62 protein-coding genes (1 of these 62 only partly in view) are annotated in these 115343 nt (G+C 42.4%); 26 read left to right on the top strand and 36 right to left on the bottom strand.

Annotation, left to right across the window (positions count from 1 at the left end; all coding sequences use genetic code 11):
* The 3 genes from DWZ47_RS05290 to DWZ47_RS05280 all read right to left on the bottom strand — a co-directional run.
* Positions 1 to 314 carry the 5' end (the start) of a glycosyl hydrolase gene (locus DWZ47_RS05290; RefSeq protein WP_117512464.1) on the bottom strand. It extends 2992 nt beyond the left edge of the window, so the window shows 314 of its 3306 coding nt (coding positions 1-314); its start codon is at positions 312 to 314; its stop codon lies off the left edge, out of view.
* An 18-nt stretch (positions 315 to 332) separates the two neighbouring features.
* The gene (locus DWZ47_RS05285) at positions 333 to 3629 is read right to left on the bottom strand and encodes a glycosyl hydrolase (RefSeq protein WP_117512463.1); all 3297 of its coding nucleotides are present in this window, start codon (positions 3627 to 3629) and stop codon (positions 333 to 335) included.
* 81 nt (positions 3630 to 3710) lie between these two features.
* Positions 3711 to 4832: a glycoside hydrolase family 88 protein gene (locus DWZ47_RS05280; RefSeq protein WP_117512462.1), complete on the bottom strand. Its 1122-nt coding sequence runs from the start codon at positions 4830 to 4832 to the stop codon at positions 3711 to 3713.
* Positions 4833 to 5059: 227 nt separating this feature from the next.
* Here DWZ47_RS05280 and DWZ47_RS05275 point away from each other — a divergent pair, with 227 nt between their 5' ends.
* The gene (locus tag DWZ47_RS05275; protein WP_117512461.1) at positions 5060 to 6973 is read left to right on the top strand and encodes a rhamnogalacturonan lyase; all 1914 of its coding nucleotides are present in this window, start codon (positions 5060 to 5062) and stop codon (positions 6971 to 6973) included.
* Between the two features lie 93 nt (positions 6974 to 7066).
* Here the strand turns inward: DWZ47_RS05275 and DWZ47_RS05270 are convergent, their stop codons facing one another.
* The 6 genes from DWZ47_RS05270 to DWZ47_RS05245 all read right to left on the bottom strand — a co-directional run bounded on the left by DWZ47_RS05270 (position 7067) and on the right by DWZ47_RS05245 (position 13647).
* Positions 7067 to 8842 carry an oxaloacetate decarboxylase gene (locus DWZ47_RS05270; RefSeq protein WP_117512496.1) on the bottom strand — a complete coding sequence of 592 codons (1776 nt, stop codon included), beginning with the start codon at positions 8840 to 8842 and terminating at the stop codon, positions 7067 to 7069.
* A 232-nt stretch (positions 8843 to 9074) separates the two neighbouring features.
* Positions 9075 to 9524: a hypothetical protein gene (locus DWZ47_RS05265; RefSeq protein ID WP_233525001.1), complete on the bottom strand. Its 450-nt coding sequence runs from the start codon at positions 9522 to 9524 to the stop codon at positions 9075 to 9077.
* Positions 9525 to 9960: 436 nt separating this feature from the next.
* Complete coding sequence (locus tag DWZ47_RS05260) at positions 9961 to 10182, bottom strand: DUF4248 domain-containing protein (RefSeq protein ID WP_004324036.1); 222 nt, start codon at positions 10180 to 10182, stop codon at positions 9961 to 9963.
* Positions 10183 to 10801: 619 nt separating this feature from the next.
* A complete protein-coding gene (gene dprA / locus DWZ47_RS05255) occupies positions 10802 to 11926 on the bottom strand; it encodes a DNA-processing protein DprA (RefSeq protein ID WP_182281601.1) in 1125 nt (374 codons plus the stop codon).
* Complete coding sequence (locus tag DWZ47_RS05250; RefSeq protein WP_004302689.1) at positions 11923 to 12324, bottom strand: acyl-CoA thioesterase; 402 nt, start codon at positions 12322 to 12324, stop codon at positions 11923 to 11925. The genes dprA and DWZ47_RS05250 overlap by 4 nt, the downstream gene beginning before the upstream one ends.
* Before the next feature lie 33 nt (positions 12325 to 12357).
* On the bottom strand, positions 12358 to 13647 hold the full coding sequence (locus tag DWZ47_RS05245) for a peptidase U32 family protein (protein ID WP_117512460.1): 1290 nt from the start codon (positions 13645 to 13647) through the stop codon (positions 12358 to 12360).
* A 124-nt stretch (positions 13648 to 13771) separates the two neighbouring features.
* Between DWZ47_RS05245 and dusB the strand changes: the two genes are divergently transcribed.
* On the top strand, positions 13772 to 14767 hold the full coding sequence (gene dusB, locus DWZ47_RS05240) for a tRNA dihydrouridine synthase DusB (protein WP_008646729.1): 996 nt from the start codon (positions 13772 to 13774) through the stop codon (positions 14765 to 14767).
* A 90-nt stretch (positions 14768 to 14857) separates the two neighbouring features.
* Here the strand turns inward: dusB and DWZ47_RS05235 are convergent, their stop codons facing one another.
* Both DWZ47_RS05235 and DWZ47_RS05230 read right to left on the bottom strand, forming a co-directional pair.
* Positions 14858 to 15823 (bottom strand): phosphatase PAP2 family protein, encoded by a 966-nt coding sequence (locus DWZ47_RS05235; protein WP_004312256.1) that lies wholly within the window; start codon positions 15821 to 15823, stop codon positions 14858 to 14860.
* Complete coding sequence (locus DWZ47_RS05230; RefSeq protein WP_004302697.1) at positions 15814 to 16821, bottom strand: NAD-dependent epimerase/dehydratase family protein; 1008 nt, start codon at positions 16819 to 16821, stop codon at positions 15814 to 15816. The genes DWZ47_RS05235 and DWZ47_RS05230 overlap by 10 nt, the downstream gene beginning before the upstream one ends.
* A 44-nt stretch (positions 16822 to 16865) precedes the next feature.
* On the opposite strand from DWZ47_RS05230, the gene DWZ47_RS05225 reads away from it, so the two are divergent.
* The 11 genes from DWZ47_RS05225 (at position 16866) to DWZ47_RS05175 (ending at position 32605) form a co-directional block, all read left to right on the top strand.
* On the top strand, positions 16866 to 17468 hold the full coding sequence (locus DWZ47_RS05225; RefSeq protein WP_004312254.1) for an RNA polymerase sigma-70 factor: 603 nt from the start codon (positions 16866 to 16868) through the stop codon (positions 17466 to 17468).
* 62 nt (positions 17469 to 17530) lie between these two features.
* Positions 17531 to 18694: a FecR family protein gene (locus DWZ47_RS05220; RefSeq protein WP_117512459.1), complete on the top strand. Its 1164-nt coding sequence runs from the start codon at positions 17531 to 17533 to the stop codon at positions 18692 to 18694.
* A gap of 151 nt (positions 18695 to 18845) precedes the next feature.
* Positions 18846 to 22436, top strand: a complete 3591-nt coding sequence (locus DWZ47_RS05215) for a SusC/RagA family TonB-linked outer membrane protein (protein ID WP_182281600.1) — start codon at positions 18846 to 18848, stop codon at positions 22434 to 22436.
* A gap of 23 nt (positions 22437 to 22459) precedes the next feature.
* Entirely contained in the window at positions 22460 to 24028 is a 1569-nt protein-coding gene (locus DWZ47_RS05210) for a RagB/SusD family nutrient uptake outer membrane protein (RefSeq protein ID WP_117512458.1), read from the top strand.
* A gap of 21 nt (positions 24029 to 24049) precedes the next feature.
* The gene (locus DWZ47_RS05205; RefSeq protein ID WP_117512457.1) at positions 24050 to 24946 is read left to right on the top strand and encodes a putative zinc-binding metallopeptidase; all 897 of its coding nucleotides are present in this window, start codon (positions 24050 to 24052) and stop codon (positions 24944 to 24946) included.
* 12 nt (positions 24947 to 24958) lie between these two features.
* Positions 24959 to 26275, top strand: coding sequence for a DUF4302 domain-containing protein (locus DWZ47_RS05200; protein WP_117512492.1), 1317 nt, complete (start codon positions 24959 to 24961; stop codon positions 26273 to 26275).
* 7 nt (positions 26276 to 26282) lie between these two features.
* The gene (locus tag DWZ47_RS05195; protein ID WP_008646737.1) at positions 26283 to 27323 is read left to right on the top strand and encodes a BACON domain-containing protein; all 1041 of its coding nucleotides are present in this window, start codon (positions 26283 to 26285) and stop codon (positions 27321 to 27323) included.
* A gap of 3 nt (positions 27324 to 27326) precedes the next feature.
* The gene (locus tag DWZ47_RS05190; protein ID WP_008646738.1) at positions 27327 to 28460 is read left to right on the top strand and encodes a fibrobacter succinogenes major paralogous domain-containing protein; all 1134 of its coding nucleotides are present in this window, start codon (positions 27327 to 27329) and stop codon (positions 28458 to 28460) included.
* A 35-nt stretch (positions 28461 to 28495) separates the two neighbouring features.
* Positions 28496 to 29644, top strand: coding sequence for an FISUMP domain-containing protein (locus tag DWZ47_RS05185; protein WP_008643920.1), 1149 nt, complete (start codon positions 28496 to 28498; stop codon positions 29642 to 29644).
* Between the two features lie 240 nt (positions 29645 to 29884).
* Positions 29885 to 32041, top strand: coding sequence for a ribonuclease R (gene rnr, locus DWZ47_RS05180; RefSeq protein WP_008646739.1), 2157 nt, complete (start codon positions 29885 to 29887; stop codon positions 32039 to 32041).
* Positions 32042 to 32125: 84 nt separating this feature from the next.
* On the top strand, positions 32126 to 32605 hold the full coding sequence (locus DWZ47_RS05175) for a pyridoxamine 5'-phosphate oxidase family protein (protein ID WP_004312244.1): 480 nt from the start codon (positions 32126 to 32128) through the stop codon (positions 32603 to 32605).
* A gap of 152 nt (positions 32606 to 32757) precedes the next feature.
* Here DWZ47_RS05175 and DWZ47_RS05170 read toward each other — a convergent pair whose 3' ends face one another.
* Positions 32758 to 33372 carry a hypothetical protein gene (locus DWZ47_RS05170; protein ID WP_032845588.1) on the bottom strand — a complete coding sequence of 205 codons (615 nt, stop codon included), beginning with the start codon at positions 33370 to 33372 and terminating at the stop codon, positions 32758 to 32760.
* Between the two features lie 5 nt (positions 33373 to 33377).
* Entirely contained in the window at positions 33378 to 36347 is a 2970-nt protein-coding gene (locus DWZ47_RS05165; protein WP_032845586.1) for a class I SAM-dependent DNA methyltransferase, read from the bottom strand.
* 487 nt (positions 36348 to 36834) lie between these two features.
* Here DWZ47_RS05165 and DWZ47_RS05160 point away from each other — a divergent pair, with 487 nt between their 5' ends.
* Positions 36835 to 38043: an ATP-binding protein gene (locus DWZ47_RS05160; protein ID WP_032845584.1), complete on the top strand. Its 1209-nt coding sequence runs from the start codon at positions 36835 to 36837 to the stop codon at positions 38041 to 38043.
* A 237-nt stretch (positions 38044 to 38280) separates the two neighbouring features.
* Here DWZ47_RS05160 and bglX read toward each other — a convergent pair whose 3' ends face one another.
* From bglX to DWZ47_RS05135, 5 genes are read right to left on the bottom strand one after another with little or no spacing between them, the layout of a single operon-like run.
* Positions 38281 to 40563, bottom strand: a complete 2283-nt coding sequence (bglX, locus tag DWZ47_RS05155; RefSeq protein WP_117512456.1) for a beta-glucosidase BglX — start codon at positions 40561 to 40563, stop codon at positions 38281 to 38283.
* A 37-nt stretch (positions 40564 to 40600) separates the two neighbouring features.
* Positions 40601 to 41965 (bottom strand): glucoamylase family protein, encoded by a 1365-nt coding sequence (locus tag DWZ47_RS05150; protein ID WP_004324055.1) that lies wholly within the window; start codon positions 41963 to 41965, stop codon positions 40601 to 40603.
* A gap of 28 nt (positions 41966 to 41993) precedes the next feature.
* Complete coding sequence (locus tag DWZ47_RS05145) at positions 41994 to 44102, bottom strand: family 43 glycosylhydrolase (RefSeq protein ID WP_117512455.1); 2109 nt, start codon at positions 44100 to 44102, stop codon at positions 41994 to 41996.
* A 23-nt stretch (positions 44103 to 44125) separates the two neighbouring features.
* Positions 44126 to 45592 (bottom strand): RagB/SusD family nutrient uptake outer membrane protein, encoded by a 1467-nt coding sequence (locus DWZ47_RS05140; protein ID WP_004302727.1) that lies wholly within the window; start codon positions 45590 to 45592, stop codon positions 44126 to 44128.
* A gap of 45 nt (positions 45593 to 45637) precedes the next feature.
* Positions 45638 to 48667: a SusC/RagA family TonB-linked outer membrane protein gene (locus DWZ47_RS05135; RefSeq protein WP_032845579.1), complete on the bottom strand. Its 3030-nt coding sequence runs from the start codon at positions 48665 to 48667 to the stop codon at positions 45638 to 45640.
* Between the two features lie 248 nt (positions 48668 to 48915).
* On the opposite strand from DWZ47_RS05135, the gene DWZ47_RS05130 reads away from it, so the two are divergent.
* From DWZ47_RS05130 to DWZ47_RS05100, 7 genes are all read left to right on the top strand, one after another.
* The gene (locus tag DWZ47_RS05130) at positions 48916 to 51771 is read left to right on the top strand and encodes a hypothetical protein (protein WP_117512454.1); all 2856 of its coding nucleotides are present in this window, start codon (positions 48916 to 48918) and stop codon (positions 51769 to 51771) included.
* A 96-nt stretch (positions 51772 to 51867) separates the two neighbouring features.
* On the top strand, positions 51868 to 55839 hold the full coding sequence (locus DWZ47_RS05125; RefSeq protein ID WP_117512453.1) for a hybrid sensor histidine kinase/response regulator transcription factor: 3972 nt from the start codon (positions 51868 to 51870) through the stop codon (positions 55837 to 55839).
* A 793-nt stretch (positions 55840 to 56632) separates the two neighbouring features.
* Positions 56633 to 57448 (top strand): family 16 glycosylhydrolase, encoded by an 816-nt coding sequence (locus DWZ47_RS05120; RefSeq protein ID WP_117512452.1) that lies wholly within the window; start codon positions 56633 to 56635, stop codon positions 57446 to 57448.
* A 20-nt stretch (positions 57449 to 57468) separates the two neighbouring features.
* Complete coding sequence (locus tag DWZ47_RS05115) at positions 57469 to 60657, top strand: SusC/RagA family TonB-linked outer membrane protein (RefSeq protein WP_117512451.1); 3189 nt, start codon at positions 57469 to 57471, stop codon at positions 60655 to 60657.
* Between the two features lie 11 nt (positions 60658 to 60668).
* On the top strand, positions 60669 to 62345 hold the full coding sequence (locus tag DWZ47_RS05110) for a SusD/RagB family nutrient-binding outer membrane lipoprotein (protein ID WP_009040331.1): 1677 nt from the start codon (positions 60669 to 60671) through the stop codon (positions 62343 to 62345).
* A gap of 20 nt (positions 62346 to 62365) precedes the next feature.
* Complete coding sequence (locus DWZ47_RS05105; RefSeq protein WP_117512450.1) at positions 62366 to 63628, top strand: hypothetical protein; 1263 nt, start codon at positions 62366 to 62368, stop codon at positions 63626 to 63628.
* Positions 63629 to 63740: 112 nt separating this feature from the next.
* Entirely contained in the window at positions 63741 to 66035 is a 2295-nt protein-coding gene (locus DWZ47_RS05100) for a glycoside hydrolase family 3 N-terminal domain-containing protein (protein WP_117512449.1), read from the top strand.
* A gap of 254 nt (positions 66036 to 66289) precedes the next feature.
* On the opposite strand, the gene cysK is transcribed toward DWZ47_RS05100, so the two are convergent.
* The 10 genes from cysK to DWZ47_RS05045 all read right to left on the bottom strand — a co-directional run bounded on the left by cysK (position 66290) and on the right by DWZ47_RS05045 (position 87891).
* On the bottom strand, positions 66290 to 67237 hold the full coding sequence (cysK, locus tag DWZ47_RS05095) for a cysteine synthase A (RefSeq protein WP_004317446.1): 948 nt from the start codon (positions 67235 to 67237) through the stop codon (positions 66290 to 66292).
* Positions 67238 to 67358: 121 nt separating this feature from the next.
* Positions 67359 to 67700, bottom strand: coding sequence for a cupin domain-containing protein (locus DWZ47_RS05090; protein ID WP_004298587.1), 342 nt, complete (start codon positions 67698 to 67700; stop codon positions 67359 to 67361).
* A gap of 29 nt (positions 67701 to 67729) precedes the next feature.
* Positions 67730 to 68530 carry an alpha/beta hydrolase gene (locus DWZ47_RS05085; protein ID WP_004298588.1) on the bottom strand — a complete coding sequence of 267 codons (801 nt, stop codon included), beginning with the start codon at positions 68528 to 68530 and terminating at the stop codon, positions 67730 to 67732.
* A 239-nt stretch (positions 68531 to 68769) separates the two neighbouring features.
* A complete protein-coding gene (locus tag DWZ47_RS05080) occupies positions 68770 to 70092 on the bottom strand; it encodes an ATP-binding protein (protein ID WP_117512447.1) in 1323 nt (440 codons plus the stop codon).
* 382 nt (positions 70093 to 70474) lie between these two features.
* Positions 70475 to 73075: a glycoside hydrolase family 3 N-terminal domain-containing protein gene (locus tag DWZ47_RS05070; RefSeq protein WP_117512446.1), complete on the bottom strand. Its 2601-nt coding sequence runs from the start codon at positions 73073 to 73075 to the stop codon at positions 70475 to 70477.
* 83 nt (positions 73076 to 73158) lie between these two features.
* Positions 73159 to 77337, bottom strand: a complete 4179-nt coding sequence (locus tag DWZ47_RS30395; RefSeq protein WP_128857930.1) for an alpha-L-fucosidase — start codon at positions 77335 to 77337, stop codon at positions 73159 to 73161.
* 11 nt (positions 77338 to 77348) lie between these two features.
* Positions 77349 to 79604, bottom strand: a complete 2256-nt coding sequence (locus DWZ47_RS05060; protein WP_117512445.1) for a glycosyl hydrolase family 95 catalytic domain-containing protein — start codon at positions 79602 to 79604, stop codon at positions 77349 to 77351.
* Between the two features lie 15 nt (positions 79605 to 79619).
* Positions 79620 to 81278, bottom strand: coding sequence for a DUF4091 domain-containing protein (locus DWZ47_RS05055; protein WP_233525006.1), 1659 nt, complete (start codon positions 81276 to 81278; stop codon positions 79620 to 79622).
* A gap of 71 nt (positions 81279 to 81349) precedes the next feature.
* Positions 81350 to 83227, bottom strand: coding sequence for an alpha-L-fucosidase (locus DWZ47_RS05050; RefSeq protein ID WP_117512443.1), 1878 nt, complete (start codon positions 83225 to 83227; stop codon positions 81350 to 81352).
* 629 nt (positions 83228 to 83856) lie between these two features.
* Positions 83857 to 87891: a two-component regulator propeller domain-containing protein gene (locus DWZ47_RS05045; RefSeq protein WP_117512442.1), complete on the bottom strand. Its 4035-nt coding sequence runs from the start codon at positions 87889 to 87891 to the stop codon at positions 83857 to 83859.
* Positions 87892 to 88164: 273 nt separating this feature from the next.
* Between DWZ47_RS05045 and DWZ47_RS05040 the strand changes: the two genes are divergently transcribed.
* The 5 genes from DWZ47_RS05040 to DWZ47_RS05020 are packed head-to-tail and all read left to right on the top strand — an operon-like array spanning position 88165 to position 100010.
* The gene (locus tag DWZ47_RS05040; protein WP_165860887.1) at positions 88165 to 91281 is read left to right on the top strand and encodes a SusC/RagA family TonB-linked outer membrane protein; all 3117 of its coding nucleotides are present in this window, start codon (positions 88165 to 88167) and stop codon (positions 91279 to 91281) included.
* A 13-nt stretch (positions 91282 to 91294) separates the two neighbouring features.
* Positions 91295 to 93091: a RagB/SusD family nutrient uptake outer membrane protein gene (locus DWZ47_RS05035; protein ID WP_004324083.1), complete on the top strand. Its 1797-nt coding sequence runs from the start codon at positions 91295 to 91297 to the stop codon at positions 93089 to 93091.
* 35 nt (positions 93092 to 93126) lie between these two features.
* Positions 93127 to 96102 (top strand): SusC/RagA family TonB-linked outer membrane protein, encoded by a 2976-nt coding sequence (locus DWZ47_RS05030; protein WP_117512440.1) that lies wholly within the window; start codon positions 93127 to 93129, stop codon positions 96100 to 96102.
* A gap of 13 nt (positions 96103 to 96115) precedes the next feature.
* Complete coding sequence (locus DWZ47_RS05025) at positions 96116 to 97777, top strand: RagB/SusD family nutrient uptake outer membrane protein (RefSeq protein ID WP_117512439.1); 1662 nt, start codon at positions 96116 to 96118, stop codon at positions 97775 to 97777.
* Between the two features lie 52 nt (positions 97778 to 97829).
* A complete protein-coding gene (locus DWZ47_RS05020) occupies positions 97830 to 100010 on the top strand; it encodes a glycoside hydrolase family 16 protein (RefSeq protein WP_117512438.1) in 2181 nt (726 codons plus the stop codon).
* A gap of 96 nt (positions 100011 to 100106) precedes the next feature.
* On the opposite strand, the gene DWZ47_RS05015 is transcribed toward DWZ47_RS05020, so the two are convergent.
* The 8 genes from DWZ47_RS05015 to DWZ47_RS04975 form a co-directional block, all read right to left on the bottom strand.
* A complete protein-coding gene (locus DWZ47_RS05015; protein WP_117512491.1) occupies positions 100107 to 101444 on the bottom strand; it encodes an ATP-binding protein in 1338 nt (445 codons plus the stop codon).
* A gap of 146 nt (positions 101445 to 101590) precedes the next feature.
* A complete protein-coding gene (locus tag DWZ47_RS05010) occupies positions 101591 to 104095 on the bottom strand; it encodes a glycoside hydrolase family 31 protein (protein WP_117512490.1) in 2505 nt (834 codons plus the stop codon).
* Positions 104096 to 104131: 36 nt separating this feature from the next.
* Positions 104132 to 105910 (bottom strand): glycoside hydrolase family 66 protein, encoded by a 1779-nt coding sequence (locus DWZ47_RS05005; RefSeq protein WP_117512437.1) that lies wholly within the window; start codon positions 105908 to 105910, stop codon positions 104132 to 104134.
* Between the two features lie 14 nt (positions 105911 to 105924).
* Positions 105925 to 107439 (bottom strand): SusF/SusE family outer membrane protein, encoded by a 1515-nt coding sequence (locus DWZ47_RS05000; RefSeq protein ID WP_008775306.1) that lies wholly within the window; start codon positions 107437 to 107439, stop codon positions 105925 to 105927.
* Between the two features lie 36 nt (positions 107440 to 107475).
* Positions 107476 to 108939, bottom strand: coding sequence for a RagB/SusD family nutrient uptake outer membrane protein (locus DWZ47_RS04995; protein WP_008775307.1), 1464 nt, complete (start codon positions 108937 to 108939; stop codon positions 107476 to 107478).
* Positions 108940 to 108981: 42 nt separating this feature from the next.
* Entirely contained in the window at positions 108982 to 111981 is a 3000-nt protein-coding gene (locus tag DWZ47_RS04990) for a SusC/RagA family TonB-linked outer membrane protein (protein WP_117512489.1), read from the bottom strand.
* Between the two features lie 212 nt (positions 111982 to 112193).
* Positions 112194 to 113843, bottom strand: coding sequence for a DUF6377 domain-containing protein (locus DWZ47_RS04985; RefSeq protein WP_004298604.1), 1650 nt, complete (start codon positions 113841 to 113843; stop codon positions 112194 to 112196).
* A 186-nt stretch (positions 113844 to 114029) separates the two neighbouring features.
* Positions 114030 to 115058: a Fic family protein gene (locus tag DWZ47_RS04975; RefSeq protein WP_004317407.1), complete on the bottom strand. Its 1029-nt coding sequence runs from the start codon at positions 115056 to 115058 to the stop codon at positions 114030 to 114032.
* Between the last annotated feature and the right edge of the window lie 285 nt (positions 115059 to 115343).

The following is a 115343-nucleotide window of genomic DNA, read 5'->3' as shown; positions in this document are numbered from 1 at the left end:
AAAACCAACATCTCCCACCATTCGGGAGAGAAAGCCTCAAAAGCTCCCTCACAGTTGCCATGGGTCTGGTCATAATAAACCACGCCGCCTACTCCTTGTTTATGAAAAGCCTCCAGATCGGCTGTAATACCCGCACGGGTAGTCACAGTTTCACCATGAAACCACCAAACTTTCGTCCGGGTAGAATCTTGCAGATACTCGAAACCATACAACGCGTCTTTCAATCCTGCAAGTTTAGTCCGGTTCTCATCCCCATAAATGAATGTAGACAGAAGAAGCAAAAAAGAAAAACAAGAATATTTTATTGACACCATATTATCTCATTAATGTATTTAATCACGACTTTCTCTTACAATTTTTACCTCTTTCAATCCTGACGCCACCAAAGGATCGCCCTCCGAAACAATGGCAGGATAGGCATAAGTAACCCTTTTCTCTTCGGGTAAAGATGCATCATAAATCATACGGTTCATCAGTGAATTTGCCACGTGTATTTCTAATTTGTTTTCGCCATGAGTCAGATATTTAGTAATGTCCAGATTCCATGGAGAACACCATACTACACCGGCTTCCTGAGAATTAACGAATACGCGGGCGATGAGTCCCGGATTTCCTAAATCAAGATAAATCCGGTCGTTTGAAGGATTGCATTGTATCGTCTTTTTATACACTGCCGTACCGGAATAATATTTAATTCTGGGGTCGGTACTTGATGTCCAATCATATAGTTCATCAAAAACGACCTTTCCCGGTCCGCCCCAGACGGGATCAAAATACACCTCCCAACTTCCTTTTATCGTTTCCGACCGGTTCGTCGGCTGATACCATTTCATAGCCGGCAGTTTTTCCTGCTTGTCCGTGAAAACAACGAAAAAAGCTTCGCGCGGAGCCATACAAAGATCAACACTTGTACTGCCATCCTTGCTTTTTCTACCAGTAAGAGAATAACGTTCACCTGTAACCGGATTCCACAGTTCTGCAAATTTTCTGTTAACAGGGAACGTAAAAGTAGTCTCCTCGGGCAAGTCCTTACGATTAGCCATAAAATAAAGATCTGCATCGGCCAGTTTCCGGTGGGCAAAATAAATCATATTATCTTTGGTATTACCGGTTTGCATTGAGATATCAGGAATAATAGACGCCTTTTCAATAGCTTCCGCCAAAGGCATCCCCCAATAAACAACCCCTTTACCAACCTGATTGAAACCTTGAGAAGCTGGATTTTCTCCCCACAGTTCATCGGCCAGACGAGTATATTCCGCCTGTTTACCGGTATCACGGTTAGAGTCGAAATGTGCACCCGGTTTAGGGCCATACACCCGGATTCCCTGTTTCACCATTCCTGCTATTTTTCGTAAGGCATCCAATGTGATATCTCCATCCCTCGGCAGAACCATCATATTGTATCCCGTTCCGTCAGGAAGCATGACCCGGTTGTTTCGGACCGACATACGGGTGAGAAGGGCGTCCGATGTAAAAGCATCGAAATCATAACCACCCGGAATATCCGGAAGCTTATAGGTCAATATCTTGACCGGAGCATTTCCTCCCAAATAAACGCATAAGTCAATGGCCGGCTTCCCTTTTCGCATCACATAGGCAATGCGGGCCTGATAGTCCCAAAATGGAGCACTATACTCCCACCATGTATTGTTACGGTTGAGACAATAGTGCCTTCCCCCACCCGTATTACCCGGATAACGATTCAGCCAAGGCTGGTAGGCCGAAGCACAAATAACAAATTCATTGATTCCCCATGCAAAAGCATAATCAGCCAATGTCTTCAGATCAGCGGCCGAATGACTGTATTTGGCATCGGTATAGGCTTCGGCCGATGCAATGTACTTATTATAGAGGTGTGCCGATGAAGAGCATTCTTTGATATCGTACATACCGTCAGGCTGGATAGGCCAGAATTCCCCCTGTGGTTTGGCTACCTTACTTTTAGCCTGAATCGGATCAGCGGGGATACAGAGAGCGTTTCCGATAGCTTGCGCTGTCAAGGTCAGCCCATTCTCCTTACACAGCCGTTCAAATGTACCGAAATAGTTATCAGAGATCATGTCGGCAATATTTCGCCGGATATCAAATAGAAAATCGTTTGAGGTTTGCACATCATTGATGATGTAACCCATCATAGCCGGAAGATATAAGGTCGGATCATATCCTTGCCGACGGGTGAACTCCTCAATAAAATTATTCGTCCAGTTCTGCGATCCCGCTTCATGACTATCCATTACCATACCCGCAAGGTTATAGTTACCGGATACTTTCAGCGAATCAAGAATAACCCCTACATAATTTTTCCACTGGAGCTCCGCAGCCGCAGCAGAGAGTTTGTCGCACTCGCGCCCCATCAGATTCCGACGACCATGTTTAATTGATGCGCCAGTAGGCACGTAAGCGAAACGCATCACCATCCAGTCACCTTCGGGAACCTCCCAGCGAAGAATACCATCCTTATCCATCTTATCGCTGATATTGAGAATACGCGAAGCATCTATCGACTCTTTGGCACTGTAGGGAGGGGTCTGATCCTTATCTATGTATTCCGGATAAAAGCCGGCTTTTTCTTCATACTCATCAAGTTTAGCAGTCGATTGTAACACAACACGGGCCAACTGCATTTCAGGACTGGAATCATTCTTCTCCCACCAGTCGTGCAAATTCAACCGGAAATATTTACCTGTAACTGCCGGAAATGAAAGAGTTTTCAAACGCCAGCCTCCAAGAGCCCGGTATACAGGCTTCAAATCACAGACAGGAGTATAATTCACACCGTCATTTGAGACTTCCAATTGCCCCAGATTGGGAAGTACCCGATAGCCGGTACCATAAAAGGTATCCTGTGGCGGTCCCGGAACATTACTTGCACTGGTAGTAGCCTTTCCTTTCGGACGCACTTCGTAGCTGATACTCCGGGCAGTGAATTCGTCATCGAACTGCAAGTTGAGATATACGGACTTTCCCTCTCCGGGAACCGGAATCTGCTCAACCGTGGATGATTTCGGATTAAATAAGTTCTCCAGATTAATTCCACTCATATTCGATGAATAGCTCACTTTCTCTGTTGCTGAAGAGATGCCACCACCTGCCGGAACAGGAAAGGCGATGACTGCCACATCCCGGGAATAGTTATAACGGTTGACCGGAACTTCCAGTTTTCCTTCAAAATACTGACCGCCGTGAAGTTTCCGTTCAGTGGCTGCCAAATACTTCATCCCGTATTCATAAGTGATCCAAGGACCTCCGGCTACAAATCCATTCGAGACATTGACCTCAAAGGTCAGTCCAAGTCGTTCGGCTTCCTTAGCCGAGAACCTCAACATCTCCCACCATTCAGGAGAAAAAGCGGGAAAAGCATTCTCCATCCCACCGTGTGTCTGGTCATAATAAACCACGCCACCGATTCCAGCCCGTTTGAATGCTTCAAGATCAGCGGTAATTCCCTCTTTTGTTGTTTCTGTTTCCCCATGAAACCACCACGTTTTGGTACGGGCACTGTCCTGCACATTCTCAAAACCGAACACAGCATCCGAAAGAGTATCCGTTGTGATAGCTTTGTGCCCCCCTATACAGCTGGTTAGTAATAACACTGCAATTAAAGATAATGTATTGCTGTTTTTCATTTTAGAATTTGTTAATTTTAGAATTTAGCGAACGATTGTTATCTAATACCTATTGAAAACTAAAAAACCTGACTATCCCAATCAATCTAACTTATATACTTCAGTACCTGCCAGTAAAAAGCATCCTACTCCATAATCTTCAAAATCAGGAACACTCTTATAAGTTACGGGCTGGCTATCTTTCGGTTCTTTACCACTTCCCTGCACATATCCCAAAGATCCATTGGAACGTACCGCTTCTTTAACTACAGCATTCCATGCTTTTACAATGACAGGCATATATTCTTTCTTATCCAATAAGCCATTCCGTACTCCCCAAGCCATACCATATATAAATAAGGTAGTTCCTGATGTCTCCTTACCGCCATAATTGGAGTCATCATGCAAACTTACGTTCCAAAAGCCATCAGTACGCTGACAGGCTTTCAAAGCTTTGCTCATTGCCAGAAAATCAGCTTTATAGTCTGCCCGATGCACTTCATCCATCGGAATTTCATTCAGCACTCTTACTAATGCCGTATACACCCAGCCATTTCCTCTGCTCCAATAGCAGTTCTTCCCATTAGGTTCTTTATAAGGAGGGACAAAATTAGCATCTCTCCACCACAATCCCTCCTTTTCATTGAATAATCCTTTCCCTATCTTATTACGCGAACAGGCGTACATCTGCCACATTTTATCATAATATTTCTGTTCACCGGTAACTTTTCCTAATTGGGCGAGAACCGGCATTCCCATCTGTATCGCATCAATCCAAGTCCAATCATCTACCTGCGGAGTATTCACCAACATATCCATTGATGCCTTGATATTTTTTATCTTCACCGGATCAGGACATATCTTGTAAAGCTCAATATAAGTCTGTCCACAACAGTGGTCGTCTGCGTTGCGGGTTGTATTTCCATCACGCAGCCCCCACTTATGAAAATCAGCCCAGTCGTATGCATAATCATAATAATCCGAACGGGGATAAATTGTGTGTAATGCCATCAGCCCTTCATAGTAAACACCCCGGGTCCAAATATTACTGGGCCTGAATTTACCCACATAACTGGGCTGGGTATAATCGGCATACTTTTTCATAAAACAATCATTGACTTTCACCAATGTTTTCAAGGTCTCTTTCCGGTCGGGAAGAGACTGTCCCGAAAGAAGATTCCATCCGGCGAGTAATGTCACAACGAAAAATAGTCGTCTTTTCATGAATTTTATTTTAGTGATACATTAAAATTAGTTTTCAGCAAATGTAGGGCGAAAACTTTTGCATAAAATGCACCCTAGTACTATTTTATTCACTCTGATTCAGAACTGCCCAAAAGAGAAGGAAAAAGACTACATATTCGATTTCTCCATGTTTTTGTATATCTGTACATAAATTACAGAGAGAAAACGCTTTCCTTTGCCTGTCAGAAATAACAAGTAATTGCAAAATGAAGAACATCTTACTTTTTTCAGTTTTGATATTCAGTAGTCTCGTAGGAAGAGCTATAACCCCGGTCGGGGAAATGAAAAGACAAATGGAAACTCTGGACAGAGGATTAGTAGCCGTGAAAACCGAGAATGGGGTTTTCGTCAGTTGGCGTGTGTTGGGTAATGAAAAGGACGTAGCTTTTAATGTCTATAAAAATGATAAGCTACTCAAATTCGTATCTGCTGAACACGCAACCAATCTGACTGACAAATCAGGTAACATAGAAGATAGATATGTAGTAAAGGCCGTAATAAAAGGGAAAGAAACAGATAGTTCTAAAGAAGTGAAACCGTGGAAAAAGGATTATCTGACTATACAACTCAACCGTCCCGAAAAAGGTATGACTCCTCCACACATTGCCTTTATTCGTCCGGACAAAGGCATCGTCAGGGAATATCCGAATGGTCAGGAATATACTTATCTTCCCAAAGATTGCAGCATAGGCGATTTGGACGGTGATGGAGAATATGAGATTATAGTAAGGTGGGATCCTACCAATCAAGCAGATAACTCCTGCTCCGGAATTACAGGTCCTGTCTATCTGGATGCCTATAAGTTAAATGGCAAGCATTTGTGGAGGATCAGTTTGGGAAAGAATATCCGGGCAGGTGCACATTATACCCAGTTTCTGGTGTATGACTTCGATGGCGACGGAAAATCCGAATTAGTTTGCAAAACTGCTCCCGGAACTGTGGATGGAAAAGGGAAGAAAATTGTTCTCGGCACAGATGATCCGGACAAAGACTGGCGAAATCTGGAAATGATTAAAGAATCATGCGGCTATGTATTGAATGGCCCCGAATATCTGACCATTTTTAGCGGAGAAACAGGGGAAGAGCTACACACTGTCCCTTATGAGGTGGCAAGAGGAGAAATTAGCTCATGGGGGGATACATATGGTAACCGTGCAGACCGCTTCTTGGCTTGTGTCGCCTATCTGGACGGAGTTCACCCCAGTATCGTCATGTGCCGTGGCTATTATCATAAAACGACTTTAGTAGCTTACGATTTTGCCAAAGGAGAATTAGTAAAACGCTGGACACATATTTCTGATGTGGAGGGTGAAGGAGCTTATGGGCAGGGAAATCACAACTTGTCAGTAGCAGACGTGGATGGAGACGGTTGTGATGAAATCATCTATGGCTCTTGCGCCATCAATAACGACGGGACATTACTTTATCGTACCGGGTTGGGACATGGAGATGCGATGCATGTATCAAAATTAGATCCTGACCTTCCAGGCTATCAGGTATGGGAAGTACACGAGGAAGTTGCAGGATACGAAAAATACGGATATGAAATGCATGATGCCAAAACCGGAGAAATCCTTTGGGGAGGTCCTACCAGCGAAGACAACGGACGAGGATTGGCTGCCGACATTGATCCTAACCACCGGGGATTTGAGATGTGGAGTGCCGACGCACCGGGAGTCTACAACTGTAAAGGAGAGAAAATCTCCGATCAGAAGCCTTCTATTTGCTTCCGTATTTATTGGGATGGAGATTTACAAGATGAAATACTGAATAAAACAACTATTAGTAAATGGGACGGACAGAAGCCTGTACCGTTGCGTACCTTCACGGAGGCCCAATATACAAGTGGCACTAAAGCTGTTCCTAATATCAGTGCTGATCTTTTCGGTGACTGGAGAGAGGAGGTCGTTTTCTGTGATGCAAAGGATCCAAGCAAATTACATATATACACTACGACCATCCCTACCGATCATCGCTTATATACATTAATGCACGATCCGATGTATCGTCTGGGTATCGCCTGGCAGAATGTAGGCTATAATCAACCACCCCATTTGGGATTTTATATTGGAGACGGACTGGAAAATATACCTTGGCCAAAAATGTACACACCTGAATAGAAATAGATATAGTCTTATAAAAAATGCACAGATCATCGATAATCAGCCGATTTTCTGTGCATTTACCACTTAAAAGTTTATTTCTTACCAGACTCACGCAAAGATATCGCTCCGCAGAATATAACCGATAACATCTCCCTTACGTACGGTAGCACCTTGCTGTGCACATATTTCCACCACCCGTCCGGTGAATCCGGTCAGAATCTTTTCATATTCTCCCCATGGAGTAGAAAGGTAACAAAAGACTTCGTCATGCTGATATTTACGTCCGATGAATGGCGCAATGGACGGTCCTTCCACGGAAACTTCCCAAAGCACCTGCCCGTTGTCGGGAGCAATAACCGGATCTGCCTTGGCACGCTTCAGCTTCTTGATATCTTCCTCGGAATAACCACTCTTTGCCATGGATGCATCCTTAGCATGTTGTAATTCATCTTCAAAACGTTTCTTGGCAACACCCGACTTATAATCGCGATACTGGCGATCGTGCATAGCTAGTTCAAAAAGTTCTTCGTCATCCTCTCCATACTCCCAGCCATTCTCATCCATTTCCTTGCGATAATCATCCAGAGCATCCGGATAATTCAACTGCGGATCAGTATCGACAAACTCATATCCTTTAGACTTCGCCAATTCTATAATCTCCGGAGCAAGCGTACCCGGCAGACGTCCACTCTTACCCAGAATCATATCCCAGGTATGGTTGTCTATCATTGTCCAGCGCTCTTCCCCTTTTACCAATTGCATAAGATTCATCAATGCAACATTCTTCACATACTGACTGAAAGGAGTCACCAAAGGAGGATAACCCAACTTAGGCCACACATATTCCACTTCGTCGAAAAGCATTACCAGCAGATCGTCAAGACTAAGTTCAGGTTCGTTCTTACTCCGCAATATCATATTGATACCGGAATGTACCCCTTTCAAATCTGCCATCATAGACCCCATCATGCCACCCGGCAAACCACATTTCAACAAAAGTGAAGACATATATTTATTGGTAGGATCCATGAAGTAACCCAGAAAATCGTCTATGAATTCCTGCGTCATCGCGCGGGCTTTCATATATGCTTTCATATTGATATCGGGAACTTGGAATCCTAAATCTTTCAACATTGCCTGTACCGAGATCACGTCCGGATGCACTTTGCCCCAAGACATGGGCTCCATAGCCACATCTATGATATCCGCACCATTTTCGCAAACCTCGAGGATAGATGCCATAGACAATCCCGGTCCGCTATGACCATGATATTGTATCAATACATCCGGATGTTTTTCCTTGATAGTCCTGACCAGTTGCCCCAACATACCGGGGCAACCGATACCTGCCATGTCTTTCAAACATATTTCAGGTGCACCGGCCTCAATCAGTTGATCGGAAATTCGGGCATAATACTCAACGGTATGCACCGGAGAATACGTGATACAAAGAGTCGCCTGCGGAATCATACCCGCTTCCAGAGCATATTTAATGGAGGGAATTATGTTTCTCGTCTCATTCAGTCCACAAAAGATACGGGTGATATCCACCCCTTGTGCATGCTTGACTTTATACATCAATTTACGCACATCCGCCGGAACCGGATACATACGTAATGCATTCAAACCACGATCGAGCATATGTGTTTGAATGCCCGCTTCTCTAAAAGGTGCGGTAAAAGCACGGACAGCTTTATTAGGATTTTCGCCGTACAATAGATTCACTTGCTCAAAAGCACCTCCATTCGTTTCAACTCTTGTAAAACAGCTCATCTCAATAATCAATGGAGCTATACGCACAAGCTGGTCAACCCGAGGTTGATACTTACCGGAAGATTGCCACATATCCCGATAAACAAGACTGAATTTGATTTCCTTTTTCATCATAGCCAATAATAAGTGATTTTTTCTTTGGTTAACTTCACATATACAAATATAAAGGTTTGTTTTGACATATAGTCAAAACAAACCTTTAAAAAATGGGTAAATAGAGATGTTTTACATCATAATGAAAGCAAACTATTTCCGCATACGTCTTAACAGTATAAATAACAAATCAAATTGTCTAATGTTCAGATATATCCCCTTAAGAATCCAAAGGCTTCACGAAGTTTATTCATACTAAGGTTTGCACGAATGCAAATCGCTTTTCAAAGTCATCATTCGGTATAAAAAGGATAAGATAACCATCAGGCATAATCCATCTATCACGGAGTTTATCATATTCAAAATTACTATTGCAATAATTAATATAAAATGTTATATTAGTGGAGTCATTAAGATAAAGAATAGATTTATTACAGATATCATTTTCAAAAACACAAACTAAGACAGCATTGTCCACTACAACCTCAATGCCTTTACTTGCTTCCTCTTTAAACAAGTATTCATATATACACATCTCTTTTTTAAAAAACAATCTTTGAATGCGGCTACTTGTATTAGTGAGCACGCTTCTTCCCACATACAGCAAATTTTCAAAGTGTGAATGCAATTTAAGAGTATCCATTTCATCATTTTTTATTGTTATTACTTTGCTAAATATTTTATGACTGATCTCTCTCATTTAAGATTCTTGATTTGCCAGACATAATTTATTCTCCAAAGTAACATATTCACATTCATATACTCACAATCATATATGATTGTATGATAAGTTTCAATTAAAATAAAGAATTACAAGAAGAAACATCTACCCATTCAAGGTTACACAAATAAAGATGAAATGAGACTGTCTTTAATAATGTAGTGATTATTAACCAAACACACAAAGATTTCGTATATTTCTCATTTCAGTACACCGAAAAAAGTTTATCTTTTCTGTATAAACGACTTTTGAGTTTCTAATAAATTCTCAAGGAGTTTATTAGAAACGGTATCCAAGTTTATTAAAAACCCGAATGTAGCTTTCAGAAGGGGATACATTGAATTTATGCAACAAAAAAGGCTGCAAATCCTATAAAAGGTTGCAACCTCAAGCTTTTTATCGGGTCGTCTATACCCTAATCCTCATAAGGATCTCCTAGATGTTTTGTTATAATCTTATACTGTTTCATCGTCAGATAACGATGATTATACGGCATATAACCGGTCGGTACAAGTTCTTTGGTCAACGGGTTACAGTCTTTAATCCATCGGCTTAGACAACGCACTGCATTTTTACTGGTCGTACATCCGGGGAAGTACAATGCAGCTAATACAGCAAAAGATAAGATTCGTCTCATTTCGTTTTTAAAGTTTTAATTTGTCGTTTCATTGTTTCTTTCGTTATACAAATATACAACATCAAAAAGCGTTTGTCAAGTCTTTTGGGATTTTGCCGTTAATATAAAGGATTATTTATCCATACAAGACTGATTTTCAATCAATTAAGTTATCATTTTATTTTTTCAATATTTGACATTAAAATTATTGCAAAGCACTTAAAATAAAGCAATATCTTTCCTTTAAAAGGAACACCCCATTGGTTTTAAAGGAACGATGCCTTGGTTTTAAACCAACGAGGTGTTCCTTTTAAACCAAGAAAACACTTATATTCAGACCTTATTTTCTAATTTTCCTAGAAGCTGCAATAGTATTCAGGAAGACTTACTTTCCTCCCCATTACTTACCCCAAAAGCATTCTACTTTAGCCATTAAGAGTGCATCGTGTACGATAACAGTGAAAATCAGTGAAAGAATTTAAAAGAGAAACAAATACAACAGAATTATTTGGAGGTTAGTTTGCAAAGACATACATTTGTCATGTGATTTTTTTCATAGTATTAGATTTAAGGTTAACAAAGGTTGGAGCAAGGCGTTGCTCCTTTTTTTATATCCATATATGAGGTTAGTCTATACGAGTTAATTCAATAACTGATACATTCCTCCTGCCAATACACGAACTACTCCTTTCATTTCCAGTTCAAAAAGAATAGCATTTATCTTATGTACGGGAATATCTGCTTCTACTACCAGAGAATTAATCTGTAAATTCCCCTGTTTCTGCAGGATAGAGACAATCTTCTGTTCTTCTTCGGACAACTCGAGAAAAAGACTACGTTGCACATTTACTTTCTCGGAAGAAGTTGCCGGTATATTCCATCCCATTGCCTGTACAAGATCTTCAGCCGATAATAGTAAGGAAGCCTTATTATCTCTAATCAACCGATTACACCCCTTTGAATATTCATCATTTATCCGGCCGGGAAAAGCAAAACAATCGCGATGATAGCTTTCAGCAAGTTCAGCAGTGATTAATGAGCCTCCTTTTTCTGCCGATTCAATGACAACCGTAGCATCACACATACCTGCGACAATGCGGTTACGACTGACGAAATTATGTTTGTCGGGATTCGTACCGGACAGAAATTCGGTCAATAATCCTCCTTTTTCGAGCATATCAATGGCTGTTTTTCGATGGACATAAGGATAAATGCGATCCAGACCGTGAGCAAGAACACCTACCGTAGGCAGGTCATTGACCAGCGCTTCACGATGCGCATGGATATCGATCCCATAAGCAAGCCCGCTGACTAGCAACACATCAGGACAAAGTGTTTTCAGATCGCGTAAGAAAGAGGCGCAAATCCGGGTACCATAATCAGTGGCATTACGGGTGCCTACCATATTTATTATATGCAGGGAATTCAAATCGGTATTTCCTTTAAAGAAAAGGACGATAGGAGCATCTTCACATTCCCGCAAACGGGAAGGATAAGCTTCGTCATGGAAAGTCAGGCAGGAAATCCGGTTCTTTCGGATAAATTCATATTCCTGTTCGGCACGGATCACAGCTTGCGGACAATCCAATGCGTCTACCACCCGTTGACTCACTTCAGGAATACGTTCCGGTATTTCTTTACGCAGACGGAAGACATCAACAGCATTATTCATTCCGTCTATCAGATGTTTCGCCCCTATGTGCCCGATACCGGGCACCATTGTCAGGGCGATACTATAAATCTGTTCTTCCTCGGAACTGTTCATTTCAGGTAAGGGGCAAAGACGCTATCGAATAATTCGCTGTCACTCAAACGTCCGTTTACCACACATACCGTTTCAACAGTGGATTTCACTACTACTTTATTATCACTCTTACGGAAAATATCCTGATAGAATACATATTTGATACCTTCCTTCTTCATATAGAGTTTAGAGACAAACTCGTCTCCGCTTTTCAACGGCGTTTTGAATGCCATATTAATGCGTGCCACTACCGGATCGACCCCCTGTTCGTGGAGTGCAGCAAAACTGATGCCTACCGACGTCAGAAACTCATGGCGGGTATGTTCCAGATAATGCTGATAGTTCGCATTATTAACAATCCCTTGAAGGTCGCACTCGTAATCACGCACCTTCATTTCCAATTCATAGATATAGTTCATTTAAATTGAGAATTAAAAGTTGAGAAATAGCAGTTAGCCTCTTTTTTGCTCAATATCGAGTCCTTTGAACTTCTTCAGTTCTTCGGTTGATACCAGTTTATACAGCTTGTCACTGGGGCGTATCTTATCCGATTTCATGGAGAAGTGCTGGCCTTTCTTCACAGTCTGTACGGATTCCAAGTCAACGCGGGCTTCTTCCAAAGTCATGAATAGAGCACCTGTGGTCGGTCCGGTAATGAGAAGTTTATCGCCTACGCTGACTTCCGCAGCCTCTACCAGGAATTCAGAAACTCCGATGTTAGAGAAGTATTTGATACCTTTACCTACATATATCTTACGTTCCGTAGCTGCCGAACCATAGTTTCTGGTCCATTCGCCTAGACGTTGTCCCAAGTAATAGCCATCCCAAAAGCCGCGGTTGAATACAGTTTTCAGACGTTCGTCCCAAGCTGTAATCTTTTCATCGGTAAATGTACCTTCCAGATAAGCCTTGATAGCCTCTTTGTAACATTCTACCACTGTTCGTACATATTCAGGTCCACGAGCACGGCCTTCAATCTTGAATACACGCACACCGGCATCCAACATCTTATTCATAAAATGAATGGTCTTCAAATCTTTCGGTGACATGATATATTCGTTATCAATATCCAGTTCCACATCCGTCTCTTTGTCACGGACAGTATAGGAACGGCGGCATACCTGCATACAAGCGCCACGATTGGCAGAATGGTTCATCTCATGTAAAGAGAGGTAACATTTACCCGATACAGCCATACAAAGCGCACCGTGACAGAACATTTCAATGCGAATCTGTTCACCGCTCGGACCACAAATATGTTCTTCCTGAATCTGGCGATAGATTTCGGCTACCTGCTCCAGATTCAACTCACGGGCCAATACTACCACATCTGCAAATTGTGCGTAGAATTTTAAAGCCTCTGCATTGGAGATGTTCAGTTGAGTGGAAAGGTGTACCTCCTGCCCTATCTGACGGGCATAATTCATCACCGCCACATCGGCTGCAATCACAGCAGAGATTCCGGCTTCCTTGGCTGCATCAACAATGGTATGCATCAATGGAATATCTTTATCATAGATAATCGTGTTGACCGTCAGATAACTTTTCATCCCGTGTTCATCACACGTACGGGAGATCTCCCGCAAATCATCAATCGTAAACGTATTGGCCGAACGGGCACGCATGTTCAGGTTTTCTATACCGAAATAGATAGAATCGGCACCTGCCTGAATAGCCGCAGCAAGAGATTCGCGCGAACCGACAGGAGCCATTATTTCAAAATCTTTCAAACTAAGACTCATAGAATATATACTTATTTGTATCAGTTAAGCAAATGAATGCGTACAAAGGTAGGCTTTTTTCCGTATTTTTGCAGCGAAAACAAGAAGTTACTTCAATCATAAACAGTAAATATCAGATTCATATATGAAGATAGGCCAAATAGATTTGGGTAAATATCCCATCTTACTTGCTCCGATGGAGGATGTGACTGATCCGGCTTTCCGCCTGATGTGCAAGAGGTTCGGAGCAGATATGGTATACACCGAATTTGTGTCGAGCGATGCGCTGATTCGCGCTGTCAGCAAGACTGCGCAGAAACTAAGTATCAGTGATGCCGAACGTCCCGTTGCCATCCAGATATACGGGAAAGATACGGAAACGATGGTGGAAGCTGCCAAGATTGTGGAACAGGCACAACCTGATATTCTGGATATCAATTTCGGATGCCCGGTAAAAAGAGTAGCCGGAAAAGGAGCAGGAGCAGGTATGTTACAGAATATCCCCAAGATGCTGGAGATCACCCGTGCGGTAGTAGATGCGGTGAAAATCCCCGTAACGGTCAAGACCCGCCTGGGATGGGATGCTAACAACAAAGTAATTGTAGAGCTAGCAGAACAGTTACAGGATTGTGGTATTGCTGCACTGACTATACATGGCCGCACCCGTGCACAAATGTATACCGGAGAAGCAGACTGGACATTAATAGGCGAAGTGAAGAATAATCCACGGATGCATATTCCTATTATCGGTAATGGTGACGTGACGACGCCTCAACGCTGCAAAGAATGTTTTGACCATTACGGAGTAGATGCTGTCATGATTGGTCGTGCCAGCTTTGGTCGTCCATGGATATTCAAAGAAGTGAAACACTATCTGGAGACTGGGGAAGAATTACCACCGCTAAGTTTCGACTGGTGCATGGAGGTGCTTCGCCAGGAAGTGGTCGACAGTGTAAATCTACTTGATGAGCGCAGAGGTATTCTGCATGTACGCCGTCATTTGGCTGCCAGCCCATTATTCAAAGGAATCCCTAATTTCCGTAATACGCGTATTGCCATGTTACGGGCAGAAACAAAGGAAGAGCTTTTCCGCATATTTGAAGAAATCACTTTCCAACGTAAAGAGAATCCGGAAATTTAATCCACCATAGATCATAATCTTCATCCGCAAACTCTGACTCCTGCGGATGGAGATTATCTGTTTCAAAATACAGAAGTATATTCCAATTTTCTACTTAAACATAGGTTGTGCAAACCACTTCTTAAACATCCAGGTCACAACCACATACAATAGGAATGCAGAGAAAAACCCTACAATGGCATCAATCACATAATGTGCCTGAATATATACGGTAGCCCCGCAAAGCAACATATAGAAAGGTATCAGACAAGCAAACAATTTCTTACTACCACGCCAAGCCATAATCATCAGAATAGTAGAAATACCGACGTGTGAACTGGGGAATGCTGCCGTAGGACGTTCGCCTACCTGCTGTGAGCCCTCCACTAAGCTATAAAAGAATCCATGCTGATAACCCGGTCCGGGAAGTAATTCCTGATTATGATTGAAATAGTCACCGATAGCAGGGAAAATACCTTTAGATACATTATCAATCCCGATGGCAGGGAAATAGAATTGAGGCCCCGCGACAGGAACGAATATATAAATCAGATAATAGATAAAGAAGGAAGTGACGAGAACAAAAGACATCTTTTCGAACCACTCAAACTTATAAATGAAATAAAACAATGCCACAATCAGCATCATCGGATAATAAAAGAAATATCCCATATTAAATGCTTCACTGACGATAAGGTGCGGAAACGTATGGCAAAACCAGATAGCAGGCTGACCATTGAAAATAAACTCCTCGGCAGTTGCAAATACATGATCTAAATTCGGAAAGAAACGATTAAACTCGAAAGTATCCGGATACCAGTAAGACAATAGACTCATCTGGATAACAATGCGCACAAACGCTGAAAACTTACAGGGGGCAAGACGATAAAGATACATCAACAAAAAGGTCATCGCCGCGATCATAGCCCTATCCAGCAACATGTGCCATGGATGATCCATTCGCTGAAACAGGAATAGAATCAATATGGAAGTCAACAGATTATAAATCAGTGTAATCTTTTCCACAGCAAACAACCCTTTACGGGTTTCTACGCGCTTAAATAAGTCTAAAGCCATCCTTCATTTTTATACCAGGCAATGGTTTCACGAACTCCCTTTTCCAAATCATATTCGGGTACATACCCAAGTTCTTTCATTACCGGGGATATGTCGCATTGCCAGTTGCGTTGTTTCATTATCTTATATTTATCCGAATTCAGGGTACTGCTCCTCCCGGAACGTGTAGCAATGAATTCAGCGAACAAAGATATAACTTTTAGCACAATTAATGGACATTTCAAGTGAAGAACAAACGGATTGCCCAATTCTTTTTGTATCAGATCCGAAAAGGCACGACTTCTATAGATTTTCCCATCTGTCAGGAAATACGCCTTTTGAACCACTTTTTTCTCCATTCCCAGAAAAATCGCCTGCACAATGTCCTTCACATAAACAAAAGTCAAGTCCTGGCGTCGAAAACCGACCGAAAAGTCTACATGCTTCTGAATGGACTTGGCCATCAGGAAATAGTCTGACTCACGGGGACCATAGACTCCCGTAGGACGATAAATGACATAAGGAAAACCGGGAATACTCTGAATATATAATTCCGCTTTCAATTTACTCAATCCATAAGCCGTATTAGGCATCGGAGTATCTTCTCCGCTTATCGGAGTATAATCCTTCTCACGTACAGGTCCGAATACACTCAACGTGCTAATATATATAAACTGCTTCGGAACCATATTCAATTCCTTCAGCGTGTCTATAAAATATTTAGTCTGAAGATAATTCACATAATCAAAGGTCTTTTTATCAGAACACTTTGTCACACCGGCGCAATGGATGATATAATCAAATTTGCTGTAAGTACCTTTATGCCCGGAGAGTTGGGCGCGAAGCTCATTGGGATGTGCAAAGTCCAGTTCCAGAAAGTGAATTTTCCGGTTCTTTAAATACCGCTTGCTACTCGTGGGGCGAATTCCGGCCCACACACCAAACTTTCGTTTCAACGCTTCCTCCACGATGAAACTTCCTATAAAACCACTTGCACCTGTAATTAAAACACTCTCCATTATTACTTCCCTGGTTCTACATGAATATTGATTCAAAAAATATGATGCCACAAAGATACGATAAATATAAAATAAAAGCCATTTTGCTTTTCTCAATTATTATTTGTTTATTTGCAACGCGATTTATTTACTATTCAACACTTTTAAAGCACGTGGAAGATAAGGCCGATTTTGATTTTCTTTTTAAAGAGTACTATCCTCAACTTTATTATTACGCATTTCATTTGATTAATAATATGGAGGCTAGCAAAGATATCGTCAGCGACGCCTTCGAATTTATTTGGGCCAATTATGCTAAAATAGATAAAGCCACAGCTAAATCTTATCTATATGTCTACGTTCGCAACAAAAGCATTGATTTCCTGCGGCATCAGAATACACACGAACAATACGTACAAATCTATTCCGAACTGACCAAAAGTTATGTTGAGACGGAGTATCAGGAGCAGGATGAAAGAATGATGCATATCAGTAAGGCGATGGAAAAACTGACTCCACATACCAGGCATATTTTAGAAGAATGTTATATTCAACGCAAAAAATATCAGGAAGTGGCAGAAGAATTAAATATTAGTGTCAGTGCAGTCAGGAAGCATATTGTGAAAGCATTACAGGTGATACGTGAAGAATGTGCAAAAAAATCATAAAGCAGGTGTCTTTATTTTATGATTAAACGTAATATAAATAAGTATTATACAGTCGAACAGTGATGAATAAAGATATTGACAATATAGATAGTACAGATAAATCTGTAGAGAAGGCACTCGACATTATGGAGAGCTCTTCAGAAATAAACGTCGAACAACTGCAGGAAATGCTTAAAGATGAAGAAACCCTGCAGGCTTGTCGCGACATCATGGATAGCAGCCTCTTCCTACAACAAAAAAGTGGAATGGAACTACCCAATATAGAGATGGAGCTAGAACGATTCAAGAAAAAACAGTACACGGCAAGAATGCGTTCCAACTTCTGGAAAGTAAGTATGGGAATAGCCGCCATGATTGCCGTTCTATTTGGAACTTACTATCTTATCAATACCCTGACGACCCCTGCCCTGAAACCAATCACAGTATTTACTGCTGATGCTGCCCCTCAACATATCACTCTGCAAAAAGATAACGGAGAAAAGATTGTATTAGACGAACCGCAATCAAACAATCAAACCTTACCACAGAAAATGATCTCAAAGTCCGAAAAGAAAGAATTGGATTACAGGCAAGTCATTTCAACGACCACTCAAACACATGTACTCACTGTTCCACGCGGTGAAAGTTTCAAGGTAGTGTTATGTGACGGCACGGAGGTCTGGCTCAATGCCAATAGTAACTTTGTCTATCCAACGGCCTTTATTGGCGACGAACGTATCGTCACTTTAGAAGGTGAGGCTTATTTTAAAGTGGCCAAAGATCCGGAGCGACCTTTTATCGTAAAAACCAAAACTGTACAAACCCGCGTTCTCGGTACTGAATTTAATATACGCAGCTATACTCCTGAAGATACTCATGTAGTGCTTATTAATGGAAAAGTAGAAGTCAGCAATACCAAAGGAGGATCATATACCAGACTATATCCGGGAGAAGATGCACATCTGCAATCTGATGGCAACTTTATCCTGGCAGAAGTAGATCTAGACTCCTATGTTTATTGGAAAGACGGCTATTTCTACTTTGACAATGTCACATTGAAAGATATTATGCAAAATTTGGGACGTTGGTACAATGTAAACATAGAGTTCAGAAACAAAGAAGCGATGGAGTATAAAATGCACTTTATATCCGATCGTACCAAAGACCTGGAACATACGATCTCATTACTTAATAGAATGAAAAAAGTGACAGTCACCTTGCAAGGCAATACGCTTACTGTAGACTAGATTTTTATTGCATAAGTATAACTAATCTATGCAAAATACAACAAAATATCACTTTTATTAAAAAATAAATCGCAAAAGGGGTATCCATTTTTTCTTCTCATACGCACTAGTTATATAAACATGTTCAAATAGTGTTATTAAAGACAAACGTATGAGAAATAATTGGAACCTACTTATTGTGTGTTTTCTATGCGTATTATGTTTCCGACCCTACCAAGTAAATGCTCAGGTGCAATCGCAAAAGAAAATCACGATTGAAATTAGCAACGAACGGTTGCCGTCCGTACTAAAACGTTTAGAAAAACTATCCGGATATAAGATCCTGTTTACGTATGACGATGTCAAGAAATTCACCGTTTCTGGCTCCGTCAAGGATAAGAGTATAGAGCAGACTCTCGATATAATCTTAGCCAATAAGCCACTGGAATATCATATTGAAGACCAATTTATCACAATTACTATCAAAGGTCCTTCCAAACAGGCGAAAGTATTCAATGTGAAAGGAGTGGTTATTTCCGGTGATGACGGACAGCCGCTCATTGGTGCAACCGTTGTCATCAAAGGAAGTAAGTCCGGTGTATTAACGGATATAGATGGAAAATTCTCGATAGAAAATGTATCCAATAAATCCCTGTTACAATTTTCCTATATAGGAATGAAACCGCAAGACCTGACTCCTGCTCCAAATATGAATGTTACATTAATGCCTGATGTACAAACATTATCTGAAGTAGTAGTAACAGGTATGCAGAAAATGGACAAACGTCTGTTTACAGGAGCAACCAAACAATTGTCCGCAGATGAGGTCAAACTAGATGGTTTGCCTGATATCAGCCGGGGACTTGAAGGACGTGCCGCAGGCGTATCTGTACAAAATGTTTCCGGCACATTTGGTACCGCCCCAAAAATCCGGGTACGTGGTGCTACATCTATTTTCGGTAGTTCAAAGCCACTATGGGTGGTAGATGGAGTCATCATGGAAGATGCTATCGACGTAGGTCCGGATGACTTATCCTCAGGAGATGCCGAAACATTGATTAGTTCAGCTATTGCCGGATTGAATTCAGATGATATTGAAAGCTTTCAAATATTGAAAGACGGATCAGCAACCTCTATCTACGGTGCGCGAGCCATGGCAGGGGTTATTGTAGTAACCACCAAAAAGGGAAAAGCCGGTGTCAGCAAAATCAGCTATACCGGTGAATTTACAACTCGTATGATTCCCAGTTATAAAGAATTCAATATCATGAATTCACAGGAACAAATGGGAATCTATAAAGAAATGGAACAAAAAGGATGGCTCAACAATAGCGATACTTACCGTGCAAAAGATAGCGGAGTGTATGGACGTATGTATCAGTTAATCAATCAATACAATCCGGTTACAGGACAATTCGGACTTGCCAACACTCCGGAAGCACGTAACGCTTACCTGCGTGAAGCGGAAATGAGAAATACCGACTGGTTTGATACTTTATTTTCCAACAATATCACACAAAATCATTCTGTCAGTATCACTTCCGGAACAGAAAAATCTTCATTCTATGCTTCATTAAGTGCCATGTCAGACCCGGGGTGGTACAAGCAAAGTGAAGTAAAACGCTATACAGCTAATTTAAATACAACATATAATATATATAAGAATTTATCTATAAATTTAATATCCAGTGCTTCCTACCGTAAGCAGAAAGCGCCCGGAACACTGAGTTCTGAAGTGAATGCAGCTAGTGGAGAAGTCACCCGTCAATTTGACATCAATCCATATTCGTATGCACTAAACACATCACGCGCATTGGATCCGGCAGTCAACTATACAGCTAACTACGCACCATTCAATATCCTTCATGAATTAGATAACAATTATATGGACTTAAACGTAGTTGACGTTAAATTCCAAGGAGAAGTAAAATGGAAAGCACTTCCAGAATTAGAGCTTAGCGCATTAGGAGCAGTCAGATATCAAGCTTCTTCGCAAGAACATAATATTAAAGACCACTCGAATCAGGCAACAGCATATCGCACAGGAATGGATGACGCCACTATTCGTGACAACAATAATTTACTCTACACCAACCCCGACAATCCTTATGCTTTACCCATCAGCATACTGCCGGAAGGCGGTATTTACCAGCGTAAGGACTATCGCATGCTGGGAGTAGACTTTCGTGCCACAGCATCCTGGAATCATTTATTTGCAGAAAAGCATATAACCAATCTTTTCGCTGGTATGGAGGTGAATGATTTAAAACGCATGCAGAATTATTTTCAAGGATGGGGAATGCAATATACAATGGGCGAAATTCCATCGTACGTATATGAATTTTTCAAGAAAGGTATTGAGTCCGGTGAAAATTATTATGGATTAAACCATACCACAACAAGGAGTGTAGCAGGTTTTGCCAATGCAACCTATTCGTATGATGGCCGTTATACAGTAAACGGAACATTCCGCTATGAAGGCACCAACCGCATGGGAAAAAGCCGTTCTTCCCGCTGGTTACCTACATGGAATATTTCAGGAGCATGGAATGTACATGAAGAAAATTTCTTCGAAACACTCAGCTCCGTGCTGTCACATTTGACATTCAAAGCATCCTACTCTTTAACTGCCGACAGAGGTCCGGAATATGTAACAAATTCACATGCCATAATCACCAGCTATTCACCATTTCGCCCTTTCACCAGCGGACAGGAAACCGGACTTTATGTATCCGACCCCGAAAATAGCGAATTGACTTACGAAAAGAAGCATGAATTAAACATCGGTGCTGATATGGGATTCTTAGACAACCGGATCAATTTCTCAATCGACTGGTATAAACGCAACAACTATGACCTGATTGGTATAACTCCGACACAAGGAGTAGGTGGTTCTATTTATAAATATGCCAATATAGCCTCCATGAAGTCACATGGTATTGAATTCACCATCTCAAGCAAGAATATCCAATCGAAAGACTTCTCATGGAATACAGATTTCATCTTTTCCAAAGCAAAAAATGAAGTGACCGAGCTTAACGCCCGTTCCAGCGTGATGGATCTGGTTTCAGGCTATGGTTTTGCGCGTCAGGGCTACCCGGTGCGTGGTTTGTTCTCTATCCCATTTGTCGGCCTAAGTTCAAATGGTATCCCAATGTATAATATCAATGGAAAAATAACCAGTACTGATATTGATTTCCAAACACGTGACAATATAGACTATCTAAAATATGAAGGTCCCACTGATCCTACTATAACAGGTAGCTTTGGTAATATCTTCACCTATAAAGCATTCAAGCTAAATGTATTTATCACCTATTCATTTGGTAATGTAGTACGTTTAAATCCGTGCTTCAATTATCAATACAGTGACTTATCCTCTATGCCCCGTGAATTCAAAAATCGCTGGACAGTTCCGGGTGATGAGAGGCATACCAATATCCCTGCCATCATTTCCAAACGTCAATATGAAGATAATAAAGATTTGATGTATGCATATAATGCCTATAATTACTCTACAGAACGAATTGCCAAAGGAGACTTTATTCGTATGAAGGAGATTTCCTTGTCCTATGATTTTCCAAAATCATGGATTACATCAGCAAAGATATCCAATTTATCTTTGAAACTTCAGGCTACCAATTTATTCCTAATCTACGCAGATAAGAAGCTAAACGGACAGGACCCGGAATTCTTCAATACCGGTGGAGTTGCCTCCCCTGTACCCCGTCAGTTCACATTAACTCTTAGATTAGGATTTTAACCATTCAGATAATTATAAAAATGATGAAATATAAAAATGTATTATATACAGCAGTCATTTCAACCTTATGCCTGGGAATAACCTCCTGTAGTGATTTTTTGGATGAAATGCCGGACAACCGAACTGAACTAACTACCGAAGAGAACATTACCAAAGTATTGGTATCTGCATACCCAATGACCACCAACTGTCATATAGGCGAATTCTACAGTGACAACATTGATGAAAATAGTAAAGCATACAGCTATCTTTTCCGGTTAAACGAGCACTTGTATCGCTGGCAGCAAACCACTGAAGAGAATCAAGACTCACCTCATGCCTTATGGAATGATTGTTATAACTCGATTGCATCGGCCAACCAAGCCCTGGCAGCCATCGAGCAAATGGGAAACCCTCAATCATTGTCAGCACAAAGAGGTGAAGCTCTAATATGTCGCGCATACAATCATTTCGTACTAGCTACCACATTCTGCAAAGCGTATGGTACAAATGCAGATAAAGACCTAGGTATACCTTACATAAAGGAACCGGAAACATCTGTAAATCCACAATACTCACGCGGAACTGTTGCTGAAGTCTACCAAAATATCGCAGCCGATTTAGAAGAAGGATTGCCTCTAATCGACGACAATATTTACTCACGAGTGAAATATCATTTTAATAAAAAGGCTGCCTATGCATTTGCTGCCCGCTTTTATCTATATTACACACAGCCGGATTTTTCTAACTGCCAGAAGGTTATCAATTATGCCAATATAGTACTCGGCACGAATGCTTCCCAATATTTACGTGACTGGGCTGCATTAGGAGCTTTATCTCCCAACAAGAACATACAGCCGAACGCTTATGTAGATGCAGATAATCGGGCAAATCTACTGGTAATATCAGCAGCTTCATATTGGCCATTGGTTTCCGATCCGGGTTATGCCAACTGTGAAAGATACTGCATGAATAATATTACTGCCTCGGAAAGTTGTAAATCCGAAGGTCCATGGGGAGACCAGTCAAGCTACCACCAAATCCCATTTGCGCCTGGTGGCTCTATCAAGAACGGATTCCGCCGTTTAGTCATCTATCAGCAGTTCACATCAGGCAACAGCTGGGTCGGTTATATGCTGTATCCTGCTTTCACTACCGATGAAGCATTACTTTGCCGGGCTGAAGCTTACACATTACTAAAACGTTACGACGAAGCTGCAGCCGATATAGACGCCTGGCAGAAAGCCTTTACGAAAAATACACAAACCTTGTCCAAAGAGACAATCAATGATTTTTATGCTCAATTAAAATATTACACACCGGAAGCCCCGACGGTAAAAAAGGAATTGCATCCGGATTTTGTAATAGAAAAAGGAATGCAAGAGAATCTGATACACTGTATTCTACATGCGAGACGCCTGTTAACTTTAGAAGAGGGACTTAGATGGCAAGATATAAAGCGCTATGGCATTGTAATCTACCGCCGCTATTATGAAGGTTATACCTTGGTGAATATCACCGACAAGATGGACACGAATGACCCCAGACGTGCAATTCAGCTACCGGCCAGTGTCATTACGGCAGGTATGCAACCAAATCCAAGAAATGACTAACTAACTTAAGGAGGGAAAAATATGAAGAAATACATCATATATAGTTTAATCATAACATTAACCTGCGGACTGGGAGCTTGCAACAACGACGAGGACGTGGACAAAGCAAACAGCATCTTCTCTACAGAAGAAGTAGAACGCAGCCCATTCGACAACTGGATATTGGGTAATTACACCCATCCGTACAACATTGCATTGAAATATCGCATGGAAGATAACGAGAGCGATATGACACATGTATTAGCTCCTGCCGACTATAAAAAATCCGTAGTACTGGCTAAAATTATCAAACATGTATGGCTGGAAGCATACGATGAAGCGACCGGTAATCCGGACTTCTTACGTCAATACATCCCCAAGACCATTCACTTTATCGGCTCTCCTGCCTATGAAGACAATGGCACCATGGTATTGGGAACGGCAGAAGGTGGTATGAAAATTACATTATACAATGTAAATGACATCAATCCTGATAAAATAGATATCAATCTGCTAAACGAATACTATTTCCAAACAATGCATCATGAGTTCGCCCACATCCTGCATCAAACCAAAAACTATGATCCGGCATTTGATCGTATCACAGAAAATGCCTATATCGGCAGCGACTGGTATATGGTGGGAGCTAACCGCAATGCATGGCAACAAGGATTTGTCACTTCCTACGCAATGAGTGAATCACGTGAAGATTTTGTTGAAAACATTGCGGTGTACGTCACAAATACAGAAGACTACTGGAATAATATGCTACAAAATGCCGGTAAAAGCGGTCGTGCACTTATCAAACAGAAATTCGAAATAGTCTATAGTTACATGGAACAAACCTGGGGAATCAATCTGGACGAATTACGCGACATCGTTCTACGCCGCCAAGATGATATAGCAAACGGCAATGTAGACTTAAGTATTATTGAATAAACTATGAAAATTATGAAGAAATATCTATCAATATACACACTTCTGGTATTGACTTGCATTGTATTACAATCTTGTCTTTTCTCTGAAGAAGAAATATTCGACGAATCATCTGCCAACAGAGCTACAGCCGATGTAATAAAATGTCAGGAGATTCTTAAAGATGTTCCGAACGGATGGAAACTGGAATATTACATAGGAAGCAACTATTCTGCAGGTGCAGTCACCCTACTAATGAAATTTGATGGAAAACAGGTAGAAATGGCGTCGGAAGCAGGAGCAGAAGGTTACAAGCCGGGTACCATAATAACCTCCCTGTATCAAGTTAAATCGGAACAAAGCACTATGCTCACTTTCGACTCATACAACCAGCTGATCCACATGTTTTCAGGTCCTTTAGGCCTGAACATGAACGTGGGAGGAGATTATGAGTTTATTATCATGAGCGCAACTCCCGACAAGGTTATTCTACAAGGAAAAAAATATAAAAATATAATGGAAATGACGCCTATGCCCAAAGACATACCATGGCGTATCCAGCTTGAGGATATCATTAACATCGAGAAAGATGCTTTTCTGAATACATATCGCATGGAGAAAGGGGGCCAAGTACTGAACTACTTTATACGTGACAATGGCACAATGTCTACATTCTCCGTTTACAGTACCGATTATAGCAGTGCAGAAAGTTTACCATATATTTATACAGAAAAAGGGCTGAAGTTACAGTCTCCATATAATGTCAACGGAGTTGAAGTCCAGCACTTCAAATGGGATAAAAAGTCCAGGCTATTTGTTTGTACCGATGCAGATGCAACGGATATTGTATTAAAAGAGTATTATCCCGAAAACTATCTGCAATATGAAGACTATATTGGCACCTACACCGCAACGGTTGACGATTACGATGAAGGTCCAACTTCACAATCTGTAACCATCACTCCTAAAGTCAGAGGAGAAAGTTATACTCTAAAAAGTATTGGCGGATTCAACTTCACTCTTCTGTATGACAAAGCCAGCGGAAAACTGATCTTAGATTCACAAAGTATAAGTCCGGTTTCTTCATCGTCTTACTACTTTGCGTGTGCGGCAGGTGTAGAAGGATATGCTCACACAGAATTAAGTTTGCCTTCACGTCTACGCAGCGGATTGGTAAATGTAACGGCAAATACCAACCCTTTCACTTTTTACTTTGCGGATAAAGCAAGCCAGGAAAATACATTATTGATAATCTGGGCTTATTCCTCTGATGAATATTCAACTTCAGGACTAATGGGTTACTGGAGCTGGTATAACTCAATCTTAATGGAAAAAGAAAACGAAGGTAATTAATACAATTATGAGAAAGTTTTTTAATATATTCTTATTTGTACTTTGCACCATAGCAATAGCGGGATGCAATGATACGGAAAGCAGCGAATCCAGGTTAGAGATCAAAGCTGTAAATACTAATTTCCAAGCGACTGGAGGAAAAGGCTACATACAACTTCAGGCAACAGGCAATATAACAGCAGATGTTAATGCCGACTGGTGTGTGCTGAAAGAAGTAAACCCCAATGAAGTAGTATTCGAAGTAAAAGAAAACACCGGATACTCTGGTAGAAATGCTTTATTGACAATCAGTAACGGAGTAGAAAAAAAGGCGTTCAATATCAATCAATCCGGAGCTGTTTTCATCTTCGGTAAAGACGAGTGGATGCTCCGCACCGACAATAAAGCAGCTACGCTACCTATAAAATTACAAAGTTCTTTCGATTATACAATAGACATACCCGCAGAAGCTCAAGAATGGTTGTCATTTGAACAGAATGCGAAGGGAATAAATTTCAAGGTAAAAGAAAATACCTCCGGAAAAATGAGAGGAGCTATTGTCAATGTGGCAGCAAAAGACAGATCGGCTTCTTATCAGGTAATACAATATGATGTTGACGAACTTACCGGAACATGGCAAGGCATGTTTTCAGATGGGCAAATGAATTACGGTTTGAAAGATGTCACCATTGAGAAACAGGAAGACGGAACATACCTGCTTTCAAACATTCTAACCGGATTGCCTTACAAACTGAAAGCAAAAGCCATAGACAATTGCCTGGCTTTTGGGGCCGGTCAAAACCTAGGAGTCTTCGAGGACAATTTATATCTCTCATTCGAAATTCTTAGCTCTGATCTATATTATGTAAAAGATCCTTCTGTAACAATCTCATTAGGCCCCGTAATGTTAACAGACGGAACATTCGTTTTCGCTTTTTCCGGAATAAAAGAAAATGATCCTTTCGGTTTTGTTTTCCGGGTATATGAAGATGCAAAACTACAGAAAGTTATAGACAATCTGTCTATTTTTATTAATTGTATTCTATTTAAAGAAGACATAATCCAATAACATATGAAAAAGATACTATTAACTAGCTTTATCGTGGCATTAGGATTACTTGGTGCAAGCTGTAAAGATGACAACAGCACCGCAGGCGGAGGAGGAGAAATACTTCCGGACCAACAGGTAAGCTGTGAGATATTTATGCCAACTGATGGCGCAACCGTTATTATGTCAGACAAACTGATTATCAGAGGAGAAGGGACTACAAACTATGGTAAAATCATTTCTGCAGAACTGAAAGTCGGGGAAGAGATTATCACTGACATCACTTCAGTTCCATTCTATTATGAGTATACCTTCTCCAAAGATGCCGAACCGGGAGAACTGAAAATTGAGTTAGCAGTTAAAGGAGATCACGAAGGTAGTGCCTTGGCAACTATTACAGTGACAACAGAACAAGGAAACAAGCCTGCTCCCCCTCAATATGGAGAAGTGCTAACCGATACCCGTGATGGAAATACATACAAAACCGTACAACTTGCAGACCAGTTATGGATGGCAGAAAATTTACGCTATCTACCAGAGCAACAGTTTGATGTGTCCTCAACCGAACCAAGATATTACGTAATGTTTGATAATGATGCAAAAACAGAACTTGGAAAAGGTTTCCTGAATGCATATGGAGCCTATTACAACCTACCTGCTGCTCTACAAAACGAAACGGCTTTAGGTCCCGATGAAACACGTATAATAAAAGGAGTTTGTCCTGATGGATGGCATATTCCTTCTCAAAAAGAATGGCAAAAATTATCTCAATACGTATTAGATTCCGGAATGGCAGCAATTATGAATGATGGTCAAGTAGATGAAACAGCCCTAGCAAAGGCTCTAGCTTCAACAACGATGTGGATGATGCCGGAATACACAGAAATAGAACCACAGCCAACCTGGGTTGGAGTTGAGATGGAAAAGAATAATGCAACCTTATTCAATGGTCTGCCTATAGGTTTCCGTGCTTGTGCAGGCGACGAAGATTGGATGCATTCAGCCTACAGTGCGGGTTGGTGGAGTTCGACAGCGGGAGTACAAATGGGACCAGAATTTGGTATTACCGTACGTATGTGGTCAGACCTCCACACATTTGTAACCAATGCAGAATTTAATCCGGGAGTAGGACTCCCCGTTCGTTGTATCAAAGATTAACCATATATTATTACTCACTAAATAAAAATACAATTATGAAGAAGTTAGGATTCCTTTTATTTTTAGTCTTAGGACTAACGGCTTGCGGTGATGACAACAATGATCCCGCTCCAGAACAACATGTAACATGTGCCATATCTTCTCCTACTGAAGGAGCAACGATAGACATAGCTGAAAAGATGACAATCAAAGGAGAAGCAACTGTTGACATTGGTCAAATATCGAATGTTACTCTTAAAATCGGAGACAAACAAATTTCAGAAGTAACTTCTGTTCCATTTAGTTATGAATACACATTCGAAGCCAGTCAAGCCGTAGGAGCACTAAAAATTGAACTGACCGTCAAAGGCGATCAAGGTGCCATGGCGACAAGTGAAGTAAATGTCACACTAAAAAAGACCGAACCAACCCCAGAACCGGAAGAAGGAAAGATGATTGACCCACGGGATAATCATGAATACAAAATTGTTACAATTGGTGAACAAATATGGATGGCAGAGAACTTGGCTTATTTACCATCAGTTAGCAAACCGGAAGATGCCGCTACCAGTGATGGAGATCCGCTCTATTTTGTTTTCAACTATGATGGCAAAGATGTAAATGCAGCTAAAGCCACGAAAGAATACAAGACATACGGAGTCTTGTATAATTGGTATGCCGCTATGAACCAAAAGAACGCAACCGGTGGAAATGCGGATGCCATACCAAGTGGTATTCAAGGAATCTGTCCTAACGGATGGCATCTACCCAGCAAAGCAGAGTGGAAAAAACTAGAAAATTTTGTTGCAGATGAATTAGCACCAGTTGAAGGTAATGTATGGACAGATGATGAAGGAAATAAATACTCCGATAAAGACTGTAAAAACGTCTGGTCAGCATTGACAGGAAAACTGGATGCTGACGGTTGGGGAGAATCCGGCATGATAGATGAAAATCCTGATCTCGCTAAAGGTCCACGTGACACCTATGGCTTTAATGTTATACCTGCCGGACAATGTTATCAGAGCGGAAGTTTTGAAATGCCTAAGTCACAGAGTAGAACAGACTTTTGGAGCACAGACCAAGCTACTTACGGAGCAGGAACTGTATATTTCAGTAATATGAGTTATGGGTTAGGTTATTCTTCTGATAAAGGAGGAATACAAGTAAAACGTGGCCTTTCAGTACGTTGCGTAAAAGATTAACTATATTGTAGATAAACATTTATCAATTAGTTCATTACAGAATTAATAAATTCTCTCTTAAAGATAAGGGAAGTATGTCGAGAGATATGCTTCCCTTTTAATATATCTTTTTACACCTAGTTACCAACTCACTCAAACATATAATTAGTCGATATCCAATATCACGAAATAAAACAAATTCTGAATGTTCTTCCATTTTATTATATATCTTTGTAACTAGATATTTTAAAAGACTACATTATGGCAAAAAAGAAAGAAAAGAAAGAGAAAAAGGCCGGCAAGAGAATGAGTAAGAAAGAGCTGGCAGCGTTATTAATAGACTTTTTCCATGCCAAATCCAGCGAGACCTTAAGTATGAAATATATTTTTTCAGAACTGCGTCTCACTACCCATCCGCAAAAAATGTTATGCGTCGATATATTACATGACCTTTTAGCTGACGATTATATTTCTGAAATAGAAAAAGGAAAATTCCGTCTCACCAATCATGGAACAGAGATGGTAGGCACTTTCCAACGGAAAAGCAATGGCAAGAATTCCTTTATTCCTGAAGGAGGAGGCGAGCCGATATTTGTAGCCGAGCGTAATTCCGCCCATGCGATGAATAACGATAAGGTAAAGATAACCTTCTATGCCAAACGGAAAAACAGAGAGGCAGAAGGAGAAGTGATAGAAATACTGGAGCGTGCAAACGATACTTTCGTCGGCACACTGGAAGTAGCTAAGTCATACGCATTCCTGGTGACAGAGAACCGTACATTAGCCAATGATATTTTCATCCCGAGAGATAAGCTAAAAGGCGGAAAGACCGGAGATAAAGCCATTGTGAAAGTAACCGAATGGCCAGACAAGGCAAAGAATCCTATCGGACAAGTAATAGATATATTAGGTCAGGCTGGCGACAACACCACAGAGATGCACGCAATTCTTGCGGAGTTCGGTCTGCCGTATGTATATCCGAAAGCAGTAGAGACAGCAGCGGACAAGATTCCTGCCGAGATTTCAGCAGAAGAGATTGCCAAACGCGAAGATTTTCGTAAGGTAACAACTTTCACTATCGACCCGAAAGACGCCAAAGATTTTGACGACGCACTCTCCATCCGCAAGCTAAAGGACGGATTGTGGGAAGTAGGCGTACACATTGCCGACGTAACACACTACGTAAAAGAAGGTAGCATCATCGACAAAGAAGCAGAAAAGCGGGCAACTTCCGTTTATCTGGTAGACCGTACCATCCCGATGCTTCCCGAACGGCTGTGTAACTTCATTTGTTCACTCCGCCCGAACGAAGAAAAACTAGCTTTCTCCGTTATCTTCGATATTACGGAAAAAGGAGAAGTCAGAGACTCACGTATCGTACATACGGTTATCAACTCCGACCGTCGCTTCACCTACGAGGAGGCACAACAAATCATAGAAACAAAAGAAGGAGACTTCAAAGAAGAAGTACTCACATTAGATACGATTGCCAAAGCACTGCGCGAAAAACGCTTCTCTGCAGGAGCCATCAACTTCGACCGCTACGAAGTGAAGTTCGAAATTGACGAAAAAGGAAAACCAATCAGCGTTTACTTCAAAGAGTCAAAAGATGCCAATAAACTGGTGGAAGAATTCATGTTGCTCGCTAACAAGACCGTAGCAGAAAAGATAGGATGTGTGCCGAAGAACAAGAAAGCCAAAGTGCTTCCTTACCGTATCCACGACCTGCCCGATCCGGAGAAGTTGGAGAACTTGTCACAGTTCATCGCCCGCTTCGGCTACAAAGTGCGTACAAGCGGAACGAAGACTGATATTTCAAAATCCATCAACCATTTATTGGACGACATACACGGAAAGAAAGAAGAGAACCTGATAGAAACCGTATCCATCCGCGCCATGCAGAAAGCACGTTACTCAACCCATAACATCGGTCACTACGGACTAGCTTTCGAATATTACACTCACTTTACTTCTCCCATCCGCCGTTTCCCGGACATGATGGTACACCGTTTGGTGACGAAGTATATGGACGGAGGACGTAGCGTATCCGAAGCCAAGTACGAAGACCTCTGCGACCACAGCTCGAACATGGAACAAATTGCAGCCAATGCCGAGCGTGCTTCCATCAAATATAAACAGGTGGAATTTATGAGCGAACGTCTGGGGCAGATTTACGACGGTGTAATCTCCGGCGTAACCGAGTGGGGACTTTATGTAGAACTGAACGAAAACAAATGTGAAGGTCTGGTCCCTGTTCGTGATCTGGATGATGACTACTACGAATTCGACGAGAAGAACTATTGTCTTCGCGGACGCCGCAAAAACAAAATATACAGTCTGGGAGACGCTATTACTGTTCGGGTAGCTCGTGCTAATCTGGAAAAGAAACAATTGGATTTTGAATTAATAGAAAAGTAAATTCACCACAGAGTACACTAAGAAATCAGGAAGTAAAAAGACTTCATGTACTCCGTGTCCTCTGTGGTAAGCCAAACAGCCATTATGAAAACTGTCATTATTGAAGATAAACAACGAATCGAATCCATTATTCTCCATTGCGATGCCTGTTTTGTAGGCATTACTGATTTGGAAGGTAATCCCTATGTAGTTCCGATGAACTTCGGTTATGAGAATGGCATCATATATCTTCATTCGGGTCCTGAAGGCAGCAAGTTGGAGATGCTGGAACATAATAATAATGTATGCATCACTTTCAGCGTTGGACATAAACTTGTCTACCAACACGAAAAGGTAGCCTGCAGTTACAGTATGCGTTCGGAAAGCGCGATGTGTCGGGGGCAAGTAGAATTCATCGAAGAAATAGATGAGAAACGCCGTGCATTGGATATTATCATGCGTCATTACACGGATAGTGAGTTCAACTATTCCGATCCTGCGGTACGTAATGTCAAAGTATGGCAAGTACGTATCGATCAGATGACAGGAAAAGTTTTCGGTTTGCGAGCCAACGAAAAGCCATAAACCGGTTTCCGGCTTTCTGCCTATTCGCTTTCTTCCTCCTGTTGCCTGCTTTTTCTATTTTCGCACAATCAGAAAAGCAGGTAAACAGTAAATGTAACAAACTACAGCCTCTTCGGAGAAGATATCATTGTAGACGGAGCCAGACGCATGATTTACCTGGTCAAGCTCAAATCAATCCAAAAGTGATACATTGTAAAAACTCCTTCATGATTTACATAAGTATGTACAGATGTATATTCATTCGTATTATCTGTTAAAATCAATGGGGAATCCTGTGGAAATTCTTTCGTTATCTTATTATTAACAATCTGAAGCCACTCCTTGACAGACTTATTTTCAATATATGCAAGCATTCCGTTGTTTCGCAAATTCTTATTGCCATGTATCCCTAGTTTATAGCGTTCAATGCCACCTGAAGGATTGTTCGTTGAACTTTTACCAACCACATATTCTTCTTCACTTTCCGTTTTATACTTCGGCAATCTTTTAGCCTCTGCAAAGAATATACGTGTATAACTGTCGTCATTCAGATAGAAATAGATATCTTCCTTCCCTCTGCCGTCTTCGCGTTCGTGTTCCTTCTGAGCCCCAATCAAAGTTTCACACATAGTAACGCCAATCATATTGAACGTGTCTACTAATGATTGAGTATTCAACACTTCACGCTTATTCCTGCACAACTTATTCCGTTTCTGGATACCCAGCCGGATGATATAAAGAATCTCTTGTATATATTTATTTGAATAATCTATATGGTCAAAATGCATAGCTTTTAATATCCGTTTTTAAACATGTCGCTTTTAACATTTTCCGCATCCCGGTAAGCAATGGTACGCATCCAATATTTAAGTTTATTCGGTTTGATAAAATTTATTTGATTGTCTATTTTATAGTATGTGATAATTCTATTTATTGTTAATGCATTATTGGAAATATTATCATACAAGATTTCCGACAATATAGTTTCATTACGTCCTGTAACATCATTTTCTACAGTCACAGCAGACTGGTTTGTATGTTCAAAAGTAACCCAAACATAATCGTCAGTAATAATTTGACGAACAGATTTAAATCCGTATCCCTCTTTTCCGTATGTACGATTAAGAATATCACAAAACACATCACAGTATTTGTCCAATAGTCCGGCATCAATTCCTTTAAATATAACCGGATCGGAATTATTCAGATTATTAGCCAAAAGCATAGTGTCTTCTATTATCATGCAATCCAAACGATCCATCCGTCCAAAGGAAACAGGATAACCTTTTTCATCCGTATTTATCGGTAACCTTAAGATATCCTGCGCATCAACGGTATATGCATCACTCTGTTGCACAAATGCTTTCGCCGACATAACCTTTATTAAAAAAGCATATAACCATCTGTTTTCCTTAAATACAGACACAAATTTCTTCATTAATTCTTCACTTTCATCTTTCAAACCTAATATTCCTTTTGGAAATAGTATATTCTGCTCATTATAAATAATAGGCAGATTAAGATTTAAGTTCAAACGCAGTAGAACATTTGGAGGGGTACTTATATATTCGGGAATCCTCACCCAATCTTTTTTTGATATGATTTTAGTCATCCCATCTGTATAAATATCACAGTTAAAGAGTTTAGAATCCATCACTCTCCTCCCATTCAAGTCAACAACTCTTTTGCCTTCTTCCCTTAATTTTATATCATCAATAGTCGATTTATCCCTTTGATAACCGCCCCCGTTTCCTTTTCCCTTAAAAATTTGTGCTATTTTAGGATATTGAATCTCATATTTCTCCATCAGTTGTTTTAAATATCCTCCACCGAGCAAGTTTGTTTTCCAAGTATAATCTTTGGAAAATGCCACATCAACAGGAACGCGATACCTATCATATTGATCAATCTGAAAACGAATAGCTCCTTTCTCGTTGGCGGATGAGTTACGGATGACAATATGCTCGATGACAGAGTTACGGACGAAACATCCATTAGATATCTTAACAGCAATGGTTGCTATATTTATGTTCCCCCATAAACGGTCCATTAAAGGAGTAAAATCATATATTTTTTCAATATTCCAATAATGGATCAGACTTTTTCTATATCGGATAGAAGAAGGCATATATAAGAAAGTGGATGAGGGCATGATCATAAATACCACGCCTTCATTCTCAAGTAAAAGATTATTCAAACACCGATATAAAAATATCAGAGCCGGATTCTTGTTGGGAAATGGGCATAGCTTTCCAACGTAGTCATTATATTTTTCTGAAAAGAATTCATCATCTATTCCAGCCTCTATGTTCTTTAATTGCTCTTTTTTCGAAATATTAAAAGGGGGATTCCCTGCTATAATATCAAATCGCAAAGACGTTCTTTTATACCATTTGAAGAAACCTTGATTAACAAGATTACCATGCTCCACTAAATTATCAAAAGTCAGTTTCTCCCAAATTTCTTTTGGACGGATATGGCTCGACAGTTCTATTTGCAAAGAAGTAGCAGTTATAGACAGTGCATCTTTGTTTATATCAACGCCATAGATACATTTGGACAATATTTTTTTTATTTCCTTTATATCTTCCTCCCCTTCTATAATCTGCTTATTATTGTTCAGCATCCATAAGGTTATTAATCTTTTGTATGCCAAAACCAAAAAAATACCCGAGCCACACGAAGGATCCAGAATTTTGAAATTCTCGAAATCAATTTCTTTATTAAAAGGAAGTAATTCATCAATTAGCAATCGTGCCAAATGAGGAGGAGTATAAAACGCTCCGGTACTCTTCTGCTTTCCGTCAACAGATGTGACAAAACGTTCGTATAACCGACTAATAAACTCAATAGGTAATAAATTGAAGTCATAGTAGCGCCAAATAGATATCTGTCCATCAAAATCCTTGTTTCCATCAAGAGCATCGGCTATAATATGAAAATCGATTGCCTTAATTTCCATTTCCTCCTTTGGAGATATTTTGAATATTCCTCCATTGAACTTGACATTAAGAGCTGATAGAAGCCCAACAATATCATTCCCCCTAAGCACATCACAGAATGTATATTCTTTATCAAAAAGAGTAGTATTGCTTTCTTTGTCAACTATGAATTTTTTGAAGAATCCGGAATCAAAAACACTGTTACCATTATGATCTACCTGTTCTTCCAGATATTTTATCAGGATGAATTTAACAAGAAGTTTCTTCAGAAGCTCCAACTCACAACCGATCTGCTTATTTTTGTTTAATACATATTTCTCTATATGATCTAAAAGTTTCTGATAAGGAGATACACTAATATAGTCTGCAGGAGATTCCTCTAATATACGACCTTCAAAAATTCGTTTTTTGAGGCATGAGTCGATTTCCCGAATTACTGATATTCCGTCCAAGAAAGAAGGTTCCGGTTTCTTTTTGACGCTTTTTATTGGATTTCTTGTATCTAATATTTTGAAACCATCTTCATATATAATAACTGCTAATGCGATTTCCCCTAGAGTCCACAATTGCTTGTTTATCTCTACCAAATTAATAGTATCTTTATTATTGCACTCGTGCCTATCGTATATATAGATATATGGAACAGGTCGATTTTCTATCAAATTATTGAAACAATAAAAATAATCAGCATTGACTCTATTTGCTTGCATTCTGTAGTATTCCAGCAGCTTGTCCGCATAAGAATCTTTGACTGAATACAGATTATGTTTATATCCAGCCAAGTCTAATGCTTGCAATACTGATTCTTTCCTTGTACTCATACTCAAAAATAACACAGATCTTTTTCGTTGGCAAAGATAACTTTTTTTTCGAGAACCTGTTTGTCATCTGAATGATTTTGATATGATGAATTACCCAATCATCGCATTTTTGACTAACAACCATCGGAAATTAGTCTATAAATCACCGTCGCTCTCGCCCAAATAGGAATTAAGTTTAGACTCAAAATCGTACTGTTAGTATCTGTCGAAGGTATCGTTGCGACTCCCAAGCATTTTGCCGTGTATAGTATTCCGGTTGGTGGACGTGACGGAGATACAATAAATAAATCCAGGATAATCGCTAAAAGCAATGTGAGGCAGCCTCTTACTATTTAAGCTACCTCACATTCTTTTTTATTTCTCTTTCATCAATTAGGATAGAGCTATAAGTTATACTTAATAAAACAAATAAAACCGGCATCTTTATAAGTTATGCTTAATAAAATTGCTATATTTGTTTTACATATCAACTATAACTTATAAAAAGATGAAACTTATCAATAGGCCTATTTATACAGAGCGTATTCGTCCGTTCATAGGAAAGGGAATCATTAAAGTACTTACAGGGCAACGAAGAGTAGGGAAAAGCTGTATCCTTATGCAGTTAATGGAAGATATAAAAAGAGACGATTCAGAAGCCAATATTATCTATATCAACATGGAGCATGAAGAATTTCGAATGATTCATGACGACTCCGATTTGTTTCAGTATCTTAAAGGAACAATGCCCCCGGATAAAAACAATTATTTGTTTATTGACGAAATACAGGATATCCAGGGATTCGAAAATGTTCTCCGCAGTCTACAATCTAAAGATAGTTGCGATATCTTCATAACAGGAAGTAATGCCAAGATGTTATCCGGAGAATTAGCAACCTATTTATCTGGACGCTACATCGAATTCCATATTCATAGTCTCGGTTATACCGAATTTCTTGAATTTCACCAACTGGATGACAATAATCAAAGCCTGATGCTTTATCTAACATACGGGGGACTTCCTTACCTTTCCCGACTCCAACTGACTGATGAATTAGCATTTGAGTATTTAAGGAATATATATGCCACTATCCTATTAAAAGACGTAGTGAAGAGAGAAGGTATACGCAATGTCGATTTTCTTGAGACATTAGCTCACTACACCGCAGATAATATTGGCAGCCTCTTTTCCGCCAATAATATTAGTAAATATTTGAAATCCCAACGTATCGATATATCTACAACCCAAGTTATTAACTACCTGAAAGCACTTTGCAACGCCTATTTAATAAACAAAATAGGACGTATTGATATTAAAGGGCTAAAGAAATTCGAGGTCGGAGATAAATATTTCTTTGAAGATTTGGGACTAAGAAACTGTCATATAGGGTTCAATCTCCAACGGGATATACACAAATTACTAGAGAATGCTGTGTATCTACATCTTAGTTTACTGCAATATGAGATTTATATCGGACAGAACGAACAACAAGAAATAGATTTCATTGGGATAAAGCAGGGAAAAAAGGTATATGTACAGGTTACTTATTTAGTCATCGACGAGAAAACCCGGGAACGCGAATTTGGCAATTTAATGAACATTCAGGATAATTACCCTAAATATGTCGTCAGTCTTGATGAGTTCAATAAAGGAAGTAATGTGGAAGGTATTCATCATTTGCATCTTGCGGATTTTCTAAAAATGAAGCAATTATAAGATCCTACTGTCAATAGGAGGAAGAAAGCGACTTCTACTTTCGACTGGATTAATTGGCTATCAGATCTAACAATGTTGTAATAAAAGCACTTGGTATTCCAGAACTTCAGACTATTTATATACTGTAGGGACAATGTCAGTTGCCCCTACAGTAAACTAATAATCCAACAAGCTTTTTACACTCTCTCTAAAAACTAAGAACAAATAAAAAAGACACAGTTATTTTATACATACCTATTACAAACTGAATTTCTTTGTTTGTACATCGCGGCTATTTCCACCAACCATCACTTCAAATTCTCCCGGTTCACATACCCAATTCAGCGCACTGTTATAGAATTTCAGTTGTTCTGCTGTGATATCGAAAGAGACAGTGCGGCTTTCCCCTTTCTTCAAATGGATACGTTCGAAGCCTTTCAATTCTTTCACCGGACGTGCTACACTCCCTACCATATCACGGATATACATTTGTACGATTTCGTCAGCATCATAGTTGCCCGTATTGGTGACAGTGACAGAGGCGGTTATCTTCCCCTTTTCATTCATTGAGTTATTGCTAAGTTGAAGATCACCGTAACGGAATGTGGTGTATGACAATCCATATCCAAATGGATAAAGAGGATCATTGTCTATATCAAGATAGTTGCTACGGAATTTACTGAACCACTTTCCTGCCTCTAAAGGACGACCTGTATTCAAATGGTTGTAATACAAAGGAATTTGTCCTACGTTCTTCGGGAAGGTCGTAGTCAGTTTTCCACTCGGAGAAACATCTCCGAATACTACATCACAAATCGCGTCGGCTGCTTCACTGCCTCCGAACCATACATTCAGTATAGCCGGGAAATTTTCCTGTTCCCAAGTCATCACAGTGCTGCGACCGGCAAAATAGACCAGTACAATCGGTTTGCCTGTCTTTTTCAATGCTGTCAGAAGATCACGCTGCGCGTCCGGCATTTCAAGATTAGTACGGCTGCTGGATTCACCACTCATTTCGGACGATTCACCAACCGCTGCCACAATCACATCCGCTTGGGAAGCTACATTCAAGGCCTCATCAAGCAATTCCTGCACACTACGCGGATCACGCATTTCACGACCGAACATAGTAGCTTCCGCCTCTCTTTGAGCATCATACATCAGATTTGAACCTTTGGCATAAAGCACTTCCGCTTTACCTGCCAATGATTGCTTCATGCTTTCATACAGGGAATTGTATTTGTCAGAAGCAGCTGCCACACTCCATGTACCCGGCATATTGGCCTTTGTATTGGCAAGCGGGCCAACAAGAGCTATTTTGCCTTTACGCTGTAATGGAAGCAGGTTGTTTTCATTCTTCAAAAGCACAAATGTTTCAGTAGCTATTTTACGGGCTACGGCACGGTTTTCTGCCGTAAAGATGTCTTTCTTCACACGGCTTGCATCACAATATTTATAAGGATCATCAAACAATCCGAGCTTGTATTTCGCTTCAAGAATACGATGACAGGCTTTGTCTATTTCAGCCATTGTCACTTTCCCTTCTTTGAGAGATTTCTCCAAAGTAGTAAGGAAACCGTCTGCAACCATATCCATATCGGTTCCGGCACTAAGTGACATGGCAGATACCTGTTGAAGATCTCCCATTCCGTGAGCAATCATCTCGGAAATAGCTGTGTAGTCTGTCACAACAAAACCATCAAATCCCCAACGGTCACGCAAGACATCGGTCATCAGCCATTTGTTGCCGGTAGCAGGAATACCGTCAACCACATTGAAAGAAGTCATCACACTACCCACACCAGCATCAATAGCTGCTTTATAAGGAGGGAAATAATTGTTGAACATACTTAGGTGACTCATGTCTACTGTGTTATAATCACGGCCGGCTTCGGGTGCACCATACAGGGCAAAGTGTTTCACACAAGCCATAATGGTGTTCTTATCTGTCAGATCATCACCTTGATAACCTTTTACCATGGCTGCCGAAATCTCCGAACCTAAATAAGGATCTTCGCCTCCGCCTTCAGCCATACGTCCCCAGCGGGGATCGCGACAAATATCGACCATAGGACTGAAAGTCCAGCAAATACCATCGGCACTGGATTCTTTTGCCGCTATACGGGCGGATTCTTTGATAGCCTCCATATCCCAACTACAGGAAAGTGCCAAAGGAATAGGAAAAACAGTCTCATATCCGTGGATGACATCCATACCAAACAACAAAGGAATTTTCAAACGGCTCTGCTCTATGGCAATCTTTTGGACTTCCCGAATATTCTCCACTCCTTTTACATTGAAAAGACCACCGACCTGACCTTTCCTTATCTTTCCGGCCACATCACTACTCTTAGCTTGTCCGGTAACAATCTCACCCGACACAGGAAGGTTGAGCTGACCGATCTTCTCCTGCAAAGTCATCTTCCCCATCAGGTTGTCAATAAACTGATCCATTTTATCTTTATCGGCTTGCGGGGCAGCCATAGCAGTGAAAGCAGACGCTGTAATCACTGCTGTTAGCAAAAATCTACCTATTCTCATATTCTGTTTTGTATTTATATTATTCTTTCTTCTGTTTTTATTCGGCTGTTGTAGAAGTGAAACCTAGCTTTTTCAGTCCGTCCTGAATTTCCGGACAACTCATGAATAACCGCCAAAGTAGTCCTGTACGGTGGTTCTCTATCATTGGCGCAATCGTACACTGGTCGATGGCGAGATAATGCGGAACAGTCCACTTTTCGTTCGGTGAGAATGCATCGTAGAATCCATATTTCCCCCAAATCCATGATCCTTGTTTATAGAAACCTTTCAAGGCGGCCATTGACTCTTCCGGTGTGTAAGGGAAAGAGGATAAAGCGGCAGTAGGAGTTATCACACCGAGATCATTGTCGGGCATGTGGGCTGAATAGCCATTTATGGAGTAACTCGCTGTAAGTCCCCAGCAATCAGGTCCATATCCTTTGTAGCCTTTCGGATTAGTGACACAATATTGATAATCACTCATCGCATGATTGCGTACCACATTCCAGTAGTTGGCATATTGATCGGTCAAGTTACGCGGGTCGAGACCGATATAAGAGTAGTGTGCCCAGAATAAGGGACCGCCTTTCTCTTCTGCGCCATTATGCTTCAGTTCGAGCGGGTAACCGTAAGGTTTGGAAGCGCTTTTGATGCCACCGCTACGCGCCCACCCTTCATGGTAACAGGCTGCCGGAACGGAATGTGTAGGGGATGAGGCTGCAAGGATATAGGTAATCAGACATTCATTATAGCCCTCGAGCGGGAAGTTCATTTCCCAGCCATAGTTAGGAGACCAATGCCAGTATAATACATTCTGATCGCCGTTGCGATACCAGTCGAATTCCATCCCGTGCCACAGTTCGTCTATTTTAGCGGCCAGTGCTTTTTCTTTCTCGTTGCCATCCTTTACGTATTGTCGTACACACAGCAGGCTTTGCATAAGGAAGCTACTTTCTACCAGGTCGCCACCGTCATCTTTTGTTCCGAACGGTTTCACTTTTCCCGTAGGACCATGGAGCCAATGCGGCCATACTCCATGAAAACGATCGGCTTTTGCCAGATAGTCTACAATCTTTGTCAACCGGGCTACACCTTCTTCCCGGTTGATAAAGTTTCGTTCGATAGCCACCAACAAGCCGGCAATTCCAAATCCGCTACCTCCAATCGTAATTACATCCTGGTCCTGTTGTGGATAAACATTATCAAGATGTATACGTTCGCAGGCCAGTCCGGAAGTCTTTTCCGCACCTTCCCACATATAGTTGAAATGCGTCTTTTGAATATAGTCGAGTAGTTCATCGTCGTTCGCAAATGCCTCGGGGCGATCAGGCTCCGCATCGGTCACTGTCTTGTTCTTTTGTGTACATGCGCATACCACTACGAGTAGAGTAATAAATATGCCGGTTCTTGTCCATTCCATCATCTTATAAAGTATTTCTTCTGATTAATAATTATTGTTTCACGACTTTCGACAACGCCGACCGCCCCGATTCATTCAAAGCTTCAATGGCAAAGTAGTAAGTCGTACCAAGGTCGAGTCCCCGGAAGTCATAATGATCCGCACCGTTCACGGTGATGCAGTTATATAACTTTTCGGGAGCAATGCCATAATAAATATTATAGCCGTAGGCATCGGATGAGGGATTCCACGAAATCATTGCATTGCGCTTATCCTGTTTGTCACGCACTATCTTGAAATTTCGTACGGGCAGAGGTTTCTCTCCATCAGCATTACCAAACACCCGGAACTCCGAAAGACAAAAATTGCCGGATGGAACATGAATGTTTTCCAGTTTCAGATAGCGGGCATCCAGCGTCTCACCCAATTCGATGTAGTCATGAGGCACATCTTTATCGTTATCACTTTTATCTACCGCCAGTGTCCAGTCTGTCCCGTTATCACTGGAGTAGATACGATATTGATAGTATAAATCGTTTGCACGATTATGCTGCACACTTTTATGGTCATAGTAGTTGAGTTGGATCGCCTTTATGTGTTTCATGGCGCCAAGGTCAATTTCTATCCACTCACCCGGTTCCCCGGTTTTAGCAGCCCAATACGTACGCATATTTTCATCGGTAAGATTGGAAGCGGAATAGATGCTGTCGGTACTGGATACTTTTACCGGTTTCTCATAAGAAAGGAGCATCCAGCCGGTAAACCGGTCAACCGGATTTTTAATATCGTAGTCAGCATTCCAGCAAGGATAATCGCCGAATGCTGTGGTAGAGTACATCACTCCATCCGGATCGAATGCCGTAGGATATAATCCGATACGCCTTTCAAACTTATATTTGAGAGATAACATACAGGTACCCACATGCCAGTAATTCCCTTTCAAATCTTGAAAAGTGCCACTGTGTCCTACTCCCTGTACAAATCCACCGGGCTTATAGCTCATCGGGTTATGCTGCTGGTAAGTAAACGGTCCTAATGGCGAATCGCTGACATATACCCCGTCGGCATATACCTTGAACTCCGTTCCCGGAGCACCGTACTGAAAATAATATTTTCCATTATGCTTCGTCATATAAGCCCCTTCGGTAAACGGACGCAACGTCACTTCATCATCATTGTTCATTCCAAACCGTTCCCAGCCATGTTCTTCCGGACGAAGCATCATGATATCATAAATCTTACTGACCGGACGAAAATCATCACGACTCACTTGTACGCCTTTAAGAGGGTACTCATTACTCGAGCCATAATAAAGATAGAGTTTACCGTCATCATCCAAAAATAAACAAGGGTCCCATGAAGGTAACGTATTACGTTCGATAGCACGCTTGAAACGCCCGGATTTGGGAGATGTGCTATACCATACGGGCAATCCTTCATAAGTAGAACCGGTATAGAACAACGTATCTCCGCTTACAAATGCCGCCGGAGCGCACATATCGTCATCCGTAGGACGACGCTGGAAAGAGGCCGGAGCAAATTCCCAGTCACTTAGATTCTTCGAATAATGAAAGCCTCCCTGGTTCGTGGAAAACAGGAAATACTCATCTTTATAAGTTAATCCCATCGGATCGGCAGAAGATCTGAACGATCCGTTAGACTGAACATTGTTATTATAAGGTTCATAGTTATAACTAATATTCATAGGATTACAATAGGTACGAGTGACAGGATGCGCAGGGTCATACCACCTTGTAGCTTGAGCAGGCTGACGCTGCACAGACTTATGCTTCCCTGATTGCATAACGATTTTCACTTGCCGGTCGTCAACAGCACGTTTTACATTGGCAAAAGATTTTCCCGGATAATAGGCATAAAGATGCACATCGTTATCAGTAGCCTTCAACGTATAACGGCCTTCTATGTTCGTGTTACAATGAACCGGACTCGAGAAAAACATAACGGTAGCCCCTTCAAGCGGATTACCCTGTTCATCTACAACCGTTCCGGTTATTTCGTATTGATTTACTACCGGGATATAGTAGTCGCTTACCTGTCCTTTTACTACTTTTATAGAATCTTCCGGTGGTAGTGCGTTCCCCGCCAAGGCAGAGAACGCTATCCCAGAACTTAGTAATATCTTTTTTACTATTCCTGTCATTTCCTAATTTTATTTAGACATAATTACTCGTCAATCGGTTCGTTCGTCAGACTTGGGATATTAGATACCTGATCGAAAGGAAGCGGATAATAGGTTTTATCTTCAGTCCATCCTTTGGAACCAAGCACAGAAGCAGCCTTACCGGTACGAATCAAGTCATTGTAACGTTCTCCCCACTCACAAACAAGTTCCATACGGCGTTCATCAAGGATTTGGTCTACAGTCGCACCATCAATCTCGGACATTCCCGCACGATCACGTACAAGTTTCAATGACGCATCACCATCCTTACCCAAACGTACCTTAGCTTCTGCATTCATCAATAATACATCAGCGTAACGGAATATACGTACATTGTTATTTGCACCATATTTGGTACGACCTGGTGTCAACTGATTTGTCGGAGTATAAGCTTTTCCATTCCAGCAATCTGTTTGAGTAGAGTTCTGCAATTCACGAATCACATCACCGCTTGGAGTAGTTGTACCAGCCAACAGGAACGAAGTCGTAGCACGGATAGTCTCACCACGAGCCGCTGCCCAATCACGGAAATCTTTATATATACCGATAAATCCCCAGCCTGAAATATTTCCGTCGTTCGCCGGTCCTTGGAATACAAACCAGTTATCAGCATCTACCATATCACCTGACCCAAGACCAAAGTCAGTACATTGACATTCGAATAACGATTCATCACAAACCTTACCCGGAATCTTGAATAAATTATAGTAATCATCATAAAGCTTAAATTTCTTGCTACCGATAATATCATCTGTCAATGTTTCAACTTCTCCATAATTACCCTGATTCAGATGTATCTTTGCTGCAAGCATCTCTGCCGAGAAAGCAGTGACAGCACCATAATGAGCCATTTCATTCGGACGTAATCTCGGAGTATGGTCCATCGTATACTGTAGATCTTCAAGAACATATTTATATACAGCATTGATCGTTGAACGGGTCATGTCGGTTTGAGTATTACTACGCAAAATAGTTACCGGACCAAAAGCCTGTACAAGTCGGTAATAGGCATAAGCACGAAGGAACCTCACTTCACCACAGTAAGAGCGGTAATTAGTCATATCATCGTCCGACGTGATATTTTCTGCGTAGGAATCCAGCGATTCAAGAGCAGCATTGGCCACTTTTATGATACCATAATACTGATTCCACATCTCGTTGAGTCCCCAGAAAGAACTGTCGTAGTTGTAGTTACCCATATCAATAAGGGTTGCCTGGTCATCTATACGTCCGGACCAAACATCATCATCACGCACGACAGACAATGGCCATATCACCCAGTGCATACCGCCTGTTCTAACTTTAGCATATACTCCGGAAACCGCTTGATACATATTCTCAATTTGAGTAAAGTCTACATTCTCTTCCGGAACCTTATTTTCGGGCTCTTTATCAAGATAATCACATGATGTATTGCATAACATTAATGCTGGCAACGCATATATTAAGATATTCTTTAGTATTCTCATTTTCTTGTTCTTTTGTTAGATTAAAATTAATTTTTCCATTCCGGCTTAGAAATCAATCTGGATTCCAAAGCTATAAGTAGATGTCAAAGGATAAACTTCTGTATCCCATCCTTCAGCATCGCTCAACTCCGGAGTGAATGAATTCGCCTTAAATGTCGTGAACGGACGGTCTGCCGTCAGTGAGAAACGGATACCCGGCAATGTGTAATTTCCCATCTTGATATTACGCAAACTATAACCGAGAGTTATGTTCTGAATACGGAAGAAATCCGCACTTTCTACAAAATAAGAGTTCACTCTTTGGTCAGATACATTCCAGCCCTTTACCAATGCTGCAGCAGACGGATGCGAGTTAGTAGAACCCGGTCCGGTCCAACGATTCTCATACTGTGCTTTATCAAAGTTATAATTAGACTGTGCATAACGCAAAGCACGTTTACGGTTGTATATCTGTCCGCCTGTTTGACCATACGTAGTCAATTCAAAATCCAGATTCTTCCAGTTCAAACCAAGATTAATGCCGTATGTAAAATTAGGTATGTAAGAGCCAAGTACTTGGCGGTCATCACCATCAATTACATTATCACCGTTTACATCTTCATACTTGAAGTCACCCGGTACAAGATTGTTGGCTACGGCAATCGGATCTTCCGCACATTCTTCCAAAGTCTGATAAACTCCTACAACCTTATATCCATAGTATGAATTCATTTCTTTGCCTACCATATTAATGGTCTTTCCTCCCTTGATAGAGCTCAATCCTCCAAGGTCTTTCACCTTATTCTTCAAATATGAAAGGTTCACTCCCAAATTATACTTGAAGTCTCTTCCGATATTATCATTCCAGTTAAGTGATAAATCAAAACCCGAATTCAGAATCTTACCATAGTTTCCGGCAAGTACGTCATTGCTGAACGGTAAACGCGGAGATATAACAGCTCTTTTTGTCAGGCGATAGAAATAGTCCAAATCTACATTCAAACGGTTCTTAAAAGTAGAGAAGTTCAAACCGACGTTTGTTTCATCTACCAGCTCCCACTTCAAATAACTGAAATAAGTTGTATTTTGATAGCCTGGGAAAGTAGAGTTTCCAAATACACCGGATGCAGAATTACCTGTGGTAATTGAAGCAAAACCGTCACTTGCAGCCACGTGGTCATTACCCAAACGTCCCCAGCTGGCACGCAGTTTCAGGTAATCGAAGAACTTTTGATCTTTCATGAAATCTTCCTCACTGATAACCCATGCAGCACCAACGGATGGGAAATATCCCCAATGTTCCTGATATTTGGAAGAACCGTCCGCACGCATAGTGAATGTCAACAGATATTTCCCTGCATAGTCATAACTTAAACGGGTGAAATAAGACTGACCGCGATAACAGTAACCATCATCTCCAAGAGTTACACCTTCAGCATTTCCCTGACTCAAATAAAGCCATTCGTCTTTTCCTTCCGGTACATTATTAGCTTTTCCCCACATATATCTGTACTGTTGTTGCCGCATAGAGTAACCCAACATGGCTCCAAAGTTATGTTTTCCCCACTGATTATTATAGGTCAATATATTATCCCAAATGTAATTGTAATAGTTCGTATCTTTCTTTGTCAATTCTGAAACGGCCTGTTGTTGCCAGCTACTTACATAGTAGGGAGCTATATATTCACGACCACGAATGGCTGAATAATCATAACTATAACTCGTTCTGAAATTTAACTTCTCCGGCAAGAGTTGGAACTGTGCATAGAAGTTAGTCAATACCTGATAGTTCTCATTTTGTGAATCATAATAGTTGGCTGTTGCCACAGGATTGTAGAAGTTAGCAGTGAAACCAACTGCATCAGGTGATGCATACTTGTCGGGGAAAGTATTATCATTTGCCGGATCATAAACCGGATAAATGCCCGGAGCATTAAATGCCTGCTGCCAAGCTTTATTTTGCGGCAAGACTTGGGTAGAGTTACTAAATACACCATTAAAACCTACCTTCAGCCAGTTGGTTGCTTCATAATCGAGTGCTGCACGGAAATTGAGACGTTTATAATTATTCTCCACATCCATTACCCCATCCTGATACAGATAACTCATACCTACGGAATAAGTGCTTTTCTCTGTTCCACCACTAATTCCCAAACTGTGGTTAGTGATAAGTGCACTCCGCAGCAACTCCTTATACCAGTCTGTGTCTGAATCGAATTTCCAGTTATGAAAATCCGGATCGGAATAGTCACCGCCGAATTTATCAATAGAGGCCTTCATGGTAGATACATATGCATCATAATTAGCTTCGAGAAGCATAGTGGAATACTCTTGAGAGTTAGCCATTTCTAAAACGTTTGTAGCTTTTTGTACGCCTATGTACCCATTATAGGTAATTTTAGCTTTTTGGTTACGCTGTCCTTTTTTGGTAGTGATAATAACAACACCATTAGCAGCACGTACACCATAAATAGCGGCTGCCGAAGCATCTTTCAACACAGACATATCCTGAATGTCATTACTATTGAGGAAATTGATATCATCATAGAACATACCGTCCACTACATAAAGAGGCGAGCTGTTGGAAAATGACCCTTTACCACGAATGGCTACCTTCGGCCCTTCTCCCGGAGTACCGCTATTGGTTACATTTACTCCGGCCACTTTCCCTTGCATAGCAGCCATAGGTGAAGAGGCGGGAGTAGAAAGTAACGCTTCTCCCTTGACTACCGTAATGGGAGAAGTCAAGTCCTTGGCTTTGGCTGAACCGTAACCGATCACGACCACTTCTTCCAGCTTCTGAACATCATCTTTTAATTGAACATTGATTACATTCTTCCCTTTTACAGCAATTTCTTGAGGTATCATTCCTATATAAGAGAAGGTAATAATAGCATCTTCGGGAACGTTTTCCAAAGTATAGTTACCATTAAGGTCCGAGATAGTACCAGTATAGGTACCTTTTACATGAGCAGACGCACCAATGATCGGTTCACTAAAGGAATCAACAATAGTACCTCTGATTGTTTTGTTTTGAGCAAGCAGTGTCTGTAAACACAACACTGCAACTACAAGAAAAGTAATCTTTCTCTTCATTTTTTTACGTATTAGTTGATAATAAGGTTGCTAAAAAATCGATGCAACAAAGGAATGGAGTTTTTAAAATTCTTGCAAAATAACGCATACTACGCTACTACTTTTATGCTGTACAACACTACGTTTTTAGTACGTTTATCGCTTGTAGACACTTATTTTGGCATGTTTTTTCGCTGATTTGAGATTTTTTAATTATTTGGTATTATATTTGAAATTATTTTTCATCACCATAATAGAGAGAGTATTCTATGAGACGCACTGATTTTATCTATTTATTATTTATTTTCATAGGAGGATGTTTATCCCCGGTAATAAGTCATGCATCTACATTTATGCCCATTGTGACCAACTATACAGCCAAAGACTACCAAGCGGGATTACAAAACTGGGCTTTAGCTCAAGGAAAGAATGGAGAGATGTACATTGGCAATAATACAGGACTATTATGTTTCGATGGCTATACGTGGAGTAAATATCAAATGCCCGGTAATCAGCTTGTGCGATCCATACTCATTGACGGTGACCGTATTTATGTGGGAACATACGAGGATTTCGGCTATTTCAGCCGCAACTCTCTTGGTATACTTGAATACACTTCCTTATGGAGCCAACTCAAGAATATCGAAACACACAATGATGAAATATGGAATATACTCAAAATAGGTGAATGCATTTATTTCCAATCATTCAGTTCTTGGTTTAAATATGACGGAAAGAAAGTAACCGCACACTATAACTCTCAACATTTGCCATTGTATTTTCATAAAGCGCATGGACAAATCTATGTACAGATGGTCAACGGTGATTTTTATCTTCTGGAAAATGATGAATATAAACTATTGATTAAACGTAAAGCATTAAAAGATGACTCTGTGGTTGCAGTCATTCCCACAGCAGGAGGAAAAATGATTCTATGTACCGAGTGGAACGGACTTTTTGACTATGACGGAAAGACACTTTCTCCCCACCCTACCGCTATCGATCAGGAATTAAAAAGTCAGCAGATGAATCGTGCCGTAATGATTCCATCAGATTCGACAATCGTACTCGGAACGATCCGTAATGGTATTTATGCCATTGACAAAGAAGGAAAAGAGAAGTGGCATTATGATATGGAAAATCGTTTATATAACAATTCTGTATTACGGCTTTTCTGTGATCGGGATAATAATGTATGGGCGGCACTTGATATCGGCATTGCATTAATCCATACCGGTTCTCCCTATTCCATTCTGATACCTGACCGCAATTCACAGTCATTCGGAATGGTATATGGGATCAATGTATTTAATAATAGTCTATATATTGCTACTAACCAGTCTGCGTGGTTGTACTCTTTTGCCGACCAAACAATTGTTCCTATCCAGGGTACCGAAGGACAGAACTGGCATATCAGTACATTTGATTCACAAATCTTGTTGGGAAACAATTTTGGGACTAAAATCATAACGGGAACTACCGCCAGCAATATCCCCGAAACAGAAACCAGTAGCACGTGCCTGCGCAAATGCATAATTAACGGACAGGAAGTGCTCATAGAATCGTCCTATTATAACCTTAGGGTCTATCGTAAATATAATGGTAAATGGAGTTTTTCTCATTCCATTGATGGCTTCTGGAATCCGGTACGCCAGTTCGAGGTCGATCATAGTGGAAATATATGGGCTGCACATATGAGTCTCGGTATCTACAAGATAGAGCTTTCAAGGGATTTAAAAAAGGTGGAAAAGTGCACGTATATCAAGTCATTGTCAGACGAAGAGAATAATGCAAGCCTGATGCATGTTATGAAGATACGTGGAAGAGTGGTATTATCGGACAGCAAAAGAACGTATACTTATGATGATATTAACCAGCGCATCATACCTTTCGTACAACTTAACTCCATTCTCAAAAACGGGATTAATATGGCTATACCGGTAGATGATAACCTCTATTGGCTTACCGACTATCGCGGATACACCCTGATAAGATATGATAATGACAATTTCAGGATGGAACGCTTCATCCCTTCCTCTTTTTTCGGACTTGAATGCAATGAAAACAATAATAATGTATATGTAAACAATAACATTACTTATTTCTGTCTCAACAATGGTATAGGGCGTTTGGATATGAATCTAAAAAAAGACACTTTGCTGCAAAGGAATTCTTTACTCATTAGAAAAGCTACTTCTTTGTCGCAGGATTATCAATTGCATCTAATGCCTGTATCTGCCGAAAAGAAAGACAACAAGAAAATATGGGGGGATATAACTTTCCATTTGTCTTATCCTAATTTTAACTACGAACCTCTCCGTTTTTGTTATCACCTCACGGGAAGTAGCTTGGATCTGATGTCAGAATCAGCCGATCCGGTAGTCACATTTGGTAGCTTAGGGTATGGAGATTATCATTTTACGGCTTCAGTGAAAAATGTCGATGGTCAGGTACTTAGTTCCGTAGAATATTATTTCAATAAACCACGCCCATTTTATCTGTCCATATATGCTTGGATAATATATGTGCTTCTTGCGAGTGTAATAGTATATTTATACTCTCGCTGGCATGCTGCCAAAATGCTAAGAAAACGTAATAGGGAGTTTGAGAAAGAGAAAATGAAACAGGACTTCAAGATGTTGGAGCAGGAACATATCATTGCGCAACAACGCGAGCAATTACTTGAAGCAGAATTACAGGTCAAAAGTAAGGAATTAGCCAGCCTGGCTCTCGATGCCGTAGTCCAGCGTAAAGCAGTTGAAAGCTTGAAAGAGGTTATGTCTGAACAAGAGCATAAAGGAATTATCAATCAACATGATATAGACACCATACTGAAGCAGATTAACGGAAACCTGAATGAGGAAGAATTCTGGGATATTTACCACAAGAATTTTGATATGATCCATAAGAATTTCTTCCGTAACCTGCGTAAACAATATCCCAGTCTCACAGCCAGTGACTTGAGATTTTGTGCACTGTTACGGCTAAATCTATCGACCAAAGATATTGCGCAGTTCACCAATCTCACTATTCGTGGGGTAGAAACAGCCCGCTATCGAATAAGAAAGAAACTTGCCATTCCCGGAAATATTAATCTTGTTGATTTTCTAATTGACTTTACATAGGAAGATTTACTGAATATTCCTTCTAATTTCACACCCCTATTCTGTTGGGATTTTCTAAAGAAACTTTATCTTTGTAATGTCAACAATTAAAAGAATATGGTTCGTTTTAATCTTGTTATCACCTTACTACTAATGATAAATATGGCTGTCAAAGCCGAACTGACCAACCGGATGTTCGATGTCAGGCATGTAGGCTATGCAGAAGGACTTAGTAGTCAACGTGTTTTTTCGATTGTCGAGGATGGAGACGGTGCGATGTGGATTGCTACAAAAACCGGAATAGACAGATACAACGGTCATACGGTAAAGAACTATGATTTACCGGGCAGTTTCTATTATGGCGATCTTGCCGGACGCAGGCTTTACTTATTGTACGACGCACAACAAGGACTGTTTGCCTACGACCACACCGGACGAATCTACCGATATTCCACCATCCTGGATCATTTTGAACAAGTCCTCCACCTGGGACAATTGATTCAGGAAGAAGTCATCTTGAACAAACTCTGTTTGGATAGTGACGGAACCTGGTGGATGGGGGCGGATAAAGGACTATACAAGCAAGAAGCGGACCATCGTATAGTTGCCGTGCTGAAAGGACAATATGTCAACGACATCGCATTTGCCGGCGAGTCGCTTTTTGTGGGTACTTCTAACGGTGTCTGGCAACTGTCACACGCCCTGCCGGATAAGAAACGCCAGCTGCTGGAGGGGTGGAATGTACAAACATTGTTCTGCGACAAACCAAAAAAAGAACTCTGGATAGGCACATTTGGCAGCGGTTTGTCTGTGATGAACCTCGACACTTCCAAAGTGCTTGCGCTGGAGGGACAAGGGAGCACGTTCCTTCATCCGATACGGGCAATTACAGACTATGATGTACATACCATACTCATAGGCGTAGACGGTGGCGGCGTGTATGCGATAGACAAGGACACCAAGAAAGCCCGTTTACTGATGAACACCAAAGATGACACAGATACTTACCTGCGCGGAAACGGCGTATATGCCGTAACCAGAGACGACCAGGGCAACATCTGGATAGGTAGTTATACGGGAGGTGTATCCGTGGCTATCCTGCTGAAACATCCCATTTCGATATTAGCACACGAAAAGGGAAATACCCATTCTCTCATCAGCAACAACGTGAATGATATCGAAGAAAACCCGGATGGCAACCAATGGTTCGCTACTGATGATGGAATCAGCATCCGAAACACCCTGTCAGGCACTTGGAAACACGTGCTGAAAGAAATCGTAACCATTTCTCTTTGCACATCCGGAAATGGGAACGTATGGGTAGGAACGTACGGAGACGGAGTGTATCTACTGGATAACAACGGACGCATATTACGCCATCTCACCAAGCAACAAGGGCAATTGACCACCAATTATATTTTCTCCGTCAGACAAGACATGGAGGGAGACTTATGGATAGGAGGTCTGGACGGATGCCTGATCATGTTTGAAAAAGAAAAAGACAGCAGACAGTCTTTCGACGTGAATTGGGTACAATCCATTGAACCTATCGACCGCAACCGGGTAGCGGTGGCTACCGTCAATGGTTTCTTCCTGGTGGACAAACATACAGGGAATATACAGCACTATGCCAGTTCCCAGGAATTTCACAATCAGAATGTCAGTGCTTATATCATCTCTATGCTGTTCAATGACGACGGAACCGTGTGGCTGGGAACCGAAGGGGGAGGATTGAATCTATATGACATGAAAAACCGGACGGTAAAGACTTTCACTGTTCAAGAGGGATTGCCGTCCAACGATATATATAGTTTGCAGCGAGACGACAAGAAACGCTTGTGGGTCAGCACCGGAAAAGGAATTGCCTTGATAGACAGCCTGCGCGTGTCGAACCTCAACTATGCAGGCAATATAGACAAGGAATATAACAAATCCTCATTTGCCCGGTTGATGAACGGCGAGTTCGTGTATGGCAGCACGGATGGCGCTGTCTTTATCATGCCACTCGACATCTCAACCGTAGACTACTGGACGCTCCTGCGTTTCACTGGGCTGACGGTTGATTATCAAAACGTCCAGGAAGAAGAATCGTTGAGACCCGCCATCCATGATATGCTTGCCGACCGTGCGGTACGGCTCGGCTATAAATACAACTCGTTTACCGTTTCTTTTGAATCTATCAACTATCGTTTCCAGCGCGATATTGTCTATCAGCATATTTTAGAGGGGTATGACAATGACTGGAGCAAACCGTCTGCCGAGGGGAAGGCATCCTACACCAAGGTATCGCCGGGCACTTATCTTTTTAAGGTGCGCAGCCTGCGGCGCAGCGACGGAAAGACTATCTCCGAAAGCACCTTAGAAGTGAAAGTGAGCCAGCCATGGTGGAACTCGTGGTGGGCTTGGACTATTTACCTATTTATAATAGGCTTCGTTTTCTATTTCATCCTGCGCTATAAGAGCAACCAGCTCCAAAAGAAATACGACGAAGACAAAATACGTTTCTTCATCGACACGGCACACGACATTCGCACGCCGGTAACGCTTATCATGGCACCTCTGGAGGATTTGAACCGGGAACAGGATCTCTCGGACAAAGCCCGTTATTACCTGAATCTGGCTCATGAAAGTACCCGGAAACTCCATTCGCTCATCACACAGTTGCTCGAATTTGAAAAGGTAGACGCCCACAAGCCATCCTCTTCATCGGTTCCGCTTTGTCTGAATGAAGTTTTGCTGAAAGAAGTCTCCGTCTTCCGGTCTTTTTGCGAGAAGAAGCAGTTGACACTGAATCTGACCCAACCCGACGAATCCGTTTTCGTTTCAGCCGACAAACACCTGATAGAGATGCTACTCGACAATCTTCTTTCCAATGCCTGCAAATACACCATGCCCCAGGGAGAAATCAGCCTGGATTTGAAAGCCACGAAACGCAAAGCCATCCTTTCGTTGAAAGATAACGGAATAGGCATACCGAAGAAAGCGAAAAAGCATATCTTCTCCGATATTTACAGAGCCGAAAATGCCCGGCAGTCACAGGAAGAAGGAACCGGATTCGGACTGTTGCAGGTGCAGCGCATTGTAAAGATGCTGCATGGAAAAATCACTTTCTGTTCCGAGGAGGGCAAGGGAACTACTTTCATCGTAACATTGCCGCGAACCACCACCGTAGCCGAACCCGTGTCGCACGAATCATCCCTCGAACACCTTGCCGGCACATCGGATAATAACAGCCACGAAACGGATAAAATAAAAGATCCGGACGACCGGAATACATTGCTCATTGTAGAAGACCACGAAACTCTCCGTCACTACCTCCGCCAGACCTTTGAGCACCTCTATCGGGTGATTGATGTTGCCGACGGACACGAAGCTATCGCCTGTCTCGCCAATGAATATCCGGATATCATCCTCTCCGACGTCATGATGCCCGGCATACGGGGTGACGAGCTTTGCAGAATGGTCAAGGAAAATCCTGACACATCGGGTATTCCGGTCGTTCTGCTGACGGCAAAGGCTAACCACGAAGCAATAGTGGAAGGATTGAAGAAAGGCGCGGATGATTATATCCCCAAACCATTCAGTACAGAGATACTGAAATTGAAAGTACAAGGATTGATTGACAATCGAAACAGGCAACGGCAGTTTTTCATACGGCAAGCCATCGCTCAAGTAGAGGCGGGCGGCAAACGTGACGACAATGAAAGCAATGAAAACAATGAAAGTATCGACAACAAAAACGTAACGACAGCAAGCGAAACAATGGCCGAGGGCGACCGCCGGTTTATCATGCAAGCTACCCGGTTTGTTCTTGAACATTTGGATGAACCCGATTTCAACATCAATCTCTTGTGCCATGAAATGGCAATGAGCCGGACACTATTCTACAGTCGCCTTAAATCACTGACGGGAAAAGGGCCGCAAGAGTTTATCCGTATCATACGGCTACAAAAAGCTGCCGAACTGCTGAAAGAAGGTAAAAGCGTAACCGATGTCGCCGCCGAAACCGGATTTGTCAACACGAAGTATTTCAGTTCATTGTTCAAGAAACAATTCGGGATGCAGCCAAGTAAATATAGTGGGAAGTAGACAACCATTCATGTTCGGTTTTGAATTAGAATTAGCTCGTTTCCGGTACAGTAATGAACTGTTTCAGCCTATTCTGACAAGGGTATATTCTCACTGCAATGAGAAAAAGTTCTCATTATAATGAGTATTTCTTCTCATACCTATGAGTATTTTTTCTCATAGTGATAAGTACACTTGAGAATGTTTACGGAAGTTTTTTTGAATTATAATTGTATGAGTTTACCTCATTTCCGTACCGTTCTTAATTAAATGGGAATTTTGCAGTTAAATGAGAATTTATCGGTTAAATGAGAATTTATCGGTTAAATGGGAATTTAGCGTTTAAATGAGAATTTATCGGTTAAATGGGAATTTTGCAGTTAGGCTGAAAGCCTTACAATTATATATTTATTGGTGTGCCCTGAAAGGGCTTAATTATATAGCGTAGGGCAACGCCCTACGAAAAAAACACCCCAGCCACAAGCCCTGAAAGGGCGGAACCGTATACAATTATGCCCTTTCAGGGCGCAAATTCAGATTGTCGTTTTTACGTAGGGCGTTGCCCTACGCTATGTAATTAAGCCCTTTCAGGGCACTCCGCAAAATTATCATTTACCTCATTCTTGTACAGCAACAATCTTCGAAAAAGAATGGGTAAGATAACGTCCGTTCGATAAAAATCAGCAGATTTGTCAGCAATCAAACCTAATATGTCAGCAATCTGACCATCGTTTCAGCCGGATATTAGCATCTTTGCACCAAGCTTTACAAGTATAAAGCACATATTACGTTTAACCTTTAAAATGCTAAAACGATGAAAAAAGTAGCACTATTCCTATTTTTATCCGTTTGCTTCGCGCAACAATCCTGTTCGTCGGATTCTGTTGGAACGGAACCGGAGGAAAATCCACAAGACATTCTTTTTAAAGACGATTTCAACTTTTTCGATGAAAAAGTATGGACGAAAGAAACTCATGAACCCGGTTGGACCAACCAAGAGCTTCAGGCATACGATGCCGCCCATGTATCAGTAGGAAAGGACGGGGATAAATCGGTTCTGATTCTTACCGCCGAACGCAAAGGGAATAAAATCTACTCCGGCAGGATCAATTCAAAAGGGAAAAAGAGTTTCAAGTATCGCAAGATAGAAGCAAGTATCAAGCTTCCCAAGACTAACGGCGGACTGTGGCCTGCGTTCTGGATGATGGGAGATAACGACAAAGAATGGCCGGCATGCGGAGAGATCGACATTATGGAAATGGGAGAACAGAGCGGAATGGCTGCGGGCGATTCGGAAAAACAAGTGAACACCGCCATTCACTATGGCCCTAGCGCAGCGGCTCACGAACAGCAATACTACAAAGCCAATGTTGCCAACAGCCTGCAAGACGGCAATTATCACACCTACTCTCTGGATTGGGATGAAAACAACCTGACAATATCCGTCGACAACGTCAAGTTTCATACGTTCGACATTAGCTCGAACACATACTTTCATGACAACTTCTACATCCTGTTCAACCTCGCCGTGGGAGGTGCGTTTACAGGAATTACCGACATTAATAAACTGACGGGCCTGAAAGACGGTCAGAAAGTGAAGATGTACATCGACTGGGTGAAAATATTATAGGAATCTTAAATATACATGCTATGAATATGGAAAAATGTAAGTATCTACTGTTTTGCGGAACACTCGCCCTTTGGATGGCGGGAGGTTTCCAGCAAGTGTATGCAGCAACGGAACCAAGTTCCCAGGCTATTCAACAACAAAGTAACAAGGTAACCGGAAAAGTGAGCGATGCCACAGGTCCCATCATTGGGGCTTCCGTAGTGGAGAAAGGAACTGCCAACGGAACGATTACCGATCTGGATGGAAATTTCAGTTTGAATGTAAAAGCGGGAGCTACGCTCGTTGTCAGCTACGTGGGTTATAAATCCGAAGAAGTAAAAGCGGGAAGAGGTCCTTTGAACATCACCTTGAAAGAGGATGCCAAAGCATTAGATGAAGTGGTAGTCACCGCCCTTGGCATCAAGAGAGAGCGCAAAGCGTTGGGCTACGGCATTGATGAAGTGAAAGGTGAAGCCTTGACCAAAGCGAAAGAGACGAATCTCATCAACTCCATGGCAGGACGTGTGCCGGGCTTGGTAGTCAGCCAGACCGCCGGTGGTCCTTCCGGTTCTACGCGCGTTATTCTGCGAGGCAGTACCGAAATGACCGGCAATAACCAGCCGCTTTATGTAGTGGACGGTGTACCTTTGGACAACACCAATTTCGGCAGTGCCGGCACAAACGGAGGCTTCGACTTGGGCGACGGTATTTCGAGCATCAATGCCGATGACGTAGAAAATATGTCGGTATTGAAAGGTCCTGCGGCATCTGCACTTTATGGTAGCCGTGCCAGCCACGGTGTTATCTTGATTACAACCAAGCGAGCCAACAAGGATAAAGTCAGTGTGGAATATAACGGAACGCTGACTTTCGACACCCAACTTGCCAAATGGGACGAAGTGCAACAGATATATGGTATGGGAAGCAACGGTACTTATAGCTATGATGCCATATCCAACACAAACAAAAGTTGGGGCCCCAAAGCAGACGGTTCAAACATGCTGAAGTATTTCGACGGCGTGGAACGCCCTTTCCTCATTGTCCCCGACAATACGTCCAACTTCTTCCGCACGGGTATCACCGCCACCAACTCCGCCATCATAGGGGTGAACAGCGGAAAAACCGGAATTCGCTTTACCTATACGGATATGCGCAATAAAGACATTGTTCCCCAAACGCACATGAGCCGTGACATTTTCAACCTGCGCGCCAATACGTCTGCAGGAAAGGTAGACCTGGATTTCAGCGTCAACTATACACGGGAAGACGTGAAGAACCGTCCGGCACTGGGCGACAGCAAGTCCAATATCGGTAAAAACCTGATGACCCTTGCCACCACCTACGATCAGGAATGGTTGCAAACCTATCAGACTGCCGACGGCGAATATTCCAACTGGAACGGTATGGATCCCTACAACGTGAATCCGTACTGGGATATCTATAAGAACTTCAATAAATCCAAGAAAGACTTGTTCCGCATGAACGGCAAGGCCGTATGGAACATCGACCCACATCTGAAACTTCAGGCAACGCTGGGTGCCGAACTCAACTGGTTCACGTTCGATGATTACAAAGCACCTACCACTCCCGGATTCGAAGCCGGAAGACTTCAAAACAGTGCTTTCCGCAACCGCATGTACAACTTTGAAGTGTTGGCTCTCTACAACAACCATTGGGGTGATTTCGATTTCAACGCTACATTAGGCGGCAATGTATATAAGGTGAACAACCAGACCACCGTTACCACCGCTCAAGACATGAAGATACGCGATGTCCCTTCATTGACGAGCTTCAACGAGATCAGTGTAGTGCCCGGCAGTTACCGCAAGCAGATTAATTCGGTTTACGGAGCAGTGAACGTGGGATGGAAACACATGCTTTACCTCGATGCTACGTTGCGTGGCGACCAATCGTCTACCCTACCCACTGGCAACAACATGTATGTGTATCCTTCTTTCTCCGGTAGCTTTGTATTCTCCGAGCTGACAAAACTGGGCGACCTCCTGCCTTACGGAAAGTTACGTATGTCATGGGCCCAAGTAGGTAGCGATACCGATCCTTATCAATTGGGACTCGTCTATACGAAATCCAAATATGCTTATCCCGGATATACCATCGGATATATCGATAACGGAACCATCCCCAACAAAGACTTGAAACCAACCAAAACAAACTCCGTGGAAATGGGATTGGAATTGAAATTCCTGAAGAACCGTATCGGACTGGATTTCACCTACTATTCTCAAATCAGTAAAAACCAGATTATGGGAATGGCAAGTTCCTGGACAACCGGTTATAACTATCGCTTGATTAATGCCGGCAAGATAGAAAACAAAGGTATTGAGATTGCCCTTAGCACACGACCGATTCAAACACGCGATTTTTCCTGGGACATTAATCTGAACTTCTCCAAAAACAGCAACAAAGTAAAAGAACTGGATGGCGAATCGGATATGTTTGAACTGGAAAAGGCGTCTTGGCTCGACGTTCAGGTGGCCGCTAAAGTAGGCGAGAACTTTGGTTCTATTGTAGGCCCGGACTTCCAACGGAACGAAAAGGGAGATATTCTGATTGACCCGCAAACCGGTCTGCCGCAATATGACAAGAGCAACCACGTATTGGGTAATGCCTCTTGGGACTGGACAGGTGGATTACTCACCAACTTTACCTACAAGAATCTTTCGCTGGTAGCGGTATTCGATGTGAAAGTAGGTGCCGACCTCTATTCTATGTCTGCCCGTGCTGCTTACGAATCGGGTAAAAGTCCGGAAACACTGGCAGGACGCGACGCCTGGTATCGCTCGGAAGAAGAAAGATTGGCAGCCGGCATTGCGAAAGGAGCCGATAACTGGAAGCCGACAGGCGGATTCGTTGCTCCGGGTGTCATCGACAACGGTGATGGAACGTATCACCCCAACGACATCTACATCAATCCGGAAGACTACTGGATGAGCGTTTGCCGTAATGCACCTTCTATGTTTATTTACGACAACTCATACGTGAAATGCCGTGAACTGACGTTGAGTTACAATGTACCCAAATCCTGGCTGAAGAATGTAGTAAGCGGACTGACCGTTTCGTTCGTTGCCCGCAATCCGTTCATCGTATGGAAGAATATCCCGAATATCGACCCGGATTCCAACTACAACAATACCACCGGTATGGGACTTGAATACGGTTCGTTGCCTTCACGCAGAAGCTATGGTTTTAATGTAAATGTGAAATTCTAAAAAGATATATCATGAGACAATCTAAATACATCACAATCATCACGATGGCATGTGCCCTGTTTTTCGCTTCTTGCAGCGATGAATACATGGAAAACATGAATACCGACCCTTCCAAGGCCGCTACCATCGACCCGAATGCGCAGCTCACCACTGCCCAACTGCAAACGTACGGAGACCTTAGTATGATGGAAATCTACCGTAACTACCATTATGCATTCACCCAACAACTGATGGGATGTTGGAACACCACCAACTACGGCGGACGCCATACGCTAGACAATAATGAAATGAGCCGTATCTGGACATCGTTCTACACTCAATCCCTGAAGAATATCATTGATGCTCAATATCGCACAGCCGAAGATGCAGAGAAAGTGAACATCAACTCTGTGCTCCGCATTTATCGGGTTTATCTTATGTCTATCATCACCGACACTTACGGAGACGCTCCTTTCAGTGAAGCCGGCCTGGGATTCCTCGAAGGAAAGTTCAATCCGAAGTATGACAAACAGGAAGATATTTACAACGCTTTCTTTCTGGAGCTGGAAGATGCCGTCAATAAAATCGATCCGACCAAAGATAAAGTGACAGGTGACCTCATCTATGCCGGTGACGTAACTAAATGGCAACAACTGGCAAACTCGCTTCGCCTACGTTTTGCCATGCGAATCTCCAATGTCAATCCTACAAAGGCACAAACGGAATTTGAAAATGCTTTGGTTGCCAATGGGGGTGTGATAACGGACGCCTCAAGCGATGCGCTCATCAAATACATGACAATCGCATTTAGTTTCGGACAAGAAGCTTACTCTGATTATCGCGGAAATTCATTGTCACAGTTATTGTTCGGCAACGACCCCGCTAATAATCCAAGTTACCTCTGCTCCACTTTCTTTAATCAGCTACGCCAATCCGGTGACCCTCGTACATTCAAAATTTCCCGTTGTTATTATGACGGGCTGATGAGTGCCACCAGTCCCGACAATCGTGTCGACATCACCCAGGAGATGATTGAAAAAGGGATTGATTTCAGTCCGCGCGACCCGGGTGCCTACTCGTGGGAGCCATGGCCTACAGGATACGACAGCGATATTTGTAAGGAATTAGCCGTTAACAATCCTTCCGTTACGGTAACTATGGCTCGTGAAGTGGAACCCAAACTTGCCAATAATTTCCTAAAAAGCGACAATCCGGGCGTAGTGATGACCTCTGCAGAAGTGAAATTCCTGATGGCGGAAGCTACCGTGAAAAAATGGAATGTCGGCAGTGTGTCGGCAGAAGATCTTTACAAGCAAGGAGTGCGTGCAGCTATGGATTTCCTGACAGACAACTACGGTTGCACGGCTACTACTGATGCAGAGTTTGATGCATTCATTCAAGGTAGAGGGACGTTCGGACATACGGACAATCAGAAACTTGAAGCTATCAATACACAGGCCTGGATTCTTCACTTTACCAATCCTGCCGAATGTTGGGCAAACGTGCGTCGTTCCGGTTATCCGAAGTTGAAATCACCGGCAGAATATGGATTCGGACAATACCTCACCGGTGGAACGGAAATTCCGGTACGTCTCTGCTATCCTGTATTGGAATCTTCCTATAATAAGAAAAGCTACAATGAAGCCATCGAGCGCATGGGAGGAACAGATAATTGGCACAGCCTTCTGTGGTGGGATACTGAAAACTAACTATTAAACAATCATCCATTATGAAAAAGATATATATTGCACTATTTGCCCTACTCGCTGTAGGCTCCACATTTACTGCATGCACCGAGGAAGAACCGTTCGCTACGGTGACGGAAAATGATGATCCGCATATCCTTGCCCCGGTATTCCCTGACAGAACGAACGGGCAATTGGCTACATTCGCCAACATCAGCCGGGATGCGAACTTATCCATCGCGCTGACCGTAACTCCGAAAGATTACACCACAGTAACCTGGTTCATTGATGGGCAGGAAGTAGAATCGGGTACCGACTCCGACAAAGAAATCAACCGTAGTCTGAAAGCCGGTACGTATAATTTAAAAATAGAAGTGGAAACTGTGAAAGGGAAGAAGACTTCCCGTGAAGGATTAGTGGTGGTCAACCCATTGGCTGATGACCCTCAATCTAAGGAAGTAGCCTTTGAGAGAATTGTATCTCCCGGTAAGACTGCCCGTTTATATGGCAGTAATTTACAGAACGTAACAGCCATCCTCTTGGGAGGAAACACGATCACCAATCCTACTTATGTTGAATCGGAAGACGAGAACTATCTGGAATACATCGTTCCGACAGGCGTAAGCGAAGGCGATTACCGTATCGTTCTGCAAGATGCCGCCGGCAATGAATATGGAGCCGACATGGTGAAAGTGACCAATGCTTCCCTTGTCATTTCGGGGGCTAACCGGGCTACTGCCAACGTGGACTGGACCATTTCCGGTATCAATCTTGAAAACATCGCTTCTCTAACTATCGGCGGACAGACGGTGTCTCAATTCAGCAATCAATCTTCTACGGAAGTTACGCTGACTTGTCCGGATTTGTCTGATGGAAGCTATACGCTGACAGGCAAAACCCGTAGCGGAGAGGCTGTGCAGTTCTTAAACGACAATGCTACGACTACCGAACAGACTGTGACCGTATCTACCGAAATAACACTTTGGTCAGGACACCATTACGTTTCGTGGGATAAGCCGGACGGTGACCCCAACAAGAGTTTCGGTCTGATTCCAAAAGATGTGTTTGCCGGTATCACAGCCGGATCAACACTGAAAGTAGTCTACTCCATAGAACCAACTGCCGAATATCATCAGATGCAACTTGCCACAGGTTGGTGGACTGGCCTGGCAGATAAGATAGAATTTACGGAAAACGGTGAATACACACTGGTACTGACACAAGAGATACTGAATAAGATTCAAACTGAAGACGGATTCTTATGTACGGGTCATGGCTATTATGTAGACCTGGTAACCGTGAAATAATGTTCCTAAGTAAGTTTAAAAATCATTCATACCATAAGTATCTGTCATTCTTCGGGTTAAATCCCTCTGAATGACAGATTACATAAACGATGCTACTTAAAAACAAATCATAATGAAACTAAGAAATATTATATTAATGACCGCATCTATCGCAATGACTGCCTGTTCCAAACAGGCAGTTCCCACTGCCATTCCTGAAGACGCAAAAATAGAACAACAAGTGGAAGAGCTGCTATCAAAGATGGACCTTGACGCCAAGATAGGGCAAATGACCGAGCTTGCTATTGATGTATTAGGAGAGACGATAAATGGAGAATTCCAATTGGACGAGGCAAAACTCCATAAAGCAATTGCTGAATACAAGGTAGGTTCGTTTCTCAATGCTCCCGGCCCGGTAGCACAAAGCCCTGAAAAGTGGAACGAGATTATCGGTCGAATACAAGAACTGTCGATGGCGGAGATTGGTATTCCATGTATCTACGGTCTGGATCAGAATCATGGTACTACCTATACATTGGGCGGCACGCTCTTTCCTCAAAATATCAATATGGGTGCTGCCTTCAATCCGGATTTGACCTACGAAGCGGCACGTGTAACGGCTTATGAAACAAGGGCTAGCAATTGTCCCTGGACATACTCCCCCACCGTCGATATGGCACGTGATCCCCGTTGGCCGCGTGTATGGGAAAATTATGGAGAAGACTGTTTAGTCAATGCCATTATGGGCAGCACTGCTGTTCGAGGCTTCCAAGGAGATGATCCGAACCATATTCCCGCCGACCGAATCGCCACCTCCGTGAAACATTACATGGGATACAGCATGCCACGTACCGGTAAAGACCGCACACCGGCTTATATATCGGTTTCCGAACTGCGTGAGAAATGTTTTGCACCGTTCAAGGCTTGTGTGGAAGCTGGTGCACTGACTATAATGGTCAACAGTGGTTCCATCAACGGAAAGCCTGTGCACGCCGACCGCGAACTCCTTACACAATGGCTGAAAGAAGACTTGGGATGGGACGGAATGTTAATCACCGACTGGTCGGACATCAACAATCTTTATACCCGCGAACATGTGGCGGCAAACAAGAAAGAAGCCATCGAAATGGCAATCAATGCAGGTATAGACATGGCTATGGAACCGTATGATCTCAATTATTGTACACTACTAAAAGAGTTAGTGCAAGAGAAGAAAATACCCATAAGCCGTATTGACGATGCCGTCCGCCGGGTGCTTAGACTTAAATTCCGTCTGGGTCTGTTCGATCATCCGAACACTTTATTGAAAGATTATCCTCTCTTCGGCAGCAAGGAGCATGCGCTTATCGCACTTCATGCAGCTGAAGAATCGGAAGTATTGCTAAAAAATAAAGATAATATTCTTCCGCTTCCTCAAGGGAAAAAGCTGCTGGTAACCGGTCCGAACGCCAACTCTATGCGTTGCTTGAACGGCGGTTGGAGCTATTCGTGGCAAGGACATCTGACCGACAGATTTGCCGACAAATATAACACCATTTACGAAGCAATCTGCAACAAATTCGGAGCCGATCATGTCCGTCTGGAACAGGGCGTAACCTACAAACCCGAAGGTGCTTACATGGAAGAAAATGAACCGGAAATTGAGAAAGCTGTGGCCGCTGCCCGCAACGTGGATATTATTATCGTCTGCATCGGTGAAAATTCATATTGCGAAACACCCGGTAATCTTTCCGAACTTGCCATCTCTGCCAACCAAAGCAAACTGGTAAAGGCACTTGCCGCTACGGGAAAACCGATCATCCTGATACTCAATGAGGGTCGTCCCCGCATTATCAACGACCTAGAGCCATTGGCTGATGCTGTTATTGACATTCTATTACCCGGAAACTATGGTGGCGATGCATTAGCGAACATTCTGGCAGGAGACGTGAACCCCAGTGCCAAGATGCCTTACACATATCCGCGACACGAAGCAGCACTGACTACCTACGATTATCGGGTGAGTGAAGAGATGGACAAAATGGAAGGAGCTTACGACTACAATGCGGTAGTCTCCGTTCAATGGCCTTTCGGATACGGATTGAGCTACACCACTTTCGAATACAGCAACTTCCAAACGGACAAATCTTCGTTTACCGCAGAAGATGATTTGCACTTTTCCATAGATGTAACTAATACCGGTAAATATGCCGGAAAAGAAGTTGTTATGCTATTCAGCAGTGATCTTGTGGCTTCGCTTACTCCCGAAAACCGCCGGTTACGAGCCTTCAAAAAGGTTGAACTGCAACCGGGCGAAACCCAGACTGTCACTCTATCCATCAAAGGCAGCGATTTGGCTTTTGTCAATTCCGACGGGCAATGGGTACTGGAACAAGGAGATTTCCGTATGCAATGCGGAAATCAAGTATTGACTATTACTTATAAGTAGGCATTTATAAGTAGGTATTTATAAATAAATGCGCATTATTAATATATACACTCCCGACAATAGCTCTATGAGACACTGCGTTACTTTGTGGTGAACTCAAATTATCATCTAACCGGTTGAACAGCCGTTTGAGACTGTTCAACCAAATTTAAACAACCGCTCCTCTTGATCCAAACGACCGTATGTCTACAAAAAAAAGACAATCGTTTGAGCCCAAAGGAGCGGTTATTTTTATCTGAAAGAAAGCGGCATTATTACAAAGGATATTCCTCAAAAGCATACAAAATGGTAGATAAATAACGTTCGCCTGTATCGGGTAATAATGCAACAATCATTTTCCCTGCATTTTCCGGTCGCTTCGCCAGTTCCGTAGCAGCATATACGGCTGCGCCTGAAGATATGCCTACCAACAAACCTTCCTGTTTGGCTAATTCACGACTCGTACGAATGGCATCGTCATTCTGCACCTGAATAATCTCATCTACGATAGAAGCCTTGTACGTTTTAGGAACAAACCCTGCACCAATTCCCTGAATCTTATGCGGACCTGGTTTTCCTCCCGAGAGTACCGGAGAATCAGAAGGTTCTACTGCCACGATCTTTATACTCGGATCACGCATCTTCAGCGCTTCACCTACACCGCTAACTGTCCCGCCAGTACCTACTCCGGCCACAAAGATATCGACTTTCCCCTCGGTATCTCTCCATATTTCCAGACCGGTAGTCCGTAAATGCATGGCAGGGTTAGCAGGATTCTCAAATTGTTGTAAAATGACAGCTCCCGGAGTGACCGCCTTCAGTTCTTCAGCTTTGGCAATGGCTCCCTTCATACCATCCGCACCAGGAGTCAATACTAATTCCGCCCCTAAAGCTTTCAGAAGATTACGCCGTTCGATACTCATGGTATCGGGCATCGTCAGAATCAGTTTATAGCCTTTAGCTGCCGAAACAAAAGCCAATCCCACACCGGTATTCCCGCTGGTCGGTTCAATGATAGTTGCTCCGGGATGCAAAATTCCTTTCGTTTCTGCATCCTCAATCATAGCCAATGCTATGCGGTCCTTCACGCTTCCTGCCGGATTGAAAGATTCAATCTTTACAATCAGACGAGCTTTCAGGTCGTTACTTGTATTATAGTTACTAAGTTCCAATAACGGAGTGTTACCTACCAAATCCGTCAATTTTCTTGCTATCTTTTCCATATATATCTGTTTTTAATTTCTCTTGTTTTAATATATGACAAAGATAGTGCGGATTCTGTTCAGGGTAAATACCATATATGTGGTAAATTCATACCACATATATCTGACTTCCTGCCAGATATTATATTAAGAAATCAGCTCTCATAGGGCTGAATGTATCAATCAATACACCTGCTTCCAGGCAAACACATCCATGAGGCTGGTCAGGTTCCACATAATAACCATCACCTGTAGAAAGAATTTCTTTCCGATCTCCAATGGTCAATTCAAACTTACCGCTTGCAACATAAGTAGCCTGGCTATGATAATGTTGATGCATAGAACCGACGGCACCTTTCTCAAATTCCACTTTCACCATCATCAGTTGCCCGTCATACCCCATTATCTGGCGGCGGATTCCCGGAGCCGGTTTCTCCCAATCCAATTCTTTCTCAAACTGAAAAGCATCACTGCGTGTTTTCATCTTCCAATCTATTCTTATTTATAACTATATTATTTGAATCTCTTCACATAATCTGCAATCAGATAACATGCCGGGCCGAGTACCTGACCATGATCGAATCCTTGCATTTCATACAAAGTCACCTTCTTGTTACCTATACTTTTCAAGACAGCTTCCAGCAGCGCATTTTCTTCATATCTTGCCGCCATCTCCAGATGCTTGTCCCCCGTAATCAACACGAGAGGAGCAGTTTCCTTGCGGGCCTTATTTACCGGAGCATACTCATCAACCACCGGAATACCGTCAGGCAAACCGCGTTCCTTACGAATAGTGAAATGTGTCACCGTCTGACCACTCACCGGAAGATAAGCAGCTACACTATCGGCATCTGCTCCGTATGCTGCCATGTATTTCTTATCCATTGCCAGAATCAACGAAAGATAACCTCCCGCAGAATGACCGGAAACGAAAATGTGATCCTTACGACCACCATACTTCTCAATATTCTTGAAAACCCATGCCACAGCTTCAGCCGCATCTTCGATGTAAGCCGGATTTTTTGCTTTCGGACTCAAACGGTAATTCACCGCCACTACTGCAAACCCTTGTTCTCTCAATTCTTTGGGAATAAATTTATTTCCACCTTCCATACCACCTCCATGAAACCAGACGATAGTTGAGAAATCCTTCTTGTTTTCAGGATAATAAATATCCAGTTTACAACGTTCCAGACGATAGGTGTCCGTTTCGGAGCCAGAGACATAAGATATATCTTTGTTTGTGCGATAAGCATTTTGTGCTTGAGCAATGCAAGCACAAAGCAAAAAGAGAAGAAGGCAAATCTTTTTCATGACTTTATTTATTTTCAATGGTTCAATATTATATTAACTATCAGCCTAAACAGTTCGTTCTTTTCTTCAGACGGGAACAAAGATAAGACCTTATTCCAAAAACATAAGCAAAAAAGACTAAGAAAAGAAAGTTGTATTATCTGGAACTCTTACTATTGACTGAATAAAGTCCCAACTTGAACAAACGCTATTCAATCTACCATTCTTAAGAAGACTACTGATTTCTTCAGAAAGCTCTTTCAACTTTTATCCTTCAATAGCTCTTTTGTCTTATCCGCCAAAAACAGAGGGATATTAATCAAATTACCATCTTGTTTCAAATTCAGCATTGAATACCGTATCCGGCAAGCAGGCTGGAAAAGCTTCTCATACTGAATCAGACTTTTACCTGTTATGTTTTGGTCTGCTTTCACTTCTATCGGATAAATATGATTGTCGTATTGAAGCAGAAAATCCACTTCAGCCTTATTGCCGGAAGTCCAATATCGAAAAGATGCTTGGAACTGCGCCGTAAGACTCTGCAACACATAATTCTCTGCCAAAGCTCCCTTATATTCCATATAGCCGGGAGTAGACAGAAGCAAAACACTTGCATCCAGTTCCGACAACTGCCTTAACAGTCCTACATCTAATGCGTAAAGTTTAAATGTACTCAAATCATCATACGCTTTCAATGGTAATTTGGGTGACTTGCTTAATACAACTTTATTGATAAGTCCCGCCTGCTCCAGCCACAGAAGAGCATCTTCATACTCACGAGCACGGGCACCGGGACGTACCAACTGATAAACAAACTTATGGTTCTCCTTCGCCAATTGTGAAGGCAGGGAATTCCATACATAATTAATGCGGGGAGCCAATGCCGGCGTAGTATGTTTTACAAAATCCAATGCATAGTCATTCAAGATATCCCGAAGCGCCGAATCCACCTTTTCCATATCATCGAAGTCAATCATCAGAGTAGCAGGTTCGGGCATACCGCCACAAATGGAATAGGCAACAAATGATTCACGCAACTTATCGAAAAATATTTGAGGAAGAGGAGCTATTTCTTTAATAGAACACAGATACTCATACATATTTGGGTCTTTTGTCTTCAGAAATTCCGTAAAAGTAAGCGGATACATAGACAAATGATTCACCTTTCCCACCGGAAAGGAATTGCCAATATGATTCAAATAAATACCTAATAAAGAACCTGCGCAAGCTACCGCATATTCGGGAGCTTCCTCACAAAAATATTTCAGTGCGTTCAGTGCTTCATTACACTCCTGAATCTCATCCAATATGAGTAAAGTCATTTGAGGATTGATTTTCTTTCCATGCAAGAAAGACAATTGCTGAATAATTCGCCTAGGATCTTTAGTCGTTTTAAAGATATCGCAAAGCCCGCTTTCATCCTTATCCAAACTAAAATAGGCGACATCCTCGAAATATTCCTTCCCGAAATACTTCAAAGCCCATGTCTTTCCTACTTGACGAGCCCCATGAATAACAAGTGGCTTCCTGTTCACGTCCATTTTCCATGCCGACAATTGCCTGATAATATCTCTTTCAAACATAATAAATCACATTTTTAATATCAGAAATGTGATAATTTACACATTTTTGATACGAGTTTTGTGCGAATATACACATTATCCATATAAAACGAAAGAAAAAATCAGAATAATAATTGAATTGCCAAGCATTAACAGCTGAAATATCAGCTATTAACTGCTAAAAAGTCAGATATTATTACAAGCACAGATAATTATCAATCAACACTTTACAGATTATTACTATTAGAATATCCCTAGTAAATACGATATTAAGGTTTAATAAAGAATAGAGAGCTATATAATGATTATATTCAGGATAATATCATACTTAATTTATTATGAGATTATTATAAAGAAAGTATGATTAATTATCCTGAATATATTTTCTAAAAACAATGTCCATCTATAGCCGAACATTCAGCACCGAACGCCCTTCCACCGGTATTTCTTTCGAGACATACCCCTTCTTGGAGAAAATCAAGACATCATCAGACGCAACTTGTTTCAACAGATATTCTCCTTTCTTGTTAGTCACGGCCAATTCTTTCTTATTTCCCATCGAATAGATATGGACTCCTTCTACCGGAGTAGCTTGTACATCTCTAACTACCCCACGCACTGTTATCTTTTTACTTGTTCCAATCTTAACCTGATTCTGTTTCATGCTTGACACAGACACTGCAGCAACAGAGATATCTCCTACCCCTATCACTTGCTTCTGCAAAATGCAATCTGAAGCATTTCCAACCTGAATTTCAAATTCCCCGGGTTCGAGGAAAGGGATCCCCTCCTTATCAATCAAACATAATTCAGATACTGGAATTCTTAGTGTTACTTCTTTTTGTTCCCCCGGTTTCAGTTCCGGTTTGGCAAATGCTTTCAACTGTTTCACTGGAGTCACAACAGAACTTACCAAATCACGAACATATAGTTGCACCACTTCCTTACCCGTTCTTTGTCCTGTATTACGAACCTGTACTTTTACCTTTATTGTATCTCCGGAAGCATATATATTCTTGTCACATTCCATTTTATCAAAAGAGAAAGTCGTATAACTCAACCCATGCCCAAAAGCCCACAATGGTTCAGGAGATGAGAAGACATAGTCACGACCGGATTGTTCATAACTGCCGGGACGTTTATAAAATCCCTTATCAGAAGGCAAATGATTATAATACACCGGTAAATGCCCTGCACTTTGGGGAAAAGAATAAGTGAGATGTCCCGATGGATTCACCTTTCCAAAAAGGACATCAGCAATAGCATATCCTTCCTGTTCGCCGCCATACCACTGTGCTACAATGGCAGGAATATGTTCTTTCTCCCAAGAAATGGCAAAAGGCTTGCCACTCACCAAGACCAATATCACCGGTTTGCCAGTAGCATAAACCGCCTGAATCAAATCACTTTGTGCGCCAGTCAGACTTAAATCGCTTAAATCAAATCCTTCTCCGCAATTCGTACGCGTATAGTCACGAGCTAATGAAGCACTGGAGCTCCCGCAGAAAATCACAGCAACATCACTTTTCAGCGTTGCCTCCACTGCTTCCCCGATACCTGTTGTATCACGAGACATCATACTACAACCAACAGCATGGTTTATTTTAATTTTCTCTCCCACTAACGCCTTAATTCCTTGTAATGGAGTAATTCCATCCTTATTATCCCGACTCCATGTATAATCACCAAACTGTACCTGATCTGCATTGGGACCTAAAACAGCAATAGAAGTCAATTTATTCATATCCAGAGGTAACAAATTATCTTCATTCTTCAACAGTACAATAGATTCTTCCGCTATCTGACGAGAAAGTTCTACACTCCGGAGAGAATGCATTTCGCCGGAAGCCGCATGCTTATCCCCGTATGGATCTTCAAAAAGTCCACATTCGAATTTAGCAGTCAATACCCGGCGAACAGCTGTATTTATATAAGACTCATCCAATTTTCCTTCTTTTACTAACCGGAATAATTCGGGATAACACTCACTGGAAGCCTCTACATCCAACCCTGCAGTCAGTGCTTGTGTTGCAGCCTCCGCTTTATTAGCTGCCGTATGATGAAAAGTCTCCAGCATTTCGATAGCACCCCAATCCGAGTAAACATATCCTTTAAATCCCCAACGGTCTCTTAATATATCAGTTAATAAATACCGGGAAGCGGAATTCGGTATTCGGTTCCAAGAATTATAAGTAGACATAACTGCATAAACAGGTAAATGCCGTAACACCATCTCAAAAGGTTTCAGATAAACAGCATGCAAATCATATAAACCACAATCCACAGAAGCCAAGTTTAACCCTCCCAACGGATTCCCGTGTGGACCATAATGTTTCAGCATGGGAGAAATGCCACTATCAAGATATCCTTTCACTTCTGACTGCGCAAAGATGCCACAGAGATATGGGTCCTCTCCATAAGATTCCTCTACTCTCCCCCAACGCAAATCACGTACAACATCAATGCACGGAGCTAATACCTGCCTCATTCCCTGCGCATGCAAATCATCGGCAGTCATACAAGCCCTCCGATAAGCAAGAGCAGGATTAAACGTACTACCAAGAGCTATATTTTGTGGAAAAATGGTAGAACCTTCATGTGCAGAACCATGCAAAGATTCGGCTACAGTAAAAGCCGGAATACCGAGCCTGGTACGGGTAAGCATATATTCCTGTATTTCCCGCATACTACTCCGACAATTCTCACCCGTCAACGGAAAACCTTCTACAAATCCATATCCTGTTTCTCCAACAACAGCGGTTAGCTTTTCTTTGTCCAACGTTTGTTCATTAAAGATGTCCCACGAATGTAAATGACGTATCTGTGCGATTTTCTCTTCCAACGTCATACGCTTCATCAAATCATCCACCCGTTGTGAAACAGGCAACCCGGCTTGCTGATAAGGAAATGGCTGTGCATTAACAACTGTTACCAATAAAGTCAGAAAAACTCCTGACAAGAATCTCTTTTTATTCAATGAGGTTGCTATGATCCTCTTTCTCATCGTATATCTATACATCATTCCTATTATTATCTAAATTCTACAGATATTCCGTACATTTTATCAATGTACCTGCAACTGAACTATTATATTGGCTTTAAAGTTATATAACAGGGACGAAATAGTTCAGTTGCAGTAATCTCTTCTCCCTGAATTCTGATATCAAATTCACCGGCAGGTAATGTCACTATACCTACCGTTTCCGTTATGCAATTACCATTACTAACTTTCTTTACCAGCTTTTTGCCCGCTAAAGTAATCGAATACACTCCGGCAGCTCCGCTACTTGCCTTGCGAATCTCCTTTCCGGCATCACCCTCCACTAGTTCATCCGCATATTTGGGTGCAGGAGCTACATAAGTAATACTCACTTCAAAAGTCATTGGCTTATCCAAACGAACTGGCCAAACAACCGCATCCTCCCGTCTCTTCATATTCTGCACGCATGTAGACTCCACTTCCTCACCACCATAGCGGACACCACCCTCCAAACGAGCATCAAATGCACGTAACTTATCCACTTGCTGTGTATACGAAATACGACGACGAGTATCCGCTTTCAACTCTCCTTCACATTCAAGAACGACCACTGCATCAACCGTATCAGGACAAAGGGCCGGTACATCAATCATTATATCTTTTCCCATTCGCGCCACTTTCAATGTTCGCTGCGGATTACTCTGCAAATAAGCACCCTTTACCTCCGTCAACAAACCACCTACACACAGCTTCCCATCACGAGGCCAATCGAAGACATGCAAAAACAACTTATTCTCCTTACAGGTAGATTCTCCCCAAGACTGTACCGCTAACGGAGTAGCCTTCGTTCCACGAATAGAAGCTTCTCCGTTCACTTTCCACCAAGCAGCTATCTGTTTCAGAATATCCAAATCCGGAGCACTGAACTTTCCGGTTCCCATCGGACCAATATTCATCAGAATATTTCCTCCGCGTGCTGCCGCCTTCGCCATCAAACGAACAAAGAAAGAAGCCGGTTTGTACTCCTGATCGTTTTCATTGTAGGCGTAAGAATTGTTCGTAGTCGGAATACCTTCCCAGTAACTATCTCCATAATGGCTGAACTCGTAAGGACAATCCGCAGTGTTGTAATAATCATACCTGTCGAATCCGGAAATGGCACGACCATTAATAATGATATCAGGAGATGCCTCACGCGTCGCTTCTACTATACGAATACACTCTTCTTGTGGTAATTTATGAGGTGTATCAAACCACATAATATCAGGATCATACATTGCAATCAATTCACGAATTTGCGGAATAGCCTTCTCATCTACATATTTTCGGGCAACAGGCAGATAATCTTTTCTCGTCTCCCACCAGTCGCGCCCACCTAGCAACTTGTCACCTCCGGGATTGTCATAATCCCAGTCATTACCTACACCCTCTTTCTCACCCCAATCAAATGCATGTGAATAATAGAAACCAAATTTAATTCCTGCCTTACGGCAAGCATCCCGCAAGTCTTTCATCGGATCACGTCCGAAAGGCGTTGCCTTCACAATATTATAATCACTCACTTTCGAATCGTACATTGCGAAACCGTCATGATGCTTCGACGTAATGATAAAATATCCCATCCCTGTTTCTTTGGCAATACGTACCCATTCTTCCGCGTCAAATTCTTGGGGATTGAACGTACCTGCCACCTTTTCTTTATAAACCTCTACCGGGATACGAGCCATTCGTTGAATATGTTCACCATACCCGCCATACTTCTTTCCATTCCACGAACAACCCAAAGATGAATAAACTCCCCAATGAATAAACATACCGAAACGCGCCTGCTCGAACCATTGCATACGGCTATCCAGTTCTTTCTTATCAGGAATCAGACTGTTCAATGCAGAAGCACGGCGTTTTTCCACCGCAGGTGAAAAACGTTGCGTCACACATTTACCACATTCTTTCCCTGATGGCAAAGTAATGTCAATAGCCACATCGCCAATCTCTACTTTTACCTGTTTCAAATGAACATTCATAGTCGGGTCTGTTACCGAAACGGAGTATTCTTCTCCAATACGTTCAATAAGCAAAACACAAGGTACAGACGTTTTCACAGGTAAACCACTCCATTGAACAGTTCCACCGGCTCTATAAAACACCGCTTCCAACACTTTCTCGTCAGCCGACTGCACTGCCTGTACCAATGTGTCATTCCGAAGAATATCAAATGGATTCTCCTGTGGAGGAAGCCCCTCACCTGCATATACCACATACCCATATACGTCATTCTCAACATTCCGTCCGTGATCAACCCAAACTCGCAGCAAATCTGCCTGTACAGGAAGATTCTTTTTCCCCTTATTCACTAAATTCCTCTTTACCCATTCATTGGGTCTGGACTCACAAAGGAAAAAGGCTTTCGGACTAAATTCAGGCAACGGGGCATAAGCAAATCCTCCTTCCTGTAATACCCAAAGCGGCTTTCCCTTCTCTATCAACGAATGGATGCCGGAAGAAGGTTGCCATCTCTTTTTCCCATCATATAGCGTTACGTTCCCCTGATGGGCAGTCTGTTCGATAGAAGTACGTATATTTCCTTCCTGTTCCGGTTGCAAATTAGTAACACCCGCACCAAGGGCAATCAGATAGTCACCCAACATAAAATAAGACTTATAAGCCCTTACACCGAAAGCCACCGGATTCTCCATTTTCACATCCTTTTCTTTAGAAGTAGCATCCATCTTCTCGAAAAGATAACCCGCTACCGCATTCCCGCCTCCATCAGTAGCCGCTCCTGCAAAATTGTACTTGCTGCAAAATCCTCTCCAATTGGTAATTGGTTTCAGCCGCCGTTCTCCTTCACGAGCAGTCACTCCGGGCATAGCAGTCAGATCCATCGCTCCGATAATCTTCCGGTACTCATCCCCTTTACGTTGAAAAAGAGTGAGTCCGTCGTTGGTATAAATATTAAACTCATCCGCAAAATTACCGGCACTCTCCAAACCATCACAACGACTGGATGCCATATTAACCATCATATAATAATCAGGAGTACGTTTTATCAAATCGTCATTGTTATAAAACCAGCGTGTACCGTTATAACGACCTGCCGGATACCCTTCCATACGGATATTATTTTGTCCCGCTTCTTTAATAAGCTGTTTCAGTTCCCGAAGTTCACTATCCGTAAACGAAGCAGGCCATCGCTCAACAGACGCTTTCAACATCTCATAATAAGGAATATGAGCCGGTTTTCCTTCGTAATACACCATAGAATAACGATCCAGACAGGGAGGAATATACCCTTTATAATGATAGAAGGTACTGCCTCGATAGAAATTGAGCAATGCTTCCACATTCTCCCGTGTCAGGCTTTGCCCCCAAGGAGTATCTCGGAGTATCCATAGCAAGTCCTGTGCACTGGATGCCCCATGAATCGGATATCCCCAAACCAAACATTGCATACCATGTCCCCATCCGGCTCCGTCGGCAGTAAAACCTTCGTTCCAGAATGCCTCATTATAAGTAGTCTGCGACACATTGCTCAAACTCCGTTTTGCCACTTCAGCTACTACATCGACCATTGGAATAGAATCCATTAAAACAGCAGTTTCTAGTAGCGGACGATAAGCCAATGCATTTCCACCTACCCACCATACATGATGACGAAAACGTTCCACCCTCACAATATCCCGGTCCATTTCATTATTACGCAATGGTTGTGTCCACGATTGCATAGCCAATGCTTTCAACATCCGGCAGGCCGATTTGCGCAGTGGTTTTGTATCATCCGGCAGATCCATTTGCCCGACCAAAGAGAAATAAATACCACAGGCTGCTTTCGGGATAGCAAAACAGGAAGCATGAAAACGGTCGTTCGGTTGACGACGGACTTCAATATCTCCATATCTCAAAATAGATTTCCAGAAACGTTCGGGAATATCATTCACATTCGTTTGCCGGTAATGATTAGCTATCACCCACAATCGTCTAAACGTGTCTGCCAAGTAAAAACCTATATCCTGTTGGTCCTGAAAAGAAACGGATGATAGCCAGTTGTTGTCATGAATCTTTTTTTCATAAGCAGCCAAATCCGCAAACTGCCCTTCTTCACTAAGCTGTTTCAGATAGAGATCCCATTTCCCCATATCCTGGTTTATATCATAGGTATTTATATTCCGCGTGTAATAATCGCGCAAATTACGCATAGCCTTTACTTTGTCAGACGACTGTGCACATACAGTCAGACAAATAAATAACACCAAAAATACCAGACAATTTCTTTTTTTATCTTTCATATTGTATTGATTTAATTTCCAAACACAATTGTCTCTCCCGATTTCATCACCTTCTCCGTAATCTCACTGGTAAAAGGATTATCAAGTCTCATCCGACCGCCTTTTTCCGAAGTTACAGTAATAGAAGCCACTTCTCCATTGACATACGAAGCCGAAACCAGAAAAGCTCCCATCGCCCGCAGATTCCGGAAAGAAACATTTTTCCAGGAAGTAGGCAGAGCAGGAAATACCTTGATGATTCCCGTATGGCTTTGAAGTAGCATCTCCTGTATCGCTGCAGCACAGGCAAAATTTCCCTCCAGCGTAAACGGACGATAAGTATATTGTGAATACCCATTATCGGTCTGATCCCCATTCAAATGGAAACTATTGGGCGAACAAAAAGCATTCATAAAAATATGCAAATTTCTCAAAGCCCCATTACCATCTGCTACACGGGCTTTCATATTCGCCAGCCACGCATAAGTATAACCTGTCCAGTAATCCGGACCCAGATCTTCCACATTTTTGATAGAACGTAAAATAAGATTAGTCGCTTTAATTCCCTGACTGACATCAATAAGCCCAAAGGGATGAAACGACAACAGATGTGAGAAATGACGATGAGATTCATCCATTGGCTTTCCGGGAGCTATCAGCAATCCGCTCTCATCTACTGCTTCATCCGGCCATTCATCCAACTGCCGGGCGTAATGAGCCGCTTCATCCATCAATCCCAATGCTTCCGCCATTTCTTTGGCAACCGTATAAGTAATGCGGATATTAGCCAAGTCATAATTAGTAGTATTCATAAACCAGGCATCTATCCGGTTATCATTGATTTCGGGAGAGGAAGATAACGGTAACTTACGCTTACCCTGCTTGTCGTATATCGAAACATTTTCAAAGAAACGTGCCACCTCTTTCACCCAAGGATAAGCCCGTTCTTTCAGGAATTGTAAGTCCATGCCATACTTCCATTGTTGGTAAAAATGATAAGACAGCCATCCGGCCGTAGTAGGTGAATGAGAGTACGGATTCCACCCACCGATAGGCTGACCTGTCAGAGTGGCAATACATGGCACATTCAATCCTTCTACCTGAAAAAACTGACGGGTAAACTGCTCCGAATTTTCTTTAATTTTCCACAGCCAATCTGTAAATACAGCAGACTCTTCCAAATGATTAGCAGTATATCCCGCCCAATAACTTAATTGTGTGTTCAGGTCACTGTGGAAATCTCCTCTCCATGGTGGAGTCTGTCCATTATCCGCTGTCCATATTGCTTGCAGACAGATAGGAGGTGCATTCTTGCGGGAAGCAGCAGCAAACTTATACATTTCCAGGTACCATTGTCTCTCCAAGAGTGTATCCGGCAGACTCACAGAGGATTGTTTCCAATATTGTTCCCACCAGTTCTGATGAGAGGCCAATGCTTCATCAAAACTAATATTCAAATGATCTGCCCTACCGGTATCTCCCGAGTACCAAGTACCTTTAGAAGTCACATAATATCCACCTTCCAACACTCCGGTATGTGGTTGCTCCCATTGCAAACCAATTTCATAAGAAACATCTCCCCACGCTTGTTGCCGGTAAAGTAATCTTCCGGGAGCAGGAGAAGTAATGGTACCCGATTGATACCCTAATGCCGCCAGGTCATTTACACCGGGCTGATGATCTGACTCGGTAACACGTCCCTGATAAAGTGGAGCTAATAATTCAGGAGAAAGAGTATCCGGCAGATTTACAAAACGGAAACGCCCCCCGTTTCCCTCCGCAGGAATAAAAAAACGAGCTTGCACACCATTCTCCCAAAGAATAGTACATACCGCAGTTGCCAAATCCAGCGCCACTTCCTTTACTTTACCTAATTTATGAATATCAAATTCCAGAGCTCCGGCAGGAATTTTAGTAGGAGCAGGATCATTGGCTGTCCGGTCATCAATCAATGCGTATACGGGCCGCATATCTTTTTTACGGATCACCTGGTCGCAGATAAACCGATAGGTATGATCAGGCGATTTAAATGCCTCCACCGGACGTAAATCCCAAAGATCAGCACGGTCGATAGCCAACCGAAGTTTACCATCTTTCTGCCAGAGTAATCCTCCTGTCAGACCATTACCTAAAGGGATAGCCTCATCCCAACGTTGAGGCAGCTCTGTCAGATTCAGACCATGACAAGATTGAGGCAGTTTGCTCTCCTCTTCACTGCTTGTACATGAAGTAAACAATCCCAGCCATAGAGTCACCGTAAACAGCATATATTTTACATCCACCCTCATTTTCAATCAAGCTATTTAAAAAGTACTAAGCAATTTTCGACCATTACGAACCATCTGCGACGCATTTTGTCCATTCAACTTTTCGGGCATGAAACCGGACACCGTCTGATTCAGTTTTTTCAGTTTAGCCACCTCGCCATTTTCTGCAAACTCCTTACGGAGTATTCTGATTTTTTCAGCATCCTGAATACCTTCCACCAAACGTTCCATCCGGATACTACTGCTCCCCGGATATACCAGATAACAGTCTCCGGCTGCCCAAGAACGGAATCGGGAATCGTGAAGCGGATCTTTCGTCCAACTGTTGTATGCCCATCTCAAATAACCATCATATCCTCCGGCAACAGCATGCCACATCAGCCAACTGGCTTCAGCCGGTTCGGAGAAAGTAAAAGTGTTGGGATAGGCTTCAATACAGCAGGTATACACAGTAGAGAGCTTTCCACTCCTCCTCCGCTCTTCCCTTACCGAGTCCGGTAACGTATGTCCGTATGCCAGACAAAGATCATACATTTTCGGTTCTATCTCCGGATAATAGTCTCCGGCTCCGGAAACCTTATATCCGGCATCCGCACGAAATATCAAATCGAACGCTTTCTGCATCATACTTTTTTCCCGCTCGTCCATGGCAATAGTCGTTTTCTCGAACCACCCCTTCTGACGTAAATGCCCTGCAAAATCTTTTAAAAAACTGAACCAGTAGTCTTCATAAGCGGCCTCACCGGGTTTGGCTTCTACAAAGCGAATACGATTGGTAGCCTGATCGTAATAATCAAACTTCAAGGCCCACGGAACCAATGTATAGCAATTAATCTGACGATCGATCCCCAAACTCATCATAAACTCTACCCAACGGTCGAACACGGTATAGTCATACACCCAACTCCCGTCTATTTTCTTCATACGGAATACCATACTGTCAAAAGGATCTTCTGTCTGTCCTGCCCATGGATGATGCATTACCGAGGCTGTGATTACTTTCTGCCCGGCATTTGCCAACTGCTGCATCAAGGGTTTCATAATATCGAAATGCTGCCGGCTCCACAAAGGAACATTATAATAGCGTGCCACAGCATACGGGTTCTGCCATAAGTCAAGATGAAAAACCCATTGAGCAGGGTCGGGCAATGTTCTTTTTTGCACATTGATTTTCATCGGAAGACGCACATCGGCAAAATTCTCTCCGGAGACAGTCAAGGCTCCCTTATAAACTCCACTGGGAATATCTTGCGGCACCCATATATTTACCCATAGAGGTTGCGTACACTGCGCCTCAATATCCAGTGATTTACGGACTTCAAGCACATCCGCAACGAGAGAAGAATCCCAGTCAGCCTTATTGGGACGGTCACTGCAACCACTTTTGCGATCCTTATTCAATTCGTCCGTCCAAACATAACCGACAAAACTAGCAGTAGTTGCCGAAGCGGGAATTACATTTTTCCCGCATTTCAAGTCGCTAACAGCTATACGGACATTCTTTAAAGGTTGCCTTGTCCATAACACTGCTTGTGCATTGACACGTTCGCCTTTCCATGCATCAGTTTCCCATTGCTTGTTTCCTTGTCCTGCCGGAACTTCATTACGGGGATAACGCACATCGGTACTTCCCCACTGCAAAATCAAATCCTGTGTCTGCCGTTGTTGCGCCCCTACAGAAGAGACAACTAACATCAGTAATGACAGACTCGCTAAAAAATTCTTATTCATAGTGTTTTATCTCTTGGTATTATATACGATCAATTTTACTCAAGGAACAACCAGTTCAGTCCAAACAGTTCTTTCCGAGGAGTAACCGCAGGACGGACATGGATGGTATAAATTCCGGCATGTGGAAATTTAACCTTGCCCAAATGACGGGTATAGAATTCCTCGAACCCTTTAGGCCCTGCTAAAGTCTTTGCCTCAATCATTCCCGCACCTTCCACTTCAACCCAATAAGGCTGACCTGCTGAAAGCGAATCACAAGAATAGCAGATAGTCAGCTCCCTTTCACTCTCTTCCGGGATATATACTTTCCAGGAGGCACGGCTATCCATAGAGTTCCATTTACGAATACTAGTCGGAGAAATATAACCGACACCAGTGACATCCGTCCCCGTAGCCCGTTCCACTCCTCCTGTCAGAACTGCTTTCGCCTGTCCCATCTGAATACCTCCGAAATTAATTTCACCACAAAAACCATTTTCTGCCTGTACCTCTCCTTCAACCTCCAATTCAACAACCGAATCATAGCCTACCGGCTCACGTACAGGTCCCTGCACATGAAGTAATAATCCTTTCTGGATAAATGTGATTTTTTGATCTCCCAAAGAAGGAATACATGCTTTCAGCACTTTGTTTTTCAATCCATTGACCCGGATTATCCCATCCGAGGGCCACTCAAACACATGCAAATAAATTTTCGTCTTATTTCCTTCAGTACGTTGGGTTATAAGCCCCCAATCTTGTGAGTCTTCTGCAAAGGGAGAAGGATAAGTGCCATGAAACCCGACTTTATTCTTATGTATCATTTCTCCAATTTCACGTATACGGGTTTTGATTTCCGGAGGAATAGAGCCATCGGCACGGGGGCCAATATTCAACATAACATTTCCTCCTTTATATATCCCTTTCACAATCTCACGGACAAAGTAAGTAGTAGAACGCCAGTTCTGATCATCACGGTTATATCCCCAAGTGTGATTAAAGGTAGCAGCTGTTTCCCAAGTATGCCCCAACGGTTGGTCAGGGAACTGATTATCTCCCATCGTTTGGAAGTCTACTCCATCATCACCCACTTCATGAATCCCCAAACGGGTATTCACCAGCACTGTAGGATCCAACTGGCGAATCATAGCAAGCATATCACGCATCTGTTTTTCCGTCATCTGCCCCTCGGCAACAGGATCTGCACGCCAACAGTCAAACCAGAATAATTTAACACCATACTCTTTGATTAATTCGGCTACTTGCGGCATCGCTTTCTCACGCCAATATTTATCATAAGCTTCTTCAGTAGGCAGTTGCCGATAAGGTGCATCAATCTCTCCACGTCCGGCAGCTATACGGTCAAAATGGGTTTTCTGTTCATCTGCATAATCCCAGTCATTATTACGTCCGTTCATATCTCCCCAATCCAGCCATTGAGAATAGTAGGCACACAAAACAATGCCATGTTTATCACACTTTTCCTTCAAGCACTTCAACACATCAAAATGAGTACCGGATAAGTTTCCATAAGTATAATCGCTTACTTTGGAATTCCAAAAAGCGACTCCATCATGATGTTTTGTCACAAAAGTAAGATACTTGAATCCTCCCTCTTTGGTAGCAATCACCCAGTCTTCTATCTCTTTTTCGGAGATAGGCATACGTTTTGCCATCTTGTCCCAATCGGCCTTCTGCACTTTATTATGGCAGCGTATCCATTCGGCATATTCCGAGTTTCTCACCTTCTCACCATAAAAACGACCGGCTGCCGGAGTACACAATGACCAATGAATCATTATGCCGAGCCGCGCTTCTTCAAACCACCTGACTCTCTCTTTTTGTGTACGGGGCAGAACTTCTTTTTCGGGAGTTTGCTTGTTACAACTCAATAGTAACAGACTTGCAACAAGTATAAACCAGATTCTATTCATAACTACTTTCTTTTTATATTAGATTTGTTACAAAAGTAGGTCACATAAAAGTTTCCATGTGACCGAAAGCGTACAATACAGGGTAACTCTGCGTACAAAACAACGTATTTCTCACCTTTTTCTTAAATGAACGCTAAACTATCCGGAAGACTTGACAAACGCCTTTTTTTGTTGTATATTTGTAGACATAACGTATTACTTAAAGTTTAACATGGAAGATATAAATCTATATAAACATCTATACCCCACTTTGGAAAAGTATAATATTACAACAATTCACTTAACTGATTCTTGTAAAAGCTAGAACATAAATAATTCTCTGAAGGCTTAAGGCTGCAAACTCTGATGGGGTTTTCAGCCTTTTTTGTTGCATAAAATTGAGTAGAAACTACTAAAACGACAGATGAGAGTTTATAATAAACTCCAGACCCGTTTATAATAAACGATGAAGGTTTTTATTATAAACTAAAAAAGAGTTTGTGCATAAATGGTAAACTATTTTCAATAGAGAATAAAGACAAGAAAACGAATAAATGGTTTTAGCCGGGATTAATAGTAAATATTAAACACAAACCTGTCGTTCATAAATCCGGAATGTCAATAGCCTGCGTCGCTATCTGCATCCACAATCACTCTTCGTCTTTTTCGACTTGCTCTTCATCTTCTTTTCCCTTATTCCTATATCCTAAAGGACTTACTCCATAAGCCTCCTTGAAACAACGACCAAAATAACGCGGTGAGCTGAATCCGGTCTTATCGGAGATTTCCGAAATACTTAGGGTCAGATCACTCCTCAATAAGAAAGCGGCCCGTTTCAAGCGAACGGTAGAAAGGAATTCATTAGGTGTCTGTCCTGTGATACCTTTTATTTTCTGAAAAAAGTAGGTGCGGGACATACATAACTCACGAATCAGCTCACTCAAACTAAATTCAGAGTTATCCATGTTCCGTTCGATAATCTCCATGGTGCGTTCCAGTAAATCCTCGTCCATAGGATTAGTAGCCAGTATCCGTGCAGGCGCTTGAGGTTGCTTGCTGAATTTCTCTTGTAAGATACGCCGGCTGTTTACCAGATTATTGCAACGGGAGATAAGCAGACTGGTATGGAAAGGTTTCGTTATATAATCATCCGCACCGGTACGCAACCCCTCCAATGTATGCTCAATCGCAGTACGAGCTGTAAGAAGCACCACGGGGATATGACAGGTGGCAAAATCCGACTTTATCTCCTTACATAGTTCGGTCCCCGTCATTCGGGGCATCACTACATCACTAAGGATAATATCCGGCTGTTCCTCCCTACCTTTCTGCAGCCCTTCTTCTCCGTCAGCGGCAGTCAATACTTCGTAATAGGGTGAGAATAACCCTGCCAACATTTCACGCAACGAATCATTATCTTCCACGATCAGCATTTTAGCACCTTTGATACGTTCTTTTACCGGTTCTTCTTCCAGTTCCTCCTGCCCTGTGATAAGAAACGCATCTGTTTTTACTGCCGCCACTTCATTTTTTGTTATTTCATCCAACTGTTCATCAGTGAAATGCTCTTTACCCAATTTCAGAGTAAGAGTAAATACCGTTTCCTCATCGGGAATACTGTTTGCAGTCAAAGTGCCATGATGAAGTTCCGCCAACCCTTTGCTCAAGGCAAGACCGATGCCAGTACCTTCAGATACAGTAGAGCTTTTCTCTACCTGATAAAAGCGGGTGAAAATCTTCTCCAGTTCCTCCGGCTCAATCCCTTTCCCACTGTTCCGCACTTCAACTACTGCTTCATCGACATTTCTGTAGACATGAATCACAATGGTACCGGATTGAGGCGTATATTTAAAAGCATTAGAAAGTAGATTACTAATAATTTTCTGTATCTGACGTGCGTCATACCATACCTCCAAATCCTCTTCCTCCTTCACGAAGCTAAAATCAATCTGACGGGTAGCCGCATATTCCGCATAGAGCAAATAATTCTCATATAAGAAATCAATCAAATTGTGCCTGCGGACTTTTATCTTCATGTGCCCTTGCTCTTGTTTGCGAAAATCGAGTAACTCTGAAATCAACTCCCGAAGCTGAATACCGTTCTTATAGACATTCAGTAATTTATTATAAATGGAAGGAGCAAAGGCCTGCATCTGCAACAATGTCTCCATCTGCCCTATAATGATCGTAAGCGGTGTGCGGAATTCATGAGAAATATTCGTAAAGAAACGAAGTTTGGATTGGTTCATCTCCTCCACATCACGGATATGCTGCTGTTCATATTTCAGTGATTCGCGAAGATGGAAACGCGTCTGATAAGTCCTGATTACATAATATAAAAGTCCGCCGACAATTGCTATATAAATAAGGTACGCCCACGTCGTTTTATAGAAAGGCGGCAACATGCGAATATCCAACCGGTAATCTGCCTGAAACGCTTTATTCTTACCAATCGATTTAATCAACAACGTATAGTCTCCGGCAGGCAGATTAGTATAGGTGATTGTATTCTGTCCGCGTGTGCTGGTCCAGTCCTTCGAGAAACCATCTAACCGATAAACGATTTCATCTTTGTTTGCCGGAAGATAATTGGATGTCGCAAACTCGAAACTGAATATCGAGTGATTACTTTTCAATACAATAGAAGAAGCATCGTAAAGAGAAACCGGAAGAATCCCTGAATTATCGCCTACATGAACTTCATTTCCATTCACCAACAACCGATCAGGAATAATCCGGTAATGCTTGTATATAATGTTCAACTGTTTTTCATAGAAAGAAACCATACCGTTCATTCCTCCCAAAAAAATTTCTCCATCCTTAGTCTGGCACAAAGAGCCTTCATTTAAAGTAGTGAAAGGAAAGCCATTGGCATGATTGTAATTACTGAACGTCCGGTTAACCGGATCAAAAATACAAAATCCCTGATTGGTAGTCAACAAAAGACGTCCGTTTTGAGATTCACAAACAGCGTATACGCAGTCACTACCCAGTCCATCCTGCCTGGATGTAAAGCGTTCAAAATCATTTGTTTCAGGACGATACAGATTCAGCCCTCCTCCCATCGTACTTAGCCAGATCCGCTGGTTCCTGTCCTCTGCAATACAGGTAACCATATTATCGCTTATACTATTCTTTTTATTCAAATCAAAAGAATAAAGCGTAGACTCTTTAGTGTCCATATTATAACAATACACACCCTTACCCTCCACTGCTATCCAAAGACTTCCCTTTGAATCAATCTTAAGATAATGCGCCAGCTCATTAGTCAACAAGGTAAAGGTAGCTGTTTCCGGATGGAAAAGATACACTCCGTCATAAGAAGCAATGGCTAGTTGATCCTGATAGCCTATAATACTCAATACCACATCTGATGCATGGTCCTCCTTATTCACGCTATAATGTAAGAAACGCCCGGTCCGCAAGTCCAATTTATTGAATCCTCCCTGATGGGTACCAACCCAGACTGAATTGCGTTGACGATCATAATACAGACATTTAACTTTGTTTTGTGAAAGGCTGTTCATTCCTTCCATATGCCTGTACCACTTAAATTCTTTTGTCCGGCGATCATACAAATTCAATCCTCCTCCTTCCGTAGCAATCCAGAGTTGCCCTTCTTCTCCTTCAATAATAGTCCCTACAATGGGAGAACTAAGTCCCTCCCGTTCATTCTTAGACAATTTATAATGAGTATATATCTTATAATCGGGATTAAAATAGTTGACTCCTCCGAAATAAGTACCTATCCAAAAGGTTCCCTGATGATCTTTGAGAATACTGAATATGGAAGAATCACTCAAGCTGCCGGGAGCATCCGTAGTAGTAAAATGAGTAAAGACTCCGGTTTTCTTATCCAGTTTATCCAGTCCCCGTTCAGTACCTATCCAAAGATTCCCCTGATCATCTTCACAAACATTACGGACGGAATTGTCAGCAATACAGTTTACACTTCCCGCCTCCCTTTGATAATGGGTTATCTTCCCATTCCTGGAAATACGGTATAAACCATTATCCCACATACAAACCCATATATCTTCATTGGAATCCTGATAAAGATTATAAATATAAGTACCCGCAAAAAGATGTTGTTCCTCTTTACCCTTCGGATCCATAACATAGAGGCCATCGTTGTAGGAGCCAATCCAGAATCGTCCGGACTTATCCTTCAACAAACAATTAGGCAATACCTGTCCCGGAAAGTTACAATAGGGCGTTTGTATTCCGGTTGTTTCCTCCCTTTCATAGATCCTGCCATACGTACCCATAAACAATTTGCCATCACAATAAGTAATAGCGGTCATCCACTCTTTCTGTTTGTCGGAAATGTGAGTGAATGTTTCGGTCTTCATATCGAGTTCGCTGACTCCTTCTGTAGTAAGCACATATATCAGCCCCTTTCCGTTGCCGCAGATTCTTCTGACAGTACGTCCCAGTAAAGTGGTCGGGTTCCCTTTTTCCTCCTTATAAGTTTTAATGCGATTACCATTATAAACATTCAGGCCATCCCGGGTTCCAATCCAGATTTGTCCCCATTCATCATTATAAAGTGCATATACGGTAAATTGCGAAAGTCCGTTATCGGTAGTCAGATAATTGAAAGACATATCCTGTGCGTAAGCCGAAGGAAAAACGGCAAAGCAAAAAAGAAAAAATAGCCGGATTATGATCGTCCTATTCCTCATAATGGTGTATTCATATAAATTAGTATTAGTTATAAAGCACTATATCGCCCCGGTTCTGTATGCAAAATTAGTTTTCTTTCTGCATAATTCTCCGATAAAATTAGATATTTTAGGGCGAAATTGCAGATTTGTACGGAAAATGCCACTCGTTTGTACGGTAAGTAGAGACGGACGGACGATTAGTGACGAGATTTGCGTATCATTTTAATCGTAAATTTAATAATCATGAAAATGCATGTACCAGAAAGCAAACGAATCATGTCGTTATTGATCATGCTGCTAACTACATCTTTTGTCTTCGCCCAAGTTACCGTCACAGGTAATGTTCGAGATGAAAGAGGAGATGAAGTCATTGGAGCTACCGTATTACTGATCGGTAGCCAGCACGGAGTGATCACAGATGTTGACGGGAATTTCAAGCTGAATGTTCCCAATGCAAAAACAGCCGTTTTACAAATTTCGTATGTCGGCTATGAAACACAAAAAATTGCCCTTAAAGGCAAGACTAAAATCAGTGTAACCTTGGCAGAAGTAGCCAATGCACTGAACGAAGTCATGGTAGTGGCATACGGTACGCAGAAAAAAGAGACACTGACAGGTGCTATCTCTTCTGTTAAAACCGACGGACTGCTCCGTTCTCCCAATGCAAGTATTGCAAGTTCACTAGCCGGACAAGTAACCGGATTATCTTCTGTCTCTACCAGTGGACAACCCGGAAAAGAAGATCCTTCTATTTATATCCGTGGAGTAGGCTCGTTGACAGAAGGTGCTTCTTCTCCTCTTATACTGGTAGACGGAGTAGAACGTTCATTCTTCCAGATGGACCCGAACGAAATAGAAAGTGTCACGGTATTGAAGGACGCATCAGCAACAGCTGTATTCGGAGTACGCGGTGCCAATGGTGTTATCCTGGTAACCACCCGTCGTGGTCAGGAAGGAAAGGCTACAATCTCTATCACTTCTTCCGTCGGTGTCCAACAACCTACCCGTATATTAAAGATGGCAGACAGCTACACTTACGCCACCTTATTTAATGAAATGAATGATAACGACGGAAAAAGCAAACATACCTTCGATGACTATGCACTGGAACGCTTCCGTCTGGGTGACGACCCCATCATGTATCCGAATATGAACTGGAGAAAATATATCATGAAAAACTCGTCCATACAGACACAGCACAATCTGAACATAAGCGGAGGAACTGACCGCGTGCGTTACTTCATTTCCATGGGTTTTTTATGGCAGGACGGACTTTTCCGACAATTTAAAGAACTGGATTACAATAATAATTATAGCTATACCCGATATAACTACCGAGGTAACCTCGACCTTGACATCACCAAATCTACGTTGCTGAAAGTTGGTCTAGGAGGTATCGTCGGTATCACTCACGAACCGAATGACCAGGATTATCCTTACGGATTATTCTCTCTCATCAATATGGCACAGCCATTCAACAGCCCGGGTATCATAGACGGCAAACTCGTACTGACCGACCCGGGAAAATATGACGGTGTCCTGATGGACAACAATGCATTGGGACGCTACTATGGACAAGGATATGACCAGGCAACCAGCAATACCATGAACATGGACTTGCAATTAACCCAAAAGCTTGATTTCATCACGAAAGGATTATCCGTAGAAATGAAAGGGGCCTATAATACTTATTATGTGTTTAAACAGAAACGTTATGGCTCGGTAGAAACCTATACTCCGTATTACCAATCGGCTTTGGAAAGTCCGGGACTTGATATCAATGATCCATCTTACAACAAAACGATTGTCTATCGTGTATCCGGCCAGAACAAACGCTTGAGTTACAGTGAAGATAACAACACAAGAGGGCGTGACTGGTACTTTGAAGCAAGTTTGCGTTATAACCGTAAATTCGGCGGACACAATGTCGGAGGACTTTTACTGTATAATCAAAGCAAAAAATACTACCCCAAAACTTTCACGGAAGTACCCACCGCTTACGTAGGATTAGTGGGACGCCTGACTTATGATTACAAATCCCGTTATGTAGGTGAATTCAATTTCGGATACAACGGTTCCGAGAACTTTGCACCGGAGAAACGTTTTGGTTTCTTCCCTTCCGGTTCTATCGGTTATGTAATCTCTGAAGAAGCATTCATGAAAAAACAGAAAGTAGTGGATTACTTGAAACTGCGCGCTTCCATCGGTCTGGTAGGTAATGACAATATCAGCGACAATCGTTTCCTTTATCTATCCAACTCCTGGCTGGTAGACCAGCTACCCAGTGAAAAAGATTACTGGAACGCTTACAAGAATGGCTACAATTTCGGTTTTAATAATGGCAACATGATAAAAGGAGCAATTGAAAGTCGTATCGGTAATCCAAATGTCAGTTGGGAAACAGCTTTGAAGCAAAACTATGGTATTGATGTCAACTTCCTCAACAATCGTCTGAAGGTTAGTGCCGACATTTTCTTCGAAGACCGGAAAGATATTCTCATTAAAAGACAGACTATTCCTATCACTACCAATCTGACAAGCGACAACTTGCCGGTAGTAAATATGGGACGTGTCAAAAACCATGGATATGAAATAGATCTGAAATGGGAAGATGTCATTAAAGGCAAACTTCACTACTATATCAACGCCAATGTTTCCTATAACAGAAACAAGATTATCTTCCAGGATGAAGTGGAACCCAACGAACCCTACCAATGGAGAACCGGACAACCCGTCGGAACTATTTTCGGCTACGTAGCAGACGGATTCTACAATGACAGCGATTTTGAGAATGGCAAACTAAAAGAAGGACTTCCGAAACCAACCATGGATGTATCTCCGGGTGATGTGAAGTATACCGATTTGAACGGCGACGGTCTGATTACTGATGACGACCAGCGTGCCATTGGTAATCCTACACGTCCTGCCTACACCTGGGGGTTGAACTATGGAGCGGACTATAAAGGCTTTTTCTTCTCCATGAACTGGACGGCTGCCACGGAACGTTCACTGGTTCTTGACTATTTCTTCCGTAAACCATTCGGAAACAATGCCAACAATGCCCTGATGCAGTTCCATGCAGATAACCGCTGGACACCGGCAACAGCAGAAACTGCCACCGTACCGCGTTTTGCCACCAAGTCAATGGACTACAACAGTTACACCTCTTCTTTATGGGTGAAGAACGGGAACTTCCTGAAATTGAAAACACTTACAATCGGATATAACTTCAAAGAACGGAAAGCACTCAAGAAACTGGGAATATCCCAATTAGGTATCAAATTTAGCGGATACAATTTGTTGACTTTCGACAGTTTCAAAATTATGGATCCGGAATGTACACCGGGGCTGACTGACTCTTATCCGATTATTAAAATCTATAATATAGGAATAAACTTAACTTTCTAAGCCATCTAAAATCATGAAAAGAAGAAACCTATTACATACAGGCATTGCAGCCGTACTACTATTGTCGACAGGTGCATGCGAGGACTTCAAATTCGGGAATGCTTTTCTTGACAAGCCGTTCACCACAGACATTACGATCGATACGGTATATGCACATAAAGTTTATGCCGAGCAGGCACTAGCCGAAGTATACCGTTCGCTACCCGACTATCTGCCCTCCGGCGGAAGATTATGCTGGGGTATACTGGAAGGCATGACTGACTTGGGAGATGCAATCAAGCCCAATGGAATACGCTCTTACTATACGGGAAATGTCAGTTCATCAACCGGCGATATGCCTTATATACTTTATGAAGGAACTTCAAGTCCTTCTTTCGGTATGTCTCCTATGACGGGAATCCGAAAAGCTTATATCTTTCTGGAAAATGTAGACCGGGTACCGGATATGACAGAACGCGAGAAGAGTATCCGAAAAGCGGAAGCAAAGATGATTATAGCTTTCCATTATTCCCAGATGTTACGCCACTTCGGAGGAATGCCTTGGATTGACCACTCCTATCTTCCCGAAGATGACATGACAACCACGCGTATGACTGTGGAGGAAACCGTACAAAAGATAATCGGATTATTGGATGAAGTAGCAAGAATACTTCCGTGGAAAGTAAATGCAGCCGACGAAGGCAGAATGACAGCCGCCGGAGCGTTAGCTTTGAAATCACGCGTCCTGCTATTTGCCGCCAGTCCTTTATTCAACAATGAAAAGCCTTTTATGGCTGGAGAAGCTGCCGACAAACAGTATGTATGGTATGGGAATTATGCGGAATCCCGCTGGCAGGACGCATTGGATGCCGGACTGGAAATGCTTCGGGCAAACCGGGAGAACAATAACTTCTACCAACTGGTAAACACCGGAAAACCGAGGGAAGACTTTGTTTCTGCCTACTTTGACCGTTATAACGGCGAAGTGCTTATCTCCTCGCACCGTTGGACCAACTACACCATAGGCACTAATTCTTTCGGAGAATTGCTTTATGGTATGGGTGGAGCCAGTGCCAACTATGCCGATATGTTTGAAATGGCAGACGGAACCCCGTTTGACTGGAACAATCCAGTACACAAAGCACATCCTTTCTTCGATGCACAAGGAAATCCGGTACGTGATATTCGCATGTACGAAACTCTCTATGTAAACGGCGATCAGTTCCGGGGACGTGAACTCCGTATTGCCAAAGGAGAAAGTGAAGGATGCGATGACATCTCCCCCGTACTGTTCCGTCTAACCTACAACGGATATGGTATGCGCAAGTTCCAACGCGACAGAGCCGATGAAGTGAATGGAAAGTTCTATTCCTGCCCATTGATCCGCCTGCCTGAAATCTATCTGAATATTGCCGAAGCAATGAATGAACTGGGAAAAGCAACCACGAAAGATGAATTCGGAAATGATGCATACGATTATATCAACATGGTCCGTAACCGAGTCAATATGCCGGATCTGACAACAGCCAAGGCTGCTCCCGGAAGAGAACTGCGTGAAGCTATCCTGCACGAACGTGCCATCGAATTCGGCTATGAAGAGGTACGTTATTTCGACCTGACACGCTGGAAACGCGATGATTTATTCAAGACTCCTATCGAACGTCTTTTTATCACGAAAGACAGTCAGGGAGTTTTCACCTACACCAAAGACAGAAAAGTGTATAACGAAAGAGGTTGGATAAAGAACTGGAGCGACCGTTACTTCTTGATTCCTATTCCTTTGGAGGAAATCAACAAGAAATACGGACTGGTACAGAATCCCGGATGGTAATAAACAATAAAAAGATAAATTTAAATCGAAAACGTATGAAACGTAAATATATAGTAATCAGTATGGCTTTACTATCTGCTGTGTCTACCTGGGCACAGGAGATAACAGGGACAGTGACAGATGCCTTAGGTTCACCTGTTGCAGGTGCTAAGGTACATCTGGTCAACACTCCGAACGTCTCTGCCATCACTGACCGGAATGGAGTATTTGTATTGAATGGAGAAGAAGGTGACTGGATGGTAGTTTCCTATGCCGATGCCATTGGCAAGCGAATCAGGGCTACCGGAAAATCTATTCAGATAAAACTAGATCCACAGGACAGAATAGTCAATATGGGAATGGCAAACCGTACCGCAGACCGGCAAACGCAAGCTATATCTATTGTCACTGCAGAAGAACTCGAAAAAAACGCAACTCCCAATTCTTTTAACGCTCTCTATGGATTGGTTCCCGGACTGGAAGTAATGCAACGTACCGGCTGGACCCAGAACCCCACGACTTTGCTACGCGGCAGCGATAATCCCTTGATTGTGGTAGACGGTTTTCCACGTCCCATCGAATGTCTCAACACGGTAGAAATAGAATCGGTGACCGTACTCAAAGACGGACCGGCTACTGCTCTTTGGGGAGCCCGCGGAGCTAATGGGGTGATTCTCGTAACTACAAAGCGAGGACAATATAACACCAAAATGCAGGTGAACGTCAACTATAAATACGGGATGGACTTCCCCATCAACCAACCGGAATTTGCCAATGGCTATGAATATGCAGCAGCCTTGAATGAAGCCTTGTACTATGACGGACTGGAAATGCAATATACCCGCAACGAACTGGACGCTTTCAAAAACGGCAGCAACCGGGATTTGTATGCTAACTCTGACTGGCTTGGCGAAGGATTGAGAAAACATACCGTCAACAACCAGCTCGACATCAACTTCCGTGGAGGAGGAAAAAACTTACGTTACTACACGATGCTAAGTTATAAGAACGACTACGGAATATTGAACGACAAGTATGCCAAATACTCCGACCGTTATTCTGCACAGATGAGAAAATACGAACTGGACCTGCGAATGAATATTGATATTGACATCACTCCTTCCACACTTGCACAACTGACCATGCTGGGTTCATTGCGGGAACGAAAACGTCCGGCAACTTATGAGGGCAATCTCTTCCAAGGAGTGTTCAATACTCCTTCCGGTGCTTTCCCGGTGAAAACCTCTAATGGAATTTGGGGCAGCAACTCTGTATTAAAAGACAATCCGCTTGCCCGTATTGCAGACATCGGTTATTTCAAAGAAAATCCCAGAATGTTGCAGGCGGACATGAGAATCCGGCAGGATTTGTCATCGCTGACTCCGGGACTTAGTGCTGAAGTAGCTGTTGCGTACGATAATAATGCAGTATTTAAAGAACAGGGAAGCAAAAACTTTCAGTATGCAGTCAACACACCGATAGTCAATGTTGTCACCGGGGAAAAAGAAGCCATGTCTGAAGTGTATGGAGACAACAGTGCACTGACTGTCAGTTGCTGGGGAATGACCGAGCAATATATCAACGCTAGTCTGGAAGCTCAAGTCAAGTATGACCGCATGTTCGGAAAGCATGGAGTAAGCGCCACCGCTCTGTATCGGCAGGAGTCGGAAAGGGCATTGGGAGCCAATAATGCGTACAAACGTATGTATATCACAGGCATGGCAGGATATAATTACAACAATACATACCTGCTGGATGTGGTGTTCAACCAATACGGTACTAGCGTATTGCCCGAAGGCGACAAGTTCCGCAGTTATCCGGCAGTATCGGCAGCCTGGGTGTTATCCAACGAATCATTCATGAAAAAAATGACTGCTGTAAATCTTTTGAAGATTCGTGCTTCTTACGGACGTGCCGGATGGGATCAGATTCCCTACGGACTTACTCAACAATACTATATCTGGGGCGGACAGTACTACTTTGGCGATGCCAATAACGTGGCCAGCGGTAACAAAGAAGATAAACTGGCTATGAACAACCTGACTCTCGAAGTTTCCGACAAATACAATGTAGGAATAGATATGCGTCTCTTTAACAAATTAAGTGTCACATTAGACGCCTTCCTCGACAAAAGAAGCAATATACTGATTGGAGCAAACAACCTGATTTCTTCTGCCATCGGTATCAGTGTACCCCAACAAAATGCCGGTAAAGAAGAAAAGAAAGGACTGGAAGTAAGTATGGAATGGAAAGATTATAGCCGCAAAGACTTTCATTATTATGTAGGAGCCAATCTGACATATATCAAAACCAAAGTCGTAGAAAACGGAGAAGGTTATAAGCCTTGGAGTTACTTGTCAGGCAAAGGACTAGCTATCGGACAAATATTTGGTCTGGAAGCAATCGGTTATTTCCGCGATGAGGCAGATATCGCAAACAGTCCGAAGCAACAATTTTCGGAAGTACGCCCGGGGGATGTGAAATATAAAGATATGAACAACGATGGTATTATCGACGATAATGACAAGCATGCCATCGGATATTCAAGTAGTATTCCCGAGATTTATTGTGGTATCCGCCTTGGATTTGAGTATAAAGGTTTCGGAGTAGACGCTTTGTTCCAAGGAGCGACACGTTTCAGCAAAATGCTGAATACAAGTAGTGTGTATTGGCCATTACGCAATAATACCAACATATCCAATTGGTATCTGCACGATAAGATCCGCTGGACGGAAGAAACAAAAGATATAGCCAATGTACCCCGTTTGTCAACGCTGAACAATGCCAATAACTTCCAAAACAGTACACAATGGCTGGTAAATGGTGAATACCTGAAACTGCGTAACCTGAATGTATATTACGACCTGCCGAAAAACTGGATATCGAAAATTAAGCTGGAACAATGCCGCATCTTCGCCAGTGCGAACAATGTTTTTTCGCTCGATCATGTCAAATACATGAACTGCGAAGATTTCAGCGTCAACTACCCGGATATGTTCTCTGTTTACTTCGGAGCCAGTATTAAATTCTAATATCGAAAGCATTATGAAACTAACTAAATATATCACAACAGCCTGCATAGCAGCTCTCTTCACCGGATGCGATTATCTGGATTTCGATGAAACCACCGGAATGACAAAAGAAGAAATGTACTCCTATTTCGGCAACGTAACAAGCCTGTCTACTTTTGTTTACTCTCAATTACCACAAGACTTCGGTGCAATAGGAGATGCGCTTAGGGATGCCGCAACAGACAACGCTGTATATACATGGAATCAAAGCAGCGTATATAATGTATATAATGGAACTTGGAGCCCGCTCAAAACGGTAGATGATGTATGGAGCAACTACTACACCGCTATCCGTGAAGCCAATTCATTCCTGGAGAACTATTCGCTCGAGGTACTGGAACGTTTCAAATGGAATGTGGATTACGAGATTGATGTGGAAAAAGCTAAAATGCGCGTACATGAAGTACGCGCCCTCCGTGCTTTCTTCTATTTGGAACTAGCCAAACGTTATGGTGATATCCCCCTGTTGACACGCACTTATCAAATAGATGAGATTAATTCCGTAGAAAAGACTCCGTTTGACAAAGTGATTGATTTCATTGTCGATGAATGTGACAAGGCAGCACCGGAATTGCCTGTCAGCTACAAAGATTTCTATAATGAGACCGGACGGGCTACACGAGGAATGGCCATGTCCGTCAAGGCACGCGCTTTATTGTACGCGGCCAGCAAACTACACAATCCTTCTCACGACACTGACAAATGGAAGAAAGCTGCCAAAGCATCTTATGACATTATTAAAACGGGATGGTACACTTTACCCAATATTGATGTGGATCCTTTGTATGACGTGAATGGAGGAAACGTAGTTCTCAACTCGTCCCAACTGATTTTTGAACGCCGTAACAATGACGACAATGCTTTCGAATCAAGAAACCTTCCAATCGGTTTCGAGAACGGAAACAGTGGCAACACTCCAACACAAAATCTGGTCGATGCTTACGAAATGGCGGACGGCACTCCGTTCAGCTGGGAAAATACCAAACATGCATCCAAACCATACTCCGGACGCGATCCGCGTTTCTACAAAGCTATCCTTTACAATGAAGCTTCCTTCATGGGTACCAAAATAGAAACATTCGAAGGTGGCAGAAATGCATCACCCATTACAGGAGCCACACTGACCGGATATTATCTACGCAAATATATGAATGAAACAGTTTCGCTGTCTCCAACCAATCCGATCAAGAAGCCTCATCACTTCATCCTGTTCAGATATGCAGAGACATTGCTGAACTATGCAGAAGCCATGAACGAACTTGGCGGACCGGACTACACCTCCGATGCCGATGAGCTGCCGATGTCAGCACGCACAGCCCTGAATATGGTTCGTAGTGCGGCCAATATGCCTAATATTACGGACAATGGAGATGACTTCACCACTCGTCTGCGCAACGAACGCCGCATAGAACTTGCTTTTGAGGATCATCGTTTTTGGGACATCCGCCGCTGGATGATCGGAGATGTAGTGAAAGATATCTATGGAGTAAAAATCACTAAAAAAGGATCAAAATACAGTTATACTCCGGTGAAGATACAGACACGCGTCTGGGAGGAAAAGATGAACCTTTATCCTATCGCTCAATCGGAGATTTATAAAAATGGCAACTTAACACAAAACGACGGCTGGGAGTAATGACTACTCCCGCTGTCTCCCCCTTATATTTTAATATTTAAAAGGAAAAGCTATGAAACAAGTAATAAGCATTTTATTGTTATGGATTGGAGTATTATCCTGCCAGTCGGAAGACATCAATATCTATACACTACATGCCAAAGACGAATCAAAGGCAATAGACGGCTGGAAATTGATCTGGTCGGAAGAGTTTAATCAGGAAGGTCCCCAATTTGATGCAGACAAATGGATTTTTGAGCCGAAAGGTAATTCTCCGTGGAACAAATATTTAACGGGAAGTACAGAACAGGCTTATGTACAAAACGGAAGGCTCATTCTACGTGCAGAAAAAAAAGACGGTCAGTACATGACCGGAGGTATAAGCACACGTGGAAAAGCGGGGTTCAAGTATGGAAAGCTGGAGATATGCGCCAAGTTCAACAGTTTCCAAGGAGGTTGGCCGGCTATTTGGTTACTACCGGTACAACGTCAGTATCCCAATCCTCCGGGAGCAAATGAGTATGGAGGAGAAATCGATATTATGGAACAAGTCAGCCTTGAAAAAGTAGCCTGGCATACAGTACATAGTCACTATACGCTGGATTTGGGTCTGGACAAAAACCCGCCACGTGCCGGAGGCGGGGCTTATAAGGAAAACGAATTCAACCTTTATACTCTCGAATGGACTCCGGAAGAGCTGACATTCCTGATTAACGGTGAGGAAACATTCAGTTATCCGAATATGCATCTGGAAAATGAAGCGGAAATGAAGCAATGGCCGTTTGATGTTCCTTACTATCTGATTTTAAACTATGCTCTTGGTGGTGAAGGCACATGGCCGGGGGAAATTGATGACTCCGGGTTGCCGGGACAAATGGAAATCGAATATATCCGTTATTATCAACAGGAAGAAGAAAACAAACCGGATGACGGAGATGATGAGGAAGAAGAGGATCCGTCTGCAAACTTGGTTGAAAACGGAGACTTTGAACAGGATTTTGCAGCGGACAAGAAACCGGGTATATGGGCGGCCTGGCAAACACAAGGCAGCAACACGTTGAATTATCTGAATATGTGGTTTGCAAAAACCGGAGACGCTTTGGTGGTAGACGGTAGTACAGGAGCAAATGGTAGTAGTAGTTCTCTTAAATATGCTGCCAGTGTAGCAAACAGTTGGGACGTAGACTTGTCATATCCTATGCAAGGAGTGGAAGCCGGCAAATATAAGTTTAGTTTCTACGTAAAAACGAATCAGGATGATACGCCTTTCGTCACCAGCATCACACTATGCGAAAATGATGAAGATATAGCCAAAGAGGCCAAATACCAGAAAGCAATCGTTCTTCAAAACGGTAAACAAGAGATAAAGATCGGCGAAAACGATATTTGGGGCACACAAATCAACCGGACAGGAAAAGAATGGAAACAATACTCCATGATCGTGAATATCCCGAATAACAAACTGGTGAAATTCGTATTCAAGCCTTGTGCGGGAGATAATAACAGTTTGAATGGTTACGACTGTAAGAAAGCGGACAATGTAGTTTATTGGTTCGACAAAGTAACCCTCGAACCGACCGACGAAGCCGGACCGGGAGAAGGCGAAGAACCTGCCACCGAATTAGTAAAAAACGGAAGTTTCGAGAAAGACTTTGCAGCAGATAAACAACCGGGAATATATGCAGCCTGGCAGACTCAAGGTAATAATACCCTGAATTTTCTAGATATGTGGTTTGCAAAACCGGACGTCACCAATCCGTCACTTTCCATAGATACCAGCACAGGAGCTAATGGTAGCAATCGTTCTTTGAAATATATCGCTGAAAAAGTTGATAACACCTGGGGAGTAGATTTGTCATATCCATTGCAAGGAGTAAATCCCGGTAAATATGAACTAAGCTTCTATGCTAAAACCAATCAGACGGAATCTCCGTTTATCACCAGTATCACTCTTTGCGAAAATAATGAAGATATTGCCAAAGAAGCCAAGTTCCAAAAGGCAATTGTATTGCAAAACGGAGTGCAGACGATCGAGTCAGGTGTAAACGATATTTGGGGAACAGTTATCAATCAGGCAAGAAAAGAATGGAAAAAGTATGCTGTAACTGTGGATATTCCTACCAATGTACTAGTCAAATTTGTGTTCAAACTATGTGCAGGCGCCAATAACCAACTGACCGGTTACAATGCTACGGCAACAGACAATGTTATTTATTGGTTCGATGATGTTTCTCTGAAACTGGTTACGGAATAAATAATCGCATATCACATTTGTCTTGAACAAAAAAGGAACAGTTCCACCAATAGTGGTCTGTTCCTTTTCATACATTATAGTATGAAAGTATTGTACTTAAATCGAAGAAAGTATCTTCGGTAAACTACCCAAATAATAAAAAGGAAGATTTATCAATCGGAAACTCTTTCCGGCAACCGTCTTCACATCATCAATAGAATATGGACCACTCCAAATACGGACAGCTAAATCACCGCCAGACAAATCCATGAAAGAATGTAACGAACGGAGATGCGCGTTCTTTCCGCATTTCACCTCGATCGGAATAATTTGTGTTCCCTTTTGCCATACAAAATCTGTTTCGGCATTGGAGCCTTGTTTGTCACGTACCCAAAAATGCAAGTCGGAAATATACTGTTCATCAAGTAATACCTGCAATTGTTGTGCTACAATATGTTCGGCGATAGCTCCTTGCCACGTATCCATCAACGTACGGTCATGCAGAACTTCAGTTTGGATATTTGCAGCAAAATTAACTAGTCCTGTATCCAGCCACATCAATTTAGGAGCACGTTTTAGAGCAGGCAGCGCCGGTGCGTGCATAGCTGTAATAGGATAAACTAAATGTAGTATAAAAGCTTTTTCCAAAATATTGAAAGCTTCACGCACTTCCTTTGAGTTATAGGTTGACTCTCCAAAATTTCCCAGTTTAATAGTCTGTCCTGCCTTGTTCCAGCCCGTCCGCAATATATGCCGGATGACATGCGTCTGCAACTGGGTCGGTGCATACTTTTCAACATCCTCGTTATAGCCTTTCAATAAAGAATTATAAATAGACTTCAAACGCACCAAGTCTCCATTCTCCGCATAATCGGCTACTACTTCGGGCATACCACCAATCAATGTATATCTATGAAAACGAGACATTGCCTCTTCATGCAACGCAGATGGCAAACTTATTTCATCTATAGCAGTACGATAATGCCCCTCGCCCATAGCAGTCAGATATTCTCCGAAAGTACAAGGGGAAAGTTGCATATATTCTACTCTACCCACCGGAAAAGAGATACGTTCTTTCAACAATGACTGTAAACGTGAACCGGCAGCGATAACATACAAATCAGGCATATCTTCATAAAAATACCGCAACAATGCTACCGCCTTAGGCACATTCTGTATCTCATCTATAAATAGCAACGTCCGCCCCTCACGCAGAAGAATATTCTTTTGAAAACAAGCTATCTTCATTATTTCCTGTACTTTATCCGTACTCTGAAACAGGCGCGCATCTTCTTCACGCTCCAGATTCAAATGAAGATAATTCTCAAAGTTCCGGGCAAACTCATTAACTAACGTCGTTTTTCCTACCTGACGCGCACCACGCAACACCAAGGGTTTACGCCCTGTACGTTCGGCCCACTTTTGCAACTGATTATAAATATCTCTTTCAAACATAAAAATCATTGTTAATCAGCTACAAATATACCATTTTATTCTAAGAGCATAGGCAATTTAACGAAATAACCGCCTAAAAACATAGGCAAAATGAAGAAAATATAAGCAAAAAACATAGGCAAAGTAACCCATGATTTCTGCAATTACTACTTAAAGATAATCATAATCTTTTCATCAACACCTTTATCAGGTATTCTCACACTACAGACACCTGTTTCTTTATCCCAACTCCACACCACAGATTCCGTGTCATTCTCCAGATTTTCTTCCAAACGTTCCGGTTTAGTTTTCTTTATCTTCTTTCCTTTGACAGTTACCTCTTTCGGGGCTTTCGCAGAATAAATACGGAACAACAGATTTCTCGGACCGGGGACAGTGTATCCTTTTCCTTCACGGGCAGAGACAGTCAATTCATATCCATTTGCCAGAGTGCTGCAAATAATCGGTGTTTTGACAAATTCATCACGCTGATACCCTAAGTTTTCTCCTTCATCTTCGTAAAGAGTAAAGGCTGCCTGTGCATCTTCCTGTGCGGGGAAGATTTCAAAAGTAAGTGGATATACCGGTTTCTCATGGGTGTAGTTCATTACCGGCATGGTAGGGATGATGGAACCTTGCTTCACAAATATAGGAACAGAGGACAAGGGAGCGTCAACGGTAGTCCATTGCTCTCCGGTGTAGACCGTCTGCTTGTTGTTGTAGTCTATCCATGTACCTTCGGGAAGGTACACGTTCTTTGTGCGGGCACCTTTCTTCACCACAGGAGCTACCAACAATTCACGACCGAACATGAATTGGGCATCCGTAGAAAATGTTTCCATATCCATTGGATATTCCAGAAACAGAGGTCGCATGATAGGCAATCCTGTATCATACGCTTCGCGGGCGTAAGTGTAGATATACGGCAACAAACGATATTTCAGTTCGATAGCCGCTTTCGCGTTCTTTTCCGCTTCCGGTCCGAAAAGCCACGGTTCCACCGGATTATCTCCCTCATGATGAATACGGCTCAAAGGATTGAATGCACCAAATTGAATCCAACGGGTATAGAGTTCCGCCATAGCCGGATAATCCTCAATATCTCCACAGTAACCGGTGATATCACAGGAAGAAAACGGGATTAATCCCAATCCGGCGGAAAGCATTACAGGAATCTGATTGGCTAATTGTCCCCACCCTTGCAGTACGTCGTCTCCGTTTCCGCTATCACCCGTCCAGCCAAACGTATAACGTTGCAATCCAGCATAAGCAGCACGAGTCATTTGGAAAACACGACGGTTCGGATTCCTCTTTTCAAATTGCTCTTTTACCACTTTGTCCCAAGTCAGGCCATAGACATTATGGATTTCATCGTGCATACCGAGATGGTGCTTCATCACCAGGCGTTCCGTCTGCTCCTCGTTACTCCAGGCAGGTTCGCCCATGTCTGTCCAGAAGCCGGAGACACCATCGTCAATAGGTTTCTGCTGATAAGTTCCCCACCAGTCGGCTACGGCAGGCAGGGTAAAGTCCACCACTCCGCAGTTCCCACCCCACGGCCAGGGCATATCGTAGCTTTTACCGTTCGTATTGTCCTTTACAAAATAGCCCAGGCGGTCTGCTTCTTCCCATTGTTTTTTGTTGGCTTGTGCAATTACCGGGTCTTGAGATACAACTACCTTAAAACCCATCTCTTTCAAATCCGAAAGCATCTTCCTAGGGTTTTCATAGTTTCCTTTGCGCCACTCGAAATCCTGCAAGTATTCTGTCCAGCCGATATCCTGATAGATAATATCACAAGGGATTCCCCGTTTCCGGTAGCCTTCGGCTATTTCACGACTTAGCTTTTCACTTGTCAACAGACCGCGGCATTGAGCAAAACCCAACGCCCATTTCGGCGGCATGATAGGTTTTCCGGTCAGTCCGACGTATTGGCTGATGATTTCTTTATAGTCTTTACCGAAGATAAAGTAATATACCATTTCCCCGTTCGGCGCTTCAAAGCTGTAATAATCACGGCTTTCCGTTCCGAATTTGAATTCTGTCTTATAGGTGTTATCAAGGAAAATACCATACCGGTAATTGCTCATAAAGAAAGGAATACTCTTGTAAAGAGGATCTTCTACCACACTATAACAAGGTTTGTCACTATTCCACATCTTATAAGACTCGCCACGACGGTCCATCTTTCCCGCTTTCTCACCAAGTCCGAAGAAGTGCTCGTCACGACGAAGCACTTTATATTCCACCTTCTTCGTTCCTTCACTGACATGGCCTTTATCGGCATAATCACTAAACAGGAGTTTCTGATATTTATCGAATATCTGAAGACTCATCGGAGATTTATTCACCCGGATACGCAACTTCGGAGTAAATATCTCGTAACAGGCCGCCTGTTCATCCACATGAATAGTTCCTACCTCTTCCAGTTCTTCATTAATCACTGCAAACGAAGCATTTCTTCGTTGCAATTGCCCGTCGGGTGAGAACCAGATTTTCACGACGGAAGAGCTGCAAAGTTGCAATTGTAAGGCGGCACTGTCCGCCAGGTGAAAAGTCACCTGACGTCCCTGCTGTGTAAAAGAAGTGCATGTACGTGTCTCATTTTCCGCCCAAACCCATGTTGGAAATACCAGGCACAACACCCATACCCATAATCTATATCTAATCATCATACCTATCATTTTAGTTATTCTGTAGCAGCCGCTTTATTCAACCACAATCATTGTCCAATATTTCAGGGAAGGCAATGTAAATGAGACAACCCCGTTCTCCTGTGTAAAGGTCAATTCCTGCAAAGCCCCTCCGTGTGCATCCGGCGACGCTACCCACAGCTTATTCACCTTTGCCGACAGATTCATCTGCAAAGCCGCTTTTGTAATCAGAGCCGGTTCCGGCATCGTACCGTCCACATCTCTCCAACTAAGGCTGTTCGCTTGCGAGAAATTAAGAAGATGTATCACTTGCTTGCCACCTACCTGCTTGGCATAAGTAGTAACTGATCCCTGTTGAGGAGGCCAACTATTCAATCTCATTTCGCCATTGGTACAATTCATGGAAACACTATTCTCCGTACCACCGTCACGAAGCAGATTTTGATAAGAAGTCAGGAAATCATAATAACGAACCATCGCTGTTTTCAGTTCTTCGCTCATTGTCAGGTTCTCATTCGGAAAGTACTCTTTGCACAACATGTGATCGCCTCCCAACTCCAGGTGCGAACCACCCAAAGCAAACATGACAGCATCCGTCAATAAGACACCCGGCGTATTAAATTCTCCCCGATTATCCGCTTTATTATAATTCATATAAGCTGCAAAAACCGTATTCAACTGATAATTACCATAGACTCCATTTTCATAAAGAATGGCTTTCAGATTGGTAAAATCAGCCTCATCCGCCCACACTTCATTATAGAAGAAATCAACTTTACCTGTCTCTCCTATCTGACGGGCACCGTAACGGCTGACCGCATTCATCACCAAACTCTTGTCCGGATGAGCCTGCTTCGTCGCTTCAATAAAAGAAGCATATCCCTCACGCAGATTGACCGGAATACCGTTGTAATTGTAAAGCGTGCTGCGTCGTCCCAACTGGTCTATCTGATAGCCGTCGAAGGCAAAGTTCACATATACATCATCATTCCTCTCGTTCAAATATTTCTGCCATTCCTTATTAGAAGGATCTACCAGATAAATATTACTTTTCCATCCGCCCGGCAGATCATGACTGTCTTTAGTAGTGTGAGAAGCATCCTTAAACAAATACCATTCCTCCTTCACCCCGTCCGTAGCGGCATCCTTCAACGCCCCGAAACAAAGATTGTAAAACATAGACTTCATACCGAAACGATGCTGCGCTTCAATGTAATTTTTCACCGAACTTGTATAAACCTCCCGGTTAGCGATGTCCATATACACTTCGTCCAACTGTGTGCGTGTACCGCCCAACGGCCAGTGATGCTTATTATGCCAGTCCTGAAACTGTACCCAATTGATGTGATGACGATTCAGATACGCCATCTCTTCCTGTGTCTTTTCAGCCGTCTTCTCCCGACTGAAATCAGCGACAAAACCATAACGCGGAAAACGTGCCGGATCACTGGATACATCTACCGCAATCGTACCGACAATCACATCTGTACCATTCTCCTGACGGTACAGTTCCGCCATATATCCTTTGAAATCAGTAGTAGGCGGTTGCCATGTCCAACTGGTACCATTTACCGACTCTTCTCCGACAACCTCCCCTAAAAGACGATAACGAACTTTAATTCCGGCAGGCAACGCGTCATCTGCTGTAAATACCACTTTCTCCCCCGGTTTATAGAAAGCCTTATCCGTAGATAGGTCCACACTTAAATCCGATGTTACCGGAGTCACTTCGGTGACACTGCCCGAAGCTCCTCCATTCTCCTGGTTCGACCCATGATCGTCACTGCAAGCCATACACAGGAAAGCAGCCACCAAATATATTATTTTCTTCATCTTGAATTCTTGTTTTATTGTTTCACAATCGAAATCGTCTCTTTCAACTGGTCAATCGTAATCCGATAAGAACCGGCTTCCTGAATATTCCATTTATAATCCAAACTACCCAAATCTGCATCCGGATACATACTGCTCAACTCCGCATCCGACTTAGCAACAAACAATGCCGTTTCTACTTCTCCCGTCGGAGCCTTGTTGCTCTTATCCGCCATAAACCAATCCCCGTTCCAGTCTGACTGTTTATCGCAGGATATCTTCATCTCACCTGTTTTCAGTGTGCCGCTCCAGGTAAAGATGTAAGGACTGTCGGCACTCTTCGTCATCGGAGTAGCATTGCCTAAATCCCATCCGTTTGGAGTTGCCTCACCCACCAGATACAGCCCTTCGTAAGGAGTGAACGGACGCATCAGCATCTTTTCTTTTCCTTTGCCTGTATAGAACCATACTTTATAAGGCTTGCCACATTCGGCTTCCTTCATCTGCCATTTATTATCGTCACCTCCAAGCACTACGGATGTCGAAGTGTACGGAGCATTAGCCATGGTAGGATGGAAGAAAGCATCCGCCTGACCGAAATCTGTCACAGAAGCGAATTTAAATTCTCCGTCTGCCTTCCAGGGAATCACAGCTCCATAATGGAACAGATCCATCTGAACAGCATCTTTAGACAGTGCTTCAAATCCCCAACCATTGTTACCCGTAAACGAACCGACAATGAAAAACTCCTCATATCTCCAGCCAATATCTTCCGTTTCGGTAAGTGTCAATGTCAGGTCGAGCAGGTTTGCTTTTACGATATAAGTTGCTTCTTTACTGATTGTGAACTGTTCGTCCGGTTGGTCACCCGATGTACGGTAGGTCAGTTTGAATCCTTCTTCGGCAGTAGCATCACGGTTGTACGACGGCAGGAATTCTCCTAAGGTCGTTATAAATTTAAACGATCCGGTATTCAGCTTTCCTGTCCATGTAAATTGTCCGTTATCCGTACGTTCCATTGCCGTTGCGTTATCGGCGCTCCATCCGTTCGGAGCAGCATCACCAATCAGGTAAAGCGTGGTAGTAACCGGCTGGTAGGTAGTCACTGTAAAGGCAGCCGTCGCAATCTGCTTCTGATCTTCCATTCCGGCAACGACGGCTGTGATACGTGCTTCCAACTCCGCTTTCACGGCATAGCCGATACCGAACTGCGTATGCAGAAATTGGTTGAGTTCTTCCACTTTCTTAGTCCATTGGTACGTTCCCGTACCCAAATCTACCGAATAAGGATTCGCAAAGTCCGTTCCGGCTTTCGCCAGTTCCAGCGTATAAGAGATACGGTTACCGCTTCCATAATTCGTTCCGGTAGTCCATGAAAGCGCCAGCGCCTCCTGACTATGGTTCTTTTCGTTCAACACCAACTCCTGCTGATTCACCGAAAGGGTGAGGGTATCATGTCCTTTATCTGTCTCCATATAATCCTCGGCACAGGCAACCATCGTTCCACCGATGAAAAGAGAGCATAACAATTGATATATATATTTCTTCATCATATTATTTGTCTAAATGAATGATTATAAAACGGATTAATAACCGGGATTTTGAGTCATCAGGTGATTGGAGTCCATCTCCGTCTGCGGAATAGGCAACAAGAGACGTTCTTTGGTCACATTATTCTTACCGATAGATTTCAGGAATGTCAATGCATAATTTCCATTATCAACCCGGATCATATCGAACCAGCGATGTCCCTCAAAAGCAAGTTCCATCCGACGTTCGTGAATAATCTTTTCTCTCATTTCGGTCTGCGTCAGAGTAGTCGGCAGCTCTGTCAGTCCGGCACGCTTACGAACGATATTCAATGGTTCGGCAGCCTGATCAGGATGTCCCTGCTCATTCAAAGCTTCCGCTTTCTTCAGTAAGACATCCGCATAACGGTATACTACAAAGTTGTTGGGGTTGGTATTATACTCCGAAGAGACGTCTTTCGACACAAGGAACTTACGTACGTTATAACCCGTATTGGACCAGGAACGTTTGTATTCCATACCATCAAAAGCAGGACAACCCTGATACAACACAGTGATATCTTTCCGCAAATCACCGTCTTCGTATTGCTTGACAAACTCTTCCGTAGGCAAGTTCCATCCATAAGCACCGGCTACCATACCCGAATTACGTGGTCCCATGAAAGTAGACAACCAGGACGCTTGATTATCGCCGCCCCAAAAGTCATATTCCGTACTACCGGAGTATTGCACTTCGAAGAGAGATTCCGCACCATTATTGATCGTCGCATTAAAGTTATCGGCATAATTGCATTGAGTCAGATCATATCCCATTGCAGCAATGTTATTGCACAAGGTCACTACTTCATTATAATAGTCACGATGATTGGGAGCCAGTGTCAGGTAAATATCCGCCAGCATCGCCATTGCAGCCTCTTTGCAGGCACGTCCCCTGTCAGCATCTCCATAACTGCTTTTCGGAGGAAGCATATTCACTGCATTTTTGCAGTCGGAAAGAATTTGAGCATATACCTCATCTACCGTATTACGGGCAATATCCGCAGATTCTCCCGGTTCAAACGGCTCCAAGCGCAAAGGCACCCCTCCGTACAAACGAACCAGAATATAATAATAATGTGCACGCAGGAAATAAGCCTCACCCATGCAACGGGTCTTTATCTCATCGGAGATAGATGCTGAAGGCAGATTGGAAAGCACGATGTTGCAACGTCCGATCCCAACCCACGGAGAACGCCATACATACAAGGCAAAGCCGTTGTCGCTCTGGGCTATGAAATTGGAAGCCTGAACAGTCTCCAAACCGTCAGTACCTCCTCCGGCTCCTACTTCACTGTTGCCTGCGATGATGTCGAGGCTCCAAATACGCTGGTTATACATATTAGATGACTGAAGAGTCTTGTAGCAGGCAGTAGTCAGTGCCACAGCAATCTCATTCGTCACTTCCGATTCGGGATCGACGCCATATTTGGGATATTTATCCAAGAAATCGTTGCACGATGTCAATGCCAGCACGGCAGACATAAATACCAAAGTTATTATCTTTTTCATATTCTTTCTCCTGATTTAAAAGTTAAAGTTCAAGCCCATACTGAAAGTACGTGAAATCGGGTAACGGCTGCTGTCGATGCCATTAATATCCACTTCCGGGTCGAAGCCGGAATATCCGGTGATAGTTGCCACATTCTCGCAAGAGAAAGAGATGCGGGCATTTTCCAGTTGAATCTTTTGCATCCACTTTTTAGGCAGTGTATACGAAAGCGTGATGTTCTTCAGACGGAGATAGGAACCGTTTTCCACAAACCTGTCGGATACACGGCAGTTCTGGTTCGGGTCTCCCCAAATGGCGCGGGGCATAGAGTTGCTGGTACCTTCACCCGTCCAGCGGTTCAATACGGCTGTGGTTTGGTTGTAAGCGGCTGCCATTCCTTCGTTGTCAACATTGTTGGCGTTATAAATCTTGTTTCCCGATACGCCTTGCAGGAAAACGGAGAGTTCCCATCCCTTATAAGAGAAATTATTGCTTAAAGAGAAGAACCAGTTCGGATTCGGGTTGCCGATAACGGTACGGTCTTCATCGTTGATGACTCCATCGTTATTCAAATCCCGGAAACGGATATCCCCCGGAGCTGCTCCCGGTTGGGTGGCGTGGCGGTTTACTTCCTCCCAGTTTTGGAAAAGTCCGTCGGTCACGTATCCGTAGAATACATTGATCGGATAACCGGCTCTAAGCATAGTCACGTATGAGTTACCCATCTGATTGATAAACATCGGGGTTTCGCTGTTCAGATCCAGAATTTCATTCTTGTTATAGGTGGCCGTTAAAGCAGATTCCCAAGAAAAAAGACCTTTCAGGTTGATGGTGCGCAGGGTCATTTCCACTCCTTTGTTGCGCATCTTGCCGGCATTGGTAAAGGTTTCAGTAGTATCTTCAAAACCGGAGGTGATAGGGATGGAAGCTTTCACCAACATGTCTGCCGTCTTTTTGATGTAGGCATCCAGCGAAAGGTTGACACGTGAATTGAACAGACTCATATCCACACCGAAGTTGGTTTGGCGTACCTCTTCCCAATGAATATTCGGATTGGAAAGGGTGGTAGATACCAAAGCGGTGGAGTTGTTGTTGCCGAAAGGATAAACTCCCGTATTATAGGAAGCCACAAAGCCGTAGTTACCGATTTCCTGATTACCGGTCACACCGTATCCGATACGCAGTTTGAGGTCATTCACCGGAGAGTTGTCTTTCGGGAACCATTCTTCCTGCGAAATACGCCATGCCAGAGAAACGGAAGGGAATGTTCCCCAACGGTTGTTCTTACCGAAGCGGGAGGAACCGTCACGGCGCACAGTGGCTGTAAGCAGGTATTTATCTTCGTAAGAATAGTTGAGACGTGCCATCAGAGAGAGCAGTGCCCAATCGCTCTGGCTGCCACCGATGCTGTACATCTTCTCGCCGTTGTCCATTTCATGGATATTATCAAACATGAAGATATTCTTTTGAGCATTCAGGTAATCGTAGTTGTTCCACTGGGCGGAAGAACCTGCCATCACACCTACACGATGTTTTTGGGCGAAAGTATGGTCGAATACAAAATAATTATCCCACAGGTAGGTAAATGATTTGTTGTCACTCTTATAGCGGGAAGATTCTTCTACCGGATTCGGTTTCCAGTCGTAAGCCGGAGTAAAGTTGTCGACAAACCAGAATTTGGCGTCATAACCGAAGGTGCTTTTCAACTTCAACCATTTGGTAAAGGCAATCTCTCCGGTGATGTTTGCCAGAAAGTTATATCCTTTCGTCTCGTTCGTCATCATGTACAACGTACCGATCGGATTGCGGACACTTCCATACCATTGCGCTTCCTGTCCGGGACCGCTCCAGCTACCGTCTTCATTCTTCACCGGCTGGGTGGGGAGTGCTTTCATCGCATCTCCGATGCTGTAAGTTCCTCCTTCTTTCACGTCCGTACTGAATGTCAGGTTAGTAGTGAACTTCAACCATTTATTGACCTGGGCATCACTATTTGCCTGAAAGTTGAAACGACGGTAATTAACGCTTTCCACGATACCGGACTGATCGAGGAAACCGCCGGATACATAGTAATGTGCCTTTTCCGTACCACCGGAATAGCTAACCGAATAGCTTTGTTTCACTCCCGTACGTAACATCTCATCCAGCCAGTTCGTTCCTGTTCCCAATAAAGAAGGGTCTGCCCAATAAGGGTTTGTATTATCATCATTATTAGACAGCATATCATTGCTCAAGGCGGCATATTGCGCAGCATTCAGCATATCGGGCACTTTAGTAGCGTTCTGAATAGCCCAGTTTGCGTTTACCGTTACTTTTCCGGCACCTTCGGCACCACGTTTGCTGGTAATCATCACCACACCATTTGCACCACGGGAACCATAGATAGCTGTTGCCGAAGCATCTTTCAATACGTCTACCCGTTCCACATCAGCCATATTCAAGGAAGACAATCCCAAGTCGGTAGGAATTCCGTCAATGACAATCAGCGGGTTACTGTTATTGATCGTACCCAAACCACGGATTTTAATGGTGACATTATCACCCGGCTTACCGGCATCGATAATCTGCACACCGGATACTTTTCCCTGCATTGCCTGACCGATATTAGCTACCGGAGAGTCTTTGATGTCCTTCACTCCGACAGAAGATACGGCACCAGTCAAATCGCTCTTTTTCATCGTTCCGTAACCTACTACAACAACCTCGTCCAATACTTCCGTATCTTCCTGCAAGGTTACTTTCAACGAGTTTTTCCCGTTCACCGGAACAGTCTGCGTTTTATAGCCGACAAAAGAGATAGTCAGCGTGCTGTTAGCCGGAACGCTTAATGAGAAATTACCGTCTACATCGGTTATCGTACCATTCGTTGTACGTCCTTCCACCACACTGGCACCGATCACCGGTTCACCTGTGGCATCTACTACATGTCCTTTTATTGAAATCTGTTGTGCGAATGCACTAAGAGATAGGAACAAGCCCCACATTATTAATAAGAGGCGGCGTTCAAAGCCTTTCGACTTCATACTCTGTTTCATGTACATTAATTTAAAGTTAATATTAGGGTTACTTTTGTTTTCGTTCTCTGTGTCATTGCTGAAATGACCGTGAAACAAAAGTATCCACATTTCATACTGCTTCTTAAAGCAGATAGCAAAAATATAGTGATTTATACAGTATCTCACAGCATAAACCACTAAATATAAGAACGTTATAAAATAGAAGTCAGACTAAAAAAGTAGTAATTTTCTTATTCTTCCACCTTCCCTATTTGCATTACTTTAGTCTCAAATTCATCTCTTTCTCCCAAAGCTTTGTTACGGACACGGGTCCGGTAATTATAAATGGTAGTCACGGAATAACGGAGGAATTGCGCTATCTTGGTACTGTCCGTAATCCCCAGCCGGATAAGGGCAAAGATACGGAGTTCGGTGTTCAACAGTTCTCCCGGTTTGGGTTGCATGGGTTCTGTGAGCAGCGCATTAAATTCCTCCACAAAATTGGGGAAGAGTTGCAGGAAAGTCATGTCGAAGTTTGCATAAAACTCTTTCAGTTCTTCGTCAAGGAATTGAGAAGATTTAATGGCTTTATATAGTTCTTCCACTCTTCCGGCAGCAGCAATTTTATTTAGGGAACGACGGTATAAATCCATCTTGTCGAGATAAGTGGAGCATTGGTCCATATATCGGCCGATATATTCCTCCTTGATATAATTGGCTTCCGAAAGCGTATGGTTCATCTCTTTCAGTTGCGAGTTGGAGTCGTGAAGTTCTTCGTTCAGTTCTTGCAACAACGTATTGGTATCGACCACTTCGCGACGTGCGGCAGCAACCTTTTTCATCTGCTTGTAAACGAAGAAAATGGCAACCAACAAAAATACGGAAAGCAAACTGATACAAATCAATGATACTTTCATCTCCTGCTGCTGCCGTTTGGTTTTCAATTGGTAAGCCTGGTCAATGATAGGAAAGACTTGCGAGATTTCTAACGTACGAAGGCGGGCATTGCAAAGAGTGGCATCCTCTAAGGAGCATTTCAGGTAATTGTAGGCACGGTCAATATCCCCTTCATCGTAGACAAGGGAAGCGAGTTTGCGCAAAGATACATATTCCTTTACTGCCGATTTTAGGTCGGCAATAGCCGAAAGGGCCAGGTAATGTTTTTGCCCCTGCTTGTCGCCTTTCAACCGGTAACCCTCGGAGAGAGTATAAGTAAGCATTGCTTTTGAATGGTCATCCAAAGAAGGTTTGTTGTAATATTCCATCAGCATACGGATGGCTTCATCGTATTGAGCATGTACGATACACTTATCCGCCATCACCAATACGTGCCCCAAAGAGTCGGAAGCGTTGACCTGCAGAAGAGAGTCACGATACAGATCCGTCATTCGATAATACTCTTTCTTGACTTTCTCCGTAACGGCATAATCTCCCATCAATCCGTAAATAGTGCGATACAGATGATAATAGTAACCATAGAGATAATCGGGCAACGTTTTCTTATCAATCTGCCCCAATAGTTCCAACGCTTCTTTATACATTCCGGTAGTTCCCATCACTTCCGCCATATTCATGGCAGCATCATCCAGGTAATCCAGTTTATCCATGCGATGCGCCAGTTCCTCTTTCCGTTGAGCATAGACAAAAGACGAATCCAGATTATAAGCCCGGTATTCATCGAAAAGACGTCCGCAAAAACCATATCGTTGTTCATCGGAAGTAGCCTCCGCCAACAATTTCTTCAGGTCAGCGATACGCGCCTCCTTTTCCGCTCCATAAGTCTGACGATTTTTAATGATACCATCAATCTCACGAAGTAACGCATCGGTACTCTTATTATCTTTTGCATAAAGCAGACCGGAAAGGACGATTGTCACAAAAATCAGAATCACTTTTTTCATAGTGCCGTATGTATTATAGTTGCAAAGATAAAAGTCTTTCAGAAACTTCCGGCTTTCAGGAGAAAATTATTGCAGACGGAAAACCAATGTTTATTAAAACAGGAAGCATTACAAATTTATTATGAACATAATTATTATATTTATAATAATGTCATCGTTGGAACAACCATCAATATACAGATAAATTCAAAAGTATGTATTCACAGCAAATTCAAACTGTTCTATAAATATTTTCTTAAATGGATATATATTATTTTGTTCATAGAAAACTAACATAGCTTTCTTATAGTCGATAGAATCAACTGAACGAAATGATAAAGGACAATAACCGTTGGCTATAAGTATTGCATTACTTGTTATACGGGCAGTACGTTTATTACCATCAGCAAATGGCTGAATATAAGATAACAGAACTAAAGCTAGGAAAGCTTTATCAAAGATACTCTCCTTATTATTGATTAATTGACAAGTGTCTTCCATAGCTTCTCTTATTTGATATTCATTATCAAGTGGACGATAATTCGTACCCGTAATACCAACACGCCGAGAACGAATATGACGCTCAACTCCCAGTTCTTTAATAAGGATACTATGAATGTCTTCAATCTTTCTTATTGATAAATACTGAAGATAATCAGGATTATCTAAAATAAAATCAAGAGCTTCCTTGTGATTTAGTAGCATAATGGCTTCTTCTTTAGTTTTACCTTTTGCTTCTTCTTTTTCCAGCAAAAGTCTTTCCGTTTCAAGAAGATTATATGTGTTCCCTTCAATTTGAGAAGACTTCCAACTAAGATCCACACCTAACCTTTCCATTTCTTTCCGGTACTCTCCGTCTGTCATTTCTAATACATTTCTTCTAAACGTTTCTTGAAGAGCCGTTAAATGTTTCCGTTCATCCATCGTGAAAGGGTCAACATTAGGCAATATATCAGGAATAAGGCTGAAATTGAAAGCTTGTTGAATTTCACGCTCATCAACTTCTTTCCGAAAGTATGATTCTAAGTCGAAATAACTTGTAACAAACGTTTGTGGTGTTAGTTTATAACAGGTGGCAGGTCCTTGCCCTATGACTTCAATACTTCCAGCGGAAATCATGGCAGCTAATAAACGCTTGAATGTGGCGACACTTACTTTAGTATTCACTCCCTCCATTAATTCTGACCTAGAAGATAGAGGATGAAAACGAAGATATTGTTGAATTTCTTCTTCCATTGCTATTTAATTGATTATATCGGCTCAAAAATACATAATATTATTAATATATCGGCTCAAAATGAGCCAATAATTACAGTGTATAGGACTCTTTTGAGCCGATATGAAAATCTTCAGCTACCTGTTAGTAGTCTCATATTGTTTCTGCATTGCTTTGATCTATTCTTCAGAATTCTTATTTATCACAGCAATTTTATCCTGTAATTCTTTATTCTGGATTTCAGATAATCTCATCTGTTCAGTATGGATCTTCTGACTGTCCTCTGTGGTGAAATAGTTCATTTA

Source organism: Bacteroides sp. AF32-8BH, assembly GCF_003435205.1.
Classification (GTDB): Bacteria; Bacteroidota; Bacteroidia; order Bacteroidales; family Bacteroidaceae; genus Bacteroides; species Bacteroides ovatus.
Note: the sequence above shows the minus strand (reverse complement) of the source record. Positions and strands in the feature narration are given on the sequence as shown.

Excerpts from the sequence above, each read along its gene's own strand:
- DWZ47_RS05285 (WP_117512463.1), bottom strand. The coding sequence starts at position 3,629 with ATGAAAAACAGCAATACATTATCTTTAATTGCAGTGTTATTACTAACC.
- DWZ47_RS05280 (WP_117512462.1), bottom strand. The coding sequence starts at position 4,832 with ATGAAAAGACGACTATTTTTCGTTGTGACATTACTCGCCGGATGGAAT.
- DWZ47_RS05275 (WP_117512461.1), top strand. The coding sequence starts at position 5,060 with ATGAAGAACATCTTACTTTTTTCAGTTTTGATATTCAGTAGTCTCGTA.
- DWZ47_RS05270 (WP_117512496.1), bottom strand. The coding sequence starts at position 8,842 with ATGAAAAAGGAAATCAAATTCAGTCTTGTTTATCGGGATATGTGGCAA.
- DWZ47_RS05265 (WP_233525001.1), bottom strand. The coding sequence starts at position 9,524 with ATGAGAGAGATCAGTCATAAAATATTTAGCAAAGTAATAACAATAAAA.
- DWZ47_RS05260 (WP_004324036.1), bottom strand. The coding sequence starts at position 10,182 with ATGAGACGAATCTTATCTTTTGCTGTATTAGCTGCATTGTACTTCCCC.
- dprA (WP_182281601.1), bottom strand. The coding sequence starts at position 11,926 with ATGAACAGTTCCGAGGAAGAACAGATTTATAGTATCGCCCTGACAATG.
- DWZ47_RS05250 (WP_004302689.1), bottom strand. The coding sequence starts at position 12,324 with ATGAACTATATCTATGAATTGGAAATGAAGGTGCGTGATTACGAGTGC.
- DWZ47_RS05245 (WP_117512460.1), bottom strand. The coding sequence starts at position 13,647 with ATGAGTCTTAGTTTGAAAGATTTTGAAATAATGGCTCCTGTCGGTTCG.
- dusB (WP_008646729.1), top strand. The coding sequence starts at position 13,772 with ATGAAGATAGGCCAAATAGATTTGGGTAAATATCCCATCTTACTTGCT.
- DWZ47_RS05235 (WP_004312256.1), bottom strand. The coding sequence starts at position 15,823 with ATGGCTTTAGACTTATTTAAGCGCGTAGAAACCCGTAAAGGGTTGTTT.
- DWZ47_RS05230 (WP_004302697.1), bottom strand. The coding sequence starts at position 16,821 with ATGGAGAGTGTTTTAATTACAGGTGCAAGTGGTTTTATAGGAAGTTTC.
- DWZ47_RS05225 (WP_004312254.1), top strand. The coding sequence starts at position 16,866 with ATGCCACAAAGATACGATAAATATAAAATAAAAGCCATTTTGCTTTTC.
- DWZ47_RS05220 (WP_117512459.1), top strand. The coding sequence starts at position 17,531 with ATGAATAAAGATATTGACAATATAGATAGTACAGATAAATCTGTAGAG.
- DWZ47_RS05215 (WP_182281600.1), top strand. The coding sequence starts at position 18,846 with ATGAGAAATAATTGGAACCTACTTATTGTGTGTTTTCTATGCGTATTA.
- DWZ47_RS05210 (WP_117512458.1), top strand. The coding sequence starts at position 22,460 with ATGAAATATAAAAATGTATTATATACAGCAGTCATTTCAACCTTATGC.
- DWZ47_RS05205 (WP_117512457.1), top strand. The coding sequence starts at position 24,050 with ATGAAGAAATACATCATATATAGTTTAATCATAACATTAACCTGCGGA.
- DWZ47_RS05200 (WP_117512492.1), top strand. The coding sequence starts at position 24,959 with ATGAAGAAATATCTATCAATATACACACTTCTGGTATTGACTTGCATT.
- DWZ47_RS05195 (WP_008646737.1), top strand. The coding sequence starts at position 26,283 with ATGAGAAAGTTTTTTAATATATTCTTATTTGTACTTTGCACCATAGCA.
- DWZ47_RS05190 (WP_008646738.1), top strand. The coding sequence starts at position 27,327 with ATGAAAAAGATACTATTAACTAGCTTTATCGTGGCATTAGGATTACTT.
- DWZ47_RS05185 (WP_008643920.1), top strand. The coding sequence starts at position 28,496 with ATGAAGAAGTTAGGATTCCTTTTATTTTTAGTCTTAGGACTAACGGCT.
- rnr (WP_008646739.1), top strand. The coding sequence starts at position 29,885 with ATGGCAAAAAAGAAAGAAAAGAAAGAGAAAAAGGCCGGCAAGAGAATG.
- DWZ47_RS05175 (WP_004312244.1), top strand. The coding sequence starts at position 32,126 with ATGAAAACTGTCATTATTGAAGATAAACAACGAATCGAATCCATTATT.
- DWZ47_RS05170 (WP_032845588.1), bottom strand. The coding sequence starts at position 33,372 with ATGCATTTTGACCATATAGATTATTCAAATAAATATATACAAGAGATT.
- DWZ47_RS05165 (WP_032845586.1), bottom strand. The coding sequence starts at position 36,347 with ATGAGTACAAGGAAAGAATCAGTATTGCAAGCATTAGACTTGGCTGGA.
- DWZ47_RS05160 (WP_032845584.1), top strand. The coding sequence starts at position 36,835 with ATGAAACTTATCAATAGGCCTATTTATACAGAGCGTATTCGTCCGTTC.
- bglX (WP_117512456.1), bottom strand. The coding sequence starts at position 40,563 with ATGAGAATAGGTAGATTTTTGCTAACAGCAGTGATTACAGCGTCTGCT.
- DWZ47_RS05150 (WP_004324055.1), bottom strand. The coding sequence starts at position 41,965 with ATGATGGAATGGACAAGAACCGGCATATTTATTACTCTACTCGTAGTG.
- DWZ47_RS05145 (WP_117512455.1), bottom strand. The coding sequence starts at position 44,102 with ATGACAGGAATAGTAAAAAAGATATTACTAAGTTCTGGGATAGCGTTC.
- DWZ47_RS05140 (WP_004302727.1), bottom strand. The coding sequence starts at position 45,592 with ATGAGAATACTAAAGAATATCTTAATATATGCGTTGCCAGCATTAATG.
- DWZ47_RS05135 (WP_032845579.1), bottom strand. The coding sequence starts at position 48,667 with ATGAAGAGAAAGATTACTTTTCTTGTAGTTGCAGTGTTGTGTTTACAG.
- DWZ47_RS05130 (WP_117512454.1), top strand. The coding sequence starts at position 48,916 with ATGAGACGCACTGATTTTATCTATTTATTATTTATTTTCATAGGAGGA.
- DWZ47_RS05125 (WP_117512453.1), top strand. The coding sequence starts at position 51,868 with ATGGTTCGTTTTAATCTTGTTATCACCTTACTACTAATGATAAATATG.
- DWZ47_RS05120 (WP_117512452.1), top strand. The coding sequence starts at position 56,633 with ATGAAAAAAGTAGCACTATTCCTATTTTTATCCGTTTGCTTCGCGCAA.
- DWZ47_RS05115 (WP_117512451.1), top strand. The coding sequence starts at position 57,469 with ATGAATATGGAAAAATGTAAGTATCTACTGTTTTGCGGAACACTCGCC.
- DWZ47_RS05110 (WP_009040331.1), top strand. The coding sequence starts at position 60,669 with ATGAGACAATCTAAATACATCACAATCATCACGATGGCATGTGCCCTG.
- DWZ47_RS05105 (WP_117512450.1), top strand. The coding sequence starts at position 62,366 with ATGAAAAAGATATATATTGCACTATTTGCCCTACTCGCTGTAGGCTCC.
- DWZ47_RS05100 (WP_117512449.1), top strand. The coding sequence starts at position 63,741 with ATGAAACTAAGAAATATTATATTAATGACCGCATCTATCGCAATGACT.
- cysK (WP_004317446.1), bottom strand. The coding sequence starts at position 67,237 with ATGGAAAAGATAGCAAGAAAATTGACGGATTTGGTAGGTAACACTCCG.
- DWZ47_RS05090 (WP_004298587.1), bottom strand. The coding sequence starts at position 67,700 with ATGAAAACACGCAGTGATGCTTTTCAGTTTGAGAAAGAATTGGATTGG.
- DWZ47_RS05085 (WP_004298588.1), bottom strand. The coding sequence starts at position 68,530 with ATGAAAAAGATTTGCCTTCTTCTCTTTTTGCTTTGTGCTTGCATTGCT.
- DWZ47_RS05080 (WP_117512447.1), bottom strand. The coding sequence starts at position 70,092 with ATGTTTGAAAGAGATATTATCAGGCAATTGTCGGCATGGAAAATGGAC.
- DWZ47_RS05070 (WP_117512446.1), bottom strand. The coding sequence starts at position 73,075 with ATGAGAAAGAGGATCATAGCAACCTCATTGAATAAAAAGAGATTCTTG.
- DWZ47_RS30395 (WP_128857930.1), bottom strand. The coding sequence starts at position 77,337 with ATGAAAGATAAAAAAAGAAATTGTCTGGTATTTTTGGTGTTATTTATT.
- DWZ47_RS05060 (WP_117512445.1), bottom strand. The coding sequence starts at position 79,604 with ATGAGGGTGGATGTAAAATATATGCTGTTTACGGTGACTCTATGGCTG.
- DWZ47_RS05055 (WP_233525006.1), bottom strand. The coding sequence starts at position 81,278 with ATGTTAGTTGTCTCTTCTGTAGGGGCGCAACAACGGCAGACACAGGAT.
- DWZ47_RS05050 (WP_117512443.1), bottom strand. The coding sequence starts at position 83,227 with ATGAATAGAATCTGGTTTATACTTGTTGCAAGTCTGTTACTATTGAGT.
- DWZ47_RS05045 (WP_117512442.1), bottom strand. The coding sequence starts at position 87,891 with ATGAGGAATAGGACGATCATAATCCGGCTATTTTTTCTTTTTTGCTTT.
- DWZ47_RS05040 (WP_165860887.1), top strand. The coding sequence starts at position 88,165 with ATGCTGCTAACTACATCTTTTGTCTTCGCCCAAGTTACCGTCACAGGT.
- DWZ47_RS05035 (WP_004324083.1), top strand. The coding sequence starts at position 91,295 with ATGAAAAGAAGAAACCTATTACATACAGGCATTGCAGCCGTACTACTA.
- DWZ47_RS05030 (WP_117512440.1), top strand. The coding sequence starts at position 93,127 with ATGAAACGTAAATATATAGTAATCAGTATGGCTTTACTATCTGCTGTG.
- DWZ47_RS05025 (WP_117512439.1), top strand. The coding sequence starts at position 96,116 with ATGAAACTAACTAAATATATCACAACAGCCTGCATAGCAGCTCTCTTC.
- DWZ47_RS05020 (WP_117512438.1), top strand. The coding sequence starts at position 97,830 with ATGAAACAAGTAATAAGCATTTTATTGTTATGGATTGGAGTATTATCC.
- DWZ47_RS05015 (WP_117512491.1), bottom strand. The coding sequence starts at position 101,444 with ATGTTTGAAAGAGATATTTATAATCAGTTGCAAAAGTGGGCCGAACGT.
- DWZ47_RS05010 (WP_117512490.1), bottom strand. The coding sequence starts at position 104,095 with ATGATTAGATATAGATTATGGGTATGGGTGTTGTGCCTGGTATTTCCA.
- DWZ47_RS05005 (WP_117512437.1), bottom strand. The coding sequence starts at position 105,910 with ATGAAGAAAATAATATATTTGGTGGCTGCTTTCCTGTGTATGGCTTGC.
- DWZ47_RS05000 (WP_008775306.1), bottom strand. The coding sequence starts at position 107,439 with ATGAAGAAATATATATATCAATTGTTATGCTCTCTTTTCATCGGTGGA.
- DWZ47_RS04995 (WP_008775307.1), bottom strand. The coding sequence starts at position 108,939 with ATGTCTGCCGTGCTGGCATTGACATCGTGCAACGATTTCTTGGATAAA.
- DWZ47_RS04990 (WP_117512489.1), bottom strand. The coding sequence starts at position 111,981 with ATGAAACAGAGTATGAAGTCGAAAGGCTTTGAACGCCGCCTCTTATTA.
- DWZ47_RS04985 (WP_004298604.1), bottom strand. The coding sequence starts at position 113,843 with ATGAAAAAAGTGATTCTGATTTTTGTGACAATCGTCCTTTCCGGTCTG.
- DWZ47_RS04975 (WP_004317407.1), bottom strand. The coding sequence starts at position 115,058 with ATGGAAGAAGAAATTCAACAATATCTTCGTTTTCATCCTCTATCTTCT.